This is a genomic window from Bounagaea algeriensis (assembly GCF_054491375.1).
This window is the reverse complement of record NZ_CM137102.1, coordinates 3,479,804-3,595,146: the sequence shown is the minus strand read 5'-3', so window position 1 is coordinate 3,595,146 and position 115,343 is coordinate 3,479,804. Positions and strand designations below refer to the sequence as shown.

The 115,343-nt window shown below is 71.2% G+C and carries 105 protein-coding genes, 3 tRNA genes and 2 pseudogenes (2 of these 110 running past the window's edge); 85 read left to right on the top strand and 25 right to left on the bottom strand.

Annotation, left to right across the window (positions count from 1 at the left end):
- Positions 1–98, top strand: partial view of an Asp-tRNA(Asn)/Glu-tRNA(Gln) amidotransferase subunit GatB gene (gene gatB, locus ACVGV2_RS16380; RefSeq protein WP_459163237.1) — the 3' end only. 1,411 nt of this gene lie to the left of the window's left edge; only the last 98 of its 1,509 coding nucleotides appear in the window; the start codon falls outside the window, past its left edge; the stop codon is at positions 96–98.
- 382 nt (positions 99–480) lie between these two features.
- A complete protein-coding gene (locus tag ACVGV2_RS16375) occupies positions 481–1,014 on the top strand; it encodes a DUF3558 family protein (protein WP_459163236.1) in 534 nt (177 codons plus the stop codon).
- Between the two features lie 220 nt (positions 1,015–1,234).
- Here the strand turns inward: ACVGV2_RS16375 and ACVGV2_RS16370 are convergent, their stop codons facing one another.
- The 5 genes from ACVGV2_RS16370 to ACVGV2_RS16350 all read right to left on the bottom strand — a co-directional run bounded on the left by ACVGV2_RS16370 (position 1,235) and on the right by ACVGV2_RS16350 (position 5,125).
- Positions 1,235–2,410: a PQQ-dependent sugar dehydrogenase gene (locus tag ACVGV2_RS16370; protein WP_459163235.1), complete on the bottom strand. Its 1,176-nt coding sequence runs from the start codon at positions 2,408–2,410 to the stop codon at positions 1,235–1,237.
- 340 nt (positions 2,411–2,750) lie between these two features.
- Complete coding sequence (locus ACVGV2_RS16365; protein ID WP_459163234.1) at positions 2,751–3,248, bottom strand: DUF6346 domain-containing protein; 498 nt, start codon at positions 3,246–3,248, stop codon at positions 2,751–2,753.
- Between the two features lie 43 nt (positions 3,249–3,291).
- Positions 3,292–4,344 carry a WXG100 family type VII secretion target gene (locus tag ACVGV2_RS16360; protein WP_459163233.1) on the bottom strand — a complete coding sequence of 351 codons (1,053 nt, stop codon included), beginning with the start codon at positions 4,342–4,344 and terminating at the stop codon, positions 3,292–3,294.
- Positions 4,344–4,646, bottom strand: coding sequence for a type VII secretion target (locus tag ACVGV2_RS16355; RefSeq protein ID WP_459163232.1), 303 nt, complete (start codon positions 4,644–4,646; stop codon positions 4,344–4,346). Before ACVGV2_RS16355 ends, ACVGV2_RS16360 begins: the two co-directional genes overlap by 1 nt.
- Positions 4,647–4,651: 5 nt before the next feature.
- The gene (locus ACVGV2_RS16350; protein ID WP_459163231.1) at positions 4,652–5,125 is read right to left on the bottom strand and encodes a YbaB/EbfC family nucleoid-associated protein; all 474 of its coding nucleotides are present in this window, start codon (positions 5,123–5,125) and stop codon (positions 4,652–4,654) included.
- Positions 5,126–5,355: 230 nt separating this feature from the next.
- On the opposite strand from ACVGV2_RS16350, the gene ACVGV2_RS16345 reads away from it, so the two are divergent.
- Positions 5,356–6,099: a DoxX family protein gene (locus tag ACVGV2_RS16345; protein WP_459163230.1), complete on the top strand. Its 744-nt coding sequence runs from the start codon at positions 5,356–5,358 to the stop codon at positions 6,097–6,099.
- Between the two features lie 119 nt (positions 6,100–6,218).
- Here ACVGV2_RS16345 and ilvD read toward each other — a convergent pair whose 3' ends face one another.
- Together ilvD and ACVGV2_RS16335 are read right to left on the bottom strand one after the other, a co-directional pair.
- Positions 6,219–8,060, bottom strand: coding sequence for a dihydroxy-acid dehydratase (gene ilvD / locus ACVGV2_RS16340; protein WP_459163229.1), 1,842 nt, complete (start codon positions 8,058–8,060; stop codon positions 6,219–6,221).
- 212 nt (positions 8,061–8,272) lie between these two features.
- Complete coding sequence (locus ACVGV2_RS16335) at positions 8,273–8,890, bottom strand: PH domain-containing protein (protein ID WP_459163228.1); 618 nt, start codon at positions 8,888–8,890, stop codon at positions 8,273–8,275.
- A 345-nt stretch (positions 8,891–9,235) separates the two neighbouring features.
- Between ACVGV2_RS16335 and ACVGV2_RS16330 the strand changes: the two genes are divergently transcribed.
- The 8 genes from ACVGV2_RS16330 to ACVGV2_RS16295 all read left to right on the top strand — a co-directional run bounded on the left by ACVGV2_RS16330 (position 9,236) and on the right by ACVGV2_RS16295 (position 19,425).
- Positions 9,236–11,068, top strand: a complete 1,833-nt coding sequence (locus tag ACVGV2_RS16330; protein ID WP_459163227.1) for an acetolactate synthase large subunit — start codon at positions 9,236–9,238, stop codon at positions 11,066–11,068.
- A gap of 8 nt (positions 11,069–11,076) precedes the next feature.
- The gene (gene ilvN, locus ACVGV2_RS16325; protein WP_459163226.1) at positions 11,077–11,586 is read left to right on the top strand and encodes an acetolactate synthase small subunit; all 510 of its coding nucleotides are present in this window, start codon (positions 11,077–11,079) and stop codon (positions 11,584–11,586) included.
- 28 nt (positions 11,587–11,614) lie between these two features.
- Positions 11,615–12,610: a ketol-acid reductoisomerase gene (ilvC, locus tag ACVGV2_RS16320; protein ID WP_459163225.1), complete on the top strand. Its 996-nt coding sequence runs from the start codon at positions 11,615–11,617 to the stop codon at positions 12,608–12,610.
- A 277-nt stretch (positions 12,611–12,887) separates the two neighbouring features.
- Positions 12,888–13,151, top strand: coding sequence for a DUF397 domain-containing protein (locus ACVGV2_RS16315; RefSeq protein WP_459163224.1), 264 nt, complete (start codon positions 12,888–12,890; stop codon positions 13,149–13,151).
- Positions 13,152–13,364: 213 nt separating this feature from the next.
- On the top strand, positions 13,365–14,960 hold the full coding sequence (gene serA, locus ACVGV2_RS16310; RefSeq protein ID WP_459163223.1) for a phosphoglycerate dehydrogenase: 1,596 nt from the start codon (positions 13,365–13,367) through the stop codon (positions 14,958–14,960).
- A gap of 141 nt (positions 14,961–15,101) precedes the next feature.
- Positions 15,102–16,154 carry a 3-isopropylmalate dehydrogenase gene (locus tag ACVGV2_RS16305; RefSeq protein WP_459163222.1) on the top strand — a complete coding sequence of 351 codons (1,053 nt, stop codon included), beginning with the start codon at positions 15,102–15,104 and terminating at the stop codon, positions 16,152–16,154.
- Between the two features lie 604 nt (positions 16,155–16,758).
- Positions 16,759–18,432 (top strand): citramalate synthase, encoded by a 1,674-nt coding sequence (cimA, locus tag ACVGV2_RS16300; RefSeq protein ID WP_459163221.1) that lies wholly within the window; start codon positions 16,759–16,761, stop codon positions 18,430–18,432.
- Positions 18,433–18,642: 210 nt separating this feature from the next.
- A complete protein-coding gene (locus ACVGV2_RS16295) occupies positions 18,643–19,425 on the top strand; it encodes a fumarylacetoacetate hydrolase family protein (RefSeq protein ID WP_459163220.1) in 783 nt (260 codons plus the stop codon).
- Positions 19,426–19,504: 79 nt separating this feature from the next.
- Here the strand turns inward: ACVGV2_RS16295 and ACVGV2_RS16290 are convergent, their stop codons facing one another.
- The gene (locus tag ACVGV2_RS16290; RefSeq protein WP_459163219.1) at positions 19,505–20,734 is read right to left on the bottom strand and encodes an FAD-dependent oxidoreductase; all 1,230 of its coding nucleotides are present in this window, start codon (positions 20,732–20,734) and stop codon (positions 19,505–19,507) included.
- A gap of 199 nt (positions 20,735–20,933) precedes the next feature.
- On the opposite strand from ACVGV2_RS16290, the gene gltX reads away from it, so the two are divergent.
- From gltX to ACVGV2_RS16265, 5 genes are all read left to right on the top strand, one after another.
- Positions 20,934–22,436 carry a glutamate--tRNA ligase gene (gene gltX / locus ACVGV2_RS16285; protein WP_459163218.1) on the top strand — a complete coding sequence of 501 codons (1,503 nt, stop codon included), beginning with the start codon at positions 20,934–20,936 and terminating at the stop codon, positions 22,434–22,436.
- Positions 22,437–22,552: 116 nt separating this feature from the next.
- Complete coding sequence (locus tag ACVGV2_RS16280) at positions 22,553–23,302, top strand: HAD family hydrolase (RefSeq protein WP_459163217.1); 750 nt, start codon at positions 22,553–22,555, stop codon at positions 23,300–23,302.
- Between the two features lie 188 nt (positions 23,303–23,490).
- Positions 23,491–23,562 (top strand) — tRNA-Gln (locus tag ACVGV2_RS16275).
- 39 nt (positions 23,563–23,601) lie between these two features.
- Positions 23,602–23,674: transfer RNA gene (locus ACVGV2_RS16270), tRNA-Glu, on the top strand.
- 143 nt (positions 23,675–23,817) lie between these two features.
- A tRNA-Glu gene (locus ACVGV2_RS16265) sits at positions 23,818–23,890 on the top strand.
- A gap of 154 nt (positions 23,891–24,044) precedes the next feature.
- Here the strand turns inward: ACVGV2_RS16265 and ACVGV2_RS16260 are convergent.
- Positions 24,045–24,746: an IclR family transcriptional regulator gene (locus tag ACVGV2_RS16260; RefSeq protein ID WP_459163216.1), complete on the bottom strand. Its 702-nt coding sequence runs from the start codon at positions 24,744–24,746 to the stop codon at positions 24,045–24,047.
- Between the two features lie 82 nt (positions 24,747–24,828).
- Here ACVGV2_RS16260 and leuC point away from each other — a divergent pair, with 82 nt between their 5' ends.
- The 3 genes from leuC to ACVGV2_RS16245 all read left to right on the top strand — a co-directional run bounded on the left by leuC (position 24,829) and on the right by ACVGV2_RS16245 (position 28,032).
- A complete protein-coding gene (leuC, locus tag ACVGV2_RS16255) occupies positions 24,829–26,232 on the top strand; it encodes a 3-isopropylmalate dehydratase large subunit (RefSeq protein ID WP_459163215.1) in 1,404 nt (467 codons plus the stop codon).
- Between the two features lie 63 nt (positions 26,233–26,295).
- Complete coding sequence (leuD, locus tag ACVGV2_RS16250; protein WP_459163214.1) at positions 26,296–26,898, top strand: 3-isopropylmalate dehydratase small subunit; 603 nt, start codon at positions 26,296–26,298, stop codon at positions 26,896–26,898.
- A gap of 234 nt (positions 26,899–27,132) precedes the next feature.
- Positions 27,133–28,032, top strand: a complete 900-nt coding sequence (locus ACVGV2_RS16245) for an HU family DNA-binding protein (RefSeq protein ID WP_459163213.1) — start codon at positions 27,133–27,135, stop codon at positions 28,030–28,032.
- Positions 28,033–28,391: 359 nt separating this feature from the next.
- Here ACVGV2_RS16245 and ACVGV2_RS16240 read toward each other — a convergent pair whose 3' ends face one another.
- The 3 genes from ACVGV2_RS16240 to cofC all read right to left on the bottom strand — a co-directional run bounded on the left by ACVGV2_RS16240 (position 28,392) and on the right by cofC (position 32,495).
- Complete coding sequence (locus ACVGV2_RS16240) at positions 28,392–29,354, bottom strand: NUDIX hydrolase (protein WP_459163212.1); 963 nt, start codon at positions 29,352–29,354, stop codon at positions 28,392–28,394.
- 3 nt (positions 29,355–29,357) lie between these two features.
- Complete coding sequence (locus ACVGV2_RS16235) at positions 29,358–31,649, bottom strand: RNA degradosome polyphosphate kinase (RefSeq protein WP_459163211.1); 2,292 nt, start codon at positions 31,647–31,649, stop codon at positions 29,358–29,360.
- 144 nt (positions 31,650–31,793) lie between these two features.
- Positions 31,794–32,495 carry a 2-phospho-L-lactate guanylyltransferase gene (gene cofC / locus ACVGV2_RS16230; protein ID WP_459166023.1) on the bottom strand — a complete coding sequence of 234 codons (702 nt, stop codon included), beginning with the start codon at positions 32,493–32,495 and terminating at the stop codon, positions 31,794–31,796.
- 277 nt (positions 32,496–32,772) lie between these two features.
- Here cofC and ACVGV2_RS16225 point away from each other — a divergent pair, with 277 nt between their 5' ends.
- The 8 genes from ACVGV2_RS16225 to ACVGV2_RS16190 all read left to right on the top strand — a co-directional run bounded on the left by ACVGV2_RS16225 (position 32,773) and on the right by ACVGV2_RS16190 (position 41,957).
- Positions 32,773–33,585: a lysophospholipid acyltransferase family protein gene (locus tag ACVGV2_RS16225; protein WP_459163210.1), complete on the top strand. Its 813-nt coding sequence runs from the start codon at positions 32,773–32,775 to the stop codon at positions 33,583–33,585.
- On the top strand, positions 33,569–34,633 hold the full coding sequence (locus ACVGV2_RS16220; protein WP_459163209.1) for an NAD(P)H-dependent glycerol-3-phosphate dehydrogenase: 1,065 nt from the start codon (positions 33,569–33,571) through the stop codon (positions 34,631–34,633). The genes ACVGV2_RS16225 and ACVGV2_RS16220 overlap by 17 nt, the downstream gene beginning before the upstream one ends.
- Complete coding sequence (locus tag ACVGV2_RS16215; protein WP_459163208.1) at positions 34,630–35,745, top strand: cystathionine gamma-lyase; 1,116 nt, start codon at positions 34,630–34,632, stop codon at positions 35,743–35,745. Before ACVGV2_RS16220 ends, ACVGV2_RS16215 begins: the two co-directional genes overlap by 4 nt.
- A 382-nt stretch (positions 35,746–36,127) precedes the next feature.
- On the top strand, positions 36,128–36,529 hold the full coding sequence (locus tag ACVGV2_RS16210; protein ID WP_459163207.1) for a cysteine dioxygenase: 402 nt from the start codon (positions 36,128–36,130) through the stop codon (positions 36,527–36,529).
- Positions 36,530–36,673: 144 nt separating this feature from the next.
- Positions 36,674–38,080, top strand: a complete 1,407-nt coding sequence (gene pdxR, locus ACVGV2_RS16205) for a MocR-like pyridoxine biosynthesis transcription factor PdxR (RefSeq protein ID WP_459163206.1) — start codon at positions 36,674–36,676, stop codon at positions 38,078–38,080.
- A gap of 99 nt (positions 38,081–38,179) precedes the next feature.
- Complete coding sequence (locus ACVGV2_RS16200; RefSeq protein WP_459163205.1) at positions 38,180–39,271, top strand: D-alanine--D-alanine ligase family protein; 1,092 nt, start codon at positions 38,180–38,182, stop codon at positions 39,269–39,271.
- A 377-nt stretch (positions 39,272–39,648) separates the two neighbouring features.
- A complete protein-coding gene (locus ACVGV2_RS16195) occupies positions 39,649–40,050 on the top strand; it encodes a MerR family transcriptional regulator (RefSeq protein WP_459166022.1) in 402 nt (133 codons plus the stop codon).
- Positions 40,051–40,475: 425 nt separating this feature from the next.
- A complete protein-coding gene (locus ACVGV2_RS16190; protein ID WP_459166021.1) occupies positions 40,476–41,957 on the top strand; it encodes a SulP family inorganic anion transporter in 1,482 nt (493 codons plus the stop codon).
- Positions 41,958–41,970: 13 nt separating this feature from the next.
- Here ACVGV2_RS16190 and ACVGV2_RS16185 read toward each other — a convergent pair whose 3' ends face one another.
- Together ACVGV2_RS16185 and ACVGV2_RS16180 are read right to left on the bottom strand one after the other, a co-directional pair.
- Positions 41,971–42,549 carry a DUF3515 domain-containing protein gene (locus ACVGV2_RS16185; RefSeq protein WP_459163204.1) on the bottom strand — a complete coding sequence of 193 codons (579 nt, stop codon included), beginning with the start codon at positions 42,547–42,549 and terminating at the stop codon, positions 41,971–41,973.
- Positions 42,550–42,637: 88 nt separating this feature from the next.
- Positions 42,638–42,871 (bottom strand): Lrp/AsnC ligand binding domain-containing protein, encoded by a 234-nt coding sequence (locus tag ACVGV2_RS16180; protein WP_459163203.1) that lies wholly within the window; start codon positions 42,869–42,871, stop codon positions 42,638–42,640.
- Between the two features lie 95 nt (positions 42,872–42,966).
- Here ACVGV2_RS16180 and ACVGV2_RS16175 point away from each other — a divergent pair, with 95 nt between their 5' ends.
- The 3 genes from ACVGV2_RS16175 to ACVGV2_RS16165 all read left to right on the top strand — a co-directional run bounded on the left by ACVGV2_RS16175 (position 42,967) and on the right by ACVGV2_RS16165 (position 45,511).
- Complete coding sequence (locus ACVGV2_RS16175) at positions 42,967–43,947, top strand: thiamine-phosphate kinase (RefSeq protein WP_459163202.1); 981 nt, start codon at positions 42,967–42,969, stop codon at positions 43,945–43,947.
- Positions 43,948–44,083: 136 nt separating this feature from the next.
- Positions 44,084–44,788 (top strand): uracil-DNA glycosylase, encoded by a 705-nt coding sequence (locus ACVGV2_RS16170; protein WP_459163201.1) that lies wholly within the window; start codon positions 44,084–44,086, stop codon positions 44,786–44,788.
- A 141-nt stretch (positions 44,789–44,929) separates the two neighbouring features.
- Entirely contained in the window at positions 44,930–45,511 is a 582-nt protein-coding gene (locus ACVGV2_RS16165) for an Rv1733c family protein (RefSeq protein ID WP_459163200.1), read from the top strand.
- A gap of 58 nt (positions 45,512–45,569) precedes the next feature.
- Here the strand turns inward: ACVGV2_RS16165 and rpmB are convergent, their stop codons facing one another.
- Positions 45,570–45,761: a 50S ribosomal protein L28 gene (gene rpmB / locus ACVGV2_RS16160; RefSeq protein ID WP_459163199.1), complete on the bottom strand. Its 192-nt coding sequence runs from the start codon at positions 45,759–45,761 to the stop codon at positions 45,570–45,572.
- Positions 45,762–46,187: 426 nt separating this feature from the next.
- On the opposite strand from rpmB, the gene ACVGV2_RS16155 reads away from it, so the two are divergent.
- Together ACVGV2_RS16155 and ACVGV2_RS16150 are read left to right on the top strand one after the other, a co-directional pair.
- Positions 46,188–47,753, top strand: coding sequence for a DAK2 domain-containing protein (locus ACVGV2_RS16155; protein ID WP_459163198.1), 1,566 nt, complete (start codon positions 46,188–46,190; stop codon positions 47,751–47,753).
- 166 nt (positions 47,754–47,919) lie between these two features.
- A complete protein-coding gene (locus tag ACVGV2_RS16150; RefSeq protein WP_459163197.1) occupies positions 47,920–49,131 on the top strand; it encodes a CapA family protein in 1,212 nt (403 codons plus the stop codon).
- 74 nt (positions 49,132–49,205) lie between these two features.
- Here the strand turns inward: ACVGV2_RS16150 and ACVGV2_RS16145 are convergent, their stop codons facing one another.
- On the bottom strand, positions 49,206–49,670 hold the full coding sequence (locus tag ACVGV2_RS16145; protein ID WP_459163196.1) for a hypothetical protein: 465 nt from the start codon (positions 49,668–49,670) through the stop codon (positions 49,206–49,208).
- A 55-nt stretch (positions 49,671–49,725) separates the two neighbouring features.
- On the opposite strand from ACVGV2_RS16145, the gene ACVGV2_RS16140 reads away from it, so the two are divergent.
- The 19 genes and pseudogenes from ACVGV2_RS16140 (at position 49,726) to smc (ending at position 72,726) form a co-directional block, all read left to right on the top strand.
- Positions 49,726–50,421, top strand: coding sequence for a response regulator transcription factor (locus tag ACVGV2_RS16140; RefSeq protein ID WP_459163195.1), 696 nt, complete (start codon positions 49,726–49,728; stop codon positions 50,419–50,421).
- Positions 50,421–51,713 carry a sensor histidine kinase gene (locus ACVGV2_RS16135; RefSeq protein WP_459163194.1) on the top strand — a complete coding sequence of 431 codons (1,293 nt, stop codon included), beginning with the start codon at positions 50,421–50,423 and terminating at the stop codon, positions 51,711–51,713. Before ACVGV2_RS16140 ends, ACVGV2_RS16135 begins: the two co-directional genes overlap by 1 nt.
- A 168-nt stretch (positions 51,714–51,881) precedes the next feature.
- Positions 51,882–52,382 (top strand): PepSY domain-containing protein, encoded by a 501-nt coding sequence (locus tag ACVGV2_RS16130; RefSeq protein WP_459163193.1) that lies wholly within the window; start codon positions 51,882–51,884, stop codon positions 52,380–52,382.
- A 207-nt stretch (positions 52,383–52,589) separates the two neighbouring features.
- Positions 52,590–54,869: an ATP-dependent DNA helicase RecG gene (gene recG, locus ACVGV2_RS16125; protein ID WP_459163192.1), complete on the top strand. Its 2,280-nt coding sequence runs from the start codon at positions 52,590–52,592 to the stop codon at positions 54,867–54,869.
- A 286-nt stretch (positions 54,870–55,155) separates the two neighbouring features.
- Positions 55,156–58,533, top strand: a complete 3,378-nt coding sequence (locus ACVGV2_RS16120) for a pyruvate carboxylase (RefSeq protein WP_459163191.1) — start codon at positions 55,156–55,158, stop codon at positions 58,531–58,533.
- A gap of 429 nt (positions 58,534–58,962) precedes the next feature.
- Positions 58,963–59,517, top strand: a pseudogene (gene rsmD / locus ACVGV2_RS16115) (16S rRNA (guanine(966)-N(2))-methyltransferase RsmD); the annotation flags it as partial.
- A gap of 210 nt (positions 59,518–59,727) precedes the next feature.
- Positions 59,728–60,210 carry a pantetheine-phosphate adenylyltransferase gene (gene coaD, locus ACVGV2_RS16110; RefSeq protein WP_459163190.1) on the top strand — a complete coding sequence of 161 codons (483 nt, stop codon included), beginning with the start codon at positions 59,728–59,730 and terminating at the stop codon, positions 60,208–60,210.
- A gap of 219 nt (positions 60,211–60,429) precedes the next feature.
- A complete protein-coding gene (locus ACVGV2_RS16105) occupies positions 60,430–60,972 on the top strand; it encodes a guanyl-specific ribonuclease (RefSeq protein ID WP_459163189.1) in 543 nt (180 codons plus the stop codon).
- Between the two features lie 176 nt (positions 60,973–61,148).
- Positions 61,149–61,886, top strand: coding sequence for a DivIVA domain-containing protein (locus ACVGV2_RS16100; RefSeq protein WP_459163188.1), 738 nt, complete (start codon positions 61,149–61,151; stop codon positions 61,884–61,886).
- A 251-nt stretch (positions 61,887–62,137) separates the two neighbouring features.
- The gene (locus ACVGV2_RS16095) at positions 62,138–62,707 is read left to right on the top strand and encodes a YceD family protein (protein ID WP_459163187.1); all 570 of its coding nucleotides are present in this window, start codon (positions 62,138–62,140) and stop codon (positions 62,705–62,707) included.
- A 2-nt stretch (positions 62,708–62,709) separates the two neighbouring features.
- Positions 62,710–62,892, top strand: coding sequence for a 50S ribosomal protein L32 (rpmF, locus tag ACVGV2_RS16090; protein WP_459163186.1), 183 nt, complete (start codon positions 62,710–62,712; stop codon positions 62,890–62,892).
- 14 nt (positions 62,893–62,906) lie between these two features.
- A complete protein-coding gene (gene rnc, locus ACVGV2_RS16085; protein WP_459163185.1) occupies positions 62,907–63,689 on the top strand; it encodes a ribonuclease III in 783 nt (260 codons plus the stop codon).
- Between the two features lie 134 nt (positions 63,690–63,823).
- Positions 63,824–64,765, top strand: coding sequence for a bifunctional DNA-formamidopyrimidine glycosylase/DNA-(apurinic or apyrimidinic site) lyase (gene mutM / locus ACVGV2_RS16080; protein ID WP_459163184.1), 942 nt, complete (start codon positions 63,824–63,826; stop codon positions 64,763–64,765).
- 380 nt (positions 64,766–65,145) lie between these two features.
- A complete protein-coding gene (locus ACVGV2_RS16075) occupies positions 65,146–65,793 on the top strand; it encodes a winged helix-turn-helix domain-containing protein (protein ID WP_459163183.1) in 648 nt (215 codons plus the stop codon).
- 41 nt (positions 65,794–65,834) lie between these two features.
- Positions 65,835–66,452: a nucleoside/nucleotide kinase family protein gene (locus tag ACVGV2_RS16070; RefSeq protein ID WP_459163182.1), complete on the top strand. Its 618-nt coding sequence runs from the start codon at positions 65,835–65,837 to the stop codon at positions 66,450–66,452.
- A 176-nt stretch (positions 66,453–66,628) separates the two neighbouring features.
- On the top strand, positions 66,629–67,843 hold the full coding sequence (locus ACVGV2_RS16065; protein ID WP_459163181.1) for a serine hydrolase domain-containing protein: 1,215 nt from the start codon (positions 66,629–66,631) through the stop codon (positions 67,841–67,843).
- Between the two features lie 130 nt (positions 67,844–67,973).
- Positions 67,974–68,609: a hypothetical protein gene (locus ACVGV2_RS16060; RefSeq protein WP_459163180.1), complete on the top strand. Its 636-nt coding sequence runs from the start codon at positions 67,974–67,976 to the stop codon at positions 68,607–68,609.
- 7 nt (positions 68,610–68,616) lie between these two features.
- A complete protein-coding gene (locus tag ACVGV2_RS16055; RefSeq protein WP_459163179.1) occupies positions 68,617–68,901 on the top strand; it encodes an acylphosphatase in 285 nt (94 codons plus the stop codon).
- Between the two features lie 141 nt (positions 68,902–69,042).
- Complete coding sequence (gene smc / locus ACVGV2_RS16050) at positions 69,043–72,726, top strand: chromosome segregation protein SMC (RefSeq protein ID WP_459163178.1); 3,684 nt, start codon at positions 69,043–69,045, stop codon at positions 72,724–72,726.
- A gap of 60 nt (positions 72,727–72,786) precedes the next feature.
- Here smc and ACVGV2_RS16045 read toward each other — a convergent pair whose 3' ends face one another.
- The gene (locus ACVGV2_RS16045) at positions 72,787–74,280 is read right to left on the bottom strand and encodes a sodium:solute symporter (protein ID WP_459163177.1); all 1,494 of its coding nucleotides are present in this window, start codon (positions 74,278–74,280) and stop codon (positions 72,787–72,789) included.
- A gap of 2 nt (positions 74,281–74,282) precedes the next feature.
- Positions 74,283–75,464: an anhydro-N-acetylmuramic acid kinase gene (locus ACVGV2_RS16040; RefSeq protein ID WP_459163176.1), complete on the bottom strand. Its 1,182-nt coding sequence runs from the start codon at positions 75,462–75,464 to the stop codon at positions 74,283–74,285.
- A 126-nt stretch (positions 75,465–75,590) separates the two neighbouring features.
- On the opposite strand from ACVGV2_RS16040, the gene ftsY reads away from it, so the two are divergent.
- The 3 genes from ftsY to ACVGV2_RS16025 all read left to right on the top strand — a co-directional run bounded on the left by ftsY (position 75,591) and on the right by ACVGV2_RS16025 (position 79,810).
- Positions 75,591–77,384 carry a signal recognition particle-docking protein FtsY gene (ftsY, locus tag ACVGV2_RS16035; protein WP_459163175.1) on the top strand — a complete coding sequence of 598 codons (1,794 nt, stop codon included), beginning with the start codon at positions 75,591–75,593 and terminating at the stop codon, positions 77,382–77,384.
- A 406-nt stretch (positions 77,385–77,790) separates the two neighbouring features.
- Positions 77,791–78,468 (top strand): FadR/GntR family transcriptional regulator, encoded by a 678-nt coding sequence (locus ACVGV2_RS16030; RefSeq protein ID WP_459163174.1) that lies wholly within the window; start codon positions 77,791–77,793, stop codon positions 78,466–78,468.
- A 118-nt stretch (positions 78,469–78,586) separates the two neighbouring features.
- Positions 78,587–79,810, top strand: coding sequence for a CynX/NimT family MFS transporter (locus ACVGV2_RS16025; protein ID WP_459163173.1), 1,224 nt, complete (start codon positions 78,587–78,589; stop codon positions 79,808–79,810).
- A 78-nt stretch (positions 79,811–79,888) separates the two neighbouring features.
- Here ACVGV2_RS16025 and ACVGV2_RS16020 read toward each other — a convergent pair whose 3' ends face one another.
- Entirely contained in the window at positions 79,889–81,037 is a 1,149-nt protein-coding gene (locus ACVGV2_RS16020) for an IS30 family transposase (RefSeq protein WP_459163172.1), read from the bottom strand.
- Positions 81,038–81,457: 420 nt separating this feature from the next.
- On the opposite strand from ACVGV2_RS16020, the pseudogene ACVGV2_RS16015 reads away from it, so the two are divergent.
- The 20 genes and pseudogenes from ACVGV2_RS16015 to whiG all read left to right on the top strand — a co-directional run.
- Positions 81,458–81,787, top strand: a pseudogene (locus ACVGV2_RS16015) (HTH domain-containing protein); the annotation flags it as partial.
- A gap of 40 nt (positions 81,788–81,827) precedes the next feature.
- Positions 81,828–82,433: an AAA family ATPase gene (locus ACVGV2_RS16010; protein ID WP_459163171.1), complete on the top strand. Its 606-nt coding sequence runs from the start codon at positions 81,828–81,830 to the stop codon at positions 82,431–82,433.
- A gap of 321 nt (positions 82,434–82,754) precedes the next feature.
- Entirely contained in the window at positions 82,755–84,470 is a 1,716-nt protein-coding gene (locus tag ACVGV2_RS16005) for a DEAD/DEAH box helicase (protein WP_459163170.1), read from the top strand.
- A gap of 119 nt (positions 84,471–84,589) precedes the next feature.
- Positions 84,590–86,134, top strand: coding sequence for a signal recognition particle protein (gene ffh, locus ACVGV2_RS16000; RefSeq protein ID WP_459163169.1), 1,545 nt, complete (start codon positions 84,590–84,592; stop codon positions 86,132–86,134).
- Positions 86,131–87,204 (top strand): amidohydrolase family protein, encoded by a 1,074-nt coding sequence (locus tag ACVGV2_RS15995; protein WP_459163168.1) that lies wholly within the window; start codon positions 86,131–86,133, stop codon positions 87,202–87,204. The genes ffh and ACVGV2_RS15995 overlap by 4 nt, the downstream gene beginning before the upstream one ends.
- A gap of 93 nt (positions 87,205–87,297) precedes the next feature.
- Entirely contained in the window at positions 87,298–88,248 is a 951-nt protein-coding gene (locus ACVGV2_RS15990) for a CPBP family intramembrane glutamic endopeptidase (protein WP_459163167.1), read from the top strand.
- A 106-nt stretch (positions 88,249–88,354) separates the two neighbouring features.
- On the top strand, positions 88,355–89,110 hold the full coding sequence (locus tag ACVGV2_RS15985) for a CPBP family intramembrane glutamic endopeptidase (RefSeq protein WP_459163166.1): 756 nt from the start codon (positions 88,355–88,357) through the stop codon (positions 89,108–89,110).
- 186 nt (positions 89,111–89,296) lie between these two features.
- Positions 89,297–89,782 carry a 30S ribosomal protein S16 gene (gene rpsP, locus ACVGV2_RS15980; protein ID WP_459163165.1) on the top strand — a complete coding sequence of 162 codons (486 nt, stop codon included), beginning with the start codon at positions 89,297–89,299 and terminating at the stop codon, positions 89,780–89,782.
- Complete coding sequence (locus ACVGV2_RS15975) at positions 89,779–90,024, top strand: RNA-binding protein (protein ID WP_459163164.1); 246 nt, start codon at positions 89,779–89,781, stop codon at positions 90,022–90,024. Before rpsP ends, ACVGV2_RS15975 begins: the two co-directional genes overlap by 4 nt.
- A 14-nt stretch (positions 90,025–90,038) precedes the next feature.
- A complete protein-coding gene (gene rimM, locus ACVGV2_RS15970; protein WP_459163163.1) occupies positions 90,039–90,575 on the top strand; it encodes a ribosome maturation factor RimM in 537 nt (178 codons plus the stop codon).
- 88 nt (positions 90,576–90,663) lie between these two features.
- Positions 90,664–91,494 carry a tRNA (guanosine(37)-N1)-methyltransferase TrmD gene (trmD, locus tag ACVGV2_RS15965; protein WP_459163162.1) on the top strand — a complete coding sequence of 277 codons (831 nt, stop codon included), beginning with the start codon at positions 90,664–90,666 and terminating at the stop codon, positions 91,492–91,494.
- Positions 91,495–91,702: 208 nt separating this feature from the next.
- Positions 91,703–92,056 carry a 50S ribosomal protein L19 gene (rplS, locus tag ACVGV2_RS15960; protein WP_459163161.1) on the top strand — a complete coding sequence of 118 codons (354 nt, stop codon included), beginning with the start codon at positions 91,703–91,705 and terminating at the stop codon, positions 92,054–92,056.
- A gap of 251 nt (positions 92,057–92,307) precedes the next feature.
- The gene (gene lepB, locus ACVGV2_RS15955; protein WP_459163160.1) at positions 92,308–93,267 is read left to right on the top strand and encodes a signal peptidase I; all 960 of its coding nucleotides are present in this window, start codon (positions 92,308–92,310) and stop codon (positions 93,265–93,267) included.
- Positions 93,268–93,278: 11 nt separating this feature from the next.
- Positions 93,279–94,031 (top strand): ribonuclease HII, encoded by a 753-nt coding sequence (locus tag ACVGV2_RS15950; protein WP_459163159.1) that lies wholly within the window; start codon positions 93,279–93,281, stop codon positions 94,029–94,031.
- A 43-nt stretch (positions 94,032–94,074) separates the two neighbouring features.
- A complete protein-coding gene (locus ACVGV2_RS15945) occupies positions 94,075–94,398 on the top strand; it encodes a DUF2469 domain-containing protein (RefSeq protein ID WP_459156893.1) in 324 nt (107 codons plus the stop codon).
- A 696-nt stretch (positions 94,399–95,094) separates the two neighbouring features.
- Positions 95,095–95,493, top strand: a complete 399-nt coding sequence (locus ACVGV2_RS15940; RefSeq protein ID WP_459163158.1) for a YraN family protein — start codon at positions 95,095–95,097, stop codon at positions 95,491–95,493.
- A complete protein-coding gene (locus ACVGV2_RS15935; RefSeq protein ID WP_459163157.1) occupies positions 95,494–97,023 on the top strand; it encodes a YifB family Mg chelatase-like AAA ATPase in 1,530 nt (509 codons plus the stop codon).
- A gap of 193 nt (positions 97,024–97,216) precedes the next feature.
- Complete coding sequence (dprA, locus tag ACVGV2_RS15930) at positions 97,217–98,422, top strand: DNA-processing protein DprA (RefSeq protein WP_459163156.1); 1,206 nt, start codon at positions 97,217–97,219, stop codon at positions 98,420–98,422.
- A 32-nt stretch (positions 98,423–98,454) separates the two neighbouring features.
- A complete protein-coding gene (locus ACVGV2_RS15925; protein ID WP_459163155.1) occupies positions 98,455–99,429 on the top strand; it encodes a tyrosine-type recombinase/integrase in 975 nt (324 codons plus the stop codon).
- 364 nt (positions 99,430–99,793) lie between these two features.
- Positions 99,794–100,609 carry an RNA polymerase sigma factor WhiG gene (gene whiG, locus ACVGV2_RS15920; RefSeq protein WP_459166020.1) on the top strand — a complete coding sequence of 272 codons (816 nt, stop codon included), beginning with the start codon at positions 99,794–99,796 and terminating at the stop codon, positions 100,607–100,609.
- Positions 100,610–100,656: 47 nt separating this feature from the next.
- On the opposite strand, the gene ACVGV2_RS15915 is transcribed toward whiG, so the two are convergent.
- Complete coding sequence (locus ACVGV2_RS15915) at positions 100,657–101,334, bottom strand: M23 family metallopeptidase (RefSeq protein ID WP_459163154.1); 678 nt, start codon at positions 101,332–101,334, stop codon at positions 100,657–100,659.
- A 516-nt stretch (positions 101,335–101,850) separates the two neighbouring features.
- On the opposite strand from ACVGV2_RS15915, the gene rpsB reads away from it, so the two are divergent.
- From rpsB to ACVGV2_RS15885, 6 genes are all read left to right on the top strand, one after another.
- Positions 101,851–102,693, top strand: coding sequence for a 30S ribosomal protein S2 (gene rpsB / locus ACVGV2_RS15910; RefSeq protein ID WP_459163153.1), 843 nt, complete (start codon positions 101,851–101,853; stop codon positions 102,691–102,693).
- A 125-nt stretch (positions 102,694–102,818) separates the two neighbouring features.
- A complete protein-coding gene (tsf, locus tag ACVGV2_RS15905) occupies positions 102,819–103,634 on the top strand; it encodes a translation elongation factor Ts (protein WP_459163152.1) in 816 nt (271 codons plus the stop codon).
- 331 nt (positions 103,635–103,965) lie between these two features.
- Positions 103,966–104,715, top strand: a complete 750-nt coding sequence (gene pyrH / locus ACVGV2_RS15900; protein ID WP_459156884.1) for a UMP kinase — start codon at positions 103,966–103,968, stop codon at positions 104,713–104,715.
- 102 nt (positions 104,716–104,817) lie between these two features.
- The gene (frr, locus tag ACVGV2_RS15895; RefSeq protein ID WP_459163151.1) at positions 104,818–105,375 is read left to right on the top strand and encodes a ribosome recycling factor; all 558 of its coding nucleotides are present in this window, start codon (positions 104,818–104,820) and stop codon (positions 105,373–105,375) included.
- A 36-nt stretch (positions 105,376–105,411) separates the two neighbouring features.
- Positions 105,412–106,254, top strand: coding sequence for a phosphatidate cytidylyltransferase (locus ACVGV2_RS15890; protein WP_459163150.1), 843 nt, complete (start codon positions 105,412–105,414; stop codon positions 106,252–106,254).
- Between the two features lie 192 nt (positions 106,255–106,446).
- Positions 106,447–106,881, top strand: a complete 435-nt coding sequence (locus ACVGV2_RS15885) for a hypothetical protein (RefSeq protein ID WP_459163149.1) — start codon at positions 106,447–106,449, stop codon at positions 106,879–106,881.
- Between the two features lie 88 nt (positions 106,882–106,969).
- On the opposite strand, the gene ACVGV2_RS15880 is transcribed toward ACVGV2_RS15885, so the two are convergent.
- The 4 genes from ACVGV2_RS15880 to ACVGV2_RS15865 are packed head-to-tail and all read right to left on the bottom strand — an operon-like array spanning position 106,970 to position 110,181.
- A complete protein-coding gene (locus tag ACVGV2_RS15880) occupies positions 106,970–107,653 on the bottom strand; it encodes a metal-dependent transcriptional regulator (RefSeq protein ID WP_459163148.1) in 684 nt (227 codons plus the stop codon).
- A gap of 4 nt (positions 107,654–107,657) precedes the next feature.
- Positions 107,658–108,551, bottom strand: coding sequence for a metal ABC transporter permease (locus tag ACVGV2_RS15875; RefSeq protein WP_459163147.1), 894 nt, complete (start codon positions 108,549–108,551; stop codon positions 107,658–107,660).
- Positions 108,548–109,300: a metal ABC transporter ATP-binding protein gene (locus ACVGV2_RS15870; RefSeq protein WP_459163146.1), complete on the bottom strand. Its 753-nt coding sequence runs from the start codon at positions 109,298–109,300 to the stop codon at positions 108,548–108,550. Before ACVGV2_RS15870 ends, ACVGV2_RS15875 begins: the two co-directional genes overlap by 4 nt.
- Complete coding sequence (locus tag ACVGV2_RS15865; RefSeq protein ID WP_459166019.1) at positions 109,297–110,181, bottom strand: metal ABC transporter substrate-binding protein; 885 nt, start codon at positions 110,179–110,181, stop codon at positions 109,297–109,299. Before ACVGV2_RS15865 ends, ACVGV2_RS15870 begins: the two co-directional genes overlap by 4 nt.
- Before the next feature lie 118 nt (positions 110,182–110,299).
- Between ACVGV2_RS15865 and rlmN the strand changes: the two genes are divergently transcribed.
- The 3 genes from rlmN to ACVGV2_RS15850 all read left to right on the top strand — a co-directional run bounded on the left by rlmN (position 110,300) and on the right by ACVGV2_RS15850 (position 112,869).
- On the top strand, positions 110,300–111,415 hold the full coding sequence (gene rlmN / locus ACVGV2_RS15860; protein WP_459163145.1) for a 23S rRNA (adenine(2503)-C(2))-methyltransferase RlmN: 1,116 nt from the start codon (positions 110,300–110,302) through the stop codon (positions 111,413–111,415).
- 170 nt (positions 111,416–111,585) lie between these two features.
- Positions 111,586–112,011 carry a hypothetical protein gene (locus ACVGV2_RS15855; RefSeq protein WP_459163144.1) on the top strand — a complete coding sequence of 142 codons (426 nt, stop codon included), beginning with the start codon at positions 111,586–111,588 and terminating at the stop codon, positions 112,009–112,011.
- 243 nt (positions 112,012–112,254) lie between these two features.
- Positions 112,255–112,869, top strand: a complete 615-nt coding sequence (locus tag ACVGV2_RS15850; RefSeq protein ID WP_459163143.1) for a hypothetical protein — start codon at positions 112,255–112,257, stop codon at positions 112,867–112,869.
- An 81-nt stretch (positions 112,870–112,950) separates the two neighbouring features.
- On the opposite strand, the gene ACVGV2_RS15845 is transcribed toward ACVGV2_RS15850, so the two are convergent.
- On the bottom strand, positions 112,951–113,235 hold the full coding sequence (locus tag ACVGV2_RS15845; RefSeq protein WP_459163142.1) for a DUF2631 domain-containing protein: 285 nt from the start codon (positions 113,233–113,235) through the stop codon (positions 112,951–112,953).
- A 250-nt stretch (positions 113,236–113,485) separates the two neighbouring features.
- On the opposite strand from ACVGV2_RS15845, the gene dxr reads away from it, so the two are divergent.
- On the top strand, positions 113,486–114,712 hold the full coding sequence (gene dxr / locus ACVGV2_RS15840) for a 1-deoxy-D-xylulose-5-phosphate reductoisomerase (protein ID WP_459163141.1): 1,227 nt from the start codon (positions 113,486–113,488) through the stop codon (positions 114,710–114,712).
- Positions 114,713–115,343 carry the 5' portion of a M50 family metallopeptidase gene (locus ACVGV2_RS15835; protein WP_459163140.1) on the top strand. 653 nt of this gene lie beyond the right edge of the window, so the window shows 631 of its 1,284 coding nt (coding positions 1–631); the start codon lies at positions 114,713–114,715; the stop codon falls past the right edge of the window.

Below are 115,343 nucleotides of genomic sequence, written 5' to 3'. Positions count from 1 at the left end.
CCGGTGCGATCGTCGGCGCGGTCATGAAGGCCACGCAGGGCCAGGCCGACGCCAAGCGGGTGCGCGAACTCGTGCTCGCGGCTTGCGACCAGCAGTGAGCTGACCGTGCAGGTTCGCCGGTAGCAAGGGGGCGGAGCGAGGGGCTTGTAGCAAGGGGGCGGGAGCAAGGGCTTGTAGCAAGCGCCCAGTGGCAAATGCCCTGGAGCAATCGCCCAGTGGCGAACATCCAGTGGCGAACTCCCCGCAGCAAACGCACAGCGCTGTATCGACGAGAAGGCCGGAGACCCGCGCGGGCCTCCGGCCTTCTTCGTGCGTTTTCGGCCACGACGCGGGTCCTGTGTCGTAGCATGCCGATGATCAACAGATTGGGGGAGACACCATGGCGAACACGGGCAAGGAGTTCGGCGTTGCCGAGGTGGCCCCGTTGTTGATCGAGCGCTATCAAGCGCATGTCGCCGAGCTGAAGGTGCGGTATTACGGATGAGTGGTCGTGGGGCGTGGTTGGTCGCCGCGGTGTTGGTGCTGACGGGGTTGGCGACGGCGTGTGGTTCCTCGGATCGGCCGCGGGAATTGTCCTTGGATGACGTGGATGCATGCAATCTCGTTTCTCGTTCCGACTTCGCGGAACTGGGCGTGAACGCGGAACCGCTATCGATCGATGTTGTGGAAGGAGCGAATAAGGAAGGGACGACCTGTGAGTACTCACCGCAATCTGCAACCGTTTCGGTTGCGGCCGTGACGAACCAGGGAATCGAGCGATGGACGAATGGTTCCATGGAGTCGTTCACGGCAACCGATGTTCCTCGGATTCAAGGATACCGAACGGTTCAGGTTCAAGTTGCCGATGTCCCAAGCGGGCCGCACGACATGTGCACGCTCTACGTGGACGCCGCGGAGAATCAGTCAGTGAAGGTGGCGGCTGGGCCCAATTCGGAAGGTGACCCGCCGACTTGCGAGACCGCGCGTCAGTTCGCAGGAGCTGCGATTAGCACGTTGTCCGCGAACCAAGCATGACTCGTGCGAACGGTTTCTGTTCCGGGTGCTGAACCATGTCCCGTGCCGATGAACTCGGTGCGCGTGATGCGCAGCCCAGCGCCCCGGTCCGTGCGATGACCGCACCGCGGTGCGGTCGTAGCGCGTGATGCGCCGCGCGGTGCCGTCGCCACGCACGACGACGGCACCGCGCGGGTGGGAACGCGGGTTCGGTTCCGATCCCGCGACCCGCTGCGCTCGTTCAGTCCTTGCCGGCGGCGCCGCCGTCCGGCGGTTCGATCCGTAGCACCCGGTCGTCGCTGGAGACCGGCTCGCCCTCGTGGCGGTTGGCCGTGCCCGCCCACACGAGACCGTCGCTGCCCAGCGTGGCCGCGGAGAACCGGCCGTAGGTGTCGTCCATGACCTGGGTCGGTTCGCCGGTGAACGTGCCGTTTCCGCCCGGGGTCAGCGTGTACAGCGCGCGGGCGTCCTGCAGGGCCACGACGACGGTGGAGGCGTCCGCGGCGCAGCCGCTCACCCCCGGCGAGTCCCGCCACGTCCACTCGGGTGCGCCCAGGGGGCGGCCGAAGCGCACCTGCTGCAGCGCGTCCTGCGGGCCGCCGCGGTCGGTGACCCACAGGCCGCCGGAATCGGCGGTGCCGCACAACCCGCTGGGTTCGGCCAGGCCGGAGGCCACCACGGCCGAACGCGGATCCGGGTTGTCCTCCGGCGGTGCGCCGAGCCCGTCGATGCGCAGCACCTTGCCCGCCAGCGAGGAGCGGTCGGCGGCCCCGGCCGGGTCGCCGGCGTCGCCGGTGGCGACGAGCAGGGCGCCGATCCCGTCGGTGCCGATCGTGCCCGCGTTGTGCTCGGGGCCCTTCGGAATGCCGGTGAGCACGGGTTCGGGCGGTTCGCCCGGGGCGATGCGCAGTACCCGGTTGTCGGTGGTGGTGCTCGCGTAGGCGTAGACGAGTTCGTCCTCGGCGTAGCTCGGCGACAGCGTCAGGCCGGTCAGGCCGCCGCCACCGGAGGTGTCCACGGGGATGCGGGCGATTTCGACGGGTTCGCTGCCGCGTTGCACGCGCAGCACGCGGCCGGTGGCGCGTTCGGCGACGAGGGCGCTGTTGCCGTCCGGCAGCGTGGTCACCGCGCCGACCGGTTCGAGGCACGTGGCCTGCACCGCCGGGTCCGGATCGTGGCAGCCGACGGGCTCGGCCGGTTGGCCGCCGTCGCCGGCTCGTGGCGGGGGTGGTTGCTCGGTGAGCGGCGGGGCCTCGCCCTCGTAGGACGGCTCCGGCCCGACCTGCGGGTCGAGCTGGGGCTGCTCGTTCCACTCGCGCGGGTGCTCGTCCGGGAACTGGGCACACCCCGCCAGGGCGAGGCCCAGCGCTGCCGCTGCGGCGAGCAGGGCGCGTCGCGTTCGGAACGGAACCGCCATACCGGTCGAGGATACTGGCACCGGCCGGATGTGCGGGGCCGATCCGCACGGGTGGTTCCGTGCCGGGCAGGGAACGGTTCCGTGTCGGAGCCGGGTGCCCTCGTGGAGCTGCCCCGGCTGTGGAAGGTGCATCGCGGCCGGATGGTGCCGCGGTGGACGCCGAGGTCGTCGGTGGATCCCGCCCTGGCCGGACGCGAGCTCGCCCGTATGTTCGGCTGCTCGGGTGCGGCTGAGTGCCGTTGCTCGGGCAGCGCGGCTACTCAGGAGTGGTGACTTCGCCGCTGCCGAAGAATCCTCCCGGTGCTTCGGTGACGGTCACGGACAGACGCGGACGCTGGTTCTACTGCTGTTGCTTCGCCTGTGCCTTCCCGGGCTTGCCCTTTCGCTTCTTCTTGTTCGGTTTCGGGGGTTTGAGGATGAAGATCACCGCGATGAGGCAGAGCAAGCCGAATCCCCCGAAGGGGAAGACCAGCGCGGTTCCCAGCCACGACCACGGATGGGCTTCGTCCTTGGTCGTGTAAACGAATCTTCCGCCGTGTTGCGACTGGAGTTTGGACACGTGGTTCACCGGCTGCGACTGCCCAACGTCATCGCTGCTGAAGTCGCCGTAAATGCTCGTTTCGGTGCTGCTGGTGCCATCGTTCCAGGTGACATCGAGCCGGCACCTCTCCCAGAGGTTCAGGATGAGGGGTCCGTCTGCCCAGCAGTCGGTGGCGACAGCAGTCCCCGACTTGGTCACTTCGTCCTCCGAGTGCGCGATGCGGGATCCTGAAGCGACCATGGAAACCGCGATCAAGGAGAAGGAAATGAGGGCGAGGACGAGGAAAATGGATGCCAACGTTGCTCGTACGCCCATATCTGATCCACGTTGGTGTTGCCTCTTAGTCATCGCCGCCCTGCTCCTTTGACGCACGTTCCTGTGCGATTTCTTTGTCTTCGTTTGTCTTGTCGTCGACTTCTGCTATGTTCTTGCCAGCTTCGCTGGCGGTTTTAATGGCGTCGCCAGTGGGATTTGGGGAGAACTCGAGCGTGCCCGCGATGCGGCCGCGCTCGAAGCTGCTCGGGCTGGTGAAGTCTGCTGCCTTGTCGATTCCCTGATTTATGCTCGAACTAGAAGTGCCATTGAATGCGTTACGCATGATCTGGCTGCTGCCAACCTGGCTTGCGAGATTGTCCATGTGGGCGGCACCCGTGGCAGCCAGGCGCGAAGCACGATTACCTACCTCAGCGAGGGCGCCGCTGAGGCGCCCCATGTTGCCGAGCATGTCACTAAGTTTTGAAACGAGATTAGAGAGTTTCTGTGCGACCTTTCCGACGGTGATTCCAACTTTTCCTGCGAGCCAGCTGATGCCCGCACCGAGGGAGACTCCGGCTGTGACGAAAGACAGTCCCATGGAGACAGCGAGAGTTTGAATAGCTTTCGCGATAAGGTCAGTAATCAGATCCCTGATCAAGGCGCGGACTGTGGCGACGAGTACTCCAGCATTGCGGATTCCGCCGGCGACACCGTTGGCGCCTTCGCTCATGCTTTCGACGTGTTCTGCCAACGCAGTAGCCGCCTTGCGATAGGCGTCGCCAGCGTCACCTTGCCATTCCGCGGTCTCCGCGTTCGCCCGTTGCCGAATATCGTCGGCGGTTGTTTTGAGCTCTTCTGAGCGCGTGAACCATGCGCGGCTGCCTTCATCGATAGCTCGAGGATCGCCGGCCAGCTCATCGAGCGGAGTGCGTAGGGGCTCGCAGTGCTCGATGGCCCAACCTATGCCGGCGCTCATTAAGCTGGCGAATGGATCTGTGACTGTCCCGAGGAATTCTAGACCGGCGCTGACGCCTTGTGCTGCTGCATCGCCGAGGTCGGGAGCAGTTAACAGCTTTCGGGCGGTGTCGGCGATCCCTCCGCCATCGGTGCTCGTAACGTTGTCGGCTACGAAGTCCATCAGTGCTGGAGCCTCCCCAGCTGGTCGGAGTTGCCGCGGTCGGTTTCGTCGTAGTCGCGGGCGCACGCCCGCACCGCGTCGGCCACGTTCGTGGTCGCGTCACCGGTGCCGCCGATGGCCCGGCTGGCGTTCTCGGCCTGCTGCTGGGCACCGGTCGCGAAGAACTGGCCGATGAAGCCGAACGCGTCCTGGCCGGGTGTGGAGGCTCCGCCGCTGACGAGCCCTTTGATGGCGTCGGCGAGCCCGTCGAGCGAGCGCGCGTGCGCGTCGAGGTCGTCGGGAAGTACCTTGAAGTCGTTCATCGCGATCACCGCAGGAACGTTTCGTTGCTGAAGTCGTCGTCCGGGTCGCCGTCCGAATCGTCGTCCGGGCCGTCACCGCGGCGGGCGGTCTCCGCGTCCTGCTCCTGCAGGGGCGGGAGCTGGCTGCGGATGAACTCCATCGTGTCGCCGTCGCCGGCCAGCGGGGCGACGGTGTCGGCCACCTGGTGCGCGACCTGCGCCTGCGCCGTGCGCACGGTGTCCATCAGCGTCGCAGCAAGATCCGACGGCGAGAGGTTGCGCGCCTTGTCGGTGAACTGCGCGTCGAGCAACGTGCCCGAAGCGCCGACGGTGACCGTCACGGCTCCGTTCTTGCTGGTGACCGTTTCGGTGGCGTGCTGCAGCTCGTCGCCGACCTGCTGCGCCTGCGCGACGAGGTCGCGTCCGTGCTGCTCGTAACTGGCGAGCCACTGGCGGGCTTGTTCCTCCGTGCCCGCCACGCCGAACAGGTTCTCACTCACCCGTGCATTCCCTCCTCGAGCCGGAACTGGACGACCGCGCGCTGCCCCGCGGGACGCGCGCTGCCCCGCGGGGCGGTTGCCGCGCTGAGGATATGCGATCGACGATCTCGCCAGTGCTGATGTCCGAATTGTCGGACGAATCCGCACGCGCCGGCCGCGGCGGTGACGGGGGGAGTGGGATTCCCCGCAGGGGTCGCACGTACGAGTGAGATCACCTATCCTCTGCGCGCGTGAGGACGCCAGACGATCGCCCCGAGGACGCGGACTTCAGCGACCAGGCTCCCGGTGCGTCCGGGACACGCACCCGGGCCGTACCGGGCGGCGCAGCCCCGGGAACGCAGCCCGCCACCATCGCGGAACCCGGCGGCCCCGCCGGCCACGACTACTACGACGACGGGTACACCGAAGCCGACCCGCCGGCGCTCCTGCGCGAGCAGGACGAGGACTTCTACGCGGAGCTGCCCGACCGGCCGGCACCGTGGACCGCCGGCGCCGACCTCGGCCTGCTCGTGCTGCGGCTCGGGCTCGGCGGGGTGTTCGCGCTGCACGGCGCGCAGAAGCTCTTCGGCGCGTTCGGCGGTCCCGGCCGCGCGGGATTCGCAGACGCGCTGCGCAGCATGGGTTTCGCCGAACCCGAGGTGCTGTCGCTGGTCACGGGGGCCACCGAGCTCGCGGCGGGGGCGCTGCTCGTGTTGGGGCTGTTCACCCCGCTGGCGGCGGCCGGCGTGCTCGGCGTGATGGCCTCGGCCGTCATCGCGAACCGCGGCTCCGGCTTCTTCGCGCCGGAAGGAGTGGAGTTCCCGGCCGTGCTCGCGGTCGCGGCACTGGCACTGCTGTTCAGCGGACCAGGCCGGGTGGCGGCCGACAAGGGGCGGGCGTGGTTCCGCCGGCCGATGCTCTTCGGCGTGCTCGGCCTGCTCGTCGCCGCCGGTGCCACGGCTGCCGTGTTCGTCCTGCTGTATCAGGGTTTGTGACCGAAAATCCCCGCCGACCTGCGGTTTCTTTTCTGGAACTCTTCCAGTGTGCGCAATTTTCATGAAAATTGCGCACACTGGAACGAGTCCAATGTGGCGGCCGCGGCCGCTGAGCGTCACTACGTGACGTCGCGCACGGCGCCGTAGGAGGCGGAGGTGGCGAACCGGGCGTAGGCCTGCAGCGCCCGGGTCACGGGGCGCTCCCGGTCGACCGGCTGCCACGGGGCCTCGCTGGCCTCCATCTTCGCGCGCCGCTCGGCGAGCACCTCGTCGTCGACGAGCAGTTCCAACCTGCGCTCGTGGGCGTCGATGAGCACGCGGTCGCCGTCCTCGATCAGCCCGACCGTGCCGCCGCTGGCCGCCTCCGGCGAGATGTGCCCGATCGACAGCCCGGACGTGCCGCCGGAGAAGCGCCCGTCGGTGACCAGCGCACACTTCTCGCCCAGGCCGGCTCCCTTGAGGAACGCCGTGGGGTGCAGCATCTCCTGCATCCCGGGGCCGCCCGACGGGCCTTCGTAGCGGATCACCAGCACGTCGCCCGGCTGCACCTCGCGGTTGAGGATGACCGACACGGCCTGCTCCTGGCTCTCCACCACGCGGGCCGGCCCTTCGAACCGCCACAGCGACTCGTCCACGCCCGCGGTCTTCACCACCGCGCCTTCCTCGGCCATGTTCCCGCGCAGCACGGCCAGCCCGCCGTCGACGGTGTAGGCGTGCTCGTAGTCGCGGATGCAGCCCTCCGCGCCATCGGTGTCCAGCGAGGACCACCGGTTGCTCTGCGAGAACGCCTCGGTGGTGCGCTGCCCGCCGGGAGCGGCGTGGAACAGTTCCCGCGCCTGCTCGGACGGCTCCGCCGCGCGGATGTCCCAGGCCGCCAGCCAGGAGTCGAGGTCGGGACTGTGCACCGAGCGCACGTCGCGGTGCAGCAGGCCGGCGCGGTCCAGCTCGCCGAGGATGGCGGAGATGCCGCCGGCGCGGTGCACGTCCTCCATGTGGTAGTTCGAGTTCGGGCTCACCTTGCACAGGCAGGGCACGCGCCGGCTGGTGTCCTCGATGTCCTCGAGCGCGAAGTCGATCTCGCCTTCCTGCGCGCCGGCGAGCGTGTGCAGCACCGTGTTCGTCGAGCCGCCCATCGCCACGTCCAGCGCCATCGCGTTCCGGAAGGCCTGGGCGTTCGCGATCGACCGCGGCAGGACGGAGTCGTCGTCCTCGGCGTAGTACTGCTTGGCCAGGTCCACCACCGTGCTGCCGGCCCGCTGGAACAGCGCGCGGCGCGCGGAGTGCGTGGCCAGGGTCGAACCGTTGCCCGGAAGCGCCAGCCCGAGCGCCTCGGTCAGGCAGTTCATCGAGTTGGCGGTGAACATGCCCGAGCAGGAACCGCAGGTGGGGCAGGCCGAGCGTTCGACCTCGGTCAGCCCCTCGTCGTCCACCTGGTCGCTGGCGGAGGCGGCGATCGTGGTGATCAGGTCGGTGGGCGCCTGCGCCACCCCGTCGACCACCACGGCCTTGCCGGCCTCCATCGGCCCGCCGGAGACGAACACCGTCGGTATGTTCAGCCGCATCGCCGCGTTGAACATGCCCGGAGTGATCTTGTCGCAGTTGGAGATGCACACCAGCGCGTCGGCCTTGTGCCCGTTGACCATGTACTCGACGGAGTCGGAGATGATCTCCCGCGACGGCAGCGAGTACAGCATGCCGCTGTGCCCCATCGCGATGCCGTCGTCGACGGCGATGGTGTGGAATTCGCGCGGCACGCCGCCGGCTTCGCGGACGGACTCGGCCACGACGTCGCCCAGGTCGCGGAGGTGCACGTGGCCGGGCACGAATTGGGTGTACGAGTTGGCGATCGCGACGATCGGCTTGCCGAAGTCGTCATCGCCCATCCCGGTGGCGCGCCAGAGCGCGCGGGCCCCGGCGGCGTTCCGGCCGTGCGTCGTGGTGCGTGAGCGCAACTGGGGCATTGCCACACCAGCCTTTCCGAATGCGCTAGTCGTCGGCCGCCCGGTGCCCGGCCGCCGCAGCGCCGCCGTGTTCAACATCCGGGTTCAACATCCGGCGAACGGTGAACGCGGAGCCAGGGATTGCAGGTCCGCGTTCGACCGGCAGGGGCCACCGACCGGCGTGTGCGAGGTTCGCGCCTTGTGGGCGCACAACGTCGGCGGTGCCAGAAACACTACTCCTGCCGTTCGGGGTTGGGCAGCCGCCCACCGCTCATCAACGCGAGTTTCGGCACGTCCCGCATCCGCACGCCCGACAGCCGCACCTGCTGCTCGGAGTCGAGCACGGCGCTGACCCAGCCGTTCTCGCGCAGCCGCAGCGAGCGCAGCCGCTCCCACGCGATCCGCCGGGTGCGCAGCGGGGTGCGCACGGTCAGGCCGCCGGTGTCGACGATGGTTTCGCTGCGCACGATCCACACCGCCAGCACGAGGGGGAGGAGGTAGACCAGCGGCGCCGGACCTCCGGCGAGGGTGGCCACGGGTGTTGCGCACGCGGCGATGGCCAGCGGTGCCAGCAGCGAGGCCCGGCTGACCCGGATCGTGACGGATTCGGGGAGCTCCCGGCCCCGTGCGGCTTCCGCGTCCGTCGCGGCCCCCTGCTCGGTGCCGGCGCCCTCCTCGGGTTCGGCCCTGCCCTCGGAGCCGGCCCTGCCCTCGGAGCCGGCCCCGCCTTCGGATCCGGGTCCGTCTTCGGGTTCGGCCCCGTCTTCGGAGCCGGTCCCGTCCCCGACCCGGTCCTCCTCGGCACCGGTGGTCGCAGCGGCTTCGGCGGAGGTGTCGTGCTCGTCGCTCACGCACTCATGGTCTCACCCGGGCAGCAGGCCGCGGACGGCGTGCGAGCGACCTGCGGAGGCGGGGTGTCGCGAGCGCGCCACTCTCCGCCGGCCGAAACCCGTCTCCGCCGGCCGAAGCCCGGTCGTCCCGCGATGCGGGAGCTTCCTCCCGCAGGTTTGACCGCGTGCAGTGGCTGCGACTAGCGTGGCCGCCATGCTGCGACCGAACGACATTCTCGTACTTCCGGGGCGCGTCGACGCCTAGGAAGTTCGCAGCGTCGACGCGCCCAACCCTCGCAAGGCCACGTCTCGGCCGGCGGGGGTTTTTTCGTGTTCCGGCCCACTTCTGATCGCGAGGCAGAGTCCATGACCAGCGCCAACACCCGACAGAAAGAGGACTCGGCGACATCGCCGAGTCCGCGTCCGAAACCCGCTCCCCCCGAAGGTGCTCCCGTGCGCACGACCGGGGCGCGCGCCCTCGTGCGCTCGCTGGAGTCCGTCGGGTGCGAGATGGTCTTCGGGTTGCCGGGCGGCACGATCCTGCCTGCCTACGACCCGCTGCTGGATTCCGGGAACCTGCGCCACGTCCTCGTGCGGCACGAGCAGGGAGCCGGGCACGCGGCGACCGGGTATGCCCAGGCCACCGGCAAGGTGGGGGTCTGCTTGGCCACCTCCGGGCCCGGTGCCACGAACCTCGTCACTGCTCTCGCCGACGCGAACATGGACTCGGTTCCCCTCGTGGCCATCACCGGGCAGCAGACCACCGGTCTGATCGGCACCGACGCGTTCCAGGAAGCCGACATCTGCGGCATCACCCTGCCGGTGACCAAGCACAACTTCCTGGTCAGCGACCCCGACGACATTCCCCGCGTGATCGCCGAAGCGTTCTACCTGGCCTCGACCGGCCGCCCGGGCCCGGTCCTGGTCGACATCCCGAAGGACGTGCAGCAGGCGAGCACCTCCTACTCCTGGCCGCCGGAGATGCGCCTGCCCGGCTACCGGCCGACGAACAAACCGCACAACAAGCAGGTGCGGGAGGCCGCGCGGCTCGTGGGCCAGGCGCGCAGGCCGGTGCTCTACGTCGGCGGCGGCGTCATCAAGGCCGATGCGCACCAGGAACTGCGCGCCGTCGCGGAACGCACCGGGATCCCGGTCGTGACCACGCTGATGGCGCGCGGTGCGTTCCCGGACTCGCACCCGCAGCACCTCGGCATGCCCGGCATGCACGGCACGGTGGCCGCGGTCGCGGCGATGCAGCGCGCGGACCTGCTCATCGCGCTCGGCACCCGGTTCGACGACCGGGTCACCGGGCAGCTGTCCTCGTTCGCCCCGGACGCCACGATCGTGCACGCCGACATCGACCCGGCCGAGATCTCCAAGAACCGGCACGCCGACGTGCCCATCGTCGGTGACTGCGCCGATGTGCTCACCGAGCTCGACGAAGCGGTGGCCGAGCACCAGGCGGCGAACGGCAGCCGCGACCTGTCCGCCTGGTGGGAGCAGCTCGACGACTGGCGCTCCCGGTTCCCGCTGGGCTACGAGCGGCCCGCCGACGGCAGCCTCTCGCCGGAGCACGTGATCGAGCGGCTCGGGGTGCTCGGCGGTGACGACGCGGTCTACACCGCGGGTGTGGGCCAGCACCAGATGTGGGCCGCCCAGTTCATCGGTTACGAGGACCCGCGCACCTGGCTCAACTCCGGCGGCCTGGGAACGATGGGCTACGCCGTGCCCGCCGCGATGGGGGCCAAGGCCGGCCGCCCGGACGCCCCGGTGTGGGCGATCGACGGCGACGGGTGCTTCCAGATGACCAACCAGGAGCTGGCGACCTGCGCCATCGAGGGCATCCCGATCAAGGTGGCGATCATCAACAACGGCAACCTCGGTATGGTCCGGCAGTGGCAGAACCTCTTCTACGCCGAGCGTTACTCGAACAGTGACCTCGGCAGCCACGAGCACCGGATCCCGGACTTCAAACTGCTCGCCGAGGCGCACGGGTGCGTCGGCATGCGGTGCGAGTCCGAAGAGGACGTCGACAGCGTCATCAAGCGTGCGGTGGAGATCGACGACCGACCCGTCGTGATCGACTTCGTGGTGGGTAAGGACGCCCAGGTGTGGCCGATGGTGGCTGCCGGTACGAGCAACGACGAGATCATGGCGGCGCGTGGCTTTCGCCCGCTGTTCGACGAGGACAAGGGGTGAGCGCGCCGATGAGCCGACACACGTTGAGCGTGCTGGTGGAGAACGTGCCCGGGGTGCTGGCCCGCGTGTCGGGGCTGTTCTCCCGGCGCAACTTCAACATCGAGTCGCTGGCGGTGGGGCCGACGGAGCACCCGGAGATCTCCCGGATGACCATCGTCGTCTCGGTGGACGAACAGCCGCTGGAACAGGTCACCAAACAACTCAACAAACTGGTCAACGTGATCAAGATCGTCGAGCTCGAGGAGGACTCGGCGGTGCGCCGCGAACTGCTGCTGGTCAAGGTCCGGGGCGATGCCTCGGTGCGCAGCCAGGTGCTGGAGACCGTGCAGCTGTTCCGCGCCAAGGTGGTGGACGCCTCGCCGGAGGCGTTGACCGTGGAGGCCACGGGCACCACCGACAAGCTCGACGCGTTGCTGCGCATGTTGGAGCCGTACGGGATTCGCGAGATGGTGCAGTCCGGCACCATCGCGATCGGCCGCGGCCCCAAATCGATCACGGCCACCGCGCCCGTGCGGTGACGAGCACAGCCGGAAAGGAAGAGGACCATTGGCAGCTGAGATTTTCTACGAAGCCGACGCCGACCTCGGCATCATCCAGGGCCGCAAGGTGGCCGTGATCGGCTACGGCAGTCAGGGCCACGCGCACGCGCTGAGCCTGCGGGACTCCGGTGTGGACGTGCGGATCGGCCTGCACGAGGGTTCGAAGTCGCGGCAGAAGGTCGCCGACGACGGTCTGCGCGTGGCCACCGTCGCCGACGCCGCCGCCGAGGCCGACGTCATCATGATCCTGACGCCGGACACCAAGCAGCGCGAGATCTACGCGAACGACATCGCGCCGAACCTCAACAGCGGCGACGCGCTGTTCTTCGGCCACGGCTTCAACATCCGCTACGACCTGATCCAGCCGCCGTCCGATGTGGACGTGGCGATGGTCGCGCCGAAGGGGCCGGGCCACCTGGTGCGGCGGCAGTTCGTCGACGGCAAGGGCGTGCCGTGCCTGATCGCGGTGGAGCAGGACCCGTCCGGTCAGGCGCAGGCGCTGGCATTGTCCTACGCGGCCGGTATCGGCGGTGCCCGCGCCGGTGTCATCAAGACGACCTTCACCGAGGAGACCGAGACCGACCTGTTCGGTGAGCAGTCGGTGCTCTGCGGTGGCACGAGCGCGCTGGTGCAGAACGGCTTCGAGGTGCTCGTCGAGGCGGGCTACCAGCCGGAGATCGCCTACTTCGAGGTGCTGCACGAGCTCAAGCTGATCGTCGACCTGATGTACGAGGGCGGCATCGCCGGGCAGCGCTACTCCTGCAGCGACACCGCCGAGTACGGCGACCTCACCCGCGGTCCGCGGGTCGTCGACGACCGCGTCAAGGAGTCGATGCGCAAGGTCCTCGGCGAGATCCAGGACGGCAGCTTCGCCAAGGAGTGGGTGGCCGAGGACGACAACGGCCGGCCGAACTTCAACCGGCTGCAGCAGGCGGGCAACGAGCACCAGATCGAGGAGGTCGGCCGCAAGCTGCGTTCGCTGATGTCCTGGACGATGAAGTGAGTTCCGCGCGCTGAGCGCACCCGCGGGTGCGCGCGGGGCCCGGCGCCCCGGCCCCGGCCCGCAGCCGGGGCCGGGGCGCCGTTGTGCCGGGGCCCGCGTTGTGCCGGGGCCCGCGTTGTGGCAGGCCCGCTTCGTTGCGGGGACCCGCGTTGTGCAGGGGCCTGCGTGCCGGGGTGGTGCCGTGCAGCGGGGCGCGCAACCGCGGTGGCGGACCGGCCCTCGTCCGGCCGCGGACCGCGTTGCTCCGTTCCGCTGCGTGGGCGCTAGGGTTCGCAGCGTGTCCGAGGAGAACGAGGCCCCCGAGAAGGACGAGACCTACGACGACAAGGCGCACATCCGCGACGAGCTCGATTTCAGCGCTGCGGAGTGGATTCCGAGCACCGACGATCCGGCGGAACCGGGAGTGGAGATCGCGTTCGTCGACGGTTACATCGGGATGCGCAACGGGGCCGAGCCGGACGGTCCGGTGCTGGTGTTCACCCCGGAGGAGTGGGACGCGTTCGTCGCCGGCGCCAAGGACGGCGAATTCGACGAGCCCTGACCACCACCGCTGCTGATCCATTCGAGTGGCATTTGAACAGCTGCGCAATGGCCTTGCTGACCTGCGAGGATGCGATAAGGAGCGATATTTTTCCCGGTGATCCGGGCTACACCCTTGTGAACGATTTCTCAAAATGTCGCTAGACTGCGCCGCGTTCGGGACACAATGGGGTGCCCGTGCATCGACCGTGATCCCTCGCAATGGAGCTTTCTCGTGACCAATGCAAGCCGTCCTGTCGTGCTGATCGCAGAAAAGCTGGCGCCGTCGGTGATCGAGGCGCTGGGCAACGAGGTCGAGGTGCGTCAGGTCGACGGTACCGACCGCCCCGCGCTGCTGGAGGCAGTGGCCGACGCCGACGCGCTGCTGGTTCGCTCCGCCACGAAGGTTGATGCCGAGGTCCTGGCCGCGACCACCCAGCTGAAGGTGGTCGCCCGCGCCGGTGTCGGCCTGGACAACGTGGAGGTACCGGCCGCGACCGAACGCGGCGTCATGGTGGTCAACGCGCCCACCTCGAACATCGTTTCGGCCGCTGAGCACGCCATCGCCCTGCTGCTGTCCGTGGCGCGCAACGTGCCGGCCGCGGACCAGAGCCTGCGCGGCGGTGCGTGGAAGCGCAGCTCCTACACCGGTGTCGAACTCAACCAGAAGACCGTCGGCGTGGTGGGCCTCGGCAAGATCGGCCAGCTGGTGGCGCACCGGCTGGCCGCCTTCGACGCCAGGATCGTCGCCTACGACCCCTACGTGTCCAAGGCGCGCGCCGCCCAGCTGGGCATCGAACTGGTGAGCCTGGACGAGCTGCTGTCCCGCGCGGACGCCCTGTCCATCCACCTGCCCAAGACCCCGGAGACGCTGGGGCTCATCGGCGCCGAGGAGCTCAAGAAGACCAAGCAGGGCGTCATCATCGTCAACGCCGCCCGCGGCGGGCTCATCGACGAGGAAGCCCTCGCCGACGCGGTGCGCAACGGGCACGTCGGCGGTGCGGGCATCGACGTGTTCAAGGAGGAACCCACCACCTCCAGTCCGCTGTTCGACCAGCCCAACGTCGTGGTGACCCCGCATCTGGGCGCTTCCACCGTGGAGGCGCAGGACCGCGCGGGCATCGACGTGGCGAAGTCGGTGCGCCTGGCACTGGCCGGCGAGTTCGTGCCGGACGCGGTCAACGTCCAGGGCGGCGCGGTCGGCGAGGAGGTGCGCCCGTACCTGCCGCTGACGCAGAAGCTGGGGCAGCTGCTGGCCTCGCTGGCGGGCACCACCCCGACCTCGGTCACCGTCGAGGCGTGCGGCGAGCTCGCCGACGAGGACGTCTCCGTGCTGCAACTGGCCGCGCTGCGCGGGGTCTTCTCCGGCGCGGTGGACAGCCAGGTCACTTTCGTCAACGCGCCGCAGTTGGCCGAGGAGCTCGGCGTGTCGGTGGAGGTGCAGAAGAACGCCGAGAGCCCGAACCACCGCAGCCTGGTGTCCGTGCGCGCGGGCATGGCGGACGGTTCGATCGCCCGCGTGTCGGGCGCGCTGACCGGTTCGAACCTCGTCGAGAAGCTCGTCGAGGTCAACGGGCGGCACTTCGACCTGCGCGCCGAGGGCAACGTCCTGCTGCTGGAGTACCCGGACCGCCCCGGTGTCATGGGCAAGGTCGGCACCCTGCTCGGCGAGGTCGGTGTGAACATCGACGCCGCCACGGTCAGCCAGACCACCGAGCGGGACAACGCCGTCATGCTGCTGCGCGTGGACCGGCCGGTGGACGCCGGCGTGTTGGAGCCGATCGGCAACGCGGTCGGCGCGCGCACCGTGCGCACGGTCAGCTTCGAGTGACGACGCGGCAGGTCGTCCCACCGAGCGAGATGTTCGAACCGCTGGGTGGGTCGGCCTGCGGTCGGCCGGGTGGGGACGAGTAACCTTCGGTGCAACGGTTTCGAGGCCCCGAAGCGGGGTTTTTGCTCGGGAGGTGTGTAGATGCGGCTCGCTGTGATCCCCGGTGACGGGATCGGGCCGGAGGTGGTGACCGAGGCGCTGAAGGTCCTCGGTGAGGTCGTCCCGGATGCCGAGATCACTCGCTACGAATTGGGAGCCGCTCGGTGGCACTCGACGGGGGAGCTGTTGCCCGAGTCCGTCCTCGGGGAACTGCGCGAGCAGGACGCGATCCTGCTCGGTGCCGTCGGTGACCCCTCGGTGCCCAGCGGGATCCTCGAACGCGGCCTGCTGCTGCGGCTGCGGTTCGAACTCGACCACCACGTGAACCTGCGTCCGGCGAGGTTGTACCCGGGCGTGGCCAGCCCGGTCAGCGATCCGGGTGAGATCGACATGGTGGTGGTCCGGGAGGGGACCGAGGGCCCGTACGCGGGCAACGGCGGGATCCTGCGCAAGGACACCCCGCAGGAGGTGGCCACCGAGGTCAGCCTGAACACGGCCTTCGGCGTGGAGCGGGTGGTGCGCGACGCGTTCGCCCGCGCCAACGTGCGGCCGCGCAAGCACCTGACCCTGGTGCACAAGACGAACGTGCTCAGCCACGCGGGATCGCTGTGGTCGCGCGTGGTCGAAGAGGTCTCCCTGCAGTACCCGGACGTGACCGTGTCCTACGAGCACGTGGACGCGGCCACGATCCACCTGGTCACCGATCCGGGCCGGTTCGACGTCATCGTCACCGACAACCTGTTCGGCGACATCATCACCGACATCGCCGGCGCGGTGACCGGCGGTATCGGCCTGGCTGCCAGTGGGAACATCGACGCCACCGCCCGGAATCCGAGCATGTTCGAGCCGGTGCACGGCAGTGCGCCGGACATCGCCGGCCAGGGCGCGGCCGATCCGACCGCGACCGTGCTGTCCCTGGCGATGCTGCTCGACCAGCTCGGCGCGTCCGAGGCCGCGCGGCGGGTGGAGGCCTCGATCTCCTTCGACCTGGCCACGCGCGATCACGCCGCCCCGGGCGCGACCCAGGCGATCGGTGATCGCCTCGCGGCGCTGGTCTCCTCGCGGGAGGTGGCCGCGTCGAGCAACACCGCCTGAGGTGCTGCTGCTCAGATGGCTGCCGCTGCGGCGCTGCCGCTGAGGAGCTGCTGCTGCGGAGCTGCCGCTGCGCAGGTGCGCACACTGCCGTGTCGGGTGCCCTTCCGGCGCCCGACACGCGTGTGCGCGGCCCCGGTTCGATGCCGTCCCGGCGCCCTTTCTGCGGGGCCTTGCTGCGGGGCCTTGCTGCGGCACCTCTCGGCGGGCTCGTTCGGCGCCTCCCTGCGAACTGCTGCCGCACGTGTGAGCGGTCGCACAGCTGTTGCTCGTGGCTGGTGCCCGCGGCGGGCAGCTGCCAGTCGCGCAGCTGCGCGAGCGCGCTCTGAACTGCGCGAACGCCCGAGTGGCGAGGTCGGCGCGGCGGCGATCCGCCGGCCGTTCAGCATGCGGGAAGCGCAGCCCAATGCGTGATCCCGCTTGCCGGGTGTGGCAGCATAGCGGCGTGGCTTACCGCGTCGTCATTATTGGCGGGCGCGCCGGGTAGGAGACTCCGCAGTCCCCGGCGCGCAGACCTCTCGCATCCCGCGGGGGGTCTTTTTTATTGCCACGGTCACCCCGCAGTCAGCACGCAGTCAGCAACACCGAATCAGTCGAGGAGCAGGCAGTGACGCGCACGACCCCGGCAGCGACCCCCCTGGGCGACTCGTTCCACGTCTACGACACCACGTTGCGGGACGGCGCCCAGCGGGAAGGCATCTCCTACTCGGTCACCGACAAGCTCGCGGTGGCGCGGCAGCTGGACTCGCTCGGTGTCGGGTTCATCGAAGGCGGCTGGCCGGGCGCGCTGCCCAAGGACACCGAGTTCTTCCACCGCGCCGCGCGGGAACTCGAACCGCAGCACGCGGCGCTCGTCGCGTTCGGAGCGACCCGCCGCCCCGGCGCACGGGCCGCGGACGACCAGCAGGTGCGCGCCCTGCTCGACGCGCAGGCCCCCGTGGTCACGCTCGTGGCCAAAGCCGACCGCAGGCACATCGAGCGGGCGTTGCGCACCGACGTCGCCGAAGCGTGCGCCATGGTCTCCGACACCGTGCGGCACCTGGTCGCCGAGGGGAGGCGGGTGTTCCTCGATGCGGAGCACTTCTTCGACGGCTACGACCACGACCCGGACACCGCGCTGCGCGTGCTCGAAGCCGCGGGGGAGGCCGGCGCCGACGTAGCCGTGCTCTGCGACACCAACGGCGGGCAGCTGCCCGTGCGACTGGCCGAAACCGTCGGCGAAGTCATCGCGCGCACCGGTCTGCGCGCGGGGATCCACTGCCAGGACGACACCGGCTGCGCCGTGGCCAACAGCGTGGCCGCGGTGCAAGCGGGCGCCACCCACGTGCAGTGCACCGCCAACGGGTACGGCGAACGCGCCGGCAACGCGGACCTGTTCGCCGTCATCGGCAACCTCGCCACCAAACTCGACATGCCGGTGCTGCCGGACGGCAAACTCGCCGAGATGACCCGCGTGGCCCAGGGTGTCACCGAACTGGCCAACCTCGCCCGGGACGCGCACCAGCCGTACGTGGGCGATGCCGCGTTCGCGCACAAGGCCGGCCTGCACGCCAGCGCGATCAAAGTGGACCCGGAGCTGTACAACCACATCGACCCGTCGGTCGTCGGCAACGACATGCGCGTGCTCGTCACCGAAATGGCCGGGCGCGCCAGTCTCGAACTGAAAGGCGCCGAGCTCGGGGTGGATCTCGCGTCCAATCCGGACGCCGTGACCGGTGCGGTCCGTCGCGTGAAGGAACTCGAAGCCCACGGCTGGTCGTTCGAAGCGGCCGATGCCTCGCTGGAACTGCTGCTGCGCCGCGAGATCGCGAACACCGAGGCTGGAACCACCGAGTCCGGCGGGGAATCCGCGTCCCGGCAGGGCGGATCCGACTTCGCTGCGCCGTTCTCGCTGGAGTCCTACCGAGTCGTGCTGGACCACCGCCCCGACGGCGACGTGGTCTCCGAAGCGACGGTGAAGGTCGTCGTCGAGGGTGCGCGCGTCATCGCGACCGCCGAGGGCAACGGCCCGGTCAACGCGCTGGACGCGGCGCTGCGCGAGGCGCTCGTGCCGCACCTGCCGTGGGTCGGCGACGTGGAGCTGGCCGACTACAAGGTGCGCATCCTCACCGATGCGGCCGGAACCGACGCGGTCACCCGCGTGCTCGTGGAATCCCGCGACGGCGAACGCGAGTGGAACACCGTCGGTGTGCACAGCAACATCGTCGAAGCCAGCTGGATGGCGTTGTGCGATGCGCTGGCGTACAAGGCGGCGCACCGCAACGCCCTCACGACATGCTGAGGTGGTTCTCGGTCCTGCGCGCCGCAGGTGGGGCAACACCTCCTCGCGGGAGCTGCGCCCGGGGGCTGGCGGGTAGTTGTGCTGATCAGGTGGTTCGGCGCGCCAGCGTCGAACCACCGGCGGCCCGCGCACGTCCAGCGGCTGCGCACGCGGGTTAGGCTGGGTGTTTTCGACTGCCGATTGTTCCCATTCCCTGTCAGGGAGGTCGCTGTGCGCCTGGCTCGCGTAGCCCATTCCGACGGCGTGTCGTTCGTCGCGCTCGAACCGGATCCGCAGAATCCGCAGGAGAAGGTGCTGGCCGTGGAGATCGACCAGCACCCGTTCGGCGATCCCCAGTTCACCGGCCGCAAGTGGCCGATGTCCGATGTCCGGCTGATCGCGCCGATCCTGCCGACGAAGGTGATCTGCGTCGGCAAGAACTACGCCGAGCACGCGCGCGAGATGGGCGGGGAACCGCCGGCGAACCCGGTGATCTTCATGAAGCCCTCGACGAGCGTGGCCGGTCCGCACTCGGTGATCAAGCGCCCGCCGAGCTCGAACCGCGTGGATTACGAGGGGGAACTCGCCGCGGTGATCGGTCAGCCGTGCCGCAACGTGCCCGAGGCCCGCGGAGCCGACGTGCTGCTGGGCTACACCATCGCCAACGACGTGACCGCGCGCGATCAGCAGCAGGAGGACGGGCAGTGGACCCGTGCCAAGGGCTACGACACCTTCTGCCCGCTGGGTCCGTGGATCGACACTGCCGTGGATCCGGGCGATCTGGGGATTCGGACCGAATTGGACGGTGAGGTCAAGCAGGAGTCCCGCACGTCGCTGCTGCAGCACGACGTGGGCGCTCTCATCGCCTGGGTCTCCGCGGTGATGACCCTGTTGCCGGGGGATGTGATCCTCACCGGCACGCCTTCGGGCGTGGGTCCGATGGAGGCGGGCCAGAAGGTCTCGGTGTCCGTCGACGGCCTGGGCACGTTGACGAACACCGTGCAGGACGCCTGAACCTGCACGCCCGCAGAACTGTGCACCCCGCCCAGGGGTGTGTACTTTTCTCGAGAAATGTACACACCCCCGGGCGGCCTCACGTCCGCAGCGCGCCGGCGGGAGGGCGTTCCTCCGCGGCCCCGTAGACGATCAGGTACGGCGGGATGCGCCGCAGTTGCGGTACCCGGTCGGCCAGTCGCAGCGGCAGCGGCGGGCGTGCCGCGGCCAGGTCGAGTTCACCGCGCAGCGCCGGCTCGACGACGTTGTCGTGCGCGAGCCGCTGGAAGCGTTGGACGAGCGCGGTCGCGGGATACCGGCGGTGCTGCACCGCTGCGACGTGCTTGCGCTGCAGCGTGCCGGTGCGCAGCGGTTCGGCGAGATGGCGGGCGGCGGCCACGGCGTCCTGCACCGCCAGGTTGATGCCCACGCCGCCCACCGGCGACATCGCGTGCGCCGCATCGCCGAGGCACAGCAGCCCGGGCCGGTGCCACCGCAGCAGCCGGTCCAGACTCACCCGCAGCAGCTTCACCTCGGACCAGTCGGTGACGAGCGTGCGGCCGTCGCCGAGCCACGGCAACGCGTGCACGAGATCGGTGTTGAGTTCCTCGACGGGCTTCTCGCCGCGGCGCCGGGCGTCGCTGTCCTTGGTGATGATCGAAGCGGCCTGGTAGTAGTCGCCGCGGTCCAGCAGGGCCGTGAACCTGCGGTGAGCGATCGAACCGAGCGCGCCCGCGGGGTCGGTTTCCCGGCGGGGCAGTCGCAACCACTGCACGTCCATCGGGGTCGGGAAGTCCCGCAGCGGCAGGTCCGGCAGCTCGCGGACGAAGGAGTCGCGGCCGTCGCAGGCGATGGTGATGGTCGCGCGCAGTTGCCCGGTGGTGCCGTCGCCGGTGCGGTAGTGCACGCCGTTGACGCGTCCGCCTTCCCGGATCGGACCGGTGGCCTCGGTGCCCATCCGCAGGGTGAACGCGGGTTCCCGCTCGGCGGCATCGGTGAGCAGGTCGAGCAGGTCCCACTGCGGAACCATGGCGATGTAGTCGTACGGGCCCGGCAGCATGCGCAGGTCGCCGAGCACCCGGGGCTGACCGTCGGTGAGGACGCTGACCGTCTCGACGCGGCGGTGCGGCAGCCGGTTGAACTCGGCGGACAGGCCGAGCCGGTCCAGCAGTCGCAGCGTGGTCGGGTGCACCGTGTCCCCGCGGAAGTCGCGGAGGAAGTCGGTGTGCTTTTCCAGCACGGTGACGTGCACACCGCAACGGGCGAGCATGAGCCCGAGGAAGACGCCGGCGGGACCGCCGCCGACGATGCAGCAGGTGGTTCGCTCCATCGCGATCCCCTCCAGCATTCAACGGCTGTTGAATTCATGGCACCACCGCCGGTGCGCACCCGTCAACCCGCTTCGCCCGCCCGGGCGGGAGCGACCCCGCCGTGGTGGCGTGCGGCGCATCGCACGACTCGGGTGTCCGCGGCGGCGAACAGCTCCCCGAACCCGCGCCACGCCGCCGACTGGATACGCTGAAACCGTGATGAGCACGTCAGAAGCCGCAACGACACCCGTCCGCGCCCGGTTCTGCCCGTCACCGACCGGGACACCGCACGTCGGGCTGATCCGCACCGCGCTGTTCAACTGGGCCTTCGCCCGGCACCACGGGGGAACGCTCGTGTTCCGCCTCGAGGACACCGACGCCAGCCGGGACAGCGAGGAGTCCTACGCCGCACTGCTCGACGCGCTGCGGTGGCTCGGCCTCGACTGGGACGAGGGTCCCGGTGCCGGTGGGGAGCACGGGCCGTACCGGCAGAGCGAACGAGGTGAGATCTACCGCGACGTCGCGCGGCGGCTGCTCGAGGCGGGCGAGCTCTACGAGGCGTTCTCCACTCCCGAGGAGGTCGAGCAGCGGCACCGCGCGGCGGGACGCGACCCGAAGCTCGGCTACGACAACCACGATCGCCACCTGACCGAGGAGCGCAAGAGCGCTTTGCGCGCCGAGGGGCGCACCCCGGTGCTGCGGTTGCGCATGCCCGACCGGGAGATCGGGTTCACCGACCTCATCCGCGGGGAGATCTCCTTCCCCGCGGGCAGCGTGCCGGACCCGGTGCTGGTGCGGGGCAACGGTGATCCGCTCTACACGCTCACCAACCCCGTCGACGACGCGCTGATGCGCATCACGCACGTGCTGCGCGGGGAGGACCTGCTGTCCTCGACGCCGCGCCAGATCGCGCTGTACGAGGCGCTGCAGCGGATCGGTGCCACGGACTTCACCCCGGAGTTCGGCCACCTGCCGTTCGTCATGGGGCCGGGCAACAAGAAGCTCTCCAAGCGCGATCCCGAGTCCAACCTGTTCCACCACCGCGAACGCGGGTTCGTACCGGAGGGGCTGCTCAACTACCTGGCACTGCTGGGGTGGTCGATCTCGGACGACCGCGACGTCTTCACGCTCGACGAGATGGTCGAGGCCTTCGACATCGGCCGCGTCAGCGCCAACCCCGCCCGGTTCGACGTGAAGAAGGCCGAGGCCATCAACGCTGCGCACCTGCGCAAGCTGGATGTGTCGGACTTCGCCGAGCGAGTGGTTTTCCACCTCGTCGAGGGCGGTGTCCTGCCCGAGCGTCCGACCGAGCAGGAGCTCTCCCTGGTGCGCGCGGCCGCGCCGCTGGTGCAGGAGCGGGTCGTGGTGCTCTCCGATGCCGTGGGCATGATGGGTTTCCTGTTCGCGGGCGAGGACTTCGAGATCGAACAGGCCTCTGCGGACAAGGCGCTCACCGGGGAGGCTGCGTCGATTCTGGACGCGTCGCTGGCCGCGCTCGACGAGCTGCCGGAGTGGACGGCCGGCGAGATCGAGTCCGCGCTGAAAAGCGCCGTTGTGGACGGACTCGGTCTCAAACCGCGCAAGGCCTTCGGGCCGGTGCGCGTGGCCGCGACCGGACGCACGGTTTCGCCGCCGCTGTACGAATCCATGGAACTGCTGGGCCGCGAGGTGTCGATGGACCGGCTGCGCGCCGCGCGGGCGCGCGTGTCGGCGGACGAGTAGACCGCTGCCGACTCAACCGAGTCAGCGGCGCAGGATCACCGCGTTGGCAGAGTCGCGGTCGGGGAGCGACCGCATAGCCTCTCGGGGTGATCTCCGTCCCTGATGAACCCACGTGTGTGCCCAGGCCCCGGAGCGAGGGCGCGATCGCTGCTGTCAGCCTGGACATCGACGACACCCTGCTCGACAGCGAGAGCGCTGCGCGCGCGGGCCTGCGCGCCCTCGTCGGTACGGAACGGGCGTGGCCGGTGTGGCGCTCGGTGACCGAGCGCCACGAGCAGCGCTGCTTCGCCGGGGAATTCGATTTCGACACCATGCGGGTGCGCAGGACGCGCGCGTTCTTCGCGGAGTTCGGCGAGCACATCGACGACACCGAGGCGGGCCGCCGCGAACACGTGCGGACGGTGGCCATGCAGAACGCCTGGCGGCTGTTCGACGACGCTCGCCCGTGCCTGGACTGGCTGCACGACAACGGCCTGCGCCTGGCCGTGGTCACCAACGCGCCCGGGCGGTACCAGCGCGCGAAGATCGAGGCGCTCGGTCTCGCGGGGCGTTTCGACGCGCTCGTCATCTCCGGTGAGATCGGTGTGCGCAAACCGGATCTGCGCATCTTCCGCGGTGCGAGCGAGGCGTTGGATCTGGCGCCGGAGCGGATCGTGCACATCGGGGACCGCCTCAGCACCGACGCCCTCGGTTCGAGTCGGGCGGGCATGCGCGGCGTCTGGCTGAACCGGGCGCAGTCGGGGGGACCGCCGCCCGGGGTGTCGATGATCTCCAGCCTGCGCGAATTGCCGTGGTTGATCACCGGTTCCGCCGCCGGCGGTGGGCGGCCCGCGCAGCGGCCGGCGCTGGCCGGCGCGCACGGCTGACCCGGGCCTCGCAGCTGGTCCCGCAGCGCGGAAATGCCTCCTCGCCTGCGGAAATCCCTCACCCGGGGGGTGGTTTCAGGGTGGTGCGCGGCGTGGGCTAGGATATTCGCAGAACGGCGACAGGGAGCGCCGGGGACTGGAAAGCCCAGGGCTTGAGGTTCCGGCAGCGACCTGGACCCGGGTGACAATGGGGTATGGTGTAATCGGCAGCACGACTGATTCTGGTTCAGTTAGTCTAGGTTCGAATCCTGGTACCCCAGCTGGTCGGTTCGACTCCTCCGGAGCGCGAGCAGGACTGGGGTCCCGTCGTCTAGTGGCCTAGGACGCCGCCCTCTCAAGGCGGTAACGCGGGTTCGAATCCCGTCGGGACTACGGTGAGCGCCGACATCCCCTCGGATGTCGGCGTTTTTGTCGTCGGGGGAAGGTTGGGGAAGCCGGCCGCCTCCGCCCCGACGTCGCCGCGCCGCGGGCGTCCGGTAGGATGAGATCCGGACGCAGCCAGGTCCAGTTGGTGCGGTCCCGTCGTCTAGTGGCCCAGGACGCCGCCCTCTCAAGGCGGTAACGCGGGTTCGAATCCCGTCGGGACTACGAAGAGCACCGGTGCCGGTCGGCGCCGGTGCTCTTTTGCGCCGCTCTTCGGTTCACGGTGCTCTTCGGTTCACACAGCCCTTCGGTTCACGGTGCCGCTTCGATTCCCGCCACCGCTCCGGTTCCCGTGGCCGTTTCGGTGCGCGTCTCCTCTTCAGAGGCGGTTCTGCAGCGCGTCGGCAGCGGCGAGGAGGTCCGCGGCCCACCGCGAGCCCGGCCTGCGGCCCATGCGGTCGATGGGCCCGGACACGGACACGGCCGCGATGACGTTGCCGCTGGCGTCGCGGACCGGTGCGGACACGCTCGCCACGCCGGCTTCGCGCTCGGCGACGCTCTGCGCCCAGCCGCGCCTGCGCACCTCCATCAGCGTGCGTTCGCCGAACACCGCTTCGGACAGCACCGCCCGCTGGGTCGCGGCGTCGGCCCAGGCGGCGAGCACCTTCGCGCCCGAGCCCGCGTACATGGACACCGCGGTACCGACGGGCACCGTGTCGCGCAGCCCCGAGGGCGGTTCGGCGGTCGCGATGCACAGCCGCTGCATCCCGTCGCGCCGGTAGAGCTGCACGCTCTCCGAGGTCGCGTCGCGCAGTTTCGGCAGTACCGTCGAGGCGGCCTCCAGCACCGGGTCGACGGCGCCGCCGGCGAACTCGGCCAGGGCCGGCCCCGGCCGCCAGTTCCCGTCCGAGCCGCGCCGCAGCAGTCGGTGGACCTCGAGCCCCACCGCCAACCGGTGCGCCGTCGCCCGGGGCAGACCCGTGCGTGCGCACAGCTCGGCGAGGCCGCAGGGCTCCTCGGCGATGGCCGAGAGCACGGCCACGGCCTTGTCCAACACTCCGATACCGCTATGCTGTCCCACGTAACGATATTAACGTCTCGTCATATGGGAAGTCCACTCCGTGGGACGTTCCGCGACGAGCGTCACTCCAGCGGGAGCAGCAATGGGAAAAACACTCGCCGAGAAGGTCTGGGACGCGCACGTCGTCCGCGAGGGAGAGGGGGACGAACCCGATCTGCTCTACATCGACCTGCATCTGGTGCACGAGGTGACGAGCCCCCAGGCGTTCGAGGGGCTGCGGCTGGCGGGACGCCAGGTCCGCCGCCCCGACCTCACCCTGGCGACGGAGGACCACAACGTCCCGACCACCGGCACCGAACTGCCGATCGCCGACCCGGTTTCGCGGACGCAGGTGGACACGCTGCGCCGCAACTGCGAGGAGTTCGGCGTCCGGCTGCACCCGATGGGCGATGACGAGCAGGGCATCGTGCACGTCGTCGGTCCGCAGCTGGGACTGACGCAGCCGGGCGCCACCGTGGTGTGCGGCGACAGCCACACCTCCACGCACGGGGCGTTCGGCGCACTGGCCTTCGGGATCGGAACGTCCGAGGTGGAGCACGTCCTCGCCACCCAGACGCTCCCGCTCAAGCCGTTCCGGACGATGGCCGTCAACATCGAGGGCACGCTGCGGCCCGGCGTGACGAGCAAGGACGTCATCCTCGCGGTGATCGCGAAGATCGGCACCGGCGGCGGCCAGGGCTACGTGCTGGAGTACCGCGGCACGGCCGTGCGCAACATGTCCATGGAAGCCCGCATGACGATGTGCAACATGTCCATCGAAGCGGGCGCGCGCGCCGGCATGATCGCGCCGGACGAAACGACTTTCGCCTACCTCGCGGATCGGCCGCAGGCGCCGAAGGGCGAGCGGTGGGACGAAGCCGTCGAGTACTGGAGCTCGCTGACCACCGATGCGGACGCCCGCTACGACGCGGAAGTCACGATCGACGCCGACGAGCTCACGCCGTTCGTCACGTGGGGGACGAACCCGGGGCAGGGCCTGCCGCTGGGTGAACGCGTGCCGAATCCGACCGACATGGCCGACGAGGCGGAACGATCCGCGGCCGAAAAGGCGTTGGAGTACATGGACCTGCGGCCCGACACGCCGTTGCGGGAAGTCGCCGTGGACACCGTGTTCCTCGGTTCCTGCACGAACGGCCGCATCGAGGACTTGCGCAGCGCGGCGGAGATCATCAACGGGCGCAAGGTTTCGGACGACCTCCGGATGCTCGTCGTCCCCGGCTCGATGAAAGTCCGCAACCAGGCGGAGTCCGAGGGCCTGGACGAGGTTTTCCGCGGCGCCGGGGCGGAATGGCGTTCGGCCGGTTGTTCGATGTGCCTGGGGATGAACCCCGATCAGCTGTCCTCCGGTGAGCGCAGCGCCTCGACGTCCAACCGGAACTTCGAAGGCCGCCAGGGCAAGGGTGGTCGGACGCACCTGGTCTCCCCGCTGGTCGCTGCTGCGACCGCCGTGCGCGGCACGCTGTCCTCCCCGGAGGACCTGGACTGAACCGGTCGGTGCGCCGACCGTCCGCGCGCTGTGCCCACCACGAATGACAAGGAGCAATCGCCGATGGAACCGTTCACCACGCACACCGGTGTCGGTGTGCCGCTGCGCACGTCCAACGTGGACACCGACCAGATCATCCCCGCCGTGTACCTCAAGCGGGTCGCCCGCACGGGGTTCGAGGACGCGCTCTTCTCCGCATGGCGCGCCGACCCCGACTTCGTGCTGAACCAGGAGCCCTACCGCAACGGCAGCGTGCTCGTCGCGGGACCGGACTTCGGCACCGGTTCGTCCCGCGAGCACGCCGTCTGGGCGCTGCACGACTACGGATTCCGGGTGGTCATCTCGTCCCGCTTCGCCGACATCTTCCGGGGCAACGCGGGCAAGCAGGGACTGCTGACGGCCCAGTGCGCCCAGTCCGATGTGGAACTCCTCCAAGAGGAGCTGGAGGCGAACCCCGGCGCGGAGATCACGGTCGACCTGCGCGAGCGCACCGTGCGCGCGGGCGACCGCACCGTCTCGTTCGACATCGACGACTACACGCGTTGGCGCCTGCTGGAGGGGCTCGACGACATCGGGCTGACCCTGCGCCACGTGGAGACGATCGACACGTTTGAGGCGCAGCGCCCGGGCTTCAAACCGACGACAGGGGCGTTGGACGCGAGCTGAGGGCTCTCGGCGCTGAACGCATTTTTTCGCCGCACAGCAGGAAGAACGAGGTTTCGCGCACAACTCCAGCACCCTCCTCCGGAGCGAACTGCGGCCCCCGCGGGGTGACTCGTTTGTCAGCTGCGCCAACGAAAAAGTAGGCGTGGCGAATGGCATTTGTTTGTCATGGCCCTTACCGTTGACATTGAGTCGGCCCGCGGGGGCCGTTAGTTGTCGTCCTGGGAGGGACCGAAAGTGAACAAGGCCCAACTCATCGAGGCCCTGGCTGAACGGCTCGGTGACAAGAAGACCGCCAGCCAGGCCGTGGAAAACGTCGTGGACATCATCGTTCGCAATGTGAACAAGGGCGAGAAGGTCAACATCACCGGATTCGGGGTCTTCGAGAAGCGCGCTCGGGCCGCCCGCACTGCGCGGAACCCCCGCACCGGCGAGACCGTGAAGGTGAAGAAGACCAACGTGCCGGCTTTCCGCGCCGGTACGCAGTTCAAGGAAGTCGTCGGCGGACAGCGGAAACTGCCGCGCGTGTCCGGATCAAAGGCGGGCACCGCCCGTGGGCAGACCACGCGGACCACCTCCGCTTCGCGCACGAAGAGCGCCTCGACGGGGTCCACGACCGCATCGTCCACCTCGGCGAAGACCAGTCGTGCCACCACGAAGGCGAGCACGGCCAAGGCCGGCACGAGCAAGGCGAGCACCGCCAGCAAGGCCAGCACCGCCAAGACCGGTACGAGCAAGGCGAGCACCGCCAAGACCGGTACGAGCAAGGCGAGCACGGCCAAGACCGGTACGAGCAAGGCGAGCACGGCCAAGACCGGCACGAGCAAGGCGAGCACGGCCAAGACCGGCACCAGCAAGGCCAGCACGGCCAAGACCGGTACCAGCAAGGCGAGCACCGCCAGCAAGGCCAGCACCGCCAAGACCGGTACGAGCAAGGCCAGCACCGCCAAGACCGGCACCAGCAAGGCCAGCACCGCCAAGTCGGGCACGAGCAAGGCCGCGCCGAAGTCCACGGCGAGCAAGTCCACGTCCACTGCGAGCAAATCGACATCCGCGGCGAAGACTTCGGGTACGCGCACCACGCGTTCCACGAGCACCAAGAAGTCGCAGTCGGCCGGCAAGACAACGCGAAAGTGAACGTGCTCGCCGGTGCGGTGAGCACGTTCTTCAACATCCGGCAACGGGCGGTGTCCTGATCCCCTCGGGGAACGCGGACGCCGCCCGTTCGTCATGCGCAGGCCGTCCGCAGCGCCTTCTCAGCGCTTCGCGGTCCGCGCCGGAGGGAAGGCCTGTGTCGCCCGGTCCCGCGCGGCACAGCGGTCGCTGCGGGCCCACAGCGGTGCTTTCCGCGGTGGGTCCGGTGGCGATGGCGGGTCCTTCGGCTCTGGCGAGCCGAAGGACGGGGGGCGGGTTAGTGCACTACCTGTGCACCACCACGCCGCCAGCATCGCTCCCTGAGGGCACGCCCTGCGAGGGATTCACCCGGTCCCGGGTTCTCACGCGCGGGCTTCGGGGAAGTAGTCCGCGGCGACGAGCCGCGGGAGGGGGCCGTGCCCGTTGTCCGACGTGGCATCCCGGCGGAACATCAGGCTCCACACGCTCGCCTTGGCGCTGCTGATGCCTTCGTCCAGCTGCACGCCGCCGGTGCGCGCCAACCGCGTCACGAGGTCCGGAATCACCCTGCCCTGACTGCACACCACGATGGCGCCGGCCGCTGCGGCCAGCCGCGTCAGCCGGTCGACGGCCGCCTCCGGCTCGGCCGCGTAGCCCTCCTCCGAGAGCAGCGGCTCGTCCACGACGTCGGATCCCAGCCGCTCCGCCAGCGGTTCCACGGTCTGCGTGCACCGCACCCGCGGGGCGGAGTGCACGCGCGCCGGCTCGTACAGCGACAACAGTTCGGTCAGCGCGTCGCGCTGCTCCCGCCCGGGCCCGGAGAGCGGCCGCAGGGTGTCCTCGCCGGTCCACTGCGCCCGCTCGCCCGCGTCGGCGTGGCGCACCAGCAGCACCATCACGGTGTCCGTCGGCAGGCGCTCGAAGGCCTGCACCACCGGAACGTCGACGGAATAGCTCAGCTGTTCGCGCGCCCGTTCGGGCGCCATCCAGCGGAGTTCGTCCACTTCGTCATTGGCGGCGAACGTGCCGGGCAGGGCTTGCGCCGCGAAGTAATCGACCGTTTTGCCGCCGCGTGCGACCGCATAGGTGACCTGCGTCAGAAATCGGGACAGGGCGCAGCGGAAACCGGTCTCCTCGAGGACTTCGCGCACGGCGGCCCGCGGTGCGATCTCCCCCGGATCGATCTTGCCCTTCGGCAGGGTCCAGTCGTCGTAGCGCGGACGGTGCACCACGGCGATTTCCCGGCCTTGCGCACCCCACCGCCACAGCACGGCGCCCGCGGCGCGCACCACCGCGGGCGCCTGCCGATCGCTCTCCTCGGTGGACCGCTGTTCGATTCTGCCCATGCTTCAAGACACCTTCGCGCCGTGCGTTCGCAGCATCTCCAGCTGGTGGTCGCGCACCTGCTCCACACCGTGCGGGGATGCTTCCCAATCGCCCTTCGCGTTGAGCACCCAGCAGCGTGTGGACGGGTGCAGGGCGGAGTCCAGGATCGAGTCCAGCTGCGCGGTCAATCGCGGATCGGTCACCCGCACCTGCGTTTCGATGCGCCGATCCAGGTTGCGGTGCATCATGTCCGCGCTGCCGATCCAGTGCTCCGCGCAGCCCTCGAAGTGGAAGATCCGCGAATGCTCGAGGAACCGCCCCAGGATGGAGCGTACTTCGATGTTCTCGCTCAACCCGGGCACCCCCGGCCGCAGCGCGCAGATTCCGCGCACGACGATGCGGATCGGCACTCCCGCCCGCGAGGCGTGGTACAGCGCGTCGATGATCTGCTCGTCCACGAGCGCGTTGACCTTCATGCGGATGCCGCTCGTCGAGCCCTGCCGGGCGCGTTCGGCTTCGGCTTCGACGCGTTCCACGATGCCGCTGCGGATCCCCTGCGGTGACACGAGGATCTTGCGGTAGGTGTCGTGCTTGGCGTAACCGGTGAGCACGTTGAACAGATCGGTGAGGTCCGCCCCGACCTCGGGCGAGGCGGTCAGCAGCCCCAGGTCCTCGTACAGCCGCGCGGTCTTCGGGTTGTAGTTGCCGGTGCCGACGTGGCAGTAGCGGCGGATCGTCGAGCCCTCCTGCCGCACCACCAGAGCCGTCTTGCAGTGCGTTTTCAGCCCGACGAGGCCGTAGACCACGTGCACGCCCGCGCGTTCCAGCGTGCGCGCCCACTGGATGTTGGCCTGCTCGTCGAACCGCGCCTTCAGCTCCACCAGGGCGACGACCTGCTTTCCCGCCTCGGCGGCGTCGATGAGCGCGTCGACGATGGGCGAGTCCCCGGAAGTGCGGTACAGCGTCTGCTTGATCGCCAGCACGTTCGGGTCCTCGGCGGCCTGTTCGATGAAGCGCTGCACCGTGGTGGAGAACGCGTCGTACGGGTGGTGCAGCAGCACGTCGCCCTCGCGCAGGGTGGCGAAGATGCTTTTCGACGTGCCTTCGGCGAACGCGGGATGCGTCGCGGGAACGAAGCTCTGGTACTTCAGCTCCGGGCGCTGCAGCTTGTGCAACTGGAACAGGCAGGACAGGTCCAACAGCCCGCGTCCCTCGACCACCTCGTCGCGGTCCACCTCGAGCTCGCGCAGCAGCAGCTCGAGCATGTTCTCGCTCATCGTGTCGGTGACTTCCAACCGCACCGGGGGGCCGAACCGCCGGCGTGCGAGTTCCCGCTCCATGGCCTGCAGCAGGTCCTCGTCGCGGTCCTCCTCCACTTCGAGGTCGGCGTTGCGGGTCACGCGGAAGATGTGATGCTCGGCGACCTCCATGCCGGGGAAGAGCTTGCCCAGGTGCGCGGCGATGAGCTCCTCCAGCGGCAGGAACGTCGCCAGTTCGCTGTTGCGCTCGGACTCCAACCGGATGAGGCGGGCGACGTTGTTCGGCACCTTCACGCGGGCGAACCGGCGCATCCCGGCCTCCGGGTCGGCCACGTTCACCGCGAAGTTCAGCGCCAGCCCGGAGATGTACGGGAACGGGTGCGCCGGGTCCACCGCGAGCGGCGTGAGCACGGGGAAGATGTGCTCCTCGAAGTAGGCCGACATGTGCTCCCGGTCGTCGGCGTCGAGCTCGTCCCAACCGACGATGGTGATGCCGTGACTGCGCAGTTCCGGCAGCAGCTCCTCGGTGAACACCCGCGACACCCGCCGCATCAGGTCCTGGTTGCGGGCCGCGATCCGCTCCAGCTGCTCGTGCGGTGTGAGCCCGTCGGCGCTGCGCACGGCCAGCCCGGCTTCCTCGCGGCGCTTCAGACCGGCCACTCGCACCATGTAGAGCTCGTCCAGGTTGGAGGCGAAGATCGCCAGGAACCGCACCCGCTCCAGCAGCGGTTGTGAGGGGTCTTCGGCGTGCGAGAGCACCCGCGCGTTGAAGTCGAGCGAGGACACCTCGCGGTTGAGGTACCGGTCGTCGGGCAGGTCGGTGCTGGCGGCGGCGCGCGTCGCGGCGGGCGGTGCCGACGGCACGCGCGCGTCCCCGTCGGATTCCGGCGGCGTGCCGTCGGCGGAGGGGGACTCCGCGGCGAGGCCGGGCTCGAGCGTCCACGGCGCGCCGCCCGCCCCGCGGGGCGCATCCGGGGCGTCGGCCGCGGCCGAGGCGTGGGCGGGTTCGTTCGTCCGATCCGTGCTGTCCGAGTTCACCTCGTCATTGTCGCGCATGCGGGCGGGGCTCCTCGACGGTTGAACGGGTTGCGAGTGCGGTGGCTGCCCCGCGGCCGCAGGTCTGCCGCGGGGTGCTCGACCACTCGCGATTGTCCGGGAGCAGCGGTTTTCTGGCGAACCCGGTGCGTTGTGGCACGCGGTTCACCCGGGTGGGCCGGGCGCAGTGCCGTCCGGGGCGGCACCTTCCGGTGCTGCGTTCTCCGGTGCTGCGGTGTCCTGCACTGCGGTGACCAGCGCCCGCCGCGTGTGCTCGCCGAGGCCGAGTCGTGCCGCGTGTTCGAGGTCGGCGACCGTGTCCACGTCGCACCGCAGCGAGGACCACGACCCGGTGAGGGTTTTCGCGCCGGAGCGCGCGTGCGCTGCGGCCGAGGACGGGCCGAAGTGCGGTGCCAGCGGCTCGCCGCGGGCCGCCACCAGCATGGTCGTGCCCGTTCCGTGCCGGTCCGGGCAGAACGCGCGAGCACCGCCGGCGGCGCGCAGCGCGGCGTCGAGTTCCGCCGGGCGCAGCGCCGGAAGATCGGCTTGCAGCGCGCCCACGCGATGCGCACCGTGCCGCAGCGCCTGCTCCGCGCCGTGCCGCAACGCCGCGTTCAGCCCCTCCTCCGGCGCATCCGGGCACGTTCGCACCCCGTGCTCGCGAAACAGCGCCCGTAGCGCCGGATCCGAAGTAACGACCGTCACATCCGCCACACCGCTCGCCGAGCGCGCGGCGAGCACGGTGTCCAACACCAACGCCGCGACCAGCGCGCTGTGCGCCGCGCGATGCCCCGCGCCCGCGTCCGCGGCGCCGTGCAGCCGTGTTTTCCCCAGACCGAGCGGTTTGACCGGCACCGCGAAATGCACCCCGGCAACGCTGGGCACGTCGGGAACGCTGGGCACGCCGCCCGCGCAGCGCGTCTCGTGCTTGCTCGACGGGGGAACGGTCACCGAGCCCTCCCGGTTCCTCGGGCTGTGCGCAACGGCCGTCGTGCGGCGGGTCACCGGCGGGCGCGGGGAGCGCCCGACGCTCCCATTGTGCCGCCCCGGCCGGAACCGGGACGGTGCACCTCGGGCGGCGGCGGGTAAGTTGACGTGGACCGCGAAGCCGCCCGAGGTGGGCGAGGTGTGCGAAGGAGCTGTCGTGGCGGAACCGAGCAGGAGTCTTCGGCGTGAACGTCGCCGCACCCGCGAGGCAGCGCGGGGTGCGGGCAAGTTGTGGATCGGCCTGTGCCGCGCGGTGTTCTACACCCTGACCGCCGCGCTCTCGCGCACCCGCTCGTGGGGGATGCGCAACGTTCCCGCGCAGGGTCCCGCGCTGCTGGTGCTCAACCACGTGTCGCACCTCGACCCGGTCTACGACGCGGTGACCGTGCACCGCGCTGCGCGCCTCCCGCGCTTCCTCGCCAAGGCCGACCTGTGGCAGAAGAAGTTCGTGAGCTCGGTGCTCACCGGCGCGGAGCAGATCCCGGTCCCGCGCGGCACGAGCGACGTGGAGAAGAGCCTCGAAGCTGCGCACGAGGCGCTGCGCGACGGCAAGATCGTGCTCATCTACCCCGACGGCACCATCACCAAGGACCCGGACGGGTGGCCGATGCGGCCGAAGAGCGGGCTCGCGCGGCTGGCGCTGCACCACGACGTGCCGGTGATCCCGGTCGCACGGTGGGGCACGCGGGACATCTACGACCACTACAACAAGCGCTTCCGCCCGTTCCCGCGCAAACAGGTCACCTACCACTTCGGCGAACCCGTGGATCTGTCCGAGCACCGGGAAGGCACACCGGACGCGCGCACGATCCAAGCGGTGACCCTGCTCGTGATGGGCCGGGTGCGCGCGTTGCTGGGCGGCCTGCGCGGCGAGCAGCCGCCGGAGGAGTACTACAGCCCGGCGCGCAAGGGCCCGCGCGACCGGTCCGGTGGTGCGGAGCAGAAGCGGGGCGATGACGGTGCGGCCTGAACGAACTCCGCACATCGCCGTGCTCGGTGCGGGATCCTGGGGCACCACCTTCGCCAAGGTTCTCGCCGACGCGGGCAACGACGTGCTGCTGTGGGCGCGGCGCACCGAGGTCGCCCGGGACGTCAACGACAACCACCGGAACACGGCCTACCTGCCGGAGATCGCGCTGCCGGAGCGGCTGCGCGCCACTGAGGACGCCGCCGCGGCCCTGCACGGTGCCGAAGCGGTGGTGCTGGCCGTGCCGAGCCAGAGCCTGCGGGAGAACCTCGCCGGCTGGCAGCCGCTGCTGCCCGAGGAGGCCACCCTCGTCAGCCTCGCCAAAGGGGTGGAGCTGAGCACGCACCAGCGGATGAGCGAGGTCATCGCCGAGGTGGCCGATGTGCCCAGCACCCGTGTGGCCGTGGTCTCCGGGCCCAACCTGGCGCGGGAGATCGCCGAGGAGCAGCCCACCGCCACCGTCGTGGCCTGCGCCGAGCACGAGCGGGCCGTGCGGCTGCAGCGCGCGTGCTCGACCGGCTACTTCCGCCCGTACACCGACACCGACCTGGTGGGCATCGAAATCGCCGGCGCGTGCAAGAACGTCAGCGCGCTGGCGTGCGGCATCGCCGCCGGGCTGGGCTACGGGCAGAACACCACGGCCTCGCTCATCACCCGCGGGCTCGCCGAAACCGCGCGGCTCGGCGCGGCCCTGGGGGCTGATCCGCTGACGTTCTCCGGACTGGCCGGGTTGGGCGATCTCGTGGCCACGTGCGCCTCCTCGCTGTCGCGGAACCGCACGTTCGGTGAACGCCTGGGCCGCGGGGAGAGCCTCGCCGCCGCGCAGGACGCCGCGCACGGGCAGGTCGCCGAGGGGGTGAAGTCCTGCACGTCGATCCGCGCGCTCGCCGAACGGCACGGCATCGAAATGCCCCTCGCCGACGTGGTGCACCGCGTCTGCCACGAAGGGCTCGAGCCGGGACCCGCGGCCGCGGAACTGCTCGGCCGCGAGCCCAAACCGGAGAAGTCGCACGCGGGCTCCGGGCGCGGAAGGGCGGGAGCGTCGCGATGAGCCCGACGGGGCGGGAGGAACTCGGCGACGGCACGCGCTGCGTGCACGGTGGGCACCCCGCGCCGGAAGCCGGCACGCCGCTGTTCCCCGGGCCCGTGTTCGCCGCGCCGTACCACCTCGGCGAGCCCGGCGGGGGCGAGGACTTCTACGGCCGCGCGGGCAATCCCACCTGGCGCGCGCTGGAGACCGCGATCGGCGACCTCGACGGCGGGCGCTGCGTGCTGCTGCCGTCCGGGATGGCCGCCGTGAGCACGCTGCTGCGCAGCGTGCTGGAACCCGGTGACGCGCTGGTGCTGCCCGATGACGGCTACTACGCCACGCGCGAGTTCGTCCGCACCGAGCTCGCCTCGCTGCGGCTCGACGTGCGGGAGGTGCCGACCCCCGGGCCGTGGACGCCGGAGACCGTCGCAGGGGCGAAGCTGGTGCTGTTGGAAACCCCGTCCAACCCGGGCGGGGACGTCTGCGACATCGCCGCGGTGGCCGAGGCCGCGCACGCGGCCGGTGCCCTCGTCGCGGTGGACAACACCACCGCGACCCCGCTGGGGCAGCGCCCGTTGGAACTGGGTGCGGACGTGGCGCTGGCCAGTGACGCGAAGGCGCTCGCCGGGCACAGCGACGTGCTGCTCGGGCACGTGTCCACGCGGGACGAGGAGCTGGCGCAGCGCCTGGTGCGCGCCCGCACCCTCTCCGGCGCGATCCCCGGCCCGTTCGAGACGTGGTTGGTGCACCGCAGCATGAGCACCCTCGACCTGCGGTTGGCGCGCCAGGCGGAGAACGCGGCAGCTCTGGTGGACGCTCTCGCGGGGCATCCGGCGGTGTCGGAAGTGCGTTGGCCGGGGTTGCCGGCGGACCCCTCGCACGAGGTGGCCGCGCGGCAGATGCGGCGCTGGGGCGGGGTGTTCCGCTTCCGGCTGGCCGATGCCGCGGCCGTGGAGCGTCTCGTGCAGCGCAGCCGACTGCTCCTCGCGGCGACCAGTTTCGGCGGAGTGCACAGCACGGTGGACCGGCGGGCGCGGTGGGGCGATCCGGTCGCGGAGGGTTTCGTCCGCTTCTCCGCCGGATGCGAGGATCCGGCCGACCTCGTCGCGGACGTGCTGGCGGCGCTGGAGTGACGCACGCCGCTGCACACGGCGGTGTGACCGGCGCATCTCTGGCTTGACGGGTCGCTGCGGGGCTGGTTTCGTACGTGGCGTGTTGCAGCGTGCTTGGACAGCTCGACGCGGTGGTATCGACCTGCGCGGGGATCTCAGCCTGCGCGGTCATATCCGTCTGCGGCGTGTCGCCAGCGCGCTGTGTCCGTGCCCTTCGCGCTGATCGGTTCCGTTCCCCGGCCGCTGCGCGTGCGCCTTGCCGCCGCGCGCCCGTGTTCGCGAAGGATGCTTTCCCTTGTTCGCCGTTCCTGAAAACACCGTGACTCCACCTGCTGACGTATCGACCCTGCCGGCTGCGACCTCGGACCCGACTGCCGAGGCCTCGGACCTGGCTGCTGGCCCGGTGCGGAACACTTCCCGCTCGTCCGCCGCGCACCCGGTGCGCCTGGCCCGGGAGCTGGCCGCCGATCGCACGCGCTGGGCCCACCTGCTGCGCTACGACCCGGAGCAGCGCTGGGCGAGGCGTTTCCTCCTCACCGAGGACTACGAGGTCTGGCTGCTCAGCTGGCTGCCCGGCCAGGGTGCCGAACCGCACCACCACGGCGGCGCCACCGGAGCGTTCACCGTCGTCAACGGCACGATCACCGAGAGCGTGCTGCGCTCCGGGGCCGAAGCGGTGCACGTGCTCGGACCGGGCCAGTCCCGGGTGTTCGGCCCGGACTACGTGCACCAGATGCGCAACGACGGCGCGGACCCGGTCGTGACGATCCACGTCTACAGCCCGGAACGCCGCATGGGGCGGTAGGCCCGCCGTGATCCGCACAGCCGTTACCCGCACAGCCGTGATCCGGGCAGCCGCGGCTCGCACGGGCCCGCACCGCCGGTGCCGCGTGCACCGGCGGTGCTGCGGGGAGAACCCCCGCGGGCAGGACTCCCGCGGGCAGGACCGTTGAACGCGCCCGCCGTGGAGCCGGCGATCGCGCTGTCGCGGGACAGCGCGCGCCCGTTGCCCGCGCAGATCGCCGAGGCGCTGCGGCAGGCGGCCGCGGACGGCCGCCTGCGGGGCGGCGACCGGCTGCCGTCGACGCGCGTGCTCGCCCGGCAGCTGGGAGTCAGCCGCACGGTCACCGCCGCGGCCTACGAGCAGCTGCACGCCGAGGGGTGGATCAGCGGCGTGCGCGGCTCCGGCACCTACGTCACCACCAGCCCGCCGGCCGCGGAATCCCGGCTGGCAGCGGCCACCGCGTCGCCGCCGGGAACGGGTCCCGAGCAGGAAACGCCGCTCGTGCCGGGCGCGCCGTGGGCCGAAGGCATCGACACGGCGGCGTGGCGCCGGGCGTGGCGAGCCGCCGCCGACCACCCGCCGGACTGGCGCACCTGCCGTGCCGGGCTGCCGGAGTACCGCGCCGCCGTGGTCGAACACCTGCTGCGGCACCGGGGACTGGCGGTGACCGCCTCCGCCGATCCGGTCGAGAACGTGCTCGCGACCGGTGGCACCACCGCAGCGGTGTCCGAGCTCGCCGCCGTCGCGTTGCGCCCCGGCGACGTGGTCGCCGTCGAAGAACCCGGCTACCAGCGCGCGGTGGCGGCCTTCCGCGACGCCGGCGTGCGCGTCGTCCCCGCACCGGTCGACCGCGCCGGGGTGGTGGTCGACGACATCCCCTCCGGGGTGCGGGCGGTGTACTGCTCGCCCGCGCACCAGTACCCGCTCGGGGGGCGGCTGCCCGCGGAGCGGCGGATCGCGCTGGTGGAGCGGGCCCGCACCGAAGGCTGGTTGATCGTCGAGGACGACTACGACGGCGAGCTGCGCTACGACGTGTCGCCGCTGCCGGTGCTCGCCTCGCTGGCGCCGGACGTCGTCGTGCACCTCGGCACCACGAGCAAGCTGCTCAGCCCCACGCTGGGGGTGGGGTGGATGGTCGCGCCCGCAGCGGTGCTCGCGGCGGTGCTGGACCACCGGGAGCGCACCGGCATCGGTCCCGCGCCGGCGGGGCAGCGGCTGCTGGTCGAGTTCGCGCGCACCGGGGACCTGGCGCGGCACTTGCGGCGGCTGCGTCGGGAGCTGTCCCGCCGGCGCACCGATGTGGTGCGCGGTCTCGAGGAGGCCGGGGTGCCGGTGTTCGGTGACCAGGCCGGGGCGCACGTCGTGATCGGGCTGTCCAGCGCCGAAGCGGAACGCGCCGTGCTCGACCGGGCTCGCGCCGCGGGGCTCGTGCTCGACGGCCTGGCGCGGCACCACCAGGGACAGCAGGTGTGGTGCGGCATCGCCCTCGGCTTCGCCGCGTGCCCGCGCGCGGAGCTGCACCGCGCGTTGTCGAGGTTGACGCGGCTGTGCGGTGAAGCTGCTGTGCGGTGACGCAGCTGCGCGATGGTGCAGCGGGAGCTGCTGGTCGCGGGCTGCGGCAGGTGCACGTCCCGTCCGCGCGGGCCCGCAACGGGCGGTATCCTCCGGCGCATGGCACAGCGCAAGACCCGGGTGGCGGTCGTTTTCGGTGGACGCAGCAGCGAGCACGGCATTTCCTGCCTGTCGGCCGGGAGCGTGCTGGCGCACCTGGACCGGGAACGCTTCGAGATCCTCCCCGTGGGGATCACGCCGGAGGGCGGCTGGGTCCGCGGCACCGACGATCCCGAGCAGCTGGCCCTGCGCGACCGGCAGGAACCCAGCGTGACCGGTGACGCGGCGCTCGTGCTCCCCGCGGATCCGACGCGTCGCGAACTCGTGCACCTCGACTCCGCCCGCGCCGGGACTTCGTTGTCCGATGTGGATGTGGTGCTGCCCGTGCTGCACGGCGCCTTCGGTGAGGACGGCACCGTGCAGGGGCTGCTGGAGATGGCCGCGGTGCCCTACGTCGGCGCGGGGGTGCTCTCCAGCGCCGTGTCGATGGACAAGGAGTACACCAAGAAACTCCTCGCCGCGGAAGGACTTCCGGTCGGCGAGTACGCCGTCCTGCGCCGCGGGCAGCGCGAGCTCGAGGACGAGCAGCGCGCTCGGCTGTCGCTGCCGCTGTTCGTCAAGCCCGCGCGGGCCGGCTCCTCGGTCGGCATCACCAAGGTCACCGACTGGGGCGGGCTGGACGACGCGATCGCCGAGGCCCGCAGGCACGATCCCAAGGTGATCGTCGAATCCGGTTGCAGCGGGCGCGAAGTCGAGTGCGGCGTGCTGGAGTTCCCGGACGGCCGGGTGGAGGCCTCGATGCCCGCGGAACTGCGGGTGACCGGCGAGGCCGGCTGGTACGACTACGAGTCGAAGTACCTCGACGACGTCACCGAGTTCGACATCCCCGCGAAGCTTCCGGACGACGTGGCCGAACGCGTGCGCGACGCGGCCGTGCGCGCCTTCCGCGCGCTCGAGGGGCAGGGTCTGGCCCGGGTCGACTTCTTCGCCACCGAGGACGGCGAGCTCGTGCTCAACGAGGTCAACACCATGCCGGGATTCACGTCGATCTCGCTGTACCCGCGGATGTGGGAGCACATGGGCGTGGACTACGGCACGCTGCTGACCACCCTGGTGGACACCGCGCTGGCGCGCGGCACCGGTCTGCGGTGATCCCGCCCCGGTGGGAGGTTCCGCGGATCGGTCGGCGTAGCGGGCCCGGTGGTTCCGGGGAACTCCGCGCCGAGCGGTTCCGCGCGGGACGAGCGCGCGGAACGCGGCCGCTCCGCACCGCTGCCGGAGGCGCAGCGGCGCCCGCTCGGAACCCTATCGCGATGTCAGGGTTTCCCGCGGCGCGGCCAGCGGCCGCGTGGCTGCCCCGGTGCGGTCGGTAACCTCGGTGCGACGAGCGGACGCGAGCAAGCGGACCACGAGCGGACCACGAGCGGACCACGGCGTCACAGCGGTGCCGGGCGCCGGTGCGGGCGGGGTGCCGCAGCGGGCGGGGTGCCGCAGCGGGAGAGGAAGGACGCGGTGTGGCCGACGAGCGGATGCAGATCGGCGAGGTGGCGGAACGCACGCAGCTGTCCCTGCGCACGATCCGCTACTACGAGGAGGTCGGCCTGGCCGTGCCCAGCGCGCGCAGCCAGGGCGGGTTCCGCTTGTACACCGAGCCCGACGTGCAGCGGCTGCTGCTGATCACGCGGATGAAGCCGCTGGGCTTCCAGCTGGGCGAGATGCGCGAGCTGCTCGCCATCCTCGACCCCGCACCGGAGGACCCCGAACTCGACGACCCCGCCGAGCGGCTCGCCGAGTACGCCGGGAGCGCGGAGGAGGCCTGCGCGGACCTGCGCGAACGGCTCCGCGCCGGTGAGGAGTTCGCCGCCCTGCTCAAGGCGTACGTGGAGATCGCGCGGCACGGCACGCGGCCCGCGCACATCCACCGCGGCTGAGGGCCTCCGCTGCTGAGGGGCTCCGGGGGGTCCGGTCGGCGCGGGTGCCGCACCTCCTGCGCCGCTGTGACGCGGCTCGCGACGTGATCCGGCGCTCATCGGGCGGGTGGGGGAGTGCGCCGCCCCGCGGGCGTTGTCTAACGTCAGGGAAGAGTTGCGGCCGTCGTGGCATCGCGCGCCGCTGCGGCCTCTGGGGTCACCGACGCCCCCGGACTTTCGACCGCGGAACCGAGGAGCGTCCATGCGTACCGAGCAGGGTGTGATCCGGCCGATCTGAGCCGTCACCCGTGACCGCCCGAGCGGACGGGAACATCCCGCATCCCGTCCCCGTCACGTCCGCCTTCTCCGCCGCGCGCCGCCGCGGCGAGCACATCGCGCCGCGAGGGCGGCGCCCGAGCACGTCAGGTTGAGTTGTGTCGAACACCGTGTCCTTGTCCCGCCTGCGCGGGGTGCGCCCCGCGTGGTTGTCCCCGAAAACCGCCCGCACCGAGGTCCTCTCGGGGCTGGTCGTGGCGCTGGCCCTGATTCCGGAGGCGATCTCGTTCTCGATCATCGCCGGGGTCGATCCGAGCGTGGGGCTGTTCGCCTCGTTCGTGATGGCGGTGGTGATCTCCGTCGTCGGCGGGCGCAGCGCGATGATCTCCGCCGCCACCGGTGCCGTCGCACTGGTGCTGGCCCCGCTCGTGCACGAGCACGGGCTCGGCCACCTGCTCGCCGCGGTGGTCCTCGGCGGGGTCATCCAGGTGGTTCTGGGGGCGGTCGGTGTCGCGCGGTTGATGCGGTTCATCCCGCGCAGCGTCATGGTCGGCTTCGTCAACGCGCTGGCCATCATGATCTTCATGGCGCAGGTGCCGGAACTGGTCGACGTGCCGTGGCAGGTGTACCCGCTGTTCTGCGTCGGGCTCGTGCTGATGATGCTGCTTCCGCGGCTGACCAGGGCCGTTCCGGCGCCGCTGGTGTCCATCGTGGCGCTGACCGCGTTCACCGTCGCCGCAGGCATCGCCGTTCCCGCGGTCGGTGACAAGGGCGAACTGCCGAGTTCGCTGCCGGTGCCCGGGATTCCCGATGTTCCGTTCACTGCGGACACGTTGACGACCGTCGCCCCCTACGCGCTGGCGTTCGCGCTCGTGGGGCTCATGGAGTCGTTGATGACCGCCAAGCTCGTCGACGACCTCACCGACACCCACTCGAACAAGACCCGCGAGTCCATCGGCCAGGGCATCGCGAACATCGCCACCGGCGTCTTCGGCGGCATGGGTGGCTGCGCGATGATCGGCCAGACCATGATCAACGTGAAGAGCGGGGCGCGCACGCGGCTTTCCACGTTCCTGGCCGGGGTCTTCCTGCTCGTCCTGTGCCTGGCGCTGGGGCCGGTCGTCTCGCAGATCCCGATGGCCGCGCTCGTGGCGGTGATGGTGCTCGTGGCTTTCGGCACCTTCGACTGGCACAGCATCCACCCGCGCACGCTGCGGCGGATGCCGCTCGGGGAGACCACCGTCATGCTGGTGACCGTGATCGTCGTCGTCACCACGCACAACCTCGCCATCGGCGTGGTCGTCGGCAGCATCACGGCCATGGTGCTCTTCGCCCGCCGCGTCGCCCACCTCGTCGAGGTCAGCGCGACCGCGGATCCCGAGGGCGGGCAGGTCGTCTACGCGGTCACCGGCGAGCTGTTCTTCGCCTCCAGCAACGACCTCGTCTACCAGTTCGACTACGCCGGGGACCCGGACCACGTGATCATCGACATGACCGACGCGCACATCTGGGACGCCTCCACGGTCGCCGCGCTGGACGCGGTGACCGCGAAGTACGAGGCGCACGGCAAGACCGTGGAGATCGTCGGGCTCGACGAGCACAGCGCGACCATGCACACCAAGCTCACCGGCGAACTCGCCGGCAGCCACTGAGGGCGCGCGGCAGCTACTGGAAGATCTCGTCCTCGGGCAGGGTCGAGCCGAGGATGCGCGAGAGGTCCTGCAGCGGAGCGCTGCCCGAACCGGCGGGCAGGTTCAGCGCCACGTAGACCGGGCGGTCCGCGGCGAGCCACGTGGTCTGCCCGCCCTGCTCGATCTCCAGCCAGCTCACCCCGTTGACCTCGACCAGCGGCGAGGTCGGCCGCAGCTCCGCGGGGGCGGGGATGCCGCAGCGCACGGTGATCGGATCGTGCTCCGCATCCCCCCAGGCCACAGCGCCGTCCGGAGCGGGGTCGGCGATCGCGCGCCGCGGCACCTGCTGGCCGCCGACCTCGAGCGCCTCCGGCAGCGCGTCGAGCACCCGGGCGCACTCGGATCCGCCCGCATCGGGCGCGGGCACGGGCGGCAACGCAAGCGGGCCGGTGCGCCGCGCCTGCTCGGCCTGCTCGACGGCCTGCTGGCGCTGGTGCTCGGCGTACCGGGCGTAGGCCCCCAGGCCGGCCACGACCAGGGCCAGCACCGCGCTCAGCACGACCGCCGCGATCAAGGCCGGCTTGGGGACTCCCGACACCGTCTGCTTGCTCACCGGCCCACTACAGCATCACCGGCCTGCCACCGCGCACGGCCCCCCGGAGGATGCGCGGTGGGTAACGGCGCGCAACCGGTCGGGACCTTCAGAGGTGGACGACCGGGCACGTCAGCGTGCGGGTGATGCCGCTGACACCCTGGATGCGCGCGACCACCATCTTGCCCAGTTGGTCGACGTTCTCGGATTCGGCGCGCACGATGACGTCGTACGGCCCGGTGACGTCCTCGGCGGTGATGACGCCGGGCATGTCGCCGATCTCCGCGGCGACGGTGGCGGCTTTGCCGACTTCGGTCTGGATGAGGATGTACGCCTGTACCACGGTGTGCCCTTTCCGCTCGGCCCTGCACTCGGGTAGGAAACTGGCAGCGAAGCGCCAACTGCCTCGAGCTGATACTCAAGGAAGGACGGTCTCCGTTGGGGCCCGATGCGACGGAAAACACGCGGACGATCGCGGAACTGGGTGAGTTCGACCTGATCTCCCGGGTAACCGCCGGGCGCGCCCAGTCGGAGGCTACGCTGCTCGGCCCCGGTGATGACGCGGCCGTGCTGGCCTCCGGCGGCAGTGTCGTCGCCGGCACCGACGTCCTCGTGCACGGTGTGCACTTCCGGTTCGACTGGTCCACACCCCACCAGGTCGGCCGCAAGGCGGCAGCGGTCAACCTCTCCGACATCGCCGCGATGGGGGCGGTGCCGACAGGCCTGCTCGTCGGCCTCGCCTGCCCCGCGGAGACGCCGACCGACCTCGTCGACGACCTCTCCGCCGGACTGGCCGAGGAAGGTGGGCAGGTCGGCGTCGGCGTCGTCGGCGGGGACGTGGTCTCGTCCAGCGTGCTCACCGTGTCCGTCACCGCGCTCGGCGACATGCGCGGCCGGGAACCCGTCACCCGCGCCGGTGCGCGCGCGGGCGATGTGCTCGCCGTCGCCGGACGGCTCGGCTGGTCCGCCGCGGGTTACGCCGTGCTCGCACGCGGGTTCCGCTCACCGCTGGCCGTCGTCGGCGCCCACCGCGTTCCCGAACCGCCCTACGACGCCGGTCCACGCGCCGCAGCGGCCGGCGCCACGTCCATGGTGGACGTCTCCGACGGGCTGCTGGCCGACCTCGGGCACGTGGCCGCGGCTTCCGACGTGGCCATCGACGTGCGGTCCGAACTGCTCGACGTGCCCCACCGGTTGAGCGAAGTCGCCTCGGCGCTCGGTACCGACGCGCGCACCTGGGTGCTCACCGGCGGTGAGGACCAGGCGCTCGCGGCCACGTTCCCCGACGAGTCGGCGGTGCCCGACGAGTGGCGCGTCCTCGGCGAGGTCACCGAGAGCTCCCGGGCGGGCGAAGGCGGCCGGGTCACCGTTGACGGGGCGGAGTTCGCAGCGGAAGCCGGCTGGCAGCACTGGCGTTAGCAGGCTCGCCCAGCGGTCCGAAGGAGGAACAGCGGTCCGAAGGAGGAACTCCCCAGTGGACGGAGCGCGAACGGCCCTACGGGCTCGGTGCGGGCCGCGAGCCGCTCCGCCGCGGCGGTGGTTAGGCTGGCGAGCCATGGCAGCACGTTCTCTGCACGAACAGGTCGAGGCCGGTTGGGCCGATGCGCTCGAGCCCGTGGCCGATCGCATCACCGAGATGGGCAAGTTCCTGCGCGAGGAGGTCGCCGCGGGGCGGACGTACCTGCCCTCTCCGGAGCACGTGCTCCGCGCCTTCCAGCAGCCGTTCCACGACGTGCGGGTGCTCGTCGTCGGCCAGGACCCCTATCCCACGCCGGGGCACGCGGTGGGGCTGAGCTTCTCCGTGGCGCCGGACGTGCGCCCGCCGAAGAGCCTGGTCAACATCTTCCGCGAGTACACCTCCGACCTGGGGCATCCGATGCCGTCGAGCGGTGACCTCACGCCGTGGGCCGAGCGCGGCGTGCTGCTGCTCAACAGGGCGCTGACCGTCGAGCCGCACAAACCCGGCTCGCACCGCGGGCGCGGCTGGGAGGAGGTGACCGCCCAGGCCATCCGCGCGCTCGCCGGGCGCTCCGAACCGCTCGTCGCCCTGCTGTGGGGGCGGCACGCGCGCGAACTGCGCTCGCTCATGCCCGGCGTCGCCTGCGTCGAATCCCCGCATCCCAGTCCCATGTCGGCCGACCGCGGTTTCTTCGGTTCCCGCCCGTTCAGCAGGGCCAACGAGCTGCTCGAGGAGCAGGGCGCCAACCCCGTGGACTGGAAGCTCCCCGCGAACGCCGAAAACCGCGCGCCCTCGGAGTGAACCGAGCCTTTTCACCCGGTTCAGTGACCAGCGGAGCTGCGTCCGGTCAGCGCTGGAGCGCGGCCGCGCCACGGACGTACATTGAGACGGACGGGGCCATCCGTAGCGTCAGTGCTGGTCACTGCGGGGAGAGGGCTCGTTATGGCAGCCGGGAGGACACCCTTCGGCCTGCGGAGCTTGTTCCGCGGGGTCCGGGAGCGCGCGAATCCGCTGTGGCGCGGCACGGACTGGTTCGAGCCGCTCGCAGTGGCGGTGCTGGTCGTGTTCCTCCTCGGCGGCTTCGCCGCCGCGATGCTCGTGGGCCAGCTGGAACTGTCCCGGCGCATCGACCAGGTCCGGGCGGAGCAGCGGGAGAAGGACGAGGTCTCGGCGACGGTCGTCGCGCGCGCACCGCAGAACCGCGGCACGGACACCGTGGCCGTGCGCCTGGGGGAGGGCGGGGACGCCCGGTTCGCCATCGTCGACGTGCCCTCCAGCGCCGCATCGCGCCCCGAAGTGCCCCTCTGGGTCGACCGCTCCGGTGAGATCACCAGCCCGCCCATGACCGAAGGCGACGCGTTCCAAGCCGCCGGGGTGACCGGCGCGTTCGTCGTCGTGGGATTCGCGGTCACCGGTGCCGCCGGTTACGGCGCGGCGCGCTGGTGCGTCACGCGGCGGCGCCTGCGCGCCTGGGAAGCGGAATGGGAGAAGGTGGAACCGCACTGGCGGGGCCAGCCCGACTGACGCGAAAACCCCGGGTCGGTTCGCCCGGCCCGGGGTTCGTGCGCGCGATGATGCGGCTTCAGCCGCGCGCCACCTTGCCCGCCTTCAGGCAGGAGGTGCACACGTTCATCCGCTTGCGCTGCGAGTGACCGATCTTGGCGTGCACGGTCTGAATGTTCGGGTTCCACCGGCGCCTCGTCTTCCGGTGGGAGTGCGAGACCCAGTTGCCGAAGCCAGGTCCTTTGCTGCAGACGTCGCAGACGGCAGCCACGTCAGACACCCCTTCTTCGCGTTGACGGTTACAGCGATGAAGCCACGCAAGCGACTCCCACTTGCGTGTGGGCATGTCACCCGGGGGTGACTGCGCTTGCTGTGTACCGCCGTTGGCGGCTAGGCGCCCCGAGTCCGGTTCCCACGGGAACGCGGTCGCCCTGGGTTTCGCCGCCCGGGACCGGGTCAGTGTAGCTCACCGGGGTCCCTCGCCCGTGCGGCGGGCCCGTGCGACGGGTCGAGTTCCCGGCGCACCGTGCTGCGCGCGCAGCGTAGCGCCCGCTGCAGCGGGATGTGCAGGGGTGGTACCGCGCGAGCTGCGGCACTCGGCCTCGGTCCGCGGCGGTGGAGCGGGAGGTGCGGAAGGGGTGGTGCGGACCGCCGGGGGTAATAGGCTGCGGGCGCACGAGACGGACGAGGAGGAGCGGTGCTGCGGACGCTGGACGTATCCGCTGCTCGGCGCTGGATGGCGCGGACCGTGGGGCATCTCACGGACGAGCGCGCCGCCATCGACCGGATCAACGTCTACCCGGTCGCCGACGGGGACACTGGTACGAATCTGCTGCACACGGCGCGCGCCGGCTGGCGGGCCATGGCTCCGGTGACGGCTGCGGACCTTGCAGCCGCGCTGGAGGCCGCGGCGAAGGGCGCGGTCGCGGGCGCGCGCGGCAACTCCGGCGTGCTGCTCGCCCAGGCGCTGCGCGGCTTCGCCGAGGCCTTCGCGGAGCACGCCGCCGGGGACGGGGCGGCGCTCGCCGCCGCGCTGCGGCGGGCCGAGCGGGTGGCCGCCCGGGCCGTCGCGGAACCGGCGCCGGGCACCTTCCTGTCGGTGGCGCGAGCCGCGGCCGAGGCTGCCGAGCGCGGCGGGGAGCTGGCCGAGGTGGCGCGGGCGGCCACGGTGACCGCGGCCGACGCGTTGGCCGCCACGCCCGGCCAGCTCTCCGCGCTGCGGGAATCGGGAGTGGTCGACGCCGGCGGGCGGGGGTTCGTGATCCTGCTGGACGCGCTGCACGAAACCGTCTGCGACGGTCGGCGGCTGGCCGCAGAACCGCCCGGTGGTGGCCGGGCCGACGCGGGGGACGGGGAGCTCGCCGGCGGTTACGAGTACGAGGTGATGTACCTGCTCTCGGAGACCGACCCGGGACGAGCCGAGCGGCTGCGGCAGCGGCTGGCCGAGCTCGGCGACTGCGTCTCCGTGGCCGGGGACGGTGCCGAGTCGTGGGCGGTGCACGTGCACTGCGATGACATCGGCGCGGCGGTCGAGTGCGGCATCGAATCCGGCCGGGTGCAGCGCATCTCCGTGACGCGGTTCGCCGACGAGACCCCGGCCGAAGCGCCCGCCGGCGTGGGCAGCGCCGTCCTCGCGGGTGTGCCGAGCCCTTCGGTGGGCGGGCTGTTCAACGCCGAAGGAGTGCACACGGTGCCCGTCGACGCGTCCACGAGCGCCGCGCGGCTGTGCGCCGCCGTCCGGGAGACCGCGGCGACCCACGTGGCGCTGCTGCCGAACGACGCGGAGATCGCCGCGGCGGCGGAATCCGCGGCGCACCAGGCCGAACGCGAAGGGCAGGAGGTCGTGGTCGTGCCCGCCGCCTCGCCGGTGCAGGGGCTGGCCGCCGTGGCCGTGCACGACCCGCAGCGGCGGCGCGCGGACGATCACGTCGCCATGGCCGAGGCCGCCGCGGCCACTCGCCGCGGCGAGCTGCGCATCGCCGACACCGAGGCGTTGACCTGGGTGGGGCGGTGCCGGGCCGGGGACGTGCTCTGCCTGGTGGACGGCGAGGTCGTCCTCATCGCCGCCGACCGGGCCGGCGGTGCGCGGGAGCTCGTCGACCGGATGTTGGCCACCGGCGGGGAACTGCTCAGCGCGCTCGTCGCCGATCCGCAGCTGCAAGCGGAGCTGGGCGGTCATCTGCGCCGGACGCATCCCGAGGTCGAGTTCACCGCCCACAGCGCACCGGACCTGGACGCGGTGCTGCTGCTCGGCGTCGAGTGACGCCCGGTTTTCCGCCGACACCGGGACAGACCACTGTGGACTTCCCACCGCGCGCACCCGTGCTGCGACCGCCAGCGGTGCTCCGCGCCGCGGAAAGCAGCGCACTTCGGGGCTGTCGCGCCCGTTTCGAGTCGCCGGCACGCTGAAGCGGCGGTACGTTCCCGAAATGTTCGCCAGTCGCCGCACCGCGCCCGTCCTGGCCCTCGTCGTCGTGATGTCCGCCGCGAGCTGCACTGCCGGCGGACGAGGGGGTCTGCTCTCGCTCCCGCCGGTGGACGCGCCGCAGCAGTCCAGCCCGACACCCGCACCGAGCCCGGGCTCCACCCGGGAGCCCAGGGAGTTCACCCTGGTGGGCACCGGTGACGTGCTGTTGCACGAACCGCTGTGGCAGCAGGCCGAGCGCGACGCCGGCGCCGGCGGGGAAATGGACTTCGCCCCGCAGCTGGCGGGCATCGCCCCCGTGGTCGAAGCCGCCGACGTGGCGGTCTGCCACCTCGAGGTGCCGCTGGCAGCCGAAGGTGGTCCGCACGAGGGCTACCCGAGGTTCTCCGGACCGCCGCAGGTGGCCACCGCGCTGGCGGACACCGGCTACGACGCCTGCACCACGGCGTCCAACCACACCTTCGACCAGGGCGCCGAGGGCGTGGATCGGACCCTGGACACGTTGGACGCAGCTGGCATCGCGCACGCCGGCTCGGCCAGGACCGAGCAGGAAGCCGGCAGGACGACCACGCTCGACGTCCCCGCCGGATCGGGATCGGTGCGGGTCGCGCTGCTCTCCTACACGTTCGGGTTCAACGGCGCGTCGAGCCCGGACGGCGAGGCCTGGCGGAGCAACGAGATCGACGAGGCGAAGATCCTCGACGATGCCGCGGCCGCTCGGGCGGACGGCGCCGAAGTGGTCGTCGCCGCGACGCACTGGGGCGAGGAGTACGAGCACGAGCCCGACGAACAGCAACGCGCGCTGGCCCCGGAGCTGATCGCCTCGCCGGACATCGACCTGCTGCTGGGGCATCACGCTCATGTCGTGCAGCCGATCGAGAACTTCGACGGCGAGTGGGTGGTGTACGGCATGGGCAATCTCATGGCCAACCACGCAGAGCCGGAAGGACCGAAGTCCGAGGGACTGCTGACCAGCTTCACGTTCACCGAAGACGGCAGCACCGGGGAGTTCGGCGTCACCGATGCCGAATACCTGCCGCTGCACCAGACCGACGAGCCACCGCTCGAAGTGCTCGACGTCCCCGCGGCGCTCGAGGGCGGAGACGTCGGCACGGCCGGCGCCGCTCGGCTCGAGGAAACCATGGAGCGCACCACCGAAGTGGTGGAAAGCCGCGGCGGAGCAGAAGCGGGGTTGTCGGTCCTCGGCAGCGGCTGACGGCGATCGGCAGCGACCGGCTCACGCAGCCGGCACGGCGCGCCGCACCGGCGAACGAGTTCCTGCGCGCTGCGTCAGTTGTCCACGTCGACCGAGGTGAGGGGTTGCCCGCTGCGGCACTCCACGGACACGTCCACATCGGTGTTCTCGGATTCGAACGTGACCTCGGCCTCGTCGTCCGGGCCGTCCTGCACGTCGTCCGCCTGGAAGCCCTGCGCCGGGCTCCAGGACAGCAGCAACGCCTGCCCGCCCTCGTCGCAACCGGTCACCACGGTGCCGCCCGGGGTGCGTTCGACGTGGCGCGCCTGCGGTCGATCGTTCGGCCCCCCGTCGGGCGCGGGGTCTGCCTGGGCGGGCGTCGCCGGGCGGGCCAGTTCCGCCCGCACCTCGCCCGGTTCGGTCATGGGCGGGCCCGGGGCGAGGATGCCGCGGCCGAGCGCGGACACGGCGACGAGGCCGAACGCGACCGCGACACCGGCGGCGGCCAGCCAGCCCAGCACCGCCAGGGCGGTGCGCGTGACCCGGGTGCGGGAAGCCATGGCTTCCACTATGCCAAGCCGTCCGCCCCGTGCGGCGCGGGCTACGGTGCGGTGCGTGGCGCAAGTGTTGTTGGTCGAAGACGACGCGACCATTCGAACGTCGTTGAGCAGGGCGTTGCACGAGCTCGGGCACGCCGTCACCTCGGCGTCGACCGCCATGGACGGGATGAACCAGGTGGTGGGGCAGAACCCGGACCTGGTGGTGCTCGACATCGGTCTGCCGGACCTGGACGGGCGGGAGATGCTGCGCATGCTCCGCGCGGTCAGCCGCGTCCCGGTCGTGGTGGCCACCGCGCTGGGTGCGGAGGACGAGATCGTGCAGGTACTGGACGCGGGGGCCGACGACTACGTCGTCAAACCGTTCGGCGCCGGCCAGCTGGACGCGCGCATCCGGGCGGTGCTGCGGCGCGGCGGGGAACGTCCGGCACCCGAGGCCCTGGTCGTGGACGGGTTGCGCCTCGACCCGGCCTCGAGGACGGCCACATTGGACGGTGTGGTGCTGGAGCTCGCCCCGCGCGAGTTCGATGTGCTGCACTACCTCGCCCTGCGTCCCGGGCAGGTGGTGAGCAAGCGGGAACTGCTCACCGAGGTGTGGCAGCTGCCCCACGGCGGGGCGGACAAGACGGTGGACGTGCACCTGTCGTGGCTGCGGCGCAAGCTCGGGGAAACCGCGAAGAACGCGCGGTACCTGCACACGGTGCGCGGCGTGGGCGTGCGGTTGGGCAGCCCCGATGCCCAGGGGAACGCCTGATGCGGCGGCGGATCGCGCTGCTCGTCGTGGCCACCACGGTGCTCGTGGTGGTGGCCTTCCTCATCCCGCTGGCGGTGCTGGCGCGCACGGTGGCTTTCGACCGGGCGGTCAACGACGCGACCGTGCAGGCGCAGGCGCTCACCTCGGTGGTCTCCACCGCGGACCCGCACGTGCTGGAGCTCAGCATCCAGCAGGCCAATGCCGACGGGCGGTTCCCCGTCACCGTCTTCCGCGGTGACGGCGCGCAGATCGGTGCGGACGCCGAGCGCACCCCGGCGGTGCGGCTGGCGGAGCGGGGCCGCAGCCTCACGGTGGACACCCGCAACGGGGTGGAAGTGGTGGTGTCGGTGGGCGACGCCGCCGGCGGTCAGGCGGTCATCCGCACCGCGGTCAGCGAGCAGGAGCTGATGCGCGGGGTGCACCGCGCGTGGCTGCTGCTGGCCGTGTTGGGCGTGGCGCTGTCGGCGTTGAGCGTGCTCGTCGCCGATCGGATGGCGCGCGGCCTCGTGCGTCCGACGCGGGAGCTCGCCGGCGTGTCGCACCAGCTGGCGGCCGGACAGCTGGACGCACGCGCCCGGGTGCAGGCGCCGCAGGAGATGCGCGATGTCGGCACCGCGCTGAACCACCTGGCCGGCCGGATCCGCGAACTGCTCGCCGAGGAGCGCGAGCGCGCCGCGGACCTGTCCCACCGGTTGCGCACGCCGTTGATGTCGCTGCGGTTGGACGCCGAAGCGCTGTCCGACCCGGCCGAATCGCAGCGGATCACCGACCACGTGGATGCGCTGCAGCGCGCGGTCACCCGGATCATCGAGGAGGCGGGCCGGCGCAGCGACACCTCCACCGGGGAGGTGGCCGAGCACTGCGATGCGGCCGCGGTCGTGTCCGAGCGGGTGGCGTTCTGGTCGGTGCTCGCCGAGGACACCGACCGCGAGGTGCGCACGGACCTCGCCGAGGGGCCGCTGCGGGTCGCCGTCAGCGAGGCGGACCTGGCCGCGTGCGTGGACGCGTTGCTGGACAACGTCTTCGGGCACACCGAGGACGGAACCGGGCTCTCCGTGACGTTGTCGGCCGGCGACGGTGCGGTGCTGCTGGTGGTGGACGACGAGGGCGCCGGCTTTCCGGCCTCGGACACCGGTCCGCTGCGGCGCGGCGCCAGCGGGAGCGGTTCGAGCGGCCTGGGCCTGGACATCGTGCGCCGCGCGGCCGCCGACTCGGGTGGCGGGGTGCGCCTGGAGCAGGCGCCCGGCGGCGGTGGCCGAGTGGTCGTCGAGCTCGGGTACGCGGCTGGCTGAGCTGCGTGCGAGCTGCCGGTGACCAGCGATGACGAGTTTTATCGTTTTCTTAGCATTCGAGTAGCGCCCGATTAGCCGTGCCGCTGGGAACGTCGTTGTCGACGGCGACGCGCAGTCGCGGACCACGCCGGGAAGGCGCAGGGAAGACGCAGGGAAAGGTACGAGGTGATGGGCAACAAGAAACTGATCGGCGCGCTCGCGGTGACCGGCGGAGTGCTGGCCCTGGGCAGCACGGCGGCATTCGCCGGCGGCGACGGCTCCTCCGGAAGCGACCCCGCGGACGTCCGTCCGGCCTCGGCCCAGCAGCAGGCAGACCGACCCGCCGCGGACGGCGAGGGTGACCGGCCTTACACCGGGCCGGACCCCGGTGAGATCCGCACCGGCCCGGGTGACCACTACACCGGCCCGAAGCCGGATCGGGCGTACCCCCACCGGGGCAACCCGTGGCCGGAGCACTGCTCGACCGAGCAGCCGCAGATCAGCAGTGAGCACGCCGAGCGGATCGCGCTGGAGAAGGTTCCCGGAGCCAGCGTGACCGAGATCGACCTCGACCGCTGCTACGGCGTGGAGTGGGAGCTCGACCTCCGCAAGGGCGACATCGAGTACGAGGTCGAGATCAACGCGGACAACGGGAAGATCGTCTCGTTCGAGGAGGACGAGGACGACTGAGCCGGACGGGGCAGCAACCGCGCGGGGTGTTCCGCGACATCCCCCGCGCCGGGCTTTCCCGATCCCGCGCGAGCACGTTGCGTCGGTCACCGCCGAGCGGAGGGCGGTGGCCGGCGGGACCGCTCCGGGACCGGCGGTGCGCACGGTGTCGGCCCGATCCGATAGCTTTCTCGGTGGGAGTTCGGATCGAAGCTGGTGACGTGCACGATGACCACGAATTCGGGACGGGAGCGGACGACCACCGGGGACACCCGGCTGGACCGCGTCCTGGGGCGCAAGACGGCCAAGGCGCTCGACTCCGCGCTCGGCCTGGGCACGGTGGGCGACCTGCTGCGGCACTACCCGCGCCGCTACGCCGAGCGCGGCGAGCTCACCAAGATCTCCGGCCTGGAGATCGGCGAGCACGCGACGGTGCTCGCCCAGGTGGAGCGCGTCGGCAAGCGGAACATGCGGGCCCGCCGAGGAACGATCGTGGAAGCCCGCATCACCGACGGGCAGCGTTCGCTGATCTGCACGTTCTTCAACCAGGCGTGGCGCGAACGGGAGCTGCAGCCGGGTCGGCGCGGCATGTTCGCGGGCAAGGTGACGGCTTACCGCAACCAGCTCCAGCTGGCCCACCCGGAATACCAGCTGTTCACTTCGGACAGTGCCGACGCGGATTCGGCCGCCGAGGAGTTCGCGGCAGCGCTGATCCCCGTATACCCGGCGGCGCAGGGGATGCCGTCCTGGTCGATCGCCCGCTGCGTCCGGCAGGTGCTCGACGTCTGGGACGGCACCGACGATCCGCTCCCCGCGGATGTCCGCGAGCGCCACGAACTGCCCGATTTGGAATCCGCGTTGCGCCGGATCCACCTGCCCCAGGACCACGCGGACGTGGAGGCCGCGCAGGAACGGCTCAAGTGGGACGAGGCGCTCGCGGTGCAGCTGGCGCTGGCGCGGCAGCGCGCCGAAGTCGAGCACCAGCCCGCTCCGACGAGCCCGCCGCGCGAGAACGGGCTGTTGAGCCGCTTCGACGAGCAGCTCCCGTTCGACCTCACCGCGGGTCAGCGCGAGGTGGGCGAGCACATCTGCGCCGACCTGGCTGCCGAACACCCGATGAACCGCCTGGTGCAGGGCGAAGTGGGCAGCGGCAAGACCGTGGTGGCGCTGCGCGCGATGCTGCAGGTGATCGACTCCGGCAGGCAGGCGGCGATGCTCGCACCGACCGAAGTGCTCGCCGCCCAGCACGCCCGCTCGCTCGCGGAACTGCTCGGTGATCTGGCCCGCGGTGGCGAGCTCGGCGCCGCGGAGGAGGCCACGCGGATCGCGCTGATCACGGGTTCGCTGCCGGCGGCGCAGCGCAGGCAGGCCCTGCTGGACGCGGCCTCCGGGCGGGCCGGCATCGTCGTCGGCACGCACGCCCTGATCCAGGACCAGGTGTCCTTCGCCGACCTGGGCCTGGTGGTCGTGGACGAGCAGCACCGCTTCGGCGTGGAGCAGCGCGACGCCCTGCGCGGGCGCGCCGGCGCGGGGATGTCACCGCACGTGCTGGTCATGACGGCGACGCCGATCCCGCGCACGGTGGCGATGACCGTGTACGGCGATCTGGAGACCTCGGCGCTGCGGGAACTGCCGCACGGGCGCTCCTCGATCAGCACGAGCGTGGTGCCCGCCGCGGAGAAGCCCGCGTGGTTGACCCGCGCCTGGGAGCGCATCCGCGAGGAGGTCGGCACGGGCCACCAGGTCTACGTCGTCTGCCCGCGCATCGGGGACGATCCCGAGGCGCGGCGTTCCGAGGAGTCCACATCGGACCCCTCCGCGCCGGACTCCGAGGAGGAACCCCCGCGAGGAGCGTCCGATGAGGACGCCGCAGGCGATTCCGGAAACGGGCAGCGGCAGCCGCTGGCGGTGCTCGACGTGGCCGGGCAGCTGCGCGAGGGCCCGCTGTCGGACCTGCGCGTCGGCGAGCTGCACGGACGCCTGCCCGCCGACGACAAGGACGAGGCGATGCGCGCCTTCGCCGCCGGGGGGCTCGACGTGCTCGTGGCCACCACGGTGGTCGAAGTCGGTGTGAACGTGCCCAACGCGACGGTCATGGTCATCATGGACGCCGACCGGTTCGGCGTGAGCCAACTGCACCAGTTGCGCGGACGCGTCGGACGCGGCAGCGCGCCGGGCCTGTGCCTGCTGGTGACCGAAGCGCTGGCCGGGACGACCACGCGCGAGCGGCTGGAGGCCGTCGCCTCCACCACCGACGGGTTCGAGCTCGCGCGGTTGGATCTTCAACTGCGCCGCGAGGGCGACATCCTCGGCGCGGCGCAGTCGGGGCGCCGGTCCGGTCTGCGCATGCTCTCGCTGCTGCGCGACGAGGACGTCATCGCCCGCGCGCGGACCGAGGCGGAGCGGCTCACGCGCGACGACCCGCACCTGCAACGGCACTCGGGTCTGCGGCGGATGGTCGATGAGCTGGTCGCCGACGAGCAGGCCGAGTACCTGGAGAAGGTCTAGCAGGAGAGTCCGCGGGTTGGCGCGGACGAGTGCGGCGCGGCACCGGCGGGTGCGGCAGCGGATGCGGGGGTGGACGGCTCGCGCGCTTCGACGTCCGCCCGAGCCGTTTCCTGCACGCGAAATTTCCAAAAAATTTTCACCCGGGGTTCACTTGTGCTGCCGCCAAGTCTGTGCAGGTCAGGACGTTGGTGCGTGTTCCATCACGCGGGAGGTTCTCACGCTGTGGAGAAATTTCGCGGTAATGTTCGAGCATCACCCGACACCCGCCCGTAGGAGGTAGCCGGCAATGTTCCGCAAGGTGCTCGTCGCCAACCGCGGAGAGATCGCGATTCGAGCCTTCCGCGCCGCCTATGAACTGGGCGCCTGGACGGTCGCGGTCTTCCCGCACGAGGACCGCAACTCCATGCACCGACTCAAAGCCGACGAGTCCTACGAGATCGGCGAACCCGGCCACCCGGTGCGGGCCTACCTCTCCGTGGACGAGATCATCGCCGCCGCGCGCCGCGCCGGTGCGGACGCGGTCTACCCCGGCTACGGGTTCCTCTCGGAGAACCCCGAACTCGCCCGCGCCTGCGCGGAAGCCGGCATCACCTTCGTCGGGCCGAGTCACGACATCCTCCAGATGACCGGCAACAAGGCCACCGCCGTGGCCGCCGCCGCCGAAGCGGGCGTGCCGGTGCTCGACTCCTCCGCGCCCTCCCGCGACCGCGAAGAACTGCTCGCGGCCGCCGAGAACATGCCGTTCCCCGTGTTCGTCAAGGCCGTCGCCGGCGGCGGCGGCCGCGGCATGCGGCGCGTCGACGAGCACGCCGCGCTCGCCGAAGCGCTCGACACGGCGATGCGCGAGGCCGAATCCGCCTTCGGCGACCCGACGGTGTTCCTCGAGCAGGCCGTGGTCAACCCGCGGCACATCGAGGTGCAGATCCTCGCCGACACGCACGGCAACGTCGTGCACCTGTACGAGCGGGACTGCTCGGTGCAGCGGCGGCACCAGAAGGTCGTCGAGCTCGCCCCCGCACCGAACCTCGACCCCGAGCTGCGCGAGCGGATCTGCGGCGACGCGGTGCGGTTCGCCCGCCAGATCGGCTACCGCAACGCCGGCACCGTCGAATTCCTCGTCGACGAGAACGGCCGGCACGTGTTCATCGAGATGAACCCGCGGATCCAGGTCGAGCACACCGTCACCGAAGAAGTGACCGATGCCGACCTCGTGCAGTCCCAGCTGCGCATCGCCGGCGGCGCGGACCTGCCCGAACTGTCCATGCAGCAGGACCAGATCCGGCTGCGCGGCAACGCGTTGCAGTGCCGCATCACCACCGAGGACCCCGCCAACGGGTTCCGCCCGGACACCGGAATGATCAGCGCTTACCGCTCGCCGGGCGGCGCGGGCATCCGCCTCGACGGCGGCACCGCGATGGCCGGCAACAGCATCAACGCGTACTTCGACTCGATGCTGGTGAAGCTCTCCTGCCGCGGCCGCGACTTCCCCACGGCCGTGGCCCGTGCGCGCCGGGCCGTGGCCGAGTTCCGCATCCGCGGTGTGGCCACCAACATCCCGTTCCTGCAGGCCGTGCTCGACGACCCCGACTTCGCCGCGGGGCGCGTCACCACCTCCTTCATCGACGAACGGCCGCAGCTGCTCACCGCGCGGCACTCCGCCGACCGCGGCACGCGGATGCTCACCTACCTCGCCGACGTCACCGTCAACCAGCCCAACGGCCCGCGGCCGACCGCCGCCGACCCGGTGGCGAAACTGCCCAAGCTGGAAAGCGACGCCGAACCGCAGGCCGGTTCGAAGCAGCGGCTCGACGAACTCGGCCCCGAAGGGTTCGCGGACTGGTTGCGGCGGCGCTCCGCCGTCGGCGTCACCGACACCACCTTCCGCGACGCGCACCAGTCGCTGCTGGCGACCCGGCTGCGCACCAGGGACCTGCTCGAAGCCGCCCCGCACGTCGCCCGCACGACACCCGACCTGCTGTCCGTGGAGTGCTGGGGCGGAGCCACCTACGACGTGGCGCTGCGGTTCCTCGCCGAAGACCCGTGGGAACGTCTGGAGAAGCTGCGCGCGGCGATGCCGAACATCTGCCTGCAGATGCTGCTGCGCGGGCGGAACACGGTCGGCTACACGCCGTACCCCACCCAGGTCACCGAGGAGTTCGTCCGCGAAGCCACGGAGACCGGCATCGACATCTTCCGCATCTTCGACGCGCTCAACGACGTCGAGCAGATGCGCCCAGCGATCGAAGCGGTGCGCGGCACCGGGTCCTCGGTCGCCGAAGTGGCGCTGTGCTACACCGGCGACCTGTCCGATCCGGACGAGGACCTCTACACGCTGGACTACTACCTGCGGCTGGCCGAGCGCATCGTCGAAGCGGGCGCCCACGTCATCGCGATCAAGGACATGGCCGGGCTGCTGCGCGCTCCTGCGGCGGCCACCCTCGTGTCGGCGCTGCGCGCGGAATTCGACCTACCGGTGCACCTGCACACGCACGACACCCCCGGTGGCCAGCTGGCCACCTACCTCTCCGCCATCCAAGCGGGAGTGGACGCCGTCGACGGCGCCAGCGCCTCCCTGGCGGGCACCACCTCCCAGCCGGCGCTGTCCTCGATCGTCGCGGCCACCGACCACACCGACCGCGCGACGGGGCTCGACCTGCGCTCCGTGTGCGACCTGGAGCCCTACTGGGAAGCGGCCCGGCGCATCTACCAGCCCTTCGAGGCCGGCCTGGCCTCGCCGACCGGGCGCGTGTACGAGCACGAGATCCCCGGCGGGCAGTTGTCCAACCTGCGCACCCAGGCGCGCGCGCTCGGGCTCGCCGACCGGTTCGAAGAAGTCGAAGCGATGTACGCCGCGGCCGACCGCATGCTCGGGCGGCTGGTCAAGGTCACGCCGTCGTCCAAGGTCGTCGGCGATCTCGCGCTGCACCTGGTCGGAGCGGGCGTGTCCCCGGCGGACTTCGAGGCCGACCCGCGCAGGTTCGACATCCCCGACTCGGTGATCGGCTTCCTGCAGGGCGAGCTCGGCGATCCGCCGGCCGGCTGGCCCGAGCCCTTCCGCACGCGCGCGCTGGAAGGACGCACCGCCACCCGAGGCGTCACCCAGCTGTCCGAAGAGGACGAGCAGGGGCTGCGGGAGAACCCGCGCGGCACGTTGAACCGGCTGCTGTTCGCCAAGCCCACCGAGGTGCTCGAGGAGCACCGCGCCTCGTACGGCGACACGTCGCTGCTGCGCAGCAAGGACTTCTTCTACGGGCTCCGGCCGGGTGAGGAGTACTCCGTGGAGCTCGAGCCGGGCGTGCGGCTGATCATCGCGCTGGAGGCCATCAGCGAACCCGACGCGCGGGGCATGCGGACCGTCATGGCCACGCTCAACGGGCAGATGCGGCCGATCCAGGTGCGCGACCGCTCGGTGGCCTCCGAACTGCCCGCCGCGGAGAAGGCCGATCGCACCAACCCGGGACATGTGGCCGCGCCGTTCTCCGGCGTCGTCACCCTCGCCGCGGCCGAGGGCGAAAGCGTCGACACGGGCCAGACCGTGGCCACGATCGAGGCGATGAAGATGGAGGCCGCCATCACCGCACCGCAGGCCGGTCAGGTCAAGCGCTTGGCGATCGCCGCCGTGCAGCAGGTGGAGGGAGGCGACCTCATCGTCGAGCTCGGGTGATCCTCCGCCGGAGTTCAGGCCGCCCTCCTGCCAGCCCGGTCAGTTGCTCCGGCCGGTGGCACGGGCGGGAGGGCGGCCGCGCATCGGTGGAGGACGTGCCTCCCAGCCGCCGTCGTGCCCCATCCGCTGTCGTGCCCAGTCGCCGTCGTGCCCCATCCGCTGTCGTGCCCAGTCGCCGTCGTGCCCAGTCGCCGTGTGCCCAGCCAGCAGGGCTTATCCTGGAGCCGCAGGTGACGCGCGGGAACTTCGCGAGCCCGCCTGACCGGGGGTGTGTGCATTTCGCGCGAAATGTTCAACACCTCGTTCGGTGCTTGCGGAACGGACTCGGTGTGGTTCCGCAGGGCCCTGCGCGCGGTGGTGTCGAGCGAACGGCGTCGAGCGGAACGGTTCGGCGGCGCGGCGCCGGTAGTGCAACGGAGGATGGTGCTCGTGACCCGCATCGTGGCCGGAAGACTCGGGGGCCGGCGCCTGCAGGTGCCGCAACGGGGGACCCGTCCCACGTCCGAACGGGTCCGCGAGGCCGTGTTCAGCTCGCTGGAAGCGATGCTCGAGCTCGACGGTGCGCGCGTGCTCGACCTCTACGGCGGATCCGGCGCCATGGGGCTGGAAGCCCTCTCCCGCGGTGCTGAGCACGTCCTGTTCATCGAATCGGACCGCCGCGCCGCGGACACGCTGCGCGGCAACATCCGCTCGCTCGGCCAGCAGCGCTCGAGCGCCGTCGCGGTGGGCAAGGCCGAATCCGCGCTGGCCGCGCCCGCGGACGCGCCCTACGACGCGGTGCTGGCCGACCCGCCGTACGCGCTGACCGGTGCGCACCTGCGCGAGGTGCTCGAAGCTCTGGTCACCGGCGGTTGGGTCGCCCCCGGCAGCATCGTCGTGATGGAGCAGTCCACCCGCGGCGACCCCTGGGAGTGGCCGGAGCCGCTGCGGCAGACGCGGCTGCGCCGCTACGGCGAAACGGTCGTCTACTGGGCCGTCCACGAACCGGTGGAGGCCGAGGACGGAGCGGACGGCGAAGACCCGTCTGACGCCGGGAGAGGTGCCGCTGCGGCAGATGCGGCGGCGCCGGCTGCGAACGCCCTGGCGCCGGACCCCGACGGATTGCGCGAGAGGAACGGCTGAGCGAACGCGCCGTGGTGAGCCACACCACGCGCGCGTGGGGGAGGGTGCTGTGCGCTGTTACGGTGCCGCTTCATGAGGCGCGCGGTGTGTCCGGGGTCGTACGACCCGGTGACGAACGGCCATCTGGACATCATCGAACGAGCCGCGAAGCTCTTCGACGAAGTCGTCATCGCGGTGCTGGTGAACAAGAACAAGAAGAGCCTGTTCACCGTGGACGAGCGGATGGAGATGCTCGCCGACGTCACGGCGAGCTGGCCGCACGTGCGCATCGACTACTGGCACGGGTTGCTCGTCGACTACTGCCGGGACAACGGCATCGGTGCGATCGTCAAGGGACTGCGCGCGGTCAGCGACTTCGACTACGAGCTGCAGATGGCGCAGATGAACCAGCGCCTGTCCGGGGTGGAGACGCTGTTCATGTCCACCAACCCGGAGTACAGCTTCCTCGCGTCCTCCCTGATCAAGGAGGTCGCGACCTACGGCGGGGACGTGACCGGACTGCTGCCGCCGAAGATCGAGCAGCGACTGCGCGAGCGCCTGGCCGAGACCTCCTGAGCTCTCCGACCGGCTCCCGGGACGTCATCGTGCCGCAATCCGTGCCGGCCGCGCCGAGCAGCTGAGCTGCCCGGGGCTGCCGGCACCCGGCCCGCGTGTCGGGGGCTGACTCGCGCGGAGTACCGGACGTTCTGTTGGCTTCATCCCTGCGGGTGAGAGTCCGACGTGTTCACGTCAACGCCCCTTCGGCGTCACCGGGCGCGACTACGGTCAGCGAGCATGCGGTGGATCACAGGAAACAGCACCAGTCCGCGCCCCCTCGTCGCCGCGCTCTTCGCCGCGGTGCTCGCCCTGGCACCCGCCGGGGTGGCCACGGCCGCAGCACCCGCGAGCACGGCCGCGCCCGCGCAGGCGGCGGCCGCAGCGCCCGCGAGCACGGCCGCGCCCGCGCAGGCGGCGGCCGCAGCGCCCGCGAGCACGCACGCGAGCACGGCAGCAGCGTCCACGAGCACGGCAGTGCCGTGCGGGGACACGAGCGAGTTCGAGCGCGTCGACCTCTCCCAACTGCCACCGGAAGCAGCCGACACGGTGGAGCTGATCCAGCAGGGCGGCCCGTTCCCGTATCCGCAGGACGGCCAGACCTTCGAGAACCGCGAAGGCATCCTGCCGGACTGCGCGGAGGGCTACTACGAGGAGTACACGGTGGAGACCCCCGGTGAGGACGACCGCGGTGCCCGCCGGTTCGTCGTCGGGCAGGGCGACGAGTACTTCTACACCTCCGACCACTACGAGAGCTTCCGGTTGACGAACATCAACGCCTGACCGTCCGCTCCGTCGGGGCCGCCCCGGGCGCGGCGGGCGTGGACACGCGGATCGCGGAAATTGCGGGACGTGGCGTCCGCGGAGGGGCAGACTGGCGGGGGCACTACCCATGATCGCCGGTTGCGGGTGCTCTGACATGCTTGCCCCGAGGCGGCAACGACGGCAGGGAGCTGAAGGTGTACCGGGTGTTCGAGGCTCTCGACGAGCTGGTCACGATCGTCGAAGAAGCGCGCAGCGTGCCGATGACGTCCGGATGCGTGGTGCCGCGCGGGGACGTGCTGGAACTGCTCGACGACGTGCGGGACGCCATCCCGCGCGAGGTCGACGACGCCCAGGACGTGCTCGACCAGCGCGACGGCGTCGTCTCCAAAGCCGAGTCGCAGGCCGACCAGCGGCTCACCGAGGCGCGCCAGCAGGCCGAGCGGACCCTGTCCGAGGCGCGCTCCGAGGCCGAGCAGCTCGTGGCCGACGCGCGCGAGCAGGCCGACCAGGTGCGGGCCGAAGCACGCGCCGAGGCCGAGCAGACCGCGAGCTCCGCGCGGCGCGAGTACGAGGACTACATCAGCCGCGCGCAGGCGGAGGCCGACCGGATGGTGCAGGCAGGCCGGGCGGCGTACGAACAGTCCGTGCACGAGGGCAGGTCGGAGCAGTCCCGCCTGGTCGCCGAGACCGAAGTGGCCCAGGAGGCCCACGCCGAGGCCAAGCGCATCGTGGACCAGGGCAACAGCGATGTCGAGCGGTTGCGCAGCGAGTGCGACGCCTACGTCGACTCGCGCCTGGGCGAGTTGGAGGACCTGCTCTCGCGGACCCTGCGCACCGTGGGCCGGGGCAGGCAGCAGTTGCGCACTCCGCTGAACGAGCCGTTCGACTACGAGGACTGGCAGGAGCCCTCCGATCACGCCGCGGCGAACTGAGCGGCGAACCGAACGGCGAACCGACGGCCGGTCCGCTCGGGACCGGGCTTGCCCCTGAACCGCACGCGCCCCGAGCCGCCCGCGTCCCGAGTTGTGCGCAGCGGGGGGGCGTGCGGACCCTGTGTCAGGTGCGCGCGCTGTTCGCGTACCCTGGACGAGCTGGCCTCGGGTGACGCCGTCACTCGGGTTCACCGCACCCGACCGCCGGCCCTGTTCACCGACCCGTACCGAGAACACGACCGAGATCTGTGATGCCTGAGCAAGCCGACGCGCACGCCTCCGGGGATTCCTGGACCGTTGATGTCCGGGAACTGGCGTACCAGCCGGGGAGCAGTCGTGCGTACTCCTGGGAGATCCCCGCTCCGGAGGGGTTCGGCCTGGACATGATCGCGGTTCCGGCCGGTGCTGCGGTGCGGCTCGAAGTGCTGGCGGAGTCCGTGGTGGAAGGCGTGCTGGTGTCCGGCACCGCCGCAGCGGAGCTGAAGGGCGAGTGCGCCCGCTGCCTGGACCCCGTTTCCGACGAGGTCGAGGTCGAGGTGCGGGAGCTGTTCGCGTACCCGGACAGCGCGACGGACACCAGCACCGACGAGGACGAGGTCGAGCGGATCGTGGACGATCAGATCGACCTGCAACCGGTGGTTCGCGACGCGATGCTGCCCGCGATGCCTTCGGCTCCGGTGTGTTCCCCCGACTGCCCGGGGTTGTGCGCCGGCTGCGGGGAGAAGTGGGTGGACCTCGCCGCTGACCACACGCATGAGACCATTGATCCGCGCTGGGCCGCGTTGCGTGAGCGGTTCGGCGGGACCGAGAAGGAGAGCTAGTCGTGGCCGTCCCGAAGTTCAAGAAGTCCCGCTCCAACACTCGCCACCGTCGTTCGCAGTGGAAGGCGTCGGCTCCCACCGTTTCGGAGTGCCCGAACCGTTCGTGCCGTCAGCCGAAGCTGCCGCACAGGGTCTGCCCGGCTTGCGGCCAGTACAACGGTCGCCAGATCGGGCAGCCTGCCTGATCGGTGGTCGTGCTGTGGGGGGAAAGCAATCTCGGGGCCGCAAGGCCGACCGAAGTGCACTGTTGCGAGCGCTCGGCATCGAGATCGATGCCGAGCTGCTCACCCTCGCGTTGACGCACCGGTCCTACGCGTACGAGAACGGGGGACTGCCGCCGAACGAGCGGCTGGAGTTCTTGGGCGACGCGGTGCTGGGGCTGGTGATCACCGACCGGCTGTACAACGACCACCCCGACCTGCCGGAAGGTCAGCTGGCGAAGCTGCGCGCGAGCGTGGTCAACCAGCACGCGCTGGCCGGTGTGGCCCGGCAGCTCGGTGACGGCGGCTTGGGCGGTTACCTGCTGCTGGGACGCGGTGAGGAACTCACCGGCGGTCGGGACAAGGCGAGCATCCTCGCGGACGGGCTCGAAGCCGTGCTCGGCGCGGTGTACCTGCAGAGCGGGATCGAGGTGTCCCGCGAGGTCATCTACCGCTTGTTCGACCCGCTGCTGAACGAGGCTCCGCAGCGTGGAGCGGGGTTGGACTGGAAGACCAGCCTGCAGGAGCTCACCGCGGCGTCCTCGCTCGGCGTGCCCGAGTACCACGTCGACGAGCAGGGTCCTGATCACCGCAAGGAGTTCCACGCCTCGGTGTCCGTCGGCGGTGACGTGTTCGGCCGCGGCGAAGGTCGCACCAAGAAGGAGGCCGAGCAGAAGGCGGCGGAGACGGCGTGGCGCGCGCTGTCCGAGAGCCGGGCCGCCGCTGGGAGCCGGGCTACCGCCGAGGTCGAGGACGCGGCCGCATCGGGTGCCGCGGAGTAGTCGTCCGGTTGCGGCCGCGGGCGTCTGCATACCGGTCGTGAGCGGATGCGGCGCCGGACGCGGTGCTCGCCGGCGACAGCGGTGCTCGCCGCATCCGCGAGCACCGAGCACCATCGGACCGCCGAGGACGTGTCGTGCCTGAACTGCCGGAAGTCGAAGTCGTCCGCCGCGGCGTGGACGAGCACGTCGCGGGACGTACGATCGCGGCGGTCGAGGTGCTGCACCCGCGTGCGGTGCGACGCCACGTGCCCGGAACGGACGATTTCGTCGCCCGCACGGTCGGCTGCCGCGTGCGCGGCGTGCGGCGTCGCGGGAAGTACCTGTGGTGCGAACTCGGTGCGGCTGAGCAAGTCCCGGGCGAGGTTGAGCATGTCCTCGGAGCGACCGAGCAGGACGCTGTCGCCGATGCCGGTTTCGGCCATTCCGTGGTCGTGCACCTGGGGATGAGCGGTCAGCTGCTCGTGCAGCCGTCCGGGGCCGCCGACGAGCGGCACCTGCGGGTGCGGTTCCGCTTCGACGACGGCGGTCCGGAGCTGCGGTTCGTCGACCAGCGCACGTTCGGCGGTCTGCACCTGGCCGAGCTCGTGCCCGCCGCCGGACTGGCCGTGCCGAAGCCGATCGAGCACATCGCCGTCGACCCGCTCGAGAGCGCCTTCGACCTGGCCGCGCTCACCGAGCGGTTCCGCGCCCGCAGGACCGGCGCGAAACGGGCATTGCTGGACCAGGGGCTCGTCTCCGGCATCGGCAACATCTACGCCGACGAGGCGCTGTGGCGGGCGGGGCTGCACTGGGCGCGTCCCACCGCCACGATGAACCGGCCCACGGTGCACCGGTTGTTCGACGCGGTCGCCGCGGTGCTGAGCGAAGCGCTGCGGGCGGGCGGCACCTCGTTCGACGAGCTGTACGTCAACGTCAACGGCGAATCGGGCTACTTCGCGCGTTCCCTGGCGGTGTACGGCCGGGACGGACTGCCGTGCCCGCGCTGCGGCGCGGCGGTGCGCCGCGACGTGTTCATGAACCGCTCGGCTTACAGCTGCCCGTCGTGCCAGCCCCGCCCGCGCAACGCGCACCGGTAGCGGCCCGCCCTGGTACGGGCGTCGCCGAGCCCGGCGGGGATGTCGGTGAAGTTGTAGCTCTCGCCGCTGCAGACGAGGGCGACCTCGCCGTCGCGGACGGCATCGCCGGTGCGGCCGGGTGTGCCGACGGGGGCTCCTGCTCCGGAGTTGTCGGTGGGGTCGCAGGTCTTTGTTTAGCAAGGTTAACGAAATGTTTCGGAGGTGCTCATCCGGTGGCAGAGTGACCTCACCCACACGTGAATCGGGCAGAAGGGGCGAACGGATCGGACCGGGCGCGGCTCCGCCGCGTGCTCTGCCGTCATCCGCAGCGGAGGTGGTGCCGGACACAACGCGCCACGCGATAGGAAGGGACGCCATCGCCGCCGAACCGAAGGAGGCGTATGCCGACGGTTGTGGTCACAGCGGAGGCCCCCGACGCCGCACGTGCGTTCCGGGCCGTCCTGTCACCGCACGGCTACGAGGTGCTCGACGACACCGCCCCCGCCGAAGCGGAACCCGACGCGCGCATCGCCGACTTCGGCGCGGCCACGGACGCGGCCGCCGTGGCACGGCTGTGCGCCCGCAGCGACGCGCCCGTGCTCGCCGTGGCGCCGCGGGACAGCCCCGACCTGCGCGCGGAACTGCTCAACGCCGGCGCCGACGACTGCGTGAGCAGGCCCTTCGACCTCGGGGAATTCCTCGCCCGCCTGCAGGCGGTCACGCGGCGCGGGAGCGGCTGCGGAACCCCGGGCATCGTGCGCACCCCCTCGTTCTCGGTGCACCTCGACGCGAAGAAGGTCACGCGCGGCGGGATCACCGTGCACCTGACGCCGACCGAGTGGGCCATCCTCGAAATCCTCGTGCGCGCGGACGGCGCGCTCGTCGGCCAGCAGGAGCTGCTGGCCCGGGTGTGGGGCCCCGACTACGCCCGCGAGACGCACTACCTGCGCGGCTACCTGGCTCAGCTGCGGCGGAAGCTCGAACCGGAACCGGACAGCCCGCGCCACCTCATCACCGAACCGGGTCGCGGTTACCGCTTCGAGATCTGACGGCGCCCGCGCCCGGTGCGCACCGCCCGTAGCCTGGGCCCGTGATCGAATTCGACGCGCTCGTGGAACGCGCCCGGACCCTCGCCACGAGCGGCGAGCGGAAGTTGCTGGGCATCACAGGTGCCCCCGCGGCGGGCAAGGGACGGCTCGCGAAGCTCCTGCTCGGCGCACTGGGCGAGGACGCGGCGTTGGTGCCGATGGACGGGTTCCACCTGGCCAACGCCGAACTGCGCCGGTTGGGCAGCCAGGACCGGAAAGGTGCACCGGACACCTTCGACGCGGCCGGGTACGTGGCACTGCTGCGGCGCCTGCGCGAGCGGCCGGAGCACACCGTCTACGCCCCCGAGTTCCACCGCTCGTTCGAGGAGTCCTACGCCGCGGAGATCGCCGTGCCGCCCGAGGTGCCGCTGGTGCTCACCGAGGGCAACTACCTGCTGCTCGACCGTTCGCCCTGGGACGAGATCCGCGGTCTGCTCGACGAGGCCTGGTTCCTCGCCCCGGACGAGGGTGTGCGCGTGCAGCGGCTCATCGACCGGCACGTCCGGTACGGACGCAGCCCCGAGCAGGCGCGCGAGTGGGTCGAACGCAGCGACGAGCACAACGCGGCGCTGATCGCGCCGACGGTGGAGCGGGCCGACCTCGTCGCGGACCCGGAGTGATCGCAGTCCAGGTGACCCCGGTCCAGGTGCCCCCCGGTCCAGGTAACCGCGGTCCAGCAGTTCCGGGCGGAACGCCGGACAGGTCCGATCAGCTGAGAATCCCGCGAACGCGGTGTCCCGATGATCGGTTTGTCCGAGAATGCCTCGGACGTGTCACACCGAGGAAAGGGGTCCGCATGAAGCGGAGCAGCCGGAACGTTGGAACCACGCTCCTGATCACGGCACTGTTCTGCTCCTCGGCATCGGCCACCGCCGCCGCCGAGTCCACGTCCGAGCGGCCCGCCGTGCAGCGGGCGATGGAGGAACTGGCGAAGTCGGGCGCCGCCGGGGTCCAAGTGAGCCTGACGGACGGGAAGGGCGAGTGGGACGGGCGCGCCGGGGTCTCCGAGCTCGGGAAACCTGCGCCGGTGCCGCAGAACGGCACCTACCGGATCGGGAGCATCAGCAAGACCATGCTCTCCACCGTTCTGCTCCAGCTGGTCGACGAGGGCGAAATCGCCCTGGATCGGCCAGCCGTCGAGCACCTCCCGCAGTTCGACCTCGATCCGCGGATCACCGTTCGGATGCTGTTGCAGCACACCAGCGGGATCTTCAACTACACCGGCGAGACGAACCCGGACGGCTCGTTCGAGCCCGGCATCCCCCTCATCGGTCAGGAGTTCGTGGACAACCGGTTCCGCACCTATGCGCCGGAGGAGCTGGTGCGGCTCGCGCTGTCCGAACCGGCCAGGTTCGAGCCCGGCAGCCAGTGGTCGTACTCCAACACCAACTACGTGCTGGCAGCCCTGATCGTCGAGGAGGTCACCGGCGAACCGTACGGGAACGCGCTGCGCGAGCGGGTCTTCCAGCCGGTCGGCATGCACGACACCGTCGTACCCGGGACCGAGCCGGACGTCCCCGGCCGGCACGCTCACGGCTACTACGGCTTCGCGCAGGGCGACGGCCTCAAGATCGTGGACGTCACCAGGGTCGATCCGTCCTGGAGCTACGGCGCGGGGGAAGTGATCTCCACGAACGAGGACCTGGAGGAGTTCCTCTCCGCGCTCCTCGACGGCAAGCTCATGTCCCCGAGCTCGCTCGAGGAGATGCGGAAGATGCGCCCCGCGGAAGCGGGCCAGGGTTACGGCCTCGGATTGATGGAGATGGACCTCGGTGCGTGCGGCACGGTGCTCGGGCACACCGGCGGCGTGCCGGGATACATCTCCTTCTTGTTCGCCGGCCCGGACGGGAACAAGCGCCTGGAGATGTCGGTGACCAGCGGTGCGACCGACTCGGGCGACCCGCAGGACGCTGCGCGGCTGCAACGGGCGACGCAGCAGGTCGTGGGCACGGCGCTGTGCGGCGAGAACCCCGCGCCCGAGCAGCAGGCCACCATCAACGTGCTCCGCTGACGGCAGCGCGCGGCCACGTCCGCTCGACCGGGGCCGCGGACCGAGCAGTTTTCACCCGGCCGAGGGGCTGCCGGGACTCGTCGGCCCCGGATGCCGTGAGCCGGTCGGCTCGGGCGGTTCCGTCGGCCCCGTGCTCGTCGGCCCCGTACTCGTCGTCGGCGGGTCGCTCGTCGGCGGCGGGCTCGGCTCCGTCGGGTGCGAGGTCGTCGGCGAGTCGCTCGTCGGTTCCGGATCCCCGGTGCTCGTCGGCGGTGGGGGCGCGCTGGTTCCGGTCCCCGGCGGTTCCGGCGGCGGTGCGGGCGGCCGTTCCGGCACGTCCGGTTCCGGCCGCTCCTGCGCGGAGGACGCGGTCGTCTCCCCCGAGTCCGATGCCGCGGAGGTGGTTCCCGACCGCGCAGCCGGCGAGGACGTGGAGGAGGGCGCGAGCGGTGGCGGCTGCGGCGGCCGCGACCCCGGCGTGGTGGACTCGACGGCCGAGGTCGGCTGCAGCGTGATGTCCGGCCCCGCCTCGTCCGGGCGCTGCGACGTGGCGACCATCGCCGCAACCGCGGCGAAAACGGTGGCCACGCCCACGCCGGTGGCGACCAGCAGCAACAGGCGTTTCGGGCGGGCGTCCGGGTCTTGCTCGTCCATCGCGGTCCTCGCGGATTCGGGTGGTCGGAGCAACACCGTAGCGACCGGGCGAACCGCGATGATCCGCAGGTCCGCACCGGTGCGGCCGAGCGCGCCGCGGTGGTGTGCCGCAGCCGCGGCGGGTCAGGCATGATGCGGACGTGACCGAAGCAGAGCACGCGCGACTGACGGCATGGGTGCACGGACACGTGCAGGGCGTGGGTTTCCGCTGGTGGACGCGGGCCCGTGCGTTGGAGCTCGGCCTGGTCGGCAGCGCCGCCAACAAGCCGGGCGACCGCGTGGAAGTGGTCGCAGAAGGCCCCCGGCAGGACTGCCGGAAGCTGCTGGACGCGCTGCGGTCCGGCGACACCCCGGGGCGGGTGGACAACGTCGTGGAGCAGTGGGCGGAACCCAGGGGCGAGCTGACGGAGTTCGTCGAGCGGTAGTGGCCTGGTGCCGCTGGCGCGCCACCACCGCGCCACGCGGGCGGCCGAGGTGGTACCGGCCCCGGGAGCACCGGGTAAGCTCTCGCCGGTGGAACGCCGTGACCGGCGGCAACTCGCAACGCGGGAAGGTCGATCGACGCCGTGCACCTGAAGAGCCTGACGCTGAAGGGGTTCAAGTCCTTCGCTTCGGCCACCACGCTGCGCTTCGAACCCGGCATCACCTGCGTGGTGGGCCCGAACGGATCCGGCAAGTCGAACGTGCTCGACGCCCTGACCTGGGTGATGGGTGAGCAGGGCGCGAAGGCGCTGCGCGGCGGGAAGATGGAGGACGTCATCTTCGCGGGCACCTCCGGGCGCCAACCGCTGGGCCGCGCCGAGGTCACGCTCACCATCGACAACGCCGACGGGGCGCTGCCGATCGAGTACACCGAGGTCTCGATCACGCGGCGGATGTTCCGCGACGGCGCCAGCGAGTACGAGATCAACGGCGACACCTGCCGCCTGCGGGACGTGCAGGAACTGCTGTCCGACTCGGGCATCGGCCGGGAGATGCACGTCGTCGTCGGCCAGGGCCAGCTGTCCACGATCCTGCAGGCGAAACCGGAGGAGCACCGGCGGCTCATCGAGGAGGCCGCGGGCGTGCTCAAGCACCGCAAGCGCAAGGAGAAGGCGCTGCGCAAGCTGGAGGCGATGCAGGCCAACCTCACCCGGTTGACCGACCTCACCAGCGAACTGCGGCGGCAGCTGAAACCGCTGGGCAAGCAGGCCGAGATCGCCCGCAAGGCGCAGACGGTGCAGGCGGACCTGCGGGACGCGCGGCTGCGGCTGCACGCCGACGACCTCGTCTCCGCCCGCCAGGACCTCGCCAAGGACGAAGCCGATCAGGAAGCGGCCCGCGCCAAGCGGGCCGAGGTGGAAACCCAGCTGCAGCACGCCCAGGCCGCGGAGAAGTCGCTCGAGGAGCAGGCGGCCGCCGACGCGCCGCGGCTGAACGAGGCGCAGGACACCTGGTACCGGCTGTCCGCCCTGGAGGAACGCCTGGGCGGCACGCTGCGGCTGGCGCAGGAACGGCACCGCCACCTCAGCGCCGCCCCCACCGAGGAGCAGCGGCCCGGCCGCGATCCGCAGGAGCTCGAAGCCGAGGCGGACGAGGCCGAAGAGCAGGAGATCGAGCTCCGCGAGGAGACCGAAGAGGCCCGCGAGAAGCTGAACCGCACCACCGAGCGGCGCAAGGAGCTCGACACCGCGGCCCAGCAGGCCGAGCAGGAGCACCTCGCCGCCGTCCGCGCGATCGCCGACCGGCGCGAAGGCCTGGCCAAGCTCTCCGGCGAGGTCGAATCCACCCGCAGCACCCTCAGCGCCACCACCGACGAGATCGAACGGCTCACCACCTCGCTGCAGGAGGCCGGCGAACGCGCGGAGGAGGCCGAACGCGCCCGCGCCGACGCCGAGGACACCACCGGCGAGGAGGACTCCGGCGAGGAGAACCTGCAGGACCGGCTGACCAGCGCCACCCAGGGCCGCGACGCCGCGCGGGAACGAGTCGCCGAGCTCAGCAAGGAAGAGCGCACCGCCGAGCAGGAGATCGCTTCCTGGAAGGCGCGCGTGGAGGCGCTGTCCGCGGGGCTCAACCGCAAGGACGGCGCGGGCGCCTTGTTGCAGGCCGGCGAACGCGTGCCCGGCCTGCTCGGCGCCGTCTCCGCGCTGCTGACCGTGGACAGCGGCGCCGAGGTGGCGCTGGCCGCCGCGCTCGGCGGCGTCGCCGAGGCGGTCGCGGTGCAGGACGTCGACGACGCGGTCGCCGCGCTGCGGCTGCTGCGCGACGACGACACCGGACGCGCCGCGATGCTCGTCGGTTCGGAGGCGAGCACCGTCGACCGCGGCTGCTGGCCCGCGCTGGAAGCCGGCCGTTGGGCGGTCGACCTGGTGGCGGTGCCGGAAGCGCTGCGCCCGGCCGTGCTGCGGGCGCTGGACCGCGTCGCCGTGGTCGACGACCTGGACACCGCCTCCGACCTGGTCCGGCGGCATCCCGAGGTGCGCGCGGTGACCACCTCCGGGGACGTTCTCGGGGCGCACTGGGCCGGCGGCGGCTCCGAGGACGCGCAGAGCACGCTCGAGGTCCGCGCCGCGGTCGACGAGGCGGAGCAGGAGCTCGCCGCGGCGCAGCGCCGGCTGGAGCAGCACTCGGCAGCGCTGGCGGGCGCCCGCGCCGAGGAGGAGGCGCGCGACGCGGAACTGCGTTCGGTGCAGGAGGAGATCAACGAGGCCAAGGTGCGCCGCGCCCGCAGCAGCGAGCGCATCAACAGCCTCCGCAAGGCCGCCGAGTCCGCCCAGGCCGAGGTGCAGCGGCTGACCAAGCAGCGCTCCGAGGTGGAGCAGTCGCGGGAGAAGTCCCAGATGCGGCTGGCCGCCCTGGAGGAGCAGCTGGCCTCGGTGCAGACCGAGCAGGAAGAGGCGGCCGAGCCGGACACCACCGAGCGGGACCGGCTCAACGAGGAACTCACCCAGGTGCGCCAGCAGGAGGTGGATGCGCAGCTGGCCCTGCGCACCGCTGAGGAGCGGGCCCGCTCGGTGCAGGGCCGCGCCGACCAGCTGCGCCGCACCGCACGCCACGAGCGGGAGGCCCGCGCCCGCGCCGAGGCCGCGCGCCAGGCCCGCGAACGCGGCGCCCGCGTCGCCGGCGCCGTGGTGGAGGGCGCCGAGCAGGCCGCGGAACGCATCCGCACCTCGCTGCGGGCGGCCACCGAAGCGCGGGACGAGGCGCAGCGCAAGCAGGCGGAGAACGAGCAGGCGCTGAACACGACGCGCCAGCAGGTGCGCGAGCTCAGCGGCGAGCTGGAGAAGCTCACCGACGCGATGCACCGCGACGAGGTCGTGCGCGCCGAACAGCGGATGCGCATCGAGCAGCTGGAGACCAAGGTCGTCGAGGAGTTCGGCGTGGCCCTCGACGATCTCGCCGCGGAGTACGGGCCGGACGTGCCGGTGCCGCCGAGCGCTGCGGAGATGGCCGAGTACGAGGCGGCGAAGGAGCGCGGCGATCAGGTCAGCGAGCCGCCGTCGGTGCCGTACGACCGCGCTGAGCAGGAGCGCCGGGCCAACCGCGCGGAGAAGGACCTGCAGCAGCTGGGCAAGGTCAACCCGTTGGCGCTGGAGGAGTACGCGGCGCTGGAGGAGCGCTACAAGTACCTGTCCAACCAGCTGGAGGACCTCAAAGCCACCCGGCGGGACCTGCTCGACGTGGTCAAGGAGGTCGACGAGAAGATCCTGGAGGTCTTCTCCTCCGCGTTCCAGGACGTCGCCACCGAGTTCGAGAAGGTCTTCTCCGTGCTGTTCCCCGGCGGGTCCGGGCGGCTGACGCTGACCGACCCGGAGGACATGCTCTCCACCGGCGTCGAGGTGGAGGCGCGCCCGCCGGGCAAGAAGGTCAAACGCCTGTCGCTGCTGTCCGGCGGGGAGAAGTCGCTGACGGCGGTGGCGATGCTCGTGGCGATCTTCCGCGCCCGGCCCTCCCCGTTCTACGTGCTCGACGAGGTCGAGGCCGCGCTGGACGACACGAACCTGCGGCGGCTGATCACCCTGCTGGACCAGCTGCGCACCACCTCGCAGCTGATCATCATCACGCACCAGAAGCCGACGATGGAGATCGGCGACGCGCTCTACGGCGTGAGCATGCGCGGCGACGGCATCACCGAGGTGATCTCCCAGCGGCTGCGCTCCGAAGCGGAGGTCGGCAGGACGGCGGGCGCCGACCCGGTCGAGGTCGCCGCGGGTACCGGTGCGGACGCGGGCGAGCCGGTGGAGAGCGGCGACGACGCCCCCGCGTGAGCCGAGCGGCCGGCAGCCGCGTTCGACGTGGGTTCGCGGGGGCGCTCGGGCCCCGCCGGGTCACTCGTGCTCGGCGCGCTCGCCGCGCTGCTGCGGCGCCGGGTGCAGCAGCGACAGCACGGTGCCGACGATCAGGGTGACGAGCACGCCGAGCGGCGTGTACCAGGGAAAGGCCAAACCGCTGGTGCCGCCCTCCCCGTCGGGCAGGCGCACGGCGTAGCCGAGCACGGCCACCACGGCCAGCGTGACCACGAACGCGGCGATCGCGTCGGACTGGCGGGCGCGGCGCACGAACAACCCCAGCGCGAACGCCCCCAGCAGGGCCCCGTAGGTGTAGCTGGCGATCTCCAGGCCGACCTCGACGACCGGGTTGTCGGTGTTGCTGAACATCATGCCGAACAGGACGAACACCGCCGCCCACACCAGCGTCCACACCTTGCCCAGCCGCAGGGCGCGCGAATCGCTGCCGGTGACCTTGCGGTAGATGTCGGTGACCGTCGAGGTCGACAGCGAGTTCAGCGTCGACGACAGGGTGCTCATCGCCGCGGCGAGGATGCCCGCGATGAGGATGCCGGACAGCCCCGGTGGCAGCTCGGTGACGATGAACCTCGGGAACAGCTCGTCGTCGCTTTGCAGCCCCATCGATTCGGGTGCGGCACCGCGGTAGAAGACCCACAGCAGCGCGCCGACGAACAGGAACAGCGCGAACTGCACGAACACCACGACACCGCTGGCGATCAGCGCGCGCCGCCCGTCCTGCACGGTGCGGCAGGCCAGCAGGCGCTGCACCATCAGCTGGTCGGCGCCGTGCGAGGCCATGGCGAACAGCGCCCCGCCGAGCACGGCGGTGAGCAGCGAGTACTGGTCGGTGAGGATCGGCGCGCCGGGGTCGAACAGCTGCAACTTGCCCGCGTCGGCGAGGCTGCCCAACCACCCCTCCGGCAACCGGGTGACGAGGAAGGCGATCACGGCGAGCGCGCCGAGCACGTACAGGAACATCTGGATCACGTCGACCCACACGACCGCCCGGATCCCGCCGAAGTAGGTGTAGACGACGGTCAGCACGGCCAGCGCCAGGATGATCTGCCAGTAGGACGTCTCCAGCCCGAACGCGTCGAGCATGACCTTGACCGGGATGGCGGTGGCGAACAGCCGCAGCCCGTCCGCGAGCAGCCGCGTCACCAGGAACGTCACCGAGGCGGTGGTCTGCAGGCCGCCGCCGAAGCGCTGGCCCAGGAACGAGTAGGCGCTGACCAGGTCCCCGGCGTAGTAGCGGGGCAGCAGCCAGAACGCGACGACGACGCGCCCGATCAGGTAGCCGATCGCCAGCTGCAGGTAGCTGAACGTGCCCAGGTAGGCCACGGTCGGCACGCTGATCACCGTCAGCGTGGACGTCTCGGTGGCGACCACCGAGAGGCACACCGCCCACCACGGCAGCGTGCGGTTGCCGACGAAGTAGTCGCGGGAGGTGCGCTGCCGTCCGCTGAGCAGCACGCCGAGCGCCGGCATCGCCAGCAGGTAGACGACGATGATCGCGATGTCCACCGAACGCATGGTCAATCCTCCGACAGGCCGCCGATGCGCAACCGCCGGGGCGGTTCGGCGGGGGTGGGCAGGTGCAGAGGTCCCGCGCCCGGGGTGATGGAGCCGAGCACGCGCGGACCCCGCGCGCCCGTTCCGCCCTGGACCGTGCCGGGAAGGCCGTGCAGGGTGAGGAATCCCAGCAGTGCGGCCAGGTAGGCCTCCTTCGCCGAAGCGGGCAGGCCGAGGTCGTCGCTGCGCACGAGGCGCCGCCCGTGCACGCCCAGGTGCTCGCGCAGCGCGCGGACGAGCGCGGGGTTGCGCACCCCGCCGCCGGAGGCCACGACGACGTCCACCCCGTGCTGCTCGCAGGCCTCGGCGATCGTGGCCGCGGTGAACTCGGTCAGCGTGGCCAGCAGGTCGCTCGGCGCGACCTTCTCGAGCTCGGCCAGGGCGGCGCGCAGGTAGGTGGCGTTGAAGTGCTCCTTGCCGGTGGACTTCGGCGGCCTGCGGCGCAGGTACGGGTCGGCGTGCAGCCGGTCGAGCAGGTCGCGCCGGACGTGCCCGCGGGCGGCGAGTTCCCCGCCGGTGTCCCGTGCGGCGTCGGTGTACCAGGAGGCGGCGACGTCGAGCAGCGCGTTGCCCGGGCCGGTGTCGAAGGCCAGCAGGCGGTCGCCGTCGACGACGGTGAGGTTGGCGATGCCGCCGATGTTCAACGCGGCGTGCACCTGCGCCCGGTCGGCGAGCCACAGCGCGTCCAGGACGCTCGCCAGCGGTGCACCCTGCCCACCTGCGGCGATGTCGCGGGCGCGGAAGTCGTGGATCACGGGCAGGCCGGTCGTTTCGGCGATCCACGCGGGCTGGCCGAGCTGGAGGCTGCCGAGCGCGGTGCCCTGCTCCACCCAGTGGTAGAGGGTCTGCCCCAGCGAAGCGACCAGGTCGGCGCGGCCCCCGGCGAGCTCGACGCCGCGGCGCGCGGCGAGCGCGAAGCACTGCCCGACGGCGGTGTCCAGGTGGCACACCTGCGCGGCGGTCACCGGGGCGGGCGGCAGTGCGCTGGTCAGGTCGGTGCGCAGCGAATCCGGGTAGTCGATCTCGGTGTGTCCGAGCGGCTCCAGCTCCAGCACCTCCCCGCGCGGGCGCAGTGCGCAGGCGGCGACGTCCACGCCGTCCAGGGAGGTGCCGGACAGCACCCCGATCGATCGCCAAGTGGGCACGTCCCGTGGTCTAGTCCACACGGCGTGCGATGTGCAAGCGTTTCGCCCGTTTCGCTGCGGAATCGGGCACGAAACGTTGCCCGCGCCGCGGGGCTCGTGCTGGAGGGTGCCGCCGCGGGTGCGAGGATGGGAATCGTGACCAGCACAACCGTGATCGTGATCGTCGCCGCGGTCCTCGTGGCACTGCTGATCGCCGTGACCGCCGGGCTGCTGCTGACGCGCCGGCGCCGGATCAGCCTGAGTGAGCGGCAGGACCAGGGCGACGAGGTCGCGTCGTCCCAGACGCAGCAACGCACCGGATACCAGACGGGCAGCGGGATCAGCCTGTCCAGCGGCGGGCCGTCGCAGCAGGGTTCCGGATCGTCGACGGCCACCGCCGAGCCCGAGCAGCAGCCGGTGGAGAGCCGCACCGAGACGGACGGCGAACCCACGGTCGGGGACGAGGCCGCCGTCCCCCGGGACAGCGAGCGGCGCGGCATCGTCGACGTCGACCTGCCGGACGCGGCGGCTGAGCCGGCCGCCGCCGAGCGGGAGGTCGCCGAGCAGAAGGCCGCGCCGGAGGTGCCGGAGCAGGAAGCTCCGGCCGTCCCGACCGCCCCGCCCGAGCGGGAAACCGCCGAGGCCTCCGAAACGGAGACCGCAGAAGCGGAGGTCGCAGAAGCGGAGACCGCGGAAGCCGAGACCGCAGAAGCGGAGACCGCGGAAGCCGAGACCGTGGAAGCCGCCGAGTCGGCTGACACGGCCACGGCCGCGCCGGCGGACAGCGCGACGAGCACTGCGGAGCCGGTGGCGCCGGAGGCGGCCGAAACGGCTGCTGCCGAGCGGGAGGTCGCCGAGCAGAAGGCCGCGCCGGAGGTGCCGGAGCAGGAAGCTCCGGCCGTCCCGACCGCCCCGCCCGAGCGGGAAACCGCCGAGAGCGCGACCGCCGCTGCCGACGCGGCGGCGCCGAGCACTGCCCCGCCCGCGGCCGAACCGGAGGAGATCGAACCGACCAGCGGGCGGCTGGAACGCCTGCGCGGCCGCCTGTCCCGCTCCCGCTCGACGCTCGGGCAGAGCCTGCTCGGCCTGCTCGGCGCCGGTGACCTCGACGAGGACTCCTGGGAGGAGATCGAGGACACCCTGCTGATGGCCGATCTCGGCGCGGCCACCACCACGGAGATCTCCGAGCGGTTGCGCTCGGAGATCGCCGGGCGGGGGGTGCGCACCTCGGAGCAGGTGCGCGCGCTGCTGCGCGAGGTGCTCATCGACGCGCTCGGCCCGGACATGGACCGCTCGGTGCGGGCGCTGCCGCACGGAGATCCGGCCGACGGCGGCAAGCCGGCCGTGGTGCTCCTCGTCGGCGTCAACGGCACCGGGAAGACGACCACGACCGGCAAGCTCGCCCGCGTGCTCATCGCCGACGGGCGTTCGGTGCTGCTCGGCGCGGCCGACACGTTCCGCGCGGCCGCGGTGGAGCAGCTCGGCACGTGGGGCGAGCGCGTGGGTGCCGAGGTGGTGCGCGGCAACGAGGGTGCTGATCCGGCCAGCGTGGCGTTCGAATCCGTCAGCCGGGCCGGTGAGACGGGCGTGGACGCGGTGCTGGTGGACACGGCCGGTCGGCTGCACACCAAGACCGGGCTCATGGACGAGCTCGGCAAGGTCAAGCGCGTCGTGGAGAAGAAGGCCCAGGTCGACGAGGTGCTGCTGGTGCTGGACGCCACGACCGGCCAGAACGGGCTCGCCCAGGCGCGGGTGTTCGCCGACGTCGTCGACGTGACCGGCATCGTGCTGACGAAACTGGACGGCACGGCCAAGGGCGGCATCGTGTTCCAGGTGCAGCGCGAACTCGGCGTGCCGGTCAAGCTCGTCGGGCTCGGCGAGGGACCGGACCACTTGGCCCCGTTCGAACCGAACGCGTTCGTCGACGCGCTGCTCGAGTGAGGCCGCGGCTGGAACGGCCGCGGTTGTGAGCTGGACCCGGTCCGGTCCGCCCTCCGGCGTTCATCCGGCCGGTGCTGCTCGTGCCCTTGCCCGTCCCGACGAGCCCGGTCTTCCCGACGAGCCCGGTCTTCGTTGATTCGATCTCCGCTGCCCCGGTGCCGGCCTTCGGTGCCGGGGCGGTGTTCGTCTCCGGTTCGTCCCCGTGCTCTTCTCCGGGTGTGCCCGAGCCCACGGCGCGAAAATTTGTCAGACGACTGGTGATTTTTCTACGCTCGCCGTGCGGCGCCGGAAGGCGGCACCGCGTCCGAGGCACCGCGTCTGCGGGCTCGAGGTGTCTGCGGGCTCGAGCGGCGAGCCCGCTCGCCGCGCGGCGGTGCGTTCCACGGGGGAAGTGCGAGGATCCGGCATGAAAACGGGCAAGCGCTCCTCGGTGGAGGACGTCATCGCCCGGCTCACCGAGCAGTTGTCCGCGGGCGCCTGGCGCCCCGGGGAGCGGATCCCGACCGAGCAGGAACTCAGCGGTGAGCTCGACGTCAGCCGCGCCGTCGTCCGCGAAGCCGTCCGCGCGCTGGTGCACCTCGGCGTGCTGGAGAGCCGCCAGGGCTCCGGCACCTACGTCGTCAGCGCGACCGATCCCACCCCCATGCTGCGGCAGCTCAACCTGGCACGGGTGCGCGAGGTGTTCGAGGTCCAGCTCGGCTACGACATGACCGCGGCCCGGTTCGCCGCGGCACGCCGCACCGACGACGACATCGCGCGGCTGCGGGAACTGCTGCGGGGGCGCGACGAGGCCGCTACTCCCGACGAGTTCGGTGCCGCCGAGATCGACTTCCATCAGGCCGTGGTGGAAACCGCCGGCAACCCGCTGCTGCTGGAGATGTACCGGTACCTGCTGAGCAGGTTGCGGGAAAGCCTCGAAACCCTGCGCGCGGCGCACGAGCTGACCGAGTCCGGTCCGCACGCGCACCGCGCGTTGGTGGACGCCATCGCCGCCGGTGATCCGGACGCCGCGGCCCGTGCCGCGCAGGCGGTGATCGAGCCCGGCCTCGATTCCCTGCGCGGCGCCATCGACGGGGACCGTTGACGGTGGGGCCTGCGGGGCGGACACGCGGCGGAACCTCCCACCGGACCGACCGGTCCGGTAGCCGCCGGTCGAACGGGCGGCACAGCAGCGCACGGAGAAGGGAATGCAGGGCAGAACTGTGAGCACGCGAACCGAAGTGCACGACCACCAGCGGCGGCGCTCCAGCGCGGTCATCGCCACGATGGTGCTCGTCGTGCTGGTCGCGGTGGCCTTGCGGCCGCCGTTCACCTCCGTCGCGCCACTGCTGGAGAACATCCAGAACGACCTGGGGCTGTCCTCCTCGTTCGGCGGCGTGCTCACCACGCTGCCCGTGGTGTGCCTGGGGGCGTTCGCCTTCCTCGCGCCGAAGCTGCGCCAGCGGTTCGGCGACGAACGCGTGCTACTGGGCTGCCTGGTGGTGCTGGTCGTGGGCAACCTGCTGCGCGCGGCAGGCCCGGTGTCGACGCTGCTGCTGGGCACCGTCGTCGTCGGTGCGGGCATCGCCGTGGCCAACGTGGCGCTGCCCGGGCTGATCAAGCGGGACTTCCCGGACAACGTTCCGATGATCACCGCCGTGTACACCGTGTGCCTCACGCTGGGCGGTGCGATCGCCGCGAGCGTCGTCGTTCCGATCGCCGAGGTCACCGGTTCGGCCTGGCGGGCCCCGCTGGGCCTGCTCGCCGTCCCGGTGGCGATCGCGCTGGTGATCAGCCTGTTCGTGCTGCGCGGCCGTTCCGGCCCGGTGCCGCTGCCCTCGCGCCCGGGGCGGCTCTGGCGCTCGCCGCTGGCCTGGCAGGTCACGGTGTTCATGGGTTTGCAATCGGCCATGGCCTACGTCGTGTTCGGGTGGCTGCCGAGCATCCTGCAAAGCCGCGAGTTCACCGCGGGCATGGCCGGCCTGGCGCTCGGCGTGCAGGCCGCGGTGCAGGCCGTCGGGTCGATGAGCGTGCCGGTGCTGGTGCGCCGCACCCGCGACCAGCGGCTCATCGCCGCCACGTTGGCCGTGCTCATCGCCGTCGGCTTCACCGGGATCGTGTTCGCTCCGGCACCGGCCGGGGTGTGGGTGGCGACCGTTCTGCTCGGCATCGCCCAGGGCGCCGCGTTCGGCCTGGCGCTGACCCTGTTCGGGCTGCGCTCACCGGAGAGCGACACCACCGCGGCCCTGTCCGGCATGGCCCAGGGCGGTGGCTACCTCATCGCTGCTGCCGGCCCGCTGCTGATCGGACTGATCCACGACGTCTCGGGCAACTGGGTCGCGCCGCTGGTGCTGCTGTGGGCGTGCTGCGCCGGGTACTTCGTCGCCGGGATGCTCGCCGGACGCCCGGTGCAGGTGGAGTCCGTCACCCGGGCAACGAGCTCCTGACCGGTCGTCGCACCTGGCCCGCGGCTTGGCGCCTGGCGTGATTGGACTCGTTCCAGAGAGCACAATTTTCAGGCGGGTTCAGGGGGTGGGTGCAAGGGTGGGGTGGAGTGTTTCGGCGGGGGTGGCCCAGTTGAGGGTCCAGCGGGGGCGGGCGTTGAGTTTGTTGGCGATGGTGTCGAGGTCGGCTTGGCTGTGTTGGGCCAGGTCGGTGCCTTTGGGCAGGAAGTCTCGGAGCAGTCGGTTGGTGTTTTCGTTGCTGCCGCGGAGCCAGGGGGTGCCGGGTGGGCAGAAGTAGACGGGCAGGCCGGTGGCGACGGAGAAGTGGGCGTGGTTGGCCATTTCCTTGCCCTGGTCCCAGGTGAGGCTGCGGCGCAGCTGGGTGGGCAGGCGGGTGATGATGCTGGCCAGCGCCTCAGCGACGGCGTCGGCGGTTTTGCCGTGGGGCAGGGCGGTGAGCATCACGAAGCGGGAGTGCCGCTCGACCAGGGTGGCGATTGCTGAGCCACCGCGGCCGAGGATCAAATCGCCTTCCCAGTGGCCGGGCACGGCGCGGTCCTCGGCGTCGGCCGGCCGGGCCGACAGCGGCACCGCGTCCGGCAGCCGGCCCCGCGTTTCGCCGACACGGGTCTGCGGCCGGCGGCGGGAGTGGCGCCGCCGCAGGTAGCGGGTCAGTTCGCGGCGGAACTCGCCGCGGGACTGCACATACAGGCTGCGGTAGATCGTCTCGTGCGAGGTGCGCATGTCCTCATCATGCGGAAACTCCTGCGGCAGCCGGGCCGCGATCTGCCGCGGCGACCACCGGTCGTAGACCAACCGGTCGGCGATCCAGGCGGCCAACTGCGGCCGCTCGGCCAGGGCCGAGCGTTTCGGCCGCCGCGCCCGATCGGCGGCGGCCTGCTCGGCCTGGGCCGGCCGGTAGTGCTCCCGACCGCCGTTGCGGCCCACCTCGCGCGAGACCGTCGACACGGACCGGCGCAGTCCGGCCGCGATCGCGGTAAACGTCTGCTGAGCGGCCAGACCAGCGAAAATATCCTCCCGCTCGGACAGCGTCAACGCCTGCGGATGCCGCCGCCGCGGCGCAGGCGCCATCCCGCCATGCGCATTGAGGACACCCTCCACCGCCGTAGACGACACCGCAACCAGCCGAGCAATCGCGGCCACGGTCGCTCCCTGACGATGCCACCACCACACCCGCTGCTGCTGCAACGACGACACACTCGTAGGCATACCGCCAGTCTTGCACCCACCCCTTGAGCACCCACATGAAAATTGTGAGCTGTCCCCACACGGATAGAGCACAAGCTGTCCACAAGGGGGCGAGTTGTCCCCAGGCGCTCGGCGCGTCGGGAGGGGTTACGCATCCGGAATGCGTATCTCTACCTAGATCAACCCACGGGGGTTCACGCTCTCGCCGCCCCCGCTCGGACCGGCAAACTCATTGGTGCACGGCGCAGAGGGAAGGCCGGGGCAGCCAGGGCGATTCCCCGCCCGTTCTGGGGGTCGGGCGGGGAATGCTCGGCGGCCGTGCAGCAGGGGGGACAGAGGGGGAACACGGGGGAGAGGTCGGAGCGGCCCGCACATGGGGGAAGGGCCGCTCCGCGATCTCTTTCCGCCCGCCGTCAGTCAACCGGTGCGACGCGGATCAGGTTGCCGTCGGACCGCTTCTTCTCCCTGCTGGTCGCGCTGCAGAGCCGCGAGTCCACGACCACCGCCGACCTGGCCCGCGAGCTCGGCGTGTCCGTGCGGACCGTGCTTCGCGACCTGCGCTGGCTGCAGGAGGCGGGGTTTCCGCTGCTGGTGCGGCGCGGCCGGTGGGCGGGGTGACGCTGCTACCCGGTGAAGCGCCGGACGCATCGGCTACCCGGTGGAGCGCCGGACGCATCGCGGCTCGCACCGGCCGAACGCGAGCGCCTCGCGCTGGACGGCCTCGATGACGAGCAGCGGAACCAGCTGGGTACCGCTGCCGAGGCCCGGCGCCCCGCGGCCCACCAAGATCGTCGCGTAGCCTGTTGAGCTCGTGGACCCTTCCGCGGCGCCCTCGTCCGAGCACATTCCGGTCCTCCGCGTGCCCCGGCGTTCGCTCGTCGTCTTCGCCGGAATCCCCGGCGCGGGGAAGAGCACCGTGCTGCACCGGCTGGCCGCGCACACCGGCGGGCCCGCGCGCGGGGCGCCGGCAGCACCGACCGTGCTCGATTCGGACGACGTGCGCGAGCACTTGCGCGCAGGGCTGCCCGGTTGGATCCGCTGCAACTGGTACCGGCCCGCGGTGCACCTGCTGCACGGGCTGCGCATCATCCGCTGGTGCGCTCTCGCCCGCGGGCCGGTCGCCGCGCACGAGCCGGCCACCCGGGCGAGCAGCCGCGCGTTGCTGGCGCTGTGCGCGCGTCTGAGCGGGCGGGAACGCGTGCTCGTGTGGCTGCGCGTCGACCCCGGTGATGCGCTCGCCGGGCAACGCGCCCGCGGCCGCCTGATCGGGGCGCGCTCGTTCGCCCGCCACGTGCGGCGCGCGGTGCGCATCGAGGGGCTGCTCGTGACCGGGATCGGCCTGCGCGGCTGGCCGCGGGTGCACGCGTTCAGCAGGGATCAGATCGGCAGCGGGATCCGCATCGACGTGTCCGGATAGCTGCGAGAGGCCTGCGCGCGGTGACGTTCGTCCCCGTTGGCCGGGGCGGCGCGCGCAGCAGCGATCGTCCTGGTTAGGCTGGAGGACTGTGCGGCGGGCAGACTCCGCCGTTCCGGCTGAGATCATCGAGCTGCGAGTGACTGGCAACGGGGTGCCCCATCCCGGTGCATGGTGCGGCCACCCGCGGGATGTGCTGGGTGGCGTCGACACGTGGTCGACTGTGTGTCAACACACTGCGCTGTTTTACCCCGGACGTGCCGCGTAGGGCCGCTTCGGAACTGATCCAGCCCCGATCGACCTACGAGGAGACCCGCGTTCAGCATGCCGACTTTCGATGACCTCGACCTCGACCCCAGGGTACTGAAAACACTGGGCGAGCTCGGCCACGAAACACCGACCCCCATCCAAGAACGCACGATCCCGCCGCTGCTGGAAGGCAACGACGTGCTGGGCCTGGCCCAGACCGGCACCGGCAAGACCGCGGCGTTCGCACTACCCATCCTGTCCACGGTGGACGTGGACCGGCAGCACCCGCAGGAGCTGGTGCTGTGCCCGACCCGTGAACTCGCCATCCAGGTCAGCGACGCGATCCAGGGCTACGCCGCCGGCCTCGACGGCCTGCGCGTGCTGTCCATCTACGGCGGCCAGAGCTACCGCCCGCAGCTGGAAGGCCTGCGCCGCGGTCCGCACGTGGTCGTCGGCACGCCCGGCCGCGTCATCGACCACCTCAACCGCGGCACGCTCGACCTCAGCGGCCTCGAGCACGTCGTCCTCGACGAGGCCGACGAGATGCTGCGCATGGGCTTCGTCGAGGACGTGGAGACCATTCTGAGTTCGGCGCCGGCGCAGCGCCGCACCGCGCTGTTCTCCGCGACGATGCCGCAGGCGGTGCGCCGCATCAGCCAGTCCTACATGCGCGATCCGGTCGAGGTCACCGTGGAGAGCTCCACGCGAACGGCCGCCACGGTCAACCAGCGCTACCTGTCCGTGCGGGACTCGGCCAAGCGCGACGCGCTGACCCGGGTGCTCGAGGCGGAGCGGTGCGACGGCGTGATCGTGTTCGTGCGCACCAAGCAGCTCACCGAGGAGCTCGCCGAGTACGTGCAGAGCCGGGGCTTCCGCGCTGCCGCCATCAACGGCGACGTGCCGCAGCAGCTGCGCGAGCGCACGATCGGGCAGCTGCGCGACGGCAAGATCGACATCCTGGTCGCGACCGACGTGGCCGCGCGCGGCCTCGACGTCGAGCGCATCTCGCACGTGTTCAACTACGACATCCCCCGCGACCGGGAAGCCTACGTGCACCGGGTCGGCCGCACCGGCCGCGCCGGCCGCACCGGCGAGGCGATCCTGTTCGTCTCGCCGCGCGAGCGCGGACTGCTGCGCGGGATCGAGAAGTCCACCGGGCAGACGATCACCCCGATGCAGCTGCCCAGCGTCGACGAGGTCAACAAGCAGCGGCTCGCCCGCTTCGCCGGGCAGATCGGCGACACGCTCGCCGGTGCCGACCTCGAGGTGTTCGAGAACCTGGTGCGTGACTACCAGGCCGAGCACGACGTGGACCCGGTGCGGATCGCCGCGGCGCTGGCGAGCATGGTCCAGGGCGACCGGCCGCTGCTGCTCGACTCCTCCGAGGAGCTGGAGAGCCCGGACTTCGAGCCGAACAAGTCCGACAAGGAGACCTACCGGGTCGAGGTGGGCCGTCGGAACCGCGTGACCCCGAAGGCCCTCGTCGGGGCACTGGCCAACGAAGGAGGCCTCGCCAGCAAGTACATCGGCAACATCGACATCCGCGCCGAGCACACGCTGATCGAGCTGCCCGCCGACCTGCCCGACCAGCTGCTGCGCAAGCTCGGCCGCACCCAGGTCGCCGGACGCGGTCTGCACATCAGCCGCGCTGATGACGAGCTCGTCGGCCGGCGCGGCGGGCGGCCGAACCGGGGCCGCGGTGCCGACCGCGGACGCAAGAACGGCGCCGGGCCGCGCAAGGACGGGCGCACAGGGCGGTTCGACAAGCGCCGTCCGCGCAGCACCTCCTGATGTAGGAACACCTGCCGGGCGCGGGGGCGGGAACCGCCACCCGCGTCCGGTGCTGGCGCGCGCCGGTTACCCTTCAAGGGTGCCGAGGTACACGTATCGACTCTGGAGCCTGTGACCCCGTGTTCGACACACTTTCCGACCGGCTCACTTCGGTCCTGAAGAACCTGCGCGGGAAGGGCCGCCTGACCGACGCAGACGTGGACGCCACGGCCAGGGAGATCCGCATCGCCCTGCTGGAGGCCGACGTCGCGCTGCCGGTCGTCCGCGAGTTCATCAAGGGCGTGAAGGAGCGGGCCAAGGGCGCCGAGGTCTCGCAGGCGCTCAACCCGGCCCAGCAGGTCATCAAGATCGTCAACGAGGAACTGGTGAACATCCTCGGTGGCGAGACCCGCCGGCTGGACCACGCCAAGCACCCGCCCACGGTGATCATGCTCGCCGGGCTGCAGGGTTCGGGGAAGACGACGCTGGCGGGCAAACTGGCCAAGTGGCTGGTCAAGCAGGACCACACCCCGCTGCTCGTGGCCTGCGACCTGCAGCGGCCGAACGCGGTCAACCAGCTCCAGGTGGTCGGTGAACACGCCGGGGTGCCGGTGCACGCGCCCGAGCCGGGCAACGGCGTCGGCGACCCGGTCGCCGTGGCGCGGCAGGGCGTCGAGCAAGCCCGGCACAGCCACCACGACATCGTCATCGTCGACACGGCCGGCCGGCTCGGTGTCGACGAGGAGATGATGCAGCAGGCCTCGGACATCCGGGACGCGGTCGAGCCGAACGAAACGCTGTTCGTGCTCGACGCCATGGTCGGTCAGGACGCGGTGAGCACCGCGGAGGCGTTCCGCGACGGCGTCGGGTTCAGCGGCGTGGTGCTGACGAAGCTGGACGGCGACGCCCGCGGCGGTGCGGCGCTGTCGGTCCGCCAGGTCACCGGTGAGCCGATCCTGTTCGCCTCCAACGGCGAGAAGGTGGACGACTTCGACGTCTTCCACCCGGACCGGATGGCCAGCCGCATCCTCGGCATGGGCGACATGCTCACCCTCATCGAGCAGGCCGAGCAGGCCTTCGACCAGGACCAGGCGGAGCAGGCCGCGGAGAAGCTCGGCACCGGCGACCTCACCCTCGAGGACTTCCTCGAGCAGATGCAGGCGGTGCGGCGGATGGGTCCGCTGCAGAACGTGCTCGGCATGCTGCCCGGCGCGAACGGGATGAAGGACCAGCTGGAGAACTTCGACGAGAAGCACCTCGACCGGGTCCAGGCGATCATCCGCGGTATGACGCCCGATGAGCGGGCCAACCCCAAGATGATCAACGCCTCGCGGCGGCAGCGCATCGCGCGCGGTTCCGGCGTGCAGATCAGCGATATCAACGACCTGGTCAACCGGTTCTTCGAAGCGCGCAAGATGATGCAGCAGATGGCCGGCCAGTACGGCCTCGGCGGCGGCAGCGCGACGAAGAGCAAGAAGGGCAAGAAGGGCAAGAAGGGCAAGAAGGGCAAGAGCAAGGGCCCCACGCAGCCGAAGGGCGGACGCGGGATGCCCGGTGGTATGCCTGGTCTGCCCGGCGGCATGCCGGGGGGCGGTAAGCAGGACGCGCCCCAGCTCGAACAGGGCCTCAACGATCTGCCCGCCGGCTTCGACCCCTCCAAGCTCAACTTCGGAAAGAAGAAGTGACGGCGTTCCACCTCAGCGGGACGGTGCTGCCCGGCGGGGAGCACCACGACCTGTGGATCAGCGGCGGTGCGGTGCGCACCGAACCGGTTCCCGACGCGGAAACCGTCTTCCGCGGTGGCTACGTGCTGCCGGGGCTGGTGGATGCGCACTGCCACGTGGGCATCGGCCCGCACGGCCCGGTCGACCTCGTCGAGGCCGCCGAGCAGGCCGAGGCCGAACGGGACGCCGGGGTGCTGCTGCTGCGCGACTGCGGTGCGCCGATCGACACCCGCTCCCTCGACGCGCGGGAGGACCTGCCGCGGATCATCCGAGCCGGGCGGCACCTGTCCAAACCGAAGCGCTACATCCCTTCGCTGGCCGAGGAGCTCGAGGACGAGGCGCAACTGCCCGAACTCGTGGCCAAGCAGGCGCGTGCCGGGGACGGCTGGGTCAAGCTCGTCGGTGACTGGATCGAACGCACCGCGGGCGATCTCGCTCCGGTGTTCTCGGACGACGTGCTCGCCGACGCGATCGCCGCGGCCCACCGCGAAGGCGCCCGGGTGACCGCGCACGTCTTCGGCGAGGACGCGCTGCCCGGCCTGCTCGACGCCGGCATCGACTGCATCGAGCACGGCACCGGGCTCACCGACGACACGATCGAGCAGATGGCGCGCAACGGCACCGCGCTCGTGCCGACGCTCGTCAACGTGGAGAACTTCCCCGCGTTCGCCTCCGCGGCCACGAAGTACCCCGCCTACGCCGAGCACATGACGGCGCTGCACGAGCGCGCGCACACCACCGTGGCCGAGGCGATCGAGGCGGGCGTGCCCGTCTACGCGGGCACCGACGCCGGCGGCAACATCCGCCACGGCGAGCTCGTCGACGAGCTGCAGGCGCTGCACCGCGTCGGCATGTCCCGCGAACAGGCGCTCGGCGCGGCCTCCTGGGCCGCGCGCGACTGGCTCGGTGCCGCCGCCGGCGTTTCCGGCGGCGTGGCCGACCTGCTGTGCTACGACACCGATCCGCGCGAGGACCTCGCAGTGCTGCGCCATCCGCGACGCATCCTCCTGCGAGGGCGTGTGCTGCGTTGACGCGCACCCCGTGCGGGTCGGATGTGGTTCGTGGCGGACGCCGTGCCGTGCCGGGCGCGCGTTCGCGGTGGGTCGAGCGAGGGAGTAGTGCGAGTGGTGCGAGAGGGACAGCCCGCAGAGGAATCCGGCGACGACGCGCAGGACGGCGCGCAGGCACCGCAGTGGGCGACTCCGGATGCGGGCGGCCCCACCGGCACCCCCGCGGCCGGCTCGCAGAGCGGGGCCGCCGCGGCCACCGGTGATACCGGGGAGGCGGGCATCTGGAACCTGCCGGCGATGGGCGAGGCCGATGACGTGCGTGACCGCGGCCTGCATCGCTGGTACTGGCAGGCGCAGCTCGAAGCCGCCCGACGGGGTTCGCTGGCCTGGGGATTCGCCGCCTTCTTCCTCGGCTACGGCGGCTACTACCTGGCCGGGTTGGTCATTTCGCTCGTCCAGCAGACGCAGCCGAGCGGTTTCGACCCCGCCCAACCGCCGAACGCCGGGCCGGTCCTGCTGCTGGCCTTCGCGCCGAACGTGCTGCTCGGGCTGTTGCCCGCGCTGTTCTCCTGGCGCCGCGGCAACGGGCTGCGCTCCGACTTCGGCATCGTGCCGAAGTGGCGGGACGTGAAGGTCGGACTGGCCTGCGGCGGTATCGCCCTGCTCGGGTCCTGGCTGCTGACGATCGTGCTGATCAGCTTGAGCGGACCGCCTCCCGACACCGAGATGAGCCGGTTGATGGGCGGGGACCGCACGGTTTGGCTGTTCGTCTTCGCGCTGTTCGCCTTCCTCGGCGCCCCGCTGACCGAGGAACTGCTCATGCGCGGCGCCCTGTGGGGAGCGCTGGAGCACTACCGGATTCCGCGTTGGGTGATCCTCGTGCTCACGGCGCTCGTGTTCGCGCTGATCCACCAGGAGATGTGGCGCACCCCGGTGCTGCTCTTCGGCGGGCTGGCCATCGGGGCGGCCCGCATGATCACCGGCCGGGTGGGAGCGAGCATGGTCGCGCACGCGGCCAACAACTTCCTGCCCGCGCTGCTGCTGTTCGCCACGGCGGGATCCTGAACGGCGCCCTCCTGAACGGCACCGATCGGGTTCTCGCCCTGCCGCGGGTCGATCGTTAAGCTGGCAGGCCTTGCCGGCGCCGGTCGTACGGAGGAGCGCGGAACGCGTGAGCGCACACCCGGAGAAGCCCGCCAGCGACGGCGGTGCGGGTTCGGACGTTTCGGAGGGGACGGGCGGGGCCGCGCGCGAGCACCGCTGGGGGCTCGGTGCGTTCTTCCTCGCGCAGGCCGTGTTCTTGCTCGTCTCGGTGGTGCTGGCCGCGCTGCTGGCCAGCCCGGACGAGCTGGAGCTCGTGCTCATGCTGGTGCTGCCCACGCTCGTGGCCGGCGGGGTGGCGGTGCTCATCACCGTCGTGCGCGGCAACGGGCCGCGCGTGGACTTCGGGCTGCGGTGGCGCCGCTCCGACGTCGTGACGGGGTTGGCGATCGGCGGCGCGGGGCTGGTGACGACGACGATCGCGACCGGCCTGTGGACGCGGTACGGGCCGTCCGGCGGGACTTCCGCGGTCACCGGAGTGCTCGACGAGCTGCAGCTGCCGCCCGCGCTGGCCGTGGTCGTCTTCCTGTACGTCTGGCTGGTGGCACCGCTGTGCGAGGAGCTGCTCTACCGCGGGTTGCTCTGGGGCGCCATGGAGCGGTTGCGCTGGAGCCGGGCGAACGTGCTGGTGCTGACCACGGCGATCTTCGCGATCGGGCATCTCGAACCGGAACGCACCTGGCTGCTCGTGGTGATCGCGGTGCCCGTGGGCATCGCCCGCATGGTCACCGGGCGGCTGACCGCCAGCATCGTCGCGCACCAGGTGAGCAACTTCCTGCCCGCGCTGGGGCTGCTGCTGGTGTCGCTGGGGCTGCTGCCCGCCTGAGGACCGCGGGGAGGGGCACCTGGCGGAGGTGTCGGGGGCCGTCTGGCACAATGGGAAGTTGTTCGCCGCGAGCGGGTCCCTCTCACCGCCCGCGGTTGGTAGATCTACGAGCGTTCCATCCGTTTTCCCCACGCGGAGTGGCATGCTCGCCGACGCACGAACAAGAGCTGAGGAGCACCACCAGCCGTGGCTGTGAAGATCAAGCTTGCGCGGATCGGCAAGATCCGCGAACCGCACTACCGCATCGTGGTCGCCGACGCCCGCACCCGGCGGGACGGCCGTCCGATCGAGACGATCGGCCAGTACCACCCGAAGGAGAACCCGAGCCACATCGAGCTCAACTCCGAGCGGGCTCAGTACTGGCTGGGTGTCGGCGCGCAGCCGACCGAGCCGGTCCGCGGCATCATGCAGGTGACCGGCGACTGGCAGAAGTTCAAGGGGCTGCCGGGCGAGGAGGGCAAGCTCCAGACCAAGGAGGCCAAGACCTCGAAGCAGGAGCGCTTCGAGGCCGCGCTGGCCGCTGCCTACGAGGAGCCTGGCGTCGAGGCCGTCACGCCGAAGAAGAAGGGCGGCAAGAAGGAGGAGAAGGCCGAGTCCTCCGAGCCGGCCCAGTCCTCCGAGTCGGCCCAGGATGCGGAGTCCGCCGGCCGGGGCGAGGAAGGTCAGGAGTGACCACCACGGTCCTCGCGGACGCGCTGGAGCACTTGGTGCGGGGCATCGTCGACAACCCCGACGATGTCCGCGTCCAGGCGTCGACCCATCGCCGCGGTCGGACGCTCGAGGTGCACGTGCACCCCGATGACCTGGGCAAGGTCATCGGGCGGAACGGCCGGACCGCGACCTCCCTGCGCACCGTGATCTCCGGCGTCGGTGGTCGCGGTGTCCGGGTCGACGTGGTGGACACGGACCGGTGAGTTCCACTGGCGTCATGACTGGGCGCGATTCCCTCGAACTCGCCGTCGGCCGGATCGTCAAGGCGCACGGCATCCGCGGCGAGCTCGTGGTCGAGCCGCTGACGGACAGTCCCGAGCTGCGCTTCGTCCGGGGCGGCGCGCTCGAGGCGCGGCGTCGCGGCGGGACGACGCGAAACGTGACGGTGGCATCCGCCCGCCCGCACGGTGGGCGGATGCTCCTGTCGTTGCACGAGGTCCCCTCCCGCGACGAGGCCGAGCAGTGGCGGGGCGTGCTGCTGGTCGCGCACATCGACCCGGGCGAGACCGCTGACGGCCCGGAGGAGTTCCACGACCACCAGCTGGAGGGTCTGCGGGTGGACGGCCAGGCCGGCCAGCGGCTCGGTGCGATCCGCGAAATCGTGCACACGCCCGCCGGTGAGCTCCTCGCGGTGCGCACTCCGGAGGAAGCGGAGGTGCTCGTGCCCTTCGTCGCGGAGATCGTGCCCGAGGTGGACCTGGAGCGGGGGCGCGTCGTGGTCGCGCCGCCGGAGGGCCTGTTCGACGCGGAATGAGCCCGTGCTCCGGCGTGCGGCCATGAACCAGCTGTGCGGCGCGGCGCTCGCGAGACCGCACGGCACCGGCGAACGGCGGGATCCGACCATGCGCATCGACATCCTCACGATCTTCCCGGACTACCTCACACCCCTGCGGGAAGCGCTGCTCGGCAAGGCAATCGACGCGGGGCGCGTGCGGGTGGACGTGCACGACCTGCGTGCCTGGACCCACGACGTGCACCGTTCCGTCGATGACAGCCCGTACGGCGGCGGTCCGGGGATGGTGATGAAGCCGCAGGTCTGGGGCGAGGCGCTCGACGAGGTCTGCGCCCCGGACGAGCAGGGCGCGGTGCCGCGCCTGATCGTGCCCACCCCCGCGGGTCGGCCGTTCACGCAGGAGACGGCGACGCGCTGGGCGCAGGAGCCGTGGCTGGCCTTCGCCTGCGGCCGTTACGAGGGCATCGACGAGCGCGTGGTGCAGGACGCGGCGACGCGCATGCCCGTCGAGGAGGTCTCCCTCGGGGACTACGTGCTCGTCGGCGGCGAGGTCGGCGCGCTGGTGATGGTCGAGGCCGTGGCCCGGCTGCTGCCGGGAGTGCTGGGAAATCCCCGGTCGGCGGTGGAGGACTCGTTCTCCGGCGGGCTGCTGGAAGGGCCCAGCTACACGCGTCCCGAGGTGTGGCGCGGGCGGGCCGTCCCGGATGTGCTGCGTTCGGGCGATCACGCCGCGATCGCGCGGTGGCGGCGGGACCGCGCGTTGGAGCGGACCTATCACCGGCGGCCGGATCTGCTGGACCGGTTCGCCGCGGAGGACCTCGATGCGGCCGACCGGGCGCAGCTCGATGGACTGGCCGAGCCTGACCGGTCTGCGGGGGCCGACCGTTCGGCAGCGGAGCTCCGGGACGATCGCTCGCACCCCCCGCAGCAGGGGCAGTAGCGGGAAGGCCCCGGCCGCGGCGCGTCGGACTCCACCCCGAGGTGAGGTGCGGAATCCGCGCGTGGCACACTGGAAGGGTTGCTGCCGTCGGGAGCGGTTTCCGACGTGCTGAGCGCAAGTTCACCCCGTGTCAGACGGTTGCCCACCGTGCGGTTGGGTCACATGCGAGAACACGGGTGCCATCGACACGGATGAGGACGGACGACCGATGAATACCTTGGACGCATTGGACGCCAAGTCGCTGCGTTCCGATATCCCGGATTTCTGGCCCGGCGATACGCTGAAGGTCCACGTCCGCGTCATCGAGGGTTCGCGCGAACGGACTCAGGTTTTCCAGGGCGCTGTGATCCGTCGTCAAGGCGACGGCATTCGGGAGACCTTCACCGTCCGCAAGGTGTCCTTCGGTATCGGCGTGGAGCGGACGTTCCCGGTGCACACCCCGAACATCGCCAAGATCGAGGTCGCGACCCGCGGCGACGTGCGGCGCGCGAAGCTGTACTACCTGCGCGACCGGCGCGGTAAGGCGGCGAAGATCAAGGAGAAGCAGTTCGCGAAGTCCTGACCGCCGGCCGGCTCAGCTGCTGCCGAACGACCCGGGTGCACGCACCCGGGTCGTGGTGTGTCGGGGGGCGGTGCATCGGGTGGCAACCACTTTCGAGTGATCACGATGCGAACGCTTCGCGAGTTTCGTCCGAATCGCTGCCAGCGGAGGAGTGAATGCGCACGTCATCCGGGATGTGCGTGCTCGGTCGCGGCGGGAATCGGCCCGGGGGAGCTCGTTCGCGGTCCCGTCCGGTCCAGTAGCCTGGCCCGGTGGCCGATGTGATGCGCTCCGGTGGACCGACCGGTCCCGAGGAACCCGCCGAGTCCGACGAGCAGGGCTCGCAGCGAGAAGATCCCGCGCGTGACCGGTCGAGCCGGAAGAGGCGGAAGAAAGCCAAGAAGGGCTCGTTCTGGCGCGAGCTGCCGATCCTCATCGGTACCGCCCTGGTGTTGACGGTGCTCATCCAGGTGTTCCTGGCGCGGGTCTACCTGATCCCGTCGCAGTCCATGGAAGAGACGTTGCACGGTTGCCCCGGGTGCAACAACGACAGGGTGCTCGTGGACAAGGTCACCTACCGGTTCAGCTCCCCGGAGCCGGGTGACGTGGTCGTCTTCCGCGGTCCGCAGCCCTGGGTCCAGGGCGAGGTCAGCAGTTCGGAACCGACGAACCCGGTGGTGGGCGCCGTCCGCTACCTCGGGTCGCTGATCGGGTTCGGCTCGCCCAGCGAGAAGGACTTCGTCAAGCGCGTCATCGCCACCGAAGGGCAGACCGTCGAGTGCTGCGACCCGCAGAACCGGGTGGTGGTCGACGGCGAGCCGCTCCACGAGCCCTACATCCACTGGCAGGGTGAACCGCAGCAGCGGTCGTTCGAACCGGTGACGGTTCCGCCCGGGCACCTCTGGGTGATGGGGGACAACCGCAACAACTCGGCCGACTCGCGACTGCAGGGCGGCGGCGGTGTGAACGGCGCCGTGCCGGTGGACAACGTCATCGGCAAGGCGCAGGTCATCGTGCTGCCACCGACCCGCTGGCAGGGTGTGCCCGAGCCGAATCCGCAGGAGCAGTCCTCCCAGGCTCTGAGCGCACCGGCCTGGCAGCGGGGTGTCCCGCCGGCCGTGGGAGTCGCTGCGGCGTTCCCGACCGTGTGGGCGGGTCGTAGGCTTGGTGGCGTGGTGACGCGCGGAGTGACCGCGGAAGCGAGAGCGGCACGGGAGCGGGAGCGGTACTGACGTTGGCGAGGGTGGCTTCGACGGCGGACCGCAAGCCGGGAGCGTGGCCACCGCGTGCGGTGATCCGTCGTGACAGCGGAACGTGGGCGCTGCAGAGCGCGCTGGACCGGACCGGACTCGGCCCCGTCGCGGGTGTCGACGAAGCCGGTCGCGGGGCGTGCGCGGGGCCGCTCGTCGTGGCGGCGTGCATGCTGCGACCCGGTGACGCGCGGCGGTTCGACGGTCTGACCGATTCCAAGGTGCTCAGCCCAGAGGAACGGGAACGGCTGCACGATCGCATCACCGAGCGGGCGCGGAGTCTTGCGACCGTGGTCGTATCGGCCGAGGAGGTCGACGCGCGCGGTATCCACGCGTGCAACCTCGAAGGGATGCGCCGCGCGGTCGCCCGGTTGTCCGTGGACCCCGGCTACGTGCTCACGGACGGTTTCCGTGTGCAGGGGTTGCCCTCGCCGAGCGTGGCCGTGGTCAAGGGGGATCTCGTGGCCGCGTGCGTGGCCGCGGCGTCGGTGCTGGCGAAGGTGGCGCGCGACCGGATCATGGCGGAGCTGGACCGGGAACGTCCCGGGTACGGTTTCGCGGAGCACAAGGGCTACACCACCCCGGCGCACACTGCCCGGCTGGTCGAGCTCGGTCCGTGCGCCCACCACCGGTGGTCGTACGCGAACGTGGTGGACGCGGCTCGGCGGACCGGTGTCCGCTGTCCGCGTCACGTGTTGGGAAAACCCGGTTTGCTCGATGCTTCCACGGGTAGCGTGGAGGAATGATGGCAAGTCGTCCGATCGGTAACGGGGAAGGGCCCGCAGAGCGATGAGCGCCGAGGATCTCGAGAAGTACGAAACCGAGATGGAGCTGCAACTCTACAAGGAGTACCGCGACATCGTCGGGCAGTTCACCTACGTCGTCGAGACCGAGCGGCGCTTCTACCTCGCGAACGCGGTGGATGTGCAGGTGCGCAACTCCGATTCGGAGGTGTACTTCGAGGTCGCCATGTCGGACGCGTGGGTGTGGGACATGTATCGCCCCGCTCGTTTCGTCAAGAACGTTCGCGTGATCACGTTCAAGGACGTCAACGTCGAGGAGCTGGACAAGCCCGATCTGCGGCTGCCCGAGGGCGGCCCGTTCGGCGGGTGACGTCCCTCCGACCGTTGCGATCAGCGCTTGCGGCGTTCGAGCGGGTTCGAGCGGGTTCGATGTTCGAAGGATCGCGCCGCGGTGGCGCCCCTGGGGGAGCCGCCGCGGCGCGGTCGTGCGTGCGTCGACCGGGCCCGCTGGCTGCTGAGCACGCCTCCTGCCGCGACCGCGTGAGTTCCCGCGTGTACGTGAGAGAGTCCGCGGTTTGGCTGGCATTGTGAATCGGGTGGGAGAACCTCAGGCGCTTCCCAGCTGCCCCCGGCCACCCGCCCCGAACAGCGGAAATGGAGCACCCTCGGAGCTGTCCTCGCGAGGCAACGCCTGAGAACCCCCGGCGGCTCGGCCTGCCTGCGCGGAAGGGAAGCGGCTCCGCCGCTTACCTGACGAACCGGTGCGGCCAAGCAAACGGCCGCCAATCTGCGCGTCCAGTAAGCGCAGTGAAATGCCGTTGCCCGGACTTCTCCGAGGTGATGGCCTTCTCCAGCGTGGCGGACTTATCCGGCGTGATGGCCTTCTCCGGCGTGTCGGCGAGTATCGCCAAATAGTGGTTCACGGAAGAGTGAGAGAACTCCGATAAAAAGCCGAGTTGTCCCCAGGGGTGCGAGTTGTCCACAGATTGATCGGACGTCGTGGTGCGACCCTTCTCCTCCCGGCACAGTGGAACCACGACGATCACCGATCCGGGAGGGACGCACCGTGGTCAGCGCTTTTACCGGCAACCTGTCCGATGACGACACACGCGACCGGCGCCACGAACTCGGCGCGGAAGGGGAACGCGTCGCCGCGCACACGCTGGAGCGGCAGGGTCTGACGATCCTGGAGCGGAACTGGCACTGCCGCTACGGCGAACTGGACATCATCGCCAGTACCGGCGATGCCGTGGTGTTCTGCGAGGTGCGCACGCGCTCCTGCGCAGACTACGGGACACCCGAGGAGAGCGTTCGAGCGGACAAGATCCGCCGCGTGCGCGCGTTGGCCCGCCGCTGGCTGCACGAGCGAGGACTCACCGGATGCTGCGTGCGGTTCGACGTGCTCGCCGTGCTGTGGCCGCCAGGCCGGGCTCCGCACGTGAAACATTTCCAAGGGGTGTTCTGAATGCTGCGGAAAACCTGGTCGGTAGCTCTGTTCGGGGTCGACGGCGTGCTCGTGGAAATCGAAGCCGACGTCCGTTCCGGCGGGCTTCCGTCCGTGCAATTGCTGGGGCTTCCGGATTCCGCGCTGCAGGAGTCGAAGAATCGGGTGCGGGCGGCGGTGCACAACTGCGGGGAGAAGTGGCCGGACAGTTGTGTGACGCTCGCGTTGTCGCCCGCCGCATTGCCGAAAACCGGGACTTCGTACGACCTGGCACTGGCCTGTGCGGTCCTCGCCGCAGCCGAACGCGTGCCGGCGCACCGCTTGTCGGGCACCCTGTTGTTCGGTGAGCTCGCCCTGGACGGGCGGCTGCGGTCCGGGCCCGGGCTGTTGCCCGCGCTGCTCGCGGCGCGGCGGGGAGGGATGACCCGCGCCGTCGTGCCTGTTTCCGGCCTCGCCGAAGCACGCCTCGTCGACGACGTGGAAGTGCTCGGCGCGAGGAGTCTCGACGAGGTCTTGGCGTGGTTGCGTGAACTCGGCGAACTGGAGCGCGAACCCGAGGATTGCGAACCCGATGCGGGCCAGGCGGCTCCGGAACTCTCCGATGTCGTGGGGCAGCCGGAGGCCCGGTGGGCGCTCGAGGTCGCCGCTGCCGGCGGGCACCACCTGCTCATGGTCGGGCCGCCGGGCACCGGCAAGACCATGCTGGCGCGGCGCCTGTGCGGACTGCTGCCCGAGTTGACCTGGCAGGAAGCACTCGAAGTGACCGCGGTGCGCTCCGCGGCGGGTGATCTGATGGACGGTCTCGACGGGGCCGAGCGACACGTCAGCCGCACGCCGCCGTTCACCGCACCGCACTCCTCCCTGACCGTCCCGGCGTTGATCGGCGGCGGTACGGGGTGGGCCCGTCCGGGCGCGGTCAGCCGCTCCCACCGAGGGGTGCTGATGCTCGACGAAGCCTGCGAACTCGGGGTGAAGCGGCTGGAAGCACTGCGCACAGCGATGGAGGAAGGGGAGGTTCGGCTCGCGCGCGGAGACGGCACCGTTCGGTATCCGGCGCGGTTCCAGCTCGTGCTCGCGACGAACCCATGCCCGTGCGCACCCGTTCGCGATGTCGACTGCCAGTGCCCACCGCAGGCGCGCCGGCGCTATCTCGGCAAGCTCTCCGGGCCGTTGCTGGACCGAGTGGACCTGCGGGTGTCGATGCGTCCGGTGACGGCGATGGCGCGGACGGTCGACACCGATCCCGAATCCACCGAGGTCGTGCGGGAGCGCGTGGCGCGGGCGCGCGGTGCCGCGCGGGAGCGCTGGGCCGCTTACGGGTGGCGTTGCAACACGGAAGTGCCGGGGCCGGCGCTGCGGCGGGAGTTCGCCTTGCCCGCCGGGGCGACCGCTCCGCTGGACCGCGGGTTGGAGACGGGCGCGCTGACCGCGCGGGGCGCGGACAGGTGCCTGCGCTTGGCCTGGACGTTGGCGGATCTCGAAGGTTGCGAGCGTCCCGCGGCCGAGCACGTCTCCGCCGCCCTCGACTTCAGGGAGCGGAAGGGGCCGTGATGAGCGGGCGGTGTGGGACCGGCCAGGTTTCCCCGCTCGGCAGCGGTACCTCGCGGCTGGAGGGGTGGTGCGTGGCGCGGGCCGGGTGGGCGACGAGCTCCGGGTGGATGACGCGGCCCGGACGACGAGCTCCGGGTGGATGACGCGGCCCGGACGACGAGCTCCGGGTGGACGGGACGAGTAGGGGGAAACGATGAGCATGCGCGACGAGCGGATGCGCCGGGCCCGGGCGTACCTGGCCGCTGCTGCCGAACCGCCGGCTGCCGCGTTGGCCGCGTTCGTGGCCGAGTGCGGTCCGGTGCGGGCGGTGGAGCTGATCGAGCAGGGGCGCGAGCCGGAGGAGGTCGGTGCGGACCTCACCGCCCGGCAGGTCTCGGCCGACGAGATCTTCGCGGCGACCGAGCAGGCGGGCGCCCGCCTGCTCGTGCCGGAGGACCCCGAGTGGCCGGAGGAATCGTTCGCCGTGCTGGCCCGCGCCCGCGCGGTGGGGGTGGCCAGCGAGTCCGAGCCGCTCGCGCTGTGGGCTCGTGGGCGGGCAGCAGCGAATGTGCTGCTGGAGCGCGCGGTCGCGGTGGTGGGGGCACGCGCTGCGTCGGGATATGGCGAACATGTCGCCGCCGAACTCGCGCACGGTGTGGCGCGTGCCGGTTGGACCGTGGTGTCCGGTGCCGCTTACGGCATCGACGGCGCAGCGCACCGGGGAGCGTTGAGCGCCGACCGGCGGACCGTGGCGTTTCTGGCCTGCGGCATCGACCGGGACTACCCGGCCGGACACGGCCGCCTGTTGCAGGTGATCGCTGAGCAGGGTGTCGTGCTCAGCGAATACCCACCGGGAACGGAACCGCGCAAGCACCGGTTCCTCGTGCGCAACCGGCTCATCGCGGCGGCAGGCCAGGTCGCGGCCGTCGTCGAGGCCGGGGCCCGCAGCGGTGCGATGAACACGGCGAATCATGCGGACACGCTGGGTCGTCCCGTCATGGCCGTGCCCGGTCCGGTGACCGCGAAGAACTCGGTCGGCTGTCACGACCTGCTGCGCAGCGGCCGGGCCGTGCTGGCTACCGGACCGGGCGACCTGTTGGAGCTGTTGGAACCGCTCGGCGCGGTTCCCGGGCCGGACTCCGAAACGCCCGCGGGACGGGAGGAGACCGCGGGACAACCGGCGGGACCGAGGCGGAACCTGCTGCCGGCGCAGGCGCGGGACGTGCTCGACGCGCTCGAAGCCGGGATGACCGCCGCGGAGGAGGTCGCACGGCATTCGGCCGTGCCGTTGCGCACCGTGCGGGCTCTGCTGCCGGATCTGGAACTCGCCGGGTTCGTCCAGCGCGCCGATTGGGGGTGGTGCCTGGCGGGTTCCGCAGCCGAGCACGGCGACACGGACGCGCCGATCCGCGGTGCTTGACGCGGTCCCGGCAAGTCGCGAGCGTCGACCGCATGGTCCACAGGCGTTCCCGATCCACTCGCCCGAACCTCCGCGCTGCACGTGCGGAGCTGCCGGAGACACTGGGTGGTGCCGTGGACCGGTTCGAACGGCACCTGTCCGCGGAACGGGGGTTGTCCGGGCACACCGTACGGGCCTATCTCGGCGATGTCGTCTCGCTGCTGTCATACCTGTGCGACCGGCACGGTCCCGGGGCGCAGCTGGCGGCGCTGGATCTCGACGCGCTGCGCGGATGGTTGGCCCTGCAGCACGAGGAGACCACCGCGCGTTCGAGCGTGGCGCGACGGGCCGCCTCCGCGCGCACCTTCACCGCGTGGGCGCACCGGGCCGGGATGCTGCCCGCGGACCCCGGGCCGCGGCTGTCGGCACCGCGGGAGCGGCGCACGTTGCCGAGCGTTTCCCGCGCGGACCAGGCGGGCGAGGTCATGCGCACGGCCGCACTGGGCGCCGAACAGGGTGATCCGGCCGCGGTGCGCGATCACGCGCTGCTGGAACTGCTGTACGCCACCGGTGTGCGGGTGTCGGAACTGTGCGGTCTCGACGTGGACGACGTCGACCGCGACCGCAGCGTGGTGCGCGTGCGGGGCAAGGGCGGTCGTGAACGGTACGTCCCGTTCGGGCAGCCCGCCGCACGGGCGGTGCAGCGTTGGCTCGCCGAGGGGCGCCCGGGGCTCGTGCGCAGCGGCTCCGGTGCCGCGTTGTTCCTCGGCGTGCGCGGCGGCCGGCTCGATGCCCGCGTGGTGCGGCGGGTCGTCCGCGCGGCGTTCGACGCAGTCGATGGAGCTCCTGAGCTGGGACCGCATGGTGTGCGGCACTCGACGGCGACCCACGTGCTGGAGGGCGGTGCGGACCTCCGTAGCGTTCAGGAGTTGCTTGGTCACGCTACGCTCGCTACGACCCAGCTTTATACGCATGTGACCGTCGAACGGCTGAAGGCGATTCATGAGCGAACCCACCCCCGTTCCTGACAGTGCCGGGGGCGGCGCCGATCCGAGGCCCGCGCGGCCGGGTCCGGCGCGTGCGACGTCCCGCGGTGTGGACGGCCACTCGGGCCGGCAGCGCGTCGTCTCCCCGCGCGGCGGCGACGGGGTGCGGGCGGATGCGGTGGACGGTGGTTCCGCCGGCAGATCGGGTGGGCGTGCGGTCGGTGCGGAGCGCGCGGTTGACGGTGCTGATCGCCGAGGTGCTGCCGTGCGCACCGAGGAGGGCGCTGAGAAGGCGGCGGCCGCGTGGTTCGACCCCGCCTCCGAAATCGCGGATGCGGGAGGGATCGGTCGCGAGCGCTCGACGGGAGCGTTGGGTGGCGTCGATGCGGACGGGGCGCATTCCGACATCTTCGCGGTGCGGAGCCCGGGCCATGGCGGTGCGGAGCACGTGGCCGCGCACGACGATGTGGAAGCCGGGATCGTGGCCCTGTGGCGGGCGTTCGGCGAGCGGCGTGACCAGCGCCTGCGGGATCGGCTCGTGCTGCACTACGCGCCGCTGGTGAAGTACGTGGCGGGTCGTGTCGGCACCGGCCTGCCGGCGCACGTGGAAGTCTCCGACCTGGTGCAGTCGGGCATTTTCGGGCTGGTCGACGCGATCGAGAAGTTCGAGCCGGAACGCGGGCTGAAGTTCGAGACCTACGCCATGCAGCGCATTCGCGGGGCGATCCTGGACGACCTGCGCGCGCTGGACTGGGTGCCGCGCTCGGTGCGCAGCCGTGCCCGCGATGTGGAGCGAGCGTTGGAACGCCTGGAAGCGCGTCTGCAGCGCACGGCCACGGACGCGGAGCTTGCCGAGGAAGTCGGACTCGACGTCGCGGAGCTGCGCGAGCTGTTCGCGCAACTGCAGATGACCAGCGTGGTGGCTCTGGACGACCTGATCGGCGGTGGTGGCGCCGGCCAGATGTCTCTGGCGGAGACGCTGCGCGACGAGCGCGCGGAAGACCCGGTGAACGCTCTGCTGCACCGGGACAGCCGGAGGCAGTTGGCCGAGGCCGTCAAGCGGTTGAGCGAACGCGACAGGGTCGTGGTGACGCTGTACTACTTCGAGAACCTCACGCTGGCGGAGATCGGCAAGGTTCTCGGCGTGACCGAATCGAGGGTGTGCCAGCTGCACACGCGCGCCGTGCTGCGCCTGCGCGGCAAGTTGGCCGAGCAGAACTGAGGTGCCCGCCCGGGCGGTGACGTCGGTGCGGGCACGGTCCCGATCGGTCAATTCTCGTTCGCGTCCCAGGGCAGCAGTCTGATCGTGACGTGGTGCACCAATCGCATCGGGTCGAGGTAGGTCTCCCCGCGGCGCACGCCCCAGTGCAGGCACGCCCGTTCGGTCTGGGGAAGGGGTGCGTGGGCTGCCGCGGTGGGCGCGGGTGGGCAGTCGGGGTGCCCCGGTGCCAGCCTGCCGATCCGTTCCCCGCGTGCGACGGGCTCGCCCGCGGCAACTTCCGGCACGAGGGGTTCGTAGGTGCTGCGCAGTCCACCGGCGTGTTCGAGGGAGACGATCCCGCGGTCGGCGACGGGCCCGGCGAAGGCGACGTGCCCGTCGGCGGCGGCGAGGACGGGCTGTCCCGTCGTTCCGGCGAGGTCGACGCCCCGGTGGCCGGGGCCGTACTCGGTGGTCGGCGGGTCGAACGGACGTGCGGGTCGGGGCGGCTGCAGTGGCCAGTCGAAGGCGGTGCTGTGCCGCTCGGCCGAGGTCCGGTGCGGCGCGGGTGGGGGCGCTGCCGTTTTCCCCGCGGCTCCGACTTCCTCCGCGGTTCCGACTTCCCCCGGGGGTCCGGTGCCGGCCCGCGCAGGCTCGGGCGGCGGGACCACCGCCAGCGGCAGCAGGGTGCTGAGCAGCAGGCCCAGGACGCGGATCCGCTGCGGCGGGTGTGAGCCGGTGTGTTGCATCCCTTCAGCGTGCGTGCGAGGGCGCGGCGACGATACTGACCAGTGCTCTGGTTGTGGACAGGTGGCGCCGTTGTGGACAACTCGGGTCCGCGATCGGGTGTCCGCCGCTTGTCCAGTACACTCGGGGCGCGGCCGCCTGTGTCCGGTGTCCGCGGTACCGAACCGCACTAGCTGTGTCCCGCACCTTCCCGCTGCTTCGCACGAGGTGGGGTGGGCCTTCGCGGGCCGGTGCCGCCGCCGTGGCGCAAGGCGAGCTGACTTCGCGTGCTCCGCGCGGTCCCGAGTCGACCGCGGTGACGAGTGCTGCGTTCCGCCCGCAGGTCCCGGATCGCCCCGGTCTGCGCTGCGGATCGGGCCTTCGCGCCGCGGAGGTGCTCAAGGGGCTGTCGGATCCCCGCGGTCCCGTGCGCGCACGGGCGGGGTCCGAGGAGCACCAGGGCGGTGACCAGGTTTCACCGCGGCAACCGGAAACCCGCGCGCTCCGGCGCGCCCGATCGACGAGGTGCGAATCAGGCTATGGCCGTCGTCACCATGAAGCAGCTGCTCGACAGCGGCGTGCATTTCGGACACCAGACTCGGCGCTGGAACCCGAAGATGAAGCGCTACATCTTCACCGAGCGCAACGGGATCTACATCATCGATCTGCGGCAGACCCTGTCGTACATCGACACCGCGTACGACTTCGTCAAGCAGACGGTCGCGCACGGCGGGACGATCCTGTTCATCGGTACGAAGAAGCAGGCGCAGGAAGCGATCGCCGAGCAGGCCCAGCGGGTCGGGATGCCGTTCGTGAACCAGCGTTGGCTGGGCGGCATGCTGACGAACTTCCAGACCGTGCACCGCCGGCTCCAGCGGCTCAAGGAGCTGGAGACCATGGAGCAGACCAGCGGTTTCGAGGGTCGCACCAAGAAGGAAATCCTGATGCTGACCCGCGAGAAGGAGAAGCTGGAGCGCACGCTCGGCGGTATCCGGGACATGGCCAAGGTCCCGAGTGCGGTGTGGATCGTCGACACCAAGAAGGAGCACATCGCCGTCAGCGAGGCCCGCAAGCTGGGCATCCCGGTGGTGGCCATCCTCGACACCAACTGCGACCCGGACGAGGTCGACTACCCGATCCCGGGCAACGATGACGCGATCCGTTCCGCCGCCATGCTGACCCGCGTGGTCTCCGACGGTGTGGCCGACGGCCTCATGGCGCGGAGCAGCCGGGAGAACGGCGCGGCCGCGGAGAGCTCCGAGGAGAGCAGCGAGCCGCTGGCCGAGTGGGAGAAGGAACTGCTGGAGAGCGGCCAGGCGGAGGGCGCCTCCGCCGAGGCGTCGGCCGAGCAGGCCGGCGAGCAGCAGGCTGCGCAGTCCTGACGCACGCTGATCGGTCGTCGCGCCCGCGCCTGCGGGCGCGACGACTCACATGTCCGGGCGCACGACGGCGCCCGTGATCTTTTTCCCTTCGCTACACATTCCGGAAAAGGACGGACACACGCACGATGGCGAACTACAGCGCGGCCGACGTCAAGCGCCTTCGGGACATGACCGGCTCCGGCATGATGGACTGCAAGAAGGCGCTGGAGGAGAACGACGGCGACTTCGACAAGGCTGTTGAGCACCTGCGCATCAAGGGCGCCAAGGACGTGGGCAAGCGCGCGGAGCGCTCCACGGCCGAGGGTCTCGTGGCGGCCGACGGCGGTGTGATAATCGAGCTGAACTGCGAGACCGACTTCGTCGCGAAGAACGACGAGTTCGTCGCTCTGGCCGATCGGATCGTCGCCGCCGTGAAGGAGGCCGGGGCCACCGACCTCGAGTCGACGAAGGCGCTGCAGGTGGACGGCAAGAGCGTGGACCAGGCCGTGCAGGACCTGGCCGCGAAGATCGGTGAGAAGCTGGAGCTGCGGCGCGTGGAGAACCTGGACGGCCAGGTGGCCACCTACCTGCACCGCCGCGCTTCCGGTCTGCCTCCGGCCGTCGGTGTGCTGGTGCAGTACACCGGCTCGGACGAGGAGGCCGCGCGCGGTGCGGCCATGCAGATCGCGGCGCTCAAGCCGAAGTACCTCGACCGCGATCAGGTGCCCGCGGACACCGTGGAGAACGAGCGGCGGATCGCCGAGGAGACCGCCAAGTCCGAGGGCAAGCCGGAGCAGGCCCTGCCGAAGATCATCGAAGGCCGGCTGAACGGCTTCTACAAGGACCAGGTGCTGCTGGAGCAGCCGGCGGTGCAGGACAACAAGAAGTCCGTCAAGGGCCTGCTGGACGAGGCCGGGGTGAGCGTCACCCGTTTCGTCCGCTTCGAGGTCGGCCAGGACTGAGCGGCTTCGAGCCGGCGGTGGCCGGTTCGTTCCCGGTCCTGCGGGCTCGCGGCGCGGCTTCCCGCTGCGGATCGGGTGGCGGGAAGCCCGCGTTGGCATGGTGCGTTCGGCGCCCCGCCTTGTGCGCCAAGGCGGGGCGCTTTCGCGGGTCGCCCGGCGTCACCGACGGGGCGCCGCTGCCGGCGACGAGGGCGCCACCGCCCAGAGGTCACCGGCGAGCTCGCCACCGGCGCGGGAACTGTCGGCGGAGGTGCTGGGCACGGGCCGACCGGGACGGGCTGCTCGTCGGCGAGCAGCGGCTGTCAGCTGATCACCGCAAGGAGGATGCCAAGTGAGCGACGAGGAACCGGCCCACCGCGGCTACGGCCGGGTTCTGCTGAAGCTGGGCGGCGAGATGTTCGGCGGCGGCGACGTGGGGATCGACCCCGACGTCGTCGGTGCGGTCGCTCGCCAGATCGCCGAGGTCGTCGGAGACGGGGTCGAGGTGGCCATCGTCATCGGCGGGGGGAACTTCTTCCGCGGTGCGGAGTTGCAGCAGCGGGGCATGGAGCGCGCCCGCGGCGACTACATGGCCATGCTGGGCACGGTGATGAACTGCCTGTCGCTGCAGGACTTCCTCGAGCGGGAGCACGCGATCGACACGCGCGTGATGACGGCCATCGAGATGGGCCAGGTGGCCGAGCCGTACATCCCGCGCCGCGCCATGCGGCACATGGAGAAGGGCCGCGTGGTCATCTTCGGCGCGGGCACGGGAATGCCGTACTTCTCCACCGACACCACCGCCGCTCAGCGCGCGCTGGAGATCGGCTGCGAGGTGGTGCTCATGGCCAAGGGCGTGGACGGGGTGTACTCGGCGGATCCGCGCACCACGCCGGACGCGGCGCTGTTCGAGACCATCACCCACCGCGAGGTCATCGAGCAGGGCTTGAAGGTGGCGGATTCGACGGCGTTCAGCCTCTGCATGGACAACCACCTGCCGATCCTGGTGTTCAACCTGCTGCAGGAAGGCAACATCGCCCGAGCGGTGGGCGGTGAGAAAATTGGCACGTTGGTGCGGACCCCGGCGGCACCGTCTGCCTAGGTCAGCTGCGATCCTGAGTGGGTAGGACCGATATTCGTGGTCGCTCGGTGCAGCGGGCGGCAGCTGCCATGTCCACCGGTGGCCGTACTCGAAGGAGCAGCCGTGATCGACGAAGCTCTTCTCGAAGGCGAGGAGAAGATGCAAAAGGCGGTGACGGTGGCCAAGGAAGACTTGGCGACCGTTCGCACCGGCCGTGCCAATCCCGCGATGTTCTCGGGGATCGTGGTCGACTACTACGGTTCCCCCACTCCGCTGAACCAGCTGGCCAGCATCAGCGTGCCGGAGGCGCAGCTGGTGGTGGTCAAGCCGTACGACCAGAGCCAGCTCAAGGCGATGGAAACGGCGATCCGGAACTCGGACCTCGGCGTGAACCCGTCCAACGACGGTAAGCTCATCCGCGTCGCGATCCCGCAGATGACCGAGGAGCGGCGCAAGGAGATGGTCAAGCTCGCTCGGCAGAAGGGCGAGGACGCGCGCATCAGCGTGCGGAGCGTCCGCCGCAAGGTCAAGGACGAGATCGACAAGGCGGTCAAGGACAGCCAGGTCAGCGAGGACGACGGTGCGCGCGGGGAGAAGGAGCTGGAGAACCTCACCCAGCGCTACGTCGGAACGATCGACGACCTGGTCAAGCACAAGGAATCCGAGCTCCTCGAGGTCTGAGTGGTGACGACCGGCCAACGCGAAGGTGAGTCCGGAATGTCCAGTTCACCGCTGGGCTCGTCTTCGCATTCGGAACGGGCCGGTCGTGATCTTCCCGCGGCGATCGCCGTCGGCGTCCTGCTGGGCGCTGGCATCATCGCCGCGCTGCTGACCGTGCGCGTCCTGTTCGTGGTGATCGTGGCCGTGGCCGTGGCGATCTCCACGGTGGAATTCGCGGGCGCGTTGCGCCGCGGTGCGGACGTGCGGGTGAGTCGGCTGCCGGTCCTGCTCGGCGGCCAGGCGATGCTCTGGTCCGCCTGGTTCCTGGGGCTGCGCGGCGCGCTGCTGTGCTTCGTGATCACCGTGCTGGCGTGCTTGACGTGGCGGTTCTGGGCCGGTGCGGAGAACTACATGCGCGACGTGTCCGCCTCCGTGCTGACCGCCGCCTACCTGCCGCTGTTCGCGTCGTTCGCCGCGCTGCTGGTGCGGCCGGAGGACGGGGCGTTCCGGGTGCTGTGCTTCATGATCGGTGTGGTGGCCTCGGACACCGGCGGCTATGCGGCCGGCGCGTGGTTGGGCCAGCACCCGATGGCCCCGCGGGTGAGCCCGAAGAAGTCCTGGGAGGGGTTCGCGGGATCGTTGGCGGTCGGGCTGCTGGCCGGGGCGCTGTCCGTGACCTTCCTGCTCGGCGGCCAGTGGTGGGAAGGCATGCTCTTCGGCGCTGCGCTGGTGCTCAGCGCCACGATCGGCGACCTGGTGGAGTCGCTGATGAAGCGCGATCTCGGCATCAAGGACATGGGCACCCTGCTGCCGGGGCACGGGGGCCTGATGGACCGGATGGATTCGCTGCTGCCCTCGGCCGCCGTGGCCTGGATGATGCTGTACTGGCTCGTGGCGTGACGACTGGCACCGCTCGCACACCCGAGCGGGTGAGGCGTCGAGCATGGCGCATCCCGGCGCGGGCCGGTCGGACCGGTGTGCACCCCGGCCGGTGCGGAATTCCCCGCTGCCGCGCTCTTGAACACCGCGCTCTTGAACACCGCGCGAGTTCGTGATCAACTGCCAGGTCCGGGACGTAGTGGGGGTGAGGGCATGGCTCCGCGCGCAGCACAGCCGGTCACTGCGGGACTGCACCGGCTCGCCGAGCTCGATCGTCGCGAGCGTGCCCGCATCGTGCGTCACCTGTGCGAGTACTACCCGGCGTTCCGCTCGCTGCTGCGCACGGTCACGGTTGCGCGCGGTGTGGTGTTCGCTTCCAGCGTGGTGGTGCTGCTGGCCGTGCTGCTGCTCGCCGACGGGGCGGCGCTGTGGGTCGTCATCGCCCTGGTGCTGCTCGGGCTCGCCGGTTTCGCCGCGGCCACCGTGGTGTTGACCAACAACCGGTTCGACCTGCTGCTGGCGGTGCTCGGCGCGCACCGCACGGATGAGCTGCACCGGCACCTGCTCGCCGAGCAGATCTACGGCGCCGATCCCGCGACCGCCGATCCCGCGACCGCCGAGGCGGAGCGCAGCGAGGACGCCGCTTGACCGGGCCGCTTGACCGGCTCGCCTACCCCGGCCGCGGGGCGGGCTCTGTCGCGCGCCGTCCGCACCGGTGCGCTTCGATGAGCAGCGCTCACCGGTGCACGTCGATGAGCAGCGCCGAGGCGATCTCGGTGCCGAGGAAGACCGTCTCGGCCGCGTCGGCATCTCCGACGCGCACCACGAGCGGACCGCCGAACGGCTGGCGTTCCACGAGTTCGATGCGCGTGCCCAGTGTCAGGCCGTTGTCCGTCAGGTACCGCAGCAGTTCCGGATCGGTGTCCCACACGCGCGCCACCGTGCCCACGGTTCCGGGGGAGATCTGGTCGAGCAGCTGGCTCGGCGGGGTGTGCACCGTGCCGTCGGCCGCGGGGATCGGATCGCCGTGCGGATCGTGCGTGGGATTGCCCAGCTTCGCCGCGAGGTGGTCGACGAGGTTGTCCGACACGGCGTGTTCGAGGGTGTCGGCCTCGTCGTGCACCTCGTCCCAGGTGTAGCCGAGCTCTTCGACGAGGAACGTCTCGATGAGGCGGTGGCGCCGGAGCACGTCGTGGGCGAGTTCGCGGCCCTGCTCGGTGAGCTCGATGCTGCGGTACCGGACGTGGGTGACGAGACCGAGCTGGGCGAGTTTGTTGAGCATCCCCGAGATCGACGAGGGGCTCAGCCCCAGTCGTTGTGCCACGGTCGTGTTCGTGATCGCGGCGCCGCGTTCACCGAGCCCGTGGATGGTGCGGAGGTAGTCCTCCACGGACGGCGAGGGGCGTGCGGTAGTGCTCATGCTTTCACGATACGGGCGGTGCGGCGGGAGTTGGCGAGCGGTCGTGACGAATCCTGCGGCGCAGCAGCCGGGGGACGAGCCCGTGCCGCGGGGCGCCGAGGTAGGCCGCGGTGAACAGGGCGGCCTGGCACAGCACGATCATCCCGCCCGTCGAGGCGTCCACGTGGAAGCTCAGGTACGCGCCGAGCACGGAGCTGAGCACCGACACCCCGGAAGCGGTGGCGAGCATGGCGGGGAAGCGGTGGTGCAGCAGGAACGCCGTGGCACCGGGCGTGATGAGCATCGCGGTGACGAGGATGACGCCGACCGCTTGCAGCGCGACCACCACGGTCAGCGCCAGCATGGTCAGCAGCAGCGCGCCGATGCGCCGCGGGTTGAGGCCGAGCGCGTGCGCGTGGGTCGGGTCGAACGCGTACAGCGTCAGGTCGCGCCGTTTGAGCAGGGCGGCGGTGAGCACGCCCGCGGCGATGAGCGCGACCTGGCCGATGTCGGCGTCGGTGACGCCGAGAACGTTGCCGAACAGGATGTGGTCCAGATCGACCTGGCTCGGCGTGCGCGACAGCAGCACCACGCCGAAGGCGAACAGCGCGGTGAACACCACGCCGATGGCGGTGTCCCCGTGCAGTCGGGTCGTGCTGCGCACTCCGGCGATCAACGCGACCGCGAGCACCCCGAACAGGAACGCGCCGACCGAGAACGGCAGGCCGAACAGGTAGGCGAGCACCACACCGGGCAGCACGGCGTGCGAGACGGCGTCGCCGAGCAGCGACCAGCCGATGAGCGTGATCCAGCACGACAGCACCGCGCACACCAGTCCGGCGAGCAGGATGACCAGCAGCGCGCGGCGCATGAAGCCGAATTGGAGCGGTTCGAGCAGCCAGCCGGCGATGTCGGTCATCGTGCCTCCGCGGACGGGTCCTGCACGAATGCGGACGGTGCCGCGCCGAAGGCGCGGGCGAGGACGTCGGGCGTGACCACCTCGTGCACCGGGCCGTGCGCGAGCACGCTGCGGTGCAGCAGCACGGCCTCGTCGCAGAGCTCGCCGACGCCGGCGATGTCGTGGGTGGACAGCACCACCGTGCGGCCTTCGGAACGCAGCTCGTGCAGCAGTTCGGTGATCGTGGCCTGCGAGGACCGGTCGACCCCGGCGAACGGTTCGTCGAGCAGCAGCAGGCGCGCCCCCTGGGCGATGCCGCGGGCGAGGAAGGCGCGTTTGCGCTGCCCGCCGGAGAGGTGGCCGATGGGGCGTGCCGCCAACTCGGACAGGCCGACGCGCCGCAGCGCCTCGTGCGCCGCGGCGCGGTCCGCGCGGCGCGGGCGGCGCAGCGCCCCCATGTGCGCGTAGCGGCCCATGAGCACCACGTCCTGCACGGTGACGGGGAAGCGCCAGTCCACGGCTTCGGACTGGGGCACGTAGGCGATCAGCGCGTCCGCGCGGGCCCGCCGCTGCGGCCGGTCGAGCAGCAGGGCCCGGCCGCGCTCGGCGGGGACGAGGCCGAGCAGGGCCTTGAACAGTGTGGACTTGCCGGATCCGTTCGTGCCGAGCAGTCCGCACACGCCGCCGTCGCCGATGTGCAGGGACACGTCGTCGAGCGCCAGGGTTTCGCCGTAGCGCACGGTCAGTTCGCGGGTGTCGACGGCGGTCATCTCGCCTCCTGCCGGAGTCCGGTGACGATGGCGCGGGCGTCGTGGCGGAGCAGTTCGAGGTAGGTGGGCACGGGTCCGCCCGGTTCGGACAGCGAGTCCACGTGCAGCTTCGGTCCGAGCTCAGCGCCGGTTTCGCGGGCGACCTGCCGCTGCGCGCGGTCGCTCACGGTCGATTCGCAGAACACGGTCGGGACGTCGTGTTCGCGCACCACCCGCGTCGTGGCGGTGATGCGCTGCGGCGTGGCGCCCGATTCGGAGTTGACCGGCCACAGGAACGCCTCCCGCAGACCCGCGTCGCGGGCGAGGTAGGAGAACGCTCCTTCGCAGGTCACCAGCCAGCGGTGCTGTTCGGGGATGCGGGCCAGCTGCCCGCGCAGGTACCGGTCGACGGCGTCGAGGCGGGCGGTGTAGCGCTGCGCGTTCGCGCGGAAGTCCGCGGCGTGGGACGGGTCGAGCCGGGTGAACGCGTCGCGGATGGCGGCCACGTAGGTCTTGCCCTGCCGGGGCGACATCCAGGCGTGCGGGTTGACCGCGCCGCCGGGGGTTACGTCGCCGTGCAGGGGGAGCGGGTCCACGTCCTCGGTCAGCGTCACGTGGCGGGCCTCGCTGCGCTGCACGAATCTTTGGAACCACCGCTCGAGCCCGAGGCCGTTGTCGAGCACCAGGTCGGCCTTGGCCGCGGTGAGCATGTCGCTCGGGGTCGGCTCGTAGTCGTGCACCTCGGCACCGGGCTCGAGCAGCGAGTGCACGGCGATGTGCTCGCCGGCGACGGCGCGCGCCATGTCGGCGATCACCGTGAACGTGGTGACCACCTGTTTGCGCTGGTCACTCCCGGCCTTTTCGGGGAGCGTGCAAGCACCCGCGAGGAGCAGGACGGCCATGCCGAGAGCAATGTTTCGCCGCAGCATCCGAACGGGTTTCGCCACGGCGAAAAACAGTACCTGTGCGGGGGCAGGCGCACCATCCCCGGGGTGGTGCGTATGGGACACTGGCGGTGCTATGACTGCGACTTCCCTTCCGCTCGCCTTCGAAGCTCCCCGCCGCGGGATGCCTCCGCGCCACCTGGCCGACCTCTCGGCCGAGCAGCGCGAGGAGGCCGTCGCCGAGCTCGGCGAGAAGCCCTTCCGGGCGCGGCAGCTGGCCCGGCACTACTTCGCGCGGCTGACCGGGGACGTCGCGCAGATGACCGACCTGCCCGCGAGCAGCCGGGAGGCGCTCGGGGAGCGGTTGCTGCCGACCCTGCTCACGCCGACGCGGCACGTCGACACCGACGAGGGGGCCACGCGCAAGACGCTGTGGCGCGCGCACGACGGCACGCTGCTGGAGAGCGTGCTCATGCGCTATCCGGACCGCGCCACCGTCTGCATCTCCAGCCAGGCCGGGTGCGCCATGGCCTGCCCGTTCTGCGCCACCGGCCAGGGCGGGCTGCAGCGCAACCTCTCCACCGCGGAGATCGTCGACCAGGTGCGCCAGGCCGCGGCGATGATGCGCGACGGCGACGTGCCGGGCGGGCCGGGGCGCCTGTCCAACGTGGTGTTCATGGGCATGGGTGAACCGCTGGCCAACCCGAAGCGCGTGCTCGCCGCGGTGCACCGGATCTGCGACCCCGAGCCGGGCGGACTCGGGTTGTCGCAGCGTTCGGTGACCGTCTCCACCGTCGGGGTCGTGCCGGCGATGCGGCGGATGATCGAGGAGGACCTGCAGGTCACTCTGGCCGTGTCGTTGCACACCCCGGACGACGAGCTGCGCGACACCCTCGTGCCGGTGAACAATCGCTGGAAGGTCGCCGAGGTGCTGGAGACCGCGCGGGCCTACGCCGAGCACACCGGCCGCCGGGTCTCCATCGAGTACGCCCTCATCCGCGACAAGAACGACCAGCCCTGGCGCGCCGACCTGCTCGGCCGGCTGCTGCACGAACACCTCGGCCGGTTCGCGCACGTCAACCTCATCCCGCTGAACCCGACCCCGGGCAGCGAGTGGGACGCGAGCCCGAAGTCCGTGGAGCGCGAGTTCCTCCGCCGCGTCCAGGACGCCGGGGTGCCGTGCACCGTGCGGGACACGCGGGGGCAGGACATCTCGGCCGCGTGCGGACAGCTCGCCGCCGACGAGGAGTGACGGCCGCCGGGAACGGGCGAGCGGTTCCGCCGCCGGCGGGTTGCGCTTCGGCCGGCGCCGATCGAGCACGAGGGAGGACACGCCGCGATGACGGGAGATGCCGCGATGACGGGGGACACCGCGATGACGGGAGATGCCGCGATGGCGGGGCCCGCACTATGACGGGCCTCGTGCGAAGGAGCCGCACCGGCGCCGCGGCCGTGTTCGCCGGCGCCGCGTTGCTGCTCAGCGCGTGCGCGAACGAAGCCGGACCGACCGCCACGCAGCAGCCCGCGCAGGAGATCTCGCTGGCGAACGTGGCGCACAAGGTCGAGCTGGTGCAGCACGACCCGTGCTACGAGCGGCCTGTGCAGCACGGCCCCACGAACTGCGAGCGCTATCTCGTCGAGGTGCGCAACATCGCCGGTTCGGCGGCCGACTCCCCCGTCGCGAGCCCGGAGGTTCGCTCCGCCGCGCGCGATCTGGGCGGTGCGGTGCAGACGCTGTACGACGACCAGTGCCTGCCGCCGAGCCCGGAGGACGAGCAGACCTGCAACGAGGACCTGGCCGCGATCGCGCGGGCGATGGACGGCCTGGCCGAGGTGCTGCCCCGCTGACGCGCGATCGCCCGCGCAGGTGGCCGGCCCGCCCCGGCAGGCGGAAGCCCCTGCGGTGGGCGTGCGGCCACCGGGAGGGGCAGCTCCCCGCCTCGGCGCGGCACGGCGCCGGTCGGCGGTCGGGCTGTGGTGAGTCGGGCTGTGGTGAGTCGGGCTGTGGTGAGTTCGGCGGCTCTGCGGCGGCGCCGCTGGTGAGCAGCCCGTTTTGCCGTTCAAGGGCGGTACGTCCGTAGAATCGCTCACGTGGAGGCGCCTGTCGACGCCGCGCAGCAGCGCGTGGAGCAGCTCGAAGAGGCGCTGCACATCCCCGTGCTCATCGCGGCGGCGATGTCCGTTCCCGGGGTGTTCCTCAGCGCGCTGGACGGCCCGGCGGGAGTGGCCGGCACCATCGTCAACTGGCTGTCCATGTTCGTGCTCACCGGTGAGTCCGTGCTGCTGTTCCTGGCCAGTCCCGACCGGCTGCGCTGGCTGCGGGACCACTGGTGGATCGTCGCCGTCACGCTCGTGAGCATTCCCGCCGTCGTGTTCGCCATCGGACCCGCGCAGGTGCTCCGGCTCGTCCGCGTGGTGGCTGCGGTGCAGGTGCTCAAAGTGGGCCGACTGCTCAAAGTCGCACGGGTGGTGCTGCGCCGCGGAGTGCGATTCGGCCGCCTCCGCGAGGTGCTCGCCGGCGCCACCGTGCTGCTGGCCGCGGTGCTCGTGGTCGTGCTGCTCGCGAACCCGGACACCGCGGTGCGCCAGGTCTGGGAGGTCGGTTTGCAGCACTGGGGTTGGGGGCCGCTGCTCGGCGCCCTGGTCCTCGCCGCGGTCGCGCTGACCGCCGCAGCGGGCCTGCTGCGCCGCCGCCTCCGTCGCTGAGCGGGGCCCGGCGCATGAAAACGGCACCCCGCCCGCAGCGAGGTGCCGGGAAAGTCACAGGTGGCGGATGCCACCGCGCGGCTATTGGCTGCGCCAGGACTTCTTCTTGCGGCGCAGGTCCACCAGCAGTCCGAGCACCATGAACGCGGCGATGATGATCAGGAAGTACTCCGCGACCTTCATCTGACCGGTCATGAGCACGCCTTGGTGGTTGCCGATGAGCATGAGCAGCATGGCGGCCGTGCAGAACCAGCCGGCGATCTGAGTGCCCTTCGGGAAGCCCCCGTGCCAACCCCACTCGACCGACGGTTCCTCGGCCGGGTCGATGGCCTCGCTGGGCTTCTTCTCCAGCTCGGTGTTCGCCACGTTCCCCTCCTTGCCACGTCCGGCCGTGCGGACCGGTGCCCGCGTGCTCCGCCGGCTGAGCCACTGCTCGAAAACCCTGCTGGAGGACGCTCTCGGACACCGCAGGCGCTGCCGGCAGCTCACTGCGGATCATCTTCGCGCGGGCTCATCTTCGCACACCGCACCCCTGCACCGGCACGCCCAGGGCAGTGGCCGCGCACCGGGGCGACCGAGCGTCACCACCCGGGCGGGCCGCGGGACAATGATGCCGATGCAGTCCGATGATGCCCCCTCCGGCGGGATGCGCAGCGTGCTCGTGCTCGGTTCGACCGGTTCGATCGGTACCCAGGCCCTCGACGTGGTGCGTCGCAACCCCGACCGGTTCCGGGTCGCCGGTCTCGCCGTGGGCGGCAGCGATCCGGCCGCGCTCGCCGCGCAGGCGTGGGAGTTCCAGGTCGAGGCGGTGGCCGTGGCGCGCGGCACCGCCGTCGAGGACGTGCAGCTCGCGCTGTACGCCCAAGCGCAGCGACACGGCTACAGCGCGGGCGCAGTGCGGCTGCCCCGCATCCTGGCCGGGCCGCAGGCGGCGACCGAGCTCGTCGAGTCCGCCCGGGCCGATCTCGTGCTCAACGGCATGGACGGTTCGCGGGGGCTGGCGCCCACGTTGGCAGCTCTCGACACCGGGGCGACGTTGGCGCTGGCCAACAAGGAGTCGCTCATCGCGGGCGGTCCCCTCGTGCTCGACCGCGCCGCACCGGACCAGATCGTCCCCGTCGACTCCGAGCACTCGGCGCTCGCGCAGTGCCTGCGCGGCGGCCGCGGCACCGAGGTCGACCGGCTCGTGCTCACCGCCTCCGGCGGACCGTTCCGCGGACGCAGCCGCGCTGAACTGGAACAGGTCACCGTCGAGCAGGCGCTGGCGCACCCGACGTGGGCGATGGGCGACGTCGTCACCATCAACTCGGCGACCCTGGTGAACAAGGGCCTGGAGCTCATCGAAGCCCAGCTGCTGTTCGGCGTAGGCTATGAGCGGATCGACGTCGTGGTGCATCCGCAGTCGATCGTGCACTCGATGGTGACGTTCACCGACGGCTCCACGCTGGCGCAGGCCAGCCCGCCGGACATGCGGCTGCCGATCGCGTTGGCGCTGGGCTGGCCCGACCGCGTGCCGCAGGCGGCTCCGCGGCTGGACTTCACCGCGGCGATGTCGTGGACCTTCGAACCGGTGGACGGCGAGGCGTTCCCCGCCGTCGAGCTCGCGCGGCACGCCGGCAGCATCGGCGGATGCCTGCCAGCCGTGTACAACGCGGCGAACGAGGAGGCGCTGGCCGCGTTCGTCGACGGAGGTCTCGGGTTCCTCGGCATCGTGCACACTGTCAGCGGAGTGCTCGCCGATGCCGACCAGTGGCAGAAGGCACCGGCGGACGTCGACGAGGTTTTCGCGGCCGAACGGTGGGCACGGCAGCGCGCCCACGAACTGCTCGGGAGGGCAAACTAGATGCTGGTCGTCGTGGGCATCGTGATCTTCTTCCTCGGCCTGCTGTTCTCCATCGCGTGGCACGAGCTGGGACACCTGGCCACGGCGAAGATGTTCGGCGTCAAGGTCACCCAGTACATGGTCGGTTTCGGCCGCACCCTGTGGTCGCGCAGGATCGGCGAGACCGAGTACGGGGTCAAAGCCATCCCGCTCGGCGGCTACATCCGGATGATCGGCATGTTCCCGCCGAAGAAGGACGAGGAGTACGGGCGCACCGCCTCCTCGGCCCCGTGGCGGGTGATGATCGAGGACGCGCGGCAGATGTCGGCCGAGGAGGTCCGCCCCGAGGATTCGCACCGGCAGTTCTACCAGCGCAAACCGTGGAAGCGGATCATCGTCATGCTGGCCGGGCCTGCGATGAACCTCATCCTCGCCGTGGGCGTCTTCACCGCGTTGCTCATGGGCCACGGCATCCCCCAGCCGACCACCACGGTGGGGGAGGTCAGCGAGTGCGTCGTCTCCGCCGACGTGCAGGACAGGAGCAACTGCCCGCCGGGCGCACCGCCTTCGCCCGCCGCCGCGGCCGACATGCGGGCGGGTGACCGCATCGTCGAGTTCAACGGCCAACCGGTGAGCTCCTGGGAGCACCTGC

Bases quoted from the DNA above. Each gene is read 5' to 3' on its own strand.
- leuC (WP_459163215.1), top strand. From the start codon at position 24,829: ATGGGAAAAACACTCGCCGAGAAGGTCTGGGACGCGCACGTCGTCCGC.
- ACVGV2_RS16305 (WP_459163222.1), top strand. From the start codon at position 15,102: ATGCGGCTCGCTGTGATCCCCGGTGACGGGATCGGGCCGGAGGTGGTG.
- leuD (WP_459163214.1), top strand. From the start codon at position 26,296: ATGGAACCGTTCACCACGCACACCGGTGTCGGTGTGCCGCTGCGCACG.
- ACVGV2_RS15935 (WP_459163157.1), top strand. From the start codon at position 95,494: ATGCTGCGGAAAACCTGGTCGGTAGCTCTGTTCGGGGTCGACGGCGTG.
- ACVGV2_RS16235 (WP_459163211.1), bottom strand. From the start codon at position 31,649: ATGCGCGACAATGACGAGGTGAACTCGGACAGCACGGATCGGACGAAC.
- tsf (WP_459163152.1), top strand. From the start codon at position 102,819: ATGGCGAACTACAGCGCGGCCGACGTCAAGCGCCTTCGGGACATGACC.
- ACVGV2_RS16200 (WP_459163205.1), top strand. From the start codon at position 38,180: ATGGCACAGCGCAAGACCCGGGTGGCGGTCGTTTTCGGTGGACGCAGC.
- recG (WP_459163192.1), top strand. From the start codon at position 52,590: ATGACCACGAATTCGGGACGGGAGCGGACGACCACCGGGGACACCCGG.
- ACVGV2_RS16095 (WP_459163187.1), top strand. From the start codon at position 62,138: ATGCCTGAGCAAGCCGACGCGCACGCCTCCGGGGATTCCTGGACCGTT.
- ftsY (WP_459163175.1), top strand. From the start codon at position 75,591: ATGGGAATCGTGACCAGCACAACCGTGATCGTGATCGTCGCCGCGGTC.
- ACVGV2_RS16195 (WP_459166022.1), top strand. From the start codon at position 39,649: ATGCAGATCGGCGAGGTGGCGGAACGCACGCAGCTGTCCCTGCGCACG.
- ilvN (WP_459163226.1), top strand. From the start codon at position 11,077: ATGAGCCGACACACGTTGAGCGTGCTGGTGGAGAACGTGCCCGGGGTG.
- ACVGV2_RS16145 (WP_459163196.1), bottom strand. From the start codon at position 49,670: ATGGCTTCCCGCACCCGGGTCACGCGCACCGCCCTGGCGGTGCTGGGC.
- ACVGV2_RS16150 (WP_459163197.1), top strand. From the start codon at position 47,920: ATGTTCGCCAGTCGCCGCACCGCGCCCGTCCTGGCCCTCGTCGTCGTG.
- ACVGV2_RS16240 (WP_459163212.1), bottom strand. From the start codon at position 29,354: ATGGGCAGAATCGAACAGCGGTCCACCGAGGAGAGCGATCGGCAGGCG.
- ACVGV2_RS15915 (WP_459163154.1), bottom strand. From the start codon at position 101,334: ATGCAACACACCGGCTCACACCCGCCGCAGCGGATCCGCGTCCTGGGC.
- dxr (WP_459163141.1), top strand. From the start codon at position 113,486: ATGCAGTCCGATGATGCCCCCTCCGGCGGGATGCGCAGCGTGCTCGTG.
- ACVGV2_RS16355 (WP_459163232.1), bottom strand. From the start codon at position 4,646: ATGAACGACTTCAAGGTACTTCCCGACGACCTCGACGCGCACGCGCGC.
- ilvD (WP_459163229.1), bottom strand. From the start codon at position 8,060: ATGCCCCAGTTGCGCTCACGCACCACGACGCACGGCCGGAACGCCGCC.
- ACVGV2_RS16370 (WP_459163235.1), bottom strand. From the start codon at position 2,410: ATGGCGGTTCCGTTCCGAACGCGACGCGCCCTGCTCGCCGCAGCGGCA.
- ACVGV2_RS16330 (WP_459163227.1), top strand. From the start codon at position 9,236: ATGACCAGCGCCAACACCCGACAGAAAGAGGACTCGGCGACATCGCCG.
- ACVGV2_RS16375 (WP_459163236.1), top strand. From the start codon at position 481: ATGAGTGGTCGTGGGGCGTGGTTGGTCGCCGCGGTGTTGGTGCTGACG.
- ACVGV2_RS16135 (WP_459163194.1), top strand. From the start codon at position 50,421: ATGCGGCGGCGGATCGCGCTGCTCGTCGTGGCCACCACGGTGCTCGTG.
- ACVGV2_RS16120 (WP_459163191.1), top strand. From the start codon at position 55,156: ATGTTCCGCAAGGTGCTCGTCGCCAACCGCGGAGAGATCGCGATTCGA.
- rlmN (WP_459163145.1), top strand. From the start codon at position 110,300: ATGACTGCGACTTCCCTTCCGCTCGCCTTCGAAGCTCCCCGCCGCGGG.
- ACVGV2_RS15865 (WP_459166019.1), bottom strand. From the start codon at position 110,181: ATGGCCGTCCTGCTCCTCGCGGGTGCTTGCACGCTCCCCGAAAAGGCC.
- ACVGV2_RS16030 (WP_459163174.1), top strand. From the start codon at position 77,791: ATGAAAACGGGCAAGCGCTCCTCGGTGGAGGACGTCATCGCCCGGCTC.
- rpsB (WP_459163153.1), top strand. From the start codon at position 101,851: ATGGCCGTCGTCACCATGAAGCAGCTGCTCGACAGCGGCGTGCATTTC.
- ACVGV2_RS15945 (WP_459156893.1), top strand. From the start codon at position 94,075: ATGAGCGCCGAGGATCTCGAGAAGTACGAAACCGAGATGGAGCTGCAA.
- ACVGV2_RS16045 (WP_459163177.1), bottom strand. From the start codon at position 74,280: ATGCGTTCGGTGGACATCGCGATCATCGTCGTCTACCTGCTGGCGATG.
- ACVGV2_RS16360 (WP_459163233.1), bottom strand. From the start codon at position 4,344: ATGGACTTCGTAGCCGACAACGTTACGAGCACCGATGGCGGAGGGATC.
- rplS (WP_459163161.1), top strand. From the start codon at position 91,703: ATGAATACCTTGGACGCATTGGACGCCAAGTCGCTGCGTTCCGATATC.
- ACVGV2_RS15890 (WP_459163150.1), top strand. From the start codon at position 105,412: ATGTCCAGTTCACCGCTGGGCTCGTCTTCGCATTCGGAACGGGCCGGT.
- ACVGV2_RS16165 (WP_459163200.1), top strand. From the start codon at position 44,930: ATGGCAGCCGGGAGGACACCCTTCGGCCTGCGGAGCTTGTTCCGCGGG.
- ACVGV2_RS15870 (WP_459163146.1), bottom strand. From the start codon at position 109,300: ATGACCGCCGTCGACACCCGCGAACTGACCGTGCGCTACGGCGAAACC.
- ACVGV2_RS15880 (WP_459163148.1), bottom strand. From the start codon at position 107,653: ATGAGCACTACCGCACGCCCCTCGCCGTCCGTGGAGGACTACCTCCGC.
- ACVGV2_RS16075 (WP_459163183.1), top strand. From the start codon at position 65,146: ATGCCGACGGTTGTGGTCACAGCGGAGGCCCCCGACGCCGCACGTGCG.
- coaD (WP_459163190.1), top strand. From the start codon at position 59,728: ATGAGGCGCGCGGTGTGTCCGGGGTCGTACGACCCGGTGACGAACGGC.
- ACVGV2_RS16290 (WP_459163219.1), bottom strand. From the start codon at position 20,734: ATGGAGCGAACCACCTGCTGCATCGTCGGCGGCGGTCCCGCCGGCGTC.
- trmD (WP_459163162.1), top strand. From the start codon at position 90,664: ATGCGCATCGACATCCTCACGATCTTCCCGGACTACCTCACACCCCTG.
- ACVGV2_RS16005 (WP_459163170.1), top strand. From the start codon at position 82,755: ATGCCGACTTTCGATGACCTCGACCTCGACCCCAGGGTACTGAAAACA.
- ACVGV2_RS16130 (WP_459163193.1), top strand. From the start codon at position 51,882: ATGGGCAACAAGAAACTGATCGGCGCGCTCGCGGTGACCGGCGGAGTG.
- rimM (WP_459163163.1), top strand. From the start codon at position 90,039: ATGACTGGGCGCGATTCCCTCGAACTCGCCGTCGGCCGGATCGTCAAG.
- ACVGV2_RS16215 (WP_459163208.1), top strand. From the start codon at position 34,630: ATGAGCCCGACGGGGCGGGAGGAACTCGGCGACGGCACGCGCTGCGTG.
- ACVGV2_RS15885 (WP_459163149.1), top strand. From the start codon at position 106,447: ATGGCTCCGCGCGCAGCACAGCCGGTCACTGCGGGACTGCACCGGCTC.
- gltX (WP_459163218.1), top strand. From the start codon at position 20,934: ATGAGCACGTCAGAAGCCGCAACGACACCCGTCCGCGCCCGGTTCTGC.
- ACVGV2_RS15875 (WP_459163147.1), bottom strand. From the start codon at position 108,551: ATGACCGACATCGCCGGCTGGCTGCTCGAACCGCTCCAATTCGGCTTC.
- ACVGV2_RS16170 (WP_459163201.1), top strand. From the start codon at position 44,084: ATGGCAGCACGTTCTCTGCACGAACAGGTCGAGGCCGGTTGGGCCGAT.
- ACVGV2_RS16065 (WP_459163181.1), top strand. From the start codon at position 66,629: ATGAAGCGGAGCAGCCGGAACGTTGGAACCACGCTCCTGATCACGGCA.
- ACVGV2_RS16105 (WP_459163189.1), top strand. From the start codon at position 60,430: ATGCGGTGGATCACAGGAAACAGCACCAGTCCGCGCCCCCTCGTCGCC.
- ACVGV2_RS16020 (WP_459163172.1), bottom strand. From the start codon at position 81,037: ATGCCTACGAGTGTGTCGTCGTTGCAGCAGCAGCGGGTGTGGTGGTGG.
- ACVGV2_RS16220 (WP_459163209.1), top strand. From the start codon at position 33,569: ATGACGGTGCGGCCTGAACGAACTCCGCACATCGCCGTGCTCGGTGCG.
- ACVGV2_RS15925 (WP_459163155.1), top strand. From the start codon at position 98,455: ATGGTCCACAGGCGTTCCCGATCCACTCGCCCGAACCTCCGCGCTGCA.
- dprA (WP_459163156.1), top strand. From the start codon at position 97,217: ATGAGCATGCGCGACGAGCGGATGCGCCGGGCCCGGGCGTACCTGGCC.